The organism is Mesorhizobium sp. M1406 (genome assembly GCF_040317555.1).
In the GTDB taxonomy this organism is placed as follows: domain Bacteria; phylum Pseudomonadota; class Alphaproteobacteria; order Rhizobiales; family Rhizobiaceae; genus Mesorhizobium.
On record NZ_JAMYKW010000003.1, the window covers coordinates 165,453 to 273,693 of the forward strand.

At 63.4% G+C, this 108,241-nt stretch carries 94 protein-coding genes and 1 pseudogene (1 of these 95 running past the window's edge); 35 read left to right on the forward strand and 60 right to left on the reverse strand.

Features of this window, described 5'->3' with window-relative positions:
* From NKH03_RS04800 to NKH03_RS04830, 7 genes are all read right to left on the reverse strand, one after another.
* Positions 1–437 carry the 5' end (the start) of a beta-ketoacyl-ACP synthase III gene (locus tag NKH03_RS04800; protein WP_352967356.1) on the reverse strand. It extends 685 nt beyond the left edge of the window, so 437 of the gene's 1,122 nt are visible here — the first part of the coding sequence; it begins with the start codon at positions 435–437; its stop codon lies beyond the left edge, outside the window.
* A 108-nt stretch (positions 438–545) separates the two neighbouring features.
* Positions 546–884: a hypothetical protein gene (locus tag NKH03_RS04805; protein ID WP_352967358.1), complete on the reverse strand. Its 339-nt coding sequence runs from the start codon at positions 882–884 to the stop codon at positions 546–548.
* A 119-nt stretch (positions 885–1,003) separates the two neighbouring features.
* Positions 1,004–1,795 carry a trans-aconitate 2-methyltransferase gene (gene tam, locus NKH03_RS04810; RefSeq protein WP_352967360.1) on the reverse strand — a complete coding sequence of 264 codons (792 nt, stop codon included), beginning with the start codon at positions 1,793–1,795 and terminating at the stop codon, positions 1,004–1,006.
* A complete protein-coding gene (locus NKH03_RS04815; protein WP_352865421.1) occupies positions 1,792–2,058 on the reverse strand; it encodes a type II toxin-antitoxin system RelE family toxin in 267 nt (88 codons plus the stop codon). The genes tam and NKH03_RS04815 overlap by 4 nt, the downstream gene beginning before the upstream one ends.
* The gene (locus NKH03_RS04820; RefSeq protein WP_352865424.1) at positions 2,055–2,303 is read right to left on the reverse strand and encodes a DUF6290 family protein; all 249 of its coding nucleotides are present in this window, start codon (positions 2,301–2,303) and stop codon (positions 2,055–2,057) included. The genes NKH03_RS04815 and NKH03_RS04820 overlap by 4 nt, the downstream gene beginning before the upstream one ends.
* 60 nt (positions 2,304–2,363) lie before the next feature.
* Positions 2,364–4,013: an energy-dependent translational throttle protein EttA gene (gene ettA / locus NKH03_RS04825; RefSeq protein ID WP_352865427.1), complete on the reverse strand. Its 1,650-nt coding sequence runs from the start codon at positions 4,011–4,013 to the stop codon at positions 2,364–2,366.
* A 164-nt stretch (positions 4,014–4,177) separates the two neighbouring features.
* Positions 4,178–5,185 (reverse strand): ribonuclease T2 family protein, encoded by a 1,008-nt coding sequence (locus NKH03_RS04830; protein WP_352967362.1) that lies wholly within the window; start codon positions 5,183–5,185, stop codon positions 4,178–4,180.
* A 188-nt stretch (positions 5,186–5,373) separates the two neighbouring features.
* Between NKH03_RS04830 and NKH03_RS04835 the strand changes: the two genes are divergently transcribed.
* The 3 genes from NKH03_RS04835 to NKH03_RS04845 all read left to right on the forward strand — a co-directional run bounded on the left by NKH03_RS04835 (position 5,374) and on the right by NKH03_RS04845 (position 9,228).
* Positions 5,374–6,306, forward strand: a complete 933-nt coding sequence (locus NKH03_RS04835) for an alpha/beta fold hydrolase (protein ID WP_352967364.1) — start codon at positions 5,374–5,376, stop codon at positions 6,304–6,306.
* 100 nt (positions 6,307–6,406) lie between these two features.
* Complete coding sequence (locus NKH03_RS04840) at positions 6,407–7,582, forward strand: CaiB/BaiF CoA transferase family protein (RefSeq protein ID WP_352967366.1); 1,176 nt, start codon at positions 6,407–6,409, stop codon at positions 7,580–7,582.
* Entirely contained in the window at positions 7,579–9,228 is a 1,650-nt protein-coding gene (locus NKH03_RS04845; protein ID WP_352967368.1) for a thiamine pyrophosphate-binding protein, read from the forward strand. The genes NKH03_RS04840 and NKH03_RS04845 overlap by 4 nt, the downstream gene beginning before the upstream one ends.
* A 46-nt stretch (positions 9,229–9,274) precedes the next feature.
* On the opposite strand, the gene NKH03_RS04850 is transcribed toward NKH03_RS04845, so the two are convergent.
* Positions 9,275–9,715, reverse strand: a complete 441-nt coding sequence (locus NKH03_RS04850; protein WP_352865441.1) for a CHRD domain-containing protein — start codon at positions 9,713–9,715, stop codon at positions 9,275–9,277.
* A gap of 162 nt (positions 9,716–9,877) precedes the next feature.
* Entirely contained in the window at positions 9,878–11,161 is a 1,284-nt protein-coding gene (locus NKH03_RS04855; protein ID WP_352967370.1) for a cystathionine gamma-synthase family protein, read from the reverse strand.
* Between the two features lie 122 nt (positions 11,162–11,283).
* Here NKH03_RS04855 and NKH03_RS04860 point away from each other — a divergent pair, with 122 nt between their 5' ends.
* Positions 11,284–11,742: an Lrp/AsnC family transcriptional regulator gene (locus tag NKH03_RS04860; RefSeq protein WP_352865446.1), complete on the forward strand. Its 459-nt coding sequence runs from the start codon at positions 11,284–11,286 to the stop codon at positions 11,740–11,742.
* Positions 11,743–11,792: 50 nt separating this feature from the next.
* On the opposite strand, the gene NKH03_RS04865 is transcribed toward NKH03_RS04860, so the two are convergent.
* The 4 genes from NKH03_RS04865 to NKH03_RS04880 all read right to left on the reverse strand — a co-directional run bounded on the left by NKH03_RS04865 (position 11,793) and on the right by NKH03_RS04880 (position 16,032).
* Positions 11,793–12,764 (reverse strand): ABC transporter substrate-binding protein, encoded by a 972-nt coding sequence (locus tag NKH03_RS04865; RefSeq protein ID WP_352967372.1) that lies wholly within the window; start codon positions 12,762–12,764, stop codon positions 11,793–11,795.
* Positions 12,765–12,805: 41 nt separating this feature from the next.
* A complete protein-coding gene (locus tag NKH03_RS04870; protein WP_352967374.1) occupies positions 12,806–13,960 on the reverse strand; it encodes an ABC transporter permease in 1,155 nt (384 codons plus the stop codon).
* Entirely contained in the window at positions 13,957–14,835 is an 879-nt protein-coding gene (locus tag NKH03_RS04875; RefSeq protein ID WP_352865452.1) for an ABC transporter permease, read from the reverse strand. Before NKH03_RS04875 ends, NKH03_RS04870 begins: the two co-directional genes overlap by 4 nt.
* A gap of 405 nt (positions 14,836–15,240) precedes the next feature.
* On the reverse strand, positions 15,241–16,032 hold the full coding sequence (locus tag NKH03_RS04880; RefSeq protein WP_352865454.1) for an ABC transporter ATP-binding protein: 792 nt from the start codon (positions 16,030–16,032) through the stop codon (positions 15,241–15,243).
* 130 nt (positions 16,033–16,162) lie between these two features.
* On the opposite strand from NKH03_RS04880, the gene NKH03_RS04885 reads away from it, so the two are divergent.
* Entirely contained in the window at positions 16,163–16,567 is a 405-nt protein-coding gene (locus NKH03_RS04885; RefSeq protein WP_183450844.1) for a cupin domain-containing protein, read from the forward strand.
* Between the two features lie 29 nt (positions 16,568–16,596).
* Here NKH03_RS04885 and NKH03_RS04890 read toward each other — a convergent pair whose 3' ends face one another.
* The 7 genes from NKH03_RS04890 to aptA all read right to left on the reverse strand — a co-directional run bounded on the left by NKH03_RS04890 (position 16,597) and on the right by aptA (position 22,568).
* The gene (locus NKH03_RS04890) at positions 16,597–16,974 is read right to left on the reverse strand and encodes a hypothetical protein (RefSeq protein WP_352865458.1); all 378 of its coding nucleotides are present in this window, start codon (positions 16,972–16,974) and stop codon (positions 16,597–16,599) included.
* 16 nt (positions 16,975–16,990) lie between these two features.
* A complete protein-coding gene (locus tag NKH03_RS04895) occupies positions 16,991–17,362 on the reverse strand; it encodes a hypothetical protein (RefSeq protein WP_352967376.1) in 372 nt (123 codons plus the stop codon).
* Between the two features lie 2 nt (positions 17,363–17,364).
* The gene (hydA, locus tag NKH03_RS04900) at positions 17,365–18,816 is read right to left on the reverse strand and encodes a dihydropyrimidinase (protein ID WP_352967377.1); all 1,452 of its coding nucleotides are present in this window, start codon (positions 18,814–18,816) and stop codon (positions 17,365–17,367) included.
* An 84-nt stretch (positions 18,817–18,900) separates the two neighbouring features.
* A complete protein-coding gene (locus NKH03_RS04905) occupies positions 18,901–19,266 on the reverse strand; it encodes an endonuclease domain-containing protein (RefSeq protein WP_352967379.1) in 366 nt (121 codons plus the stop codon).
* 160 nt (positions 19,267–19,426) lie between these two features.
* Positions 19,427–20,677, reverse strand: a complete 1,251-nt coding sequence (locus NKH03_RS04910) for a Zn-dependent hydrolase (protein WP_352967381.1) — start codon at positions 20,675–20,677, stop codon at positions 19,427–19,429.
* 3 nt (positions 20,678–20,680) lie between these two features.
* A complete protein-coding gene (locus NKH03_RS04915) occupies positions 20,681–21,127 on the reverse strand; it encodes an endonuclease domain-containing protein (RefSeq protein ID WP_352967383.1) in 447 nt (148 codons plus the stop codon).
* A 112-nt stretch (positions 21,128–21,239) separates the two neighbouring features.
* Positions 21,240–22,568, reverse strand: a complete 1,329-nt coding sequence (aptA, locus tag NKH03_RS04920) for an omega-aminotransferase AptA (RefSeq protein WP_023756951.1) — start codon at positions 22,566–22,568, stop codon at positions 21,240–21,242.
* Positions 22,569–22,795: 227 nt separating this feature from the next.
* Here aptA and NKH03_RS04925 point away from each other — a divergent pair, with 227 nt between their 5' ends.
* Complete coding sequence (locus NKH03_RS04925; protein WP_352882019.1) at positions 22,796–23,431, forward strand: TetR family transcriptional regulator C-terminal domain-containing protein; 636 nt, start codon at positions 22,796–22,798, stop codon at positions 23,429–23,431.
* Between the two features lie 4 nt (positions 23,432–23,435).
* Here NKH03_RS04925 and NKH03_RS04930 read toward each other — a convergent pair whose 3' ends face one another.
* A complete protein-coding gene (locus tag NKH03_RS04930; RefSeq protein ID WP_352967384.1) occupies positions 23,436–24,323 on the reverse strand; it encodes a helix-turn-helix transcriptional regulator in 888 nt (295 codons plus the stop codon).
* Between the two features lie 103 nt (positions 24,324–24,426).
* Between NKH03_RS04930 and NKH03_RS04935 the strand changes: the two genes are divergently transcribed.
* Positions 24,427–25,272 (forward strand): SDR family oxidoreductase, encoded by an 846-nt coding sequence (locus tag NKH03_RS04935; protein ID WP_352967385.1) that lies wholly within the window; start codon positions 24,427–24,429, stop codon positions 25,270–25,272.
* Positions 25,269–25,991, forward strand: a complete 723-nt coding sequence (locus tag NKH03_RS04940) for an SDR family oxidoreductase (protein WP_352967387.1) — start codon at positions 25,269–25,271, stop codon at positions 25,989–25,991. The genes NKH03_RS04935 and NKH03_RS04940 overlap by 4 nt, the downstream gene beginning before the upstream one ends.
* Positions 25,992–26,021: 30 nt before the next feature.
* Here NKH03_RS04940 and NKH03_RS04945 read toward each other — a convergent pair whose 3' ends face one another.
* From NKH03_RS04945 to NKH03_RS04995, 11 genes and pseudogenes are all read right to left on the reverse strand, one after another.
* Positions 26,022–26,282: a hypothetical protein gene (locus tag NKH03_RS04945; protein WP_352865483.1), complete on the reverse strand. Its 261-nt coding sequence runs from the start codon at positions 26,280–26,282 to the stop codon at positions 26,022–26,024.
* A 58-nt stretch (positions 26,283–26,340) separates the two neighbouring features.
* The gene (gene otsB / locus NKH03_RS04950; RefSeq protein ID WP_352865486.1) at positions 26,341–27,105 is read right to left on the reverse strand and encodes a trehalose-phosphatase; all 765 of its coding nucleotides are present in this window, start codon (positions 27,103–27,105) and stop codon (positions 26,341–26,343) included.
* Positions 27,102–28,880 (reverse strand): alpha,alpha-trehalose-phosphate synthase (UDP-forming), encoded by a 1,779-nt coding sequence (locus NKH03_RS04955; RefSeq protein ID WP_352882010.1) that lies wholly within the window; start codon positions 28,878–28,880, stop codon positions 27,102–27,104. The genes otsB and NKH03_RS04955 overlap by 4 nt, the downstream gene beginning before the upstream one ends.
* 142 nt (positions 28,881–29,022) lie before the next feature.
* Positions 29,023–31,185: an amylo-alpha-1,6-glucosidase gene (locus NKH03_RS04960; RefSeq protein ID WP_352967388.1), complete on the reverse strand. Its 2,163-nt coding sequence runs from the start codon at positions 31,183–31,185 to the stop codon at positions 29,023–29,025.
* 51 nt (positions 31,186–31,236) lie between these two features.
* The gene (locus NKH03_RS04965) at positions 31,237–32,298 is read right to left on the reverse strand and encodes a glycosyltransferase family 4 protein (RefSeq protein ID WP_352967390.1); all 1,062 of its coding nucleotides are present in this window, start codon (positions 32,296–32,298) and stop codon (positions 31,237–31,239) included.
* 116 nt (positions 32,299–32,414) lie between these two features.
* A complete protein-coding gene (locus NKH03_RS04970) occupies positions 32,415–32,792 on the reverse strand; it encodes a DoxX family protein (RefSeq protein WP_352967391.1) in 378 nt (125 codons plus the stop codon).
* 70 nt (positions 32,793–32,862) lie between these two features.
* Positions 32,863–33,321 (reverse strand): carboxymuconolactone decarboxylase family protein, encoded by a 459-nt coding sequence (locus tag NKH03_RS04975; RefSeq protein ID WP_352865497.1) that lies wholly within the window; start codon positions 33,319–33,321, stop codon positions 32,863–32,865.
* Positions 33,318–33,851, reverse strand: coding sequence for an RrF2 family transcriptional regulator (locus tag NKH03_RS04980; protein ID WP_352967392.1), 534 nt, complete (start codon positions 33,849–33,851; stop codon positions 33,318–33,320). Before NKH03_RS04980 ends, NKH03_RS04975 begins: the two co-directional genes overlap by 4 nt.
* A 233-nt stretch (positions 33,852–34,084) precedes the next feature.
* A complete protein-coding gene (gene preA, locus NKH03_RS04985; RefSeq protein ID WP_352967393.1) occupies positions 34,085–35,398 on the reverse strand; it encodes an NAD-dependent dihydropyrimidine dehydrogenase subunit PreA in 1,314 nt (437 codons plus the stop codon).
* A 2-nt stretch (positions 35,399–35,400) separates the two neighbouring features.
* On the reverse strand, positions 35,401–36,765 hold the full coding sequence (locus NKH03_RS04990) for an NAD(P)-dependent oxidoreductase (RefSeq protein ID WP_352967396.1): 1,365 nt from the start codon (positions 36,763–36,765) through the stop codon (positions 35,401–35,403).
* 121 nt (positions 36,766–36,886) lie between these two features.
* Positions 36,887–37,349: pseudogene (locus tag NKH03_RS04995) on the reverse strand (hypothetical protein).
* A 166-nt stretch (positions 37,350–37,515) separates the two neighbouring features.
* Between NKH03_RS04995 and NKH03_RS05000 the strand changes: the two are divergent.
* The gene (locus NKH03_RS05000; protein WP_352967398.1) at positions 37,516–38,292 is read left to right on the forward strand and encodes a VOC family protein; all 777 of its coding nucleotides are present in this window, start codon (positions 37,516–37,518) and stop codon (positions 38,290–38,292) included.
* An 83-nt stretch (positions 38,293–38,375) separates the two neighbouring features.
* On the opposite strand, the gene NKH03_RS05005 is transcribed toward NKH03_RS05000, so the two are convergent.
* Positions 38,376–38,864: a hypothetical protein gene (locus tag NKH03_RS05005; RefSeq protein WP_352967400.1), complete on the reverse strand. Its 489-nt coding sequence runs from the start codon at positions 38,862–38,864 to the stop codon at positions 38,376–38,378.
* A gap of 199 nt (positions 38,865–39,063) precedes the next feature.
* Here NKH03_RS05005 and NKH03_RS05010 point away from each other — a divergent pair, with 199 nt between their 5' ends.
* Positions 39,064–39,456 (forward strand): DoxX family protein, encoded by a 393-nt coding sequence (locus NKH03_RS05010; protein WP_352967402.1) that lies wholly within the window; start codon positions 39,064–39,066, stop codon positions 39,454–39,456.
* Positions 39,457–39,478: 22 nt separating this feature from the next.
* Here the strand turns inward: NKH03_RS05010 and NKH03_RS05015 are convergent, their stop codons facing one another.
* Both NKH03_RS05015 and NKH03_RS05020 read right to left on the reverse strand, forming a co-directional pair.
* The gene (locus NKH03_RS05015; RefSeq protein ID WP_352967404.1) at positions 39,479–41,905 is read right to left on the reverse strand and encodes a GcvT family protein; all 2,427 of its coding nucleotides are present in this window, start codon (positions 41,903–41,905) and stop codon (positions 39,479–39,481) included.
* 57 nt (positions 41,906–41,962) lie between these two features.
* Positions 41,963–43,501, reverse strand: coding sequence for a trimethylamine methyltransferase family protein (locus NKH03_RS05020; RefSeq protein WP_352967406.1), 1,539 nt, complete (start codon positions 43,499–43,501; stop codon positions 41,963–41,965).
* Between the two features lie 217 nt (positions 43,502–43,718).
* On the opposite strand from NKH03_RS05020, the gene NKH03_RS05025 reads away from it, so the two are divergent.
* The gene (locus tag NKH03_RS05025; protein WP_352967408.1) at positions 43,719–44,309 is read left to right on the forward strand and encodes a transglycosylase SLT domain-containing protein; all 591 of its coding nucleotides are present in this window, start codon (positions 43,719–43,721) and stop codon (positions 44,307–44,309) included.
* A 31-nt stretch (positions 44,310–44,340) separates the two neighbouring features.
* Here the strand turns inward: NKH03_RS05025 and NKH03_RS05030 are convergent, their stop codons facing one another.
* The 6 genes from NKH03_RS05030 to NKH03_RS05055 all read right to left on the reverse strand — a co-directional run bounded on the left by NKH03_RS05030 (position 44,341) and on the right by NKH03_RS05055 (position 58,977).
* A complete protein-coding gene (locus NKH03_RS05030) occupies positions 44,341–46,575 on the reverse strand; it encodes a dipeptide ABC transporter ATP-binding protein (protein ID WP_352967410.1) in 2,235 nt (744 codons plus the stop codon).
* 66 nt (positions 46,576–46,641) lie between these two features.
* Positions 46,642–47,799, reverse strand: coding sequence for an ABC transporter permease (locus tag NKH03_RS05035; RefSeq protein WP_352865519.1), 1,158 nt, complete (start codon positions 47,797–47,799; stop codon positions 46,642–46,644).
* A 12-nt stretch (positions 47,800–47,811) separates the two neighbouring features.
* Complete coding sequence (locus tag NKH03_RS05040; protein WP_352881989.1) at positions 47,812–48,846, reverse strand: ABC transporter permease; 1,035 nt, start codon at positions 48,844–48,846, stop codon at positions 47,812–47,814.
* 227 nt (positions 48,847–49,073) lie between these two features.
* On the reverse strand, positions 49,074–50,726 hold the full coding sequence (locus tag NKH03_RS05045) for an ABC transporter substrate-binding protein (RefSeq protein WP_352865523.1): 1,653 nt from the start codon (positions 50,724–50,726) through the stop codon (positions 49,074–49,076).
* A gap of 266 nt (positions 50,727–50,992) precedes the next feature.
* Entirely contained in the window at positions 50,993–57,046 is a 6,054-nt protein-coding gene (locus tag NKH03_RS05050; protein WP_352967412.1) for a translocation/assembly module TamB domain-containing protein, read from the reverse strand.
* Between the two features lie 2 nt (positions 57,047–57,048).
* Complete coding sequence (locus NKH03_RS05055; protein ID WP_352967414.1) at positions 57,049–58,977, reverse strand: autotransporter assembly complex protein TamA; 1,929 nt, start codon at positions 58,975–58,977, stop codon at positions 57,049–57,051.
* Positions 58,978–59,249: 272 nt separating this feature from the next.
* Between NKH03_RS05055 and NKH03_RS05060 the strand changes: the two genes are divergently transcribed.
* The 7 genes from NKH03_RS05060 (at position 59,250) to NKH03_RS05090 (ending at position 71,915) form a co-directional block, all read left to right on the forward strand.
* A complete protein-coding gene (locus NKH03_RS05060; protein WP_352967416.1) occupies positions 59,250–64,748 on the forward strand; it encodes an alpha-2-macroglobulin family protein in 5,499 nt (1,832 codons plus the stop codon).
* Between the two features lie 214 nt (positions 64,749–64,962).
* Complete coding sequence (gene pbpC, locus NKH03_RS05065; RefSeq protein ID WP_352967418.1) at positions 64,963–67,053, forward strand: penicillin-binding protein 1C; 2,091 nt, start codon at positions 64,963–64,965, stop codon at positions 67,051–67,053.
* A 131-nt stretch (positions 67,054–67,184) separates the two neighbouring features.
* Positions 67,185–67,862, forward strand: a complete 678-nt coding sequence (locus NKH03_RS05070; protein WP_502913484.1) for a M15 family metallopeptidase — start codon at positions 67,185–67,187, stop codon at positions 67,860–67,862.
* Positions 67,863–68,082: 220 nt separating this feature from the next.
* The gene (locus NKH03_RS05075) at positions 68,083–69,111 is read left to right on the forward strand and encodes a sulfate ABC transporter substrate-binding protein (protein WP_352865536.1); all 1,029 of its coding nucleotides are present in this window, start codon (positions 68,083–68,085) and stop codon (positions 69,109–69,111) included.
* Positions 69,112–69,133: 22 nt separating this feature from the next.
* On the forward strand, positions 69,134–69,985 hold the full coding sequence (gene cysT / locus NKH03_RS05080) for a sulfate ABC transporter permease subunit CysT (RefSeq protein WP_352865538.1): 852 nt from the start codon (positions 69,134–69,136) through the stop codon (positions 69,983–69,985).
* Positions 69,978–70,862, forward strand: a complete 885-nt coding sequence (gene cysW, locus NKH03_RS05085; RefSeq protein WP_352865541.1) for a sulfate ABC transporter permease subunit CysW — start codon at positions 69,978–69,980, stop codon at positions 70,860–70,862. The genes cysT and cysW overlap by 8 nt, the downstream gene beginning before the upstream one ends.
* A 12-nt stretch (positions 70,863–70,874) precedes the next feature.
* Complete coding sequence (locus NKH03_RS05090) at positions 70,875–71,915, forward strand: sulfate/molybdate ABC transporter ATP-binding protein (protein ID WP_352967422.1); 1,041 nt, start codon at positions 70,875–70,877, stop codon at positions 71,913–71,915.
* 93 nt (positions 71,916–72,008) lie between these two features.
* Here NKH03_RS05090 and NKH03_RS05095 read toward each other — a convergent pair whose 3' ends face one another.
* Positions 72,009–72,407, reverse strand: coding sequence for a type II toxin-antitoxin system VapC family toxin (locus NKH03_RS05095; RefSeq protein WP_352967424.1), 399 nt, complete (start codon positions 72,405–72,407; stop codon positions 72,009–72,011).
* Positions 72,408–72,680 (reverse strand): antitoxin, encoded by a 273-nt coding sequence (locus tag NKH03_RS05100; protein WP_352967426.1) that lies wholly within the window; start codon positions 72,678–72,680, stop codon positions 72,408–72,410. It lies immediately after the preceding gene.
* Between the two features lie 233 nt (positions 72,681–72,913).
* Here NKH03_RS05100 and NKH03_RS05105 point away from each other — a divergent pair, with 233 nt between their 5' ends.
* The 3 genes from NKH03_RS05105 (at position 72,914) to NKH03_RS05115 (ending at position 75,699) form a co-directional block, all read left to right on the forward strand.
* Positions 72,914–73,900 (forward strand): sulfate ABC transporter substrate-binding protein, encoded by a 987-nt coding sequence (locus NKH03_RS05105; protein ID WP_352967428.1) that lies wholly within the window; start codon positions 72,914–72,916, stop codon positions 73,898–73,900.
* A 258-nt stretch (positions 73,901–74,158) separates the two neighbouring features.
* Positions 74,159–74,608: an RrF2 family transcriptional regulator gene (locus tag NKH03_RS05110; protein WP_136622569.1), complete on the forward strand. Its 450-nt coding sequence runs from the start codon at positions 74,159–74,161 to the stop codon at positions 74,606–74,608.
* Between the two features lie 83 nt (positions 74,609–74,691).
* The gene (locus NKH03_RS05115) at positions 74,692–75,699 is read left to right on the forward strand and encodes a hypothetical protein (protein WP_352967430.1); all 1,008 of its coding nucleotides are present in this window, start codon (positions 74,692–74,694) and stop codon (positions 75,697–75,699) included.
* Between the two features lie 34 nt (positions 75,700–75,733).
* On the opposite strand, the gene NKH03_RS05120 is transcribed toward NKH03_RS05115, so the two are convergent.
* From NKH03_RS05120 to NKH03_RS05150, 7 genes are all read right to left on the reverse strand, one after another.
* Positions 75,734–76,282, reverse strand: a complete 549-nt coding sequence (locus NKH03_RS05120) for a gluconokinase (RefSeq protein ID WP_352865555.1) — start codon at positions 76,280–76,282, stop codon at positions 75,734–75,736.
* 2 nt (positions 76,283–76,284) lie between these two features.
* On the reverse strand, positions 76,285–77,271 hold the full coding sequence (locus tag NKH03_RS05125; protein ID WP_352967432.1) for an ABC transporter permease: 987 nt from the start codon (positions 77,269–77,271) through the stop codon (positions 76,285–76,287).
* Positions 77,268–78,248 (reverse strand): ABC transporter permease, encoded by a 981-nt coding sequence (locus tag NKH03_RS05130; protein ID WP_352967434.1) that lies wholly within the window; start codon positions 78,246–78,248, stop codon positions 77,268–77,270. The genes NKH03_RS05125 and NKH03_RS05130 overlap by 4 nt, the downstream gene beginning before the upstream one ends.
* Entirely contained in the window at positions 78,245–79,792 is a 1,548-nt protein-coding gene (locus tag NKH03_RS05135) for a sugar ABC transporter ATP-binding protein (RefSeq protein ID WP_352967436.1), read from the reverse strand. Before NKH03_RS05135 ends, NKH03_RS05130 begins: the two co-directional genes overlap by 4 nt.
* An 80-nt stretch (positions 79,793–79,872) precedes the next feature.
* Positions 79,873–81,000: a sugar ABC transporter substrate-binding protein gene (locus tag NKH03_RS05140; RefSeq protein ID WP_352967438.1), complete on the reverse strand. Its 1,128-nt coding sequence runs from the start codon at positions 80,998–81,000 to the stop codon at positions 79,873–79,875.
* Positions 81,001–81,303: 303 nt separating this feature from the next.
* Complete coding sequence (gene gntR / locus NKH03_RS05145; protein WP_352967439.1) at positions 81,304–82,332, reverse strand: HTH-type transcriptional regulator GntR; 1,029 nt, start codon at positions 82,330–82,332, stop codon at positions 81,304–81,306.
* A gap of 158 nt (positions 82,333–82,490) precedes the next feature.
* Positions 82,491–83,720, reverse strand: coding sequence for an MFS transporter (locus NKH03_RS05150; protein ID WP_352967441.1), 1,230 nt, complete (start codon positions 83,718–83,720; stop codon positions 82,491–82,493).
* Between the two features lie 178 nt (positions 83,721–83,898).
* On the opposite strand from NKH03_RS05150, the gene NKH03_RS05155 reads away from it, so the two are divergent.
* Positions 83,899–84,189 (forward strand): DUF3175 domain-containing protein, encoded by a 291-nt coding sequence (locus NKH03_RS05155; RefSeq protein WP_352967443.1) that lies wholly within the window; start codon positions 83,899–83,901, stop codon positions 84,187–84,189.
* 15 nt (positions 84,190–84,204) lie between these two features.
* Here the strand turns inward: NKH03_RS05155 and NKH03_RS05160 are convergent, their stop codons facing one another.
* Both NKH03_RS05160 and NKH03_RS05165 read right to left on the reverse strand, forming a co-directional pair.
* Positions 84,205–84,981 carry a FadR/GntR family transcriptional regulator gene (locus tag NKH03_RS05160; RefSeq protein WP_352865568.1) on the reverse strand — a complete coding sequence of 259 codons (777 nt, stop codon included), beginning with the start codon at positions 84,979–84,981 and terminating at the stop codon, positions 84,205–84,207.
* Positions 84,982–85,083: 102 nt separating this feature from the next.
* Complete coding sequence (locus NKH03_RS05165; RefSeq protein WP_352967445.1) at positions 85,084–85,980, reverse strand: NAD-dependent epimerase/dehydratase family protein; 897 nt, start codon at positions 85,978–85,980, stop codon at positions 85,084–85,086.
* A 119-nt stretch (positions 85,981–86,099) separates the two neighbouring features.
* Here NKH03_RS05165 and NKH03_RS05170 point away from each other — a divergent pair, with 119 nt between their 5' ends.
* Positions 86,100–87,038 carry an NAD(P)-dependent oxidoreductase gene (locus tag NKH03_RS05170; RefSeq protein WP_352967447.1) on the forward strand — a complete coding sequence of 313 codons (939 nt, stop codon included), beginning with the start codon at positions 86,100–86,102 and terminating at the stop codon, positions 87,036–87,038.
* 18 nt (positions 87,039–87,056) lie between these two features.
* On the opposite strand, the gene NKH03_RS05175 is transcribed toward NKH03_RS05170, so the two are convergent.
* Both NKH03_RS05175 and NKH03_RS05180 read right to left on the reverse strand, forming a co-directional pair.
* Positions 87,057–87,836, reverse strand: coding sequence for a FadR/GntR family transcriptional regulator (locus tag NKH03_RS05175; protein WP_352865575.1), 780 nt, complete (start codon positions 87,834–87,836; stop codon positions 87,057–87,059).
* A gap of 181 nt (positions 87,837–88,017) precedes the next feature.
* The gene (locus tag NKH03_RS05180) at positions 88,018–89,007 is read right to left on the reverse strand and encodes a sugar-binding protein (protein ID WP_352865576.1); all 990 of its coding nucleotides are present in this window, start codon (positions 89,005–89,007) and stop codon (positions 88,018–88,020) included.
* A 493-nt stretch (positions 89,008–89,500) separates the two neighbouring features.
* Here NKH03_RS05180 and NKH03_RS05185 point away from each other — a divergent pair, with 493 nt between their 5' ends.
* The 12 genes from NKH03_RS05185 (at position 89,501) to NKH03_RS05240 (ending at position 100,514) form a co-directional block, all read left to right on the forward strand.
* Positions 89,501–90,241, forward strand: a complete 741-nt coding sequence (locus tag NKH03_RS05185; RefSeq protein ID WP_352967449.1) for an ATP-binding cassette domain-containing protein — start codon at positions 89,501–89,503, stop codon at positions 90,239–90,241.
* A 40-nt stretch (positions 90,242–90,281) separates the two neighbouring features.
* Complete coding sequence (locus tag NKH03_RS05190) at positions 90,282–91,280, forward strand: ABC transporter permease (protein WP_352865604.1); 999 nt, start codon at positions 90,282–90,284, stop codon at positions 91,278–91,280.
* Between the two features lie 13 nt (positions 91,281–91,293).
* Complete coding sequence (locus NKH03_RS05195; RefSeq protein WP_352967451.1) at positions 91,294–92,061, forward strand: SDR family oxidoreductase; 768 nt, start codon at positions 91,294–91,296, stop codon at positions 92,059–92,061.
* A gap of 181 nt (positions 92,062–92,242) precedes the next feature.
* A complete protein-coding gene (locus NKH03_RS05200) occupies positions 92,243–93,070 on the forward strand; it encodes a helix-turn-helix domain-containing protein (protein WP_352967454.1) in 828 nt (275 codons plus the stop codon).
* A 118-nt stretch (positions 93,071–93,188) separates the two neighbouring features.
* Entirely contained in the window at positions 93,189–93,632 is a 444-nt protein-coding gene (locus NKH03_RS05205) for an SRPBCC family protein (protein WP_352881449.1), read from the forward strand.
* 13 nt (positions 93,633–93,645) lie between these two features.
* A complete protein-coding gene (locus NKH03_RS05210; protein ID WP_352967456.1) occupies positions 93,646–94,440 on the forward strand; it encodes an FAD binding domain-containing protein in 795 nt (264 codons plus the stop codon).
* 61 nt (positions 94,441–94,501) lie between these two features.
* Positions 94,502–94,984, forward strand: coding sequence for a (2Fe-2S)-binding protein (locus tag NKH03_RS05215; RefSeq protein WP_352881444.1), 483 nt, complete (start codon positions 94,502–94,504; stop codon positions 94,982–94,984).
* 126 nt (positions 94,985–95,110) lie between these two features.
* Positions 95,111–96,478: a xanthine dehydrogenase family protein molybdopterin-binding subunit gene (locus NKH03_RS05220; protein ID WP_352967457.1), complete on the forward strand. Its 1,368-nt coding sequence runs from the start codon at positions 95,111–95,113 to the stop codon at positions 96,476–96,478.
* Between the two features lies 1 nt (position 96,479).
* Positions 96,480–97,484, forward strand: a complete 1,005-nt coding sequence (locus tag NKH03_RS05225; protein WP_352967459.1) for a xanthine dehydrogenase family protein molybdopterin-binding subunit — start codon at positions 96,480–96,482, stop codon at positions 97,482–97,484.
* A complete protein-coding gene (locus NKH03_RS05230; protein WP_352967461.1) occupies positions 97,481–98,362 on the forward strand; it encodes an AAA family ATPase in 882 nt (293 codons plus the stop codon). The genes NKH03_RS05225 and NKH03_RS05230 overlap by 4 nt, the downstream gene beginning before the upstream one ends.
* A gap of 83 nt (positions 98,363–98,445) precedes the next feature.
* A complete protein-coding gene (locus tag NKH03_RS05235; RefSeq protein WP_352967463.1) occupies positions 98,446–99,627 on the forward strand; it encodes a vWA domain-containing protein in 1,182 nt (393 codons plus the stop codon).
* Positions 99,627–100,514: an amidohydrolase family protein gene (locus NKH03_RS05240; RefSeq protein ID WP_352967479.1), complete on the forward strand. Its 888-nt coding sequence runs from the start codon at positions 99,627–99,629 to the stop codon at positions 100,512–100,514. Before NKH03_RS05235 ends, NKH03_RS05240 begins: the two co-directional genes overlap by 1 nt.
* Before the next feature lie 7 nt (positions 100,515–100,521).
* Here the strand turns inward: NKH03_RS05240 and NKH03_RS05245 are convergent, their stop codons facing one another.
* From NKH03_RS05245 to NKH03_RS05270, 6 genes are all read right to left on the reverse strand, one after another.
* Positions 100,522–100,929, reverse strand: a complete 408-nt coding sequence (locus tag NKH03_RS05245) for a carboxymuconolactone decarboxylase family protein (RefSeq protein ID WP_352967465.1) — start codon at positions 100,927–100,929, stop codon at positions 100,522–100,524.
* Between the two features lie 347 nt (positions 100,930–101,276).
* Positions 101,277–102,773 (reverse strand): sugar ABC transporter ATP-binding protein, encoded by a 1,497-nt coding sequence (locus tag NKH03_RS05250; protein ID WP_352967467.1) that lies wholly within the window; start codon positions 102,771–102,773, stop codon positions 101,277–101,279.
* Positions 102,773–103,828 carry an SMP-30/gluconolactonase/LRE family protein gene (locus tag NKH03_RS05255; protein WP_352967469.1) on the reverse strand — a complete coding sequence of 352 codons (1,056 nt, stop codon included), beginning with the start codon at positions 103,826–103,828 and terminating at the stop codon, positions 102,773–102,775. The genes NKH03_RS05250 and NKH03_RS05255 overlap by 1 nt, the downstream gene beginning before the upstream one ends.
* On the reverse strand, positions 103,825–105,948 hold the full coding sequence (locus NKH03_RS05260) for an ABC transporter permease (protein WP_352967470.1): 2,124 nt from the start codon (positions 105,946–105,948) through the stop codon (positions 103,825–103,827). The genes NKH03_RS05255 and NKH03_RS05260 overlap by 4 nt, the downstream gene beginning before the upstream one ends.
* A gap of 82 nt (positions 105,949–106,030) precedes the next feature.
* Positions 106,031–107,059, reverse strand: a complete 1,029-nt coding sequence (locus NKH03_RS05265; protein ID WP_352967472.1) for a sugar ABC transporter substrate-binding protein — start codon at positions 107,057–107,059, stop codon at positions 106,031–106,033.
* Positions 107,060–107,122: 63 nt separating this feature from the next.
* Entirely contained in the window at positions 107,123–108,109 is a 987-nt protein-coding gene (locus tag NKH03_RS05270; RefSeq protein WP_352881422.1) for an ABC transporter permease, read from the reverse strand.
* Positions 108,110–108,241: the final 132 nt, after the last annotated feature.

Below are 108,241 nucleotides of genomic sequence, written 5' to 3' on the forward strand. Positions count from 1 at the left end.
AACCCGGCACCCTTGGTGCCCAGCGCCTCCTGCATTTCGACGGCGATCGCCGGATAGGGCCGCTGGTGATGCGAGGCCGAGCAGATCACCAGGTCAATGTCGGATGGTTCTAGGCCAGCATGGTCGAGAGCCTTCTTGGCCGAGGCGATACCGAACTCGGCTTCGAGCGACAGCGCATCGTCGGGCCGTGCCGGAATGCGTGGCGCCATCCGGGTCGGATCGAGAATGCCCTCGCGCTCGATGACATGCCGGGTGCGCACGCCCGAGGCGTGAACGATGAAGTCGCTGTCCGATTTCGGCAGCGCCGGCTCGCCGGTGCCCAGGCGGCGCGCATTCTCCATGTCGACCCAGGCATTGAAGCTGGCGACCAGCTCTTCATTGGTGATCTTGGCTTCAGGGATTTCTACGCCGATGCCGCTGATGATGACGCGATGCATATATCCAGTCCGTCCCATCCGCAGGCGTTGCGGGCTCCATGTGGGCGCCGGAACGCTCCGGCGCAACAGTTTTCTCACCGCGGCGGTTTACGCCGGCTTAAGCCGGACTCACCAGGCGCACAGCTTGGTGCTGGTCTGTGGGTTGTTCCAGCAGGCACCGTCGTCGCGGCTGCGCACGAACTGCCCCGGCAGCGGCACATTGCGGCGGCCGAGATTGACATAGCCATAGGCAAAGCCCGGCTCGTCGATCTCCAGGACATAGGTCGGATAGCCCGGCGCCGAGATGCGGAAGCTGCCGGCATCATCGATCGCGCGATAGCTGCACGGAAAATAGCCGTCATCGCTGGTGAAGCAGCGCGCCCGCTTGGCCTCGGCCGAGATCGAGAACGCCAGAAGTGCCGCCGCGCACACGCCGCCGCCGAAGAGCATCTTTTTCGGTGTCATCATTTACCCCTGCCACGCGGGCCCAACCTGCCACACGGGCATTGTCATCCCATCGGAATGAAATGCGCATGGCGGCGAAACCCCGTCAAGCGGCGGCATTGAGCGTCGTGCAACGTGGATAATCAGGCCCGCTTGGCGACGATGAAGATGCGCGGAAAGCGCAAGAGCACCTTACCGCTCGCCGTCTTCGGATAGGCTTTGGCGATCTTGGCCGTGTAGCTGTCGAGGAACAGCGCCTTCTCATTCGCATCGAGCGGGTCGACAAAGGGCTTCAAGCCGGTCGATTTCACCCATTCGACGATCGCTTCGGCGTCGGCAAGCGGGTGGTTGTAGATCGTGTGCCAGATGTCCAGCCGATCGCTGAGCGGCGAAAGAAGGTCATAGTAAAACGACACCTGCGGCAGGGGCGCGCGCGCCGCGCCCTTCATCTTGGCGGCAAACGGCATTTCGGCTGCGGTTTCCCGCATCAGGCGGTGCGACTCCTCGCCCATATTGTCGGGCATCTGGACGGTCAAGGCGCCGCCCGGCGCCAGGAAGCCCATCAGCCGCTGGAACACCGCGGGATGCTCGGGCAGCCACTGGAACACCGCGTTGGCGAAGATCACGTCGACCGGCTCAGCCGGCTGCCATTTTGAGGCATCGGCGAGATCAAAGGTGACCTCTGGCACGCGCGCCCTCGCCTTCTCGATCATATCGGGCGAAGTGTCGATACCGCTTACCTGAGCATTCGGCCAGCGCTCGACAAGCAGCTCGGTCGAATTGCCCGGCCCGCAGCCGATGTCGACGACCAGGCGCGGAAAATCCACCGGCACCTGCGCCACCAAGTCCCGCGCGGGCCGGGTGCGCTCGTCCTCGAATTTCAGATATTGGGCGGCGGACCAATCGGGCTTTTGCGAAACAGCGCTGCTGTTCATCGATAGACCTCGCGACGGTTGCCTATTTCCACGACCAGGACGACAAGGCGGCTATCCCAGAACTGGACGATGATCCGGTGGTCGCCGACGCGAAACCGCCAAGCTTCTTCTTTGGTTGCGGTCAGGCGTTTGGCAAGAACTCTTGGATCGGGATGCGCCGAAACTCGCCCGGCGAGGAATTCGAGGACACGGCGCTGGTCCTTCGTCGAAAGCCGTTCAATATCCTTTTTAGCGCGCGGCGTGAACTCGACACGCCAAGTCATTCAGCGGCAGGCTTCTTGCTACGCTCGTCGCTTTCACGAAGTTCGAGCTGGCGGATCATCTCCTCCAGCGGGATACGAACGCCGTCGTCATTCCTGACCCGTTCCTCGGCAATCCTGGAGTCCTGCCAATCCTCGATGGCCTCGAGAATCGCGTCGACGGCGACCTGATCGGTCGTACGGCCACTGGCCTCGGCCATGTCGGCCAGCAGCTTTTCGGTCTTTTGCGGCAGTTTGACTGTGATCATGGAAAGCTCCGTCAACCCAATTTAGGTCAAACGACGATCTCCCGCAACGGAACCGTTCCTCTACCGCGTCAGCCTCTTGTAGGTCATACGGTGCGGGTTGACGGCATCGGGGCCGAGGCGGCGGATCTTGTCCTGTTCGTAATCCTCGAAATTGCCCTCGAACCATTCGACATGGCTGTCGCCCTCGAAGGCGAGGATGTGCGTCGCCAGGCGGTCGAGGAACATGCGATCGTGCGAGATGATGACCGCGCAGCCGCCGAAGTTTTCCAGCGCGTCTTCGAGTGCCGCCAGCGTTTCCGTATCGAGATCGTTGGTCGGTTCGTCGAGCAGCAGCACGTTGCCGCCGGTCTTCAGCATCTTGGCCAGGTGCACGCGGTTGCGCTGGCCGCCGGACAGATTGCCGACCTTCTGCTGCTGGTCGCCGCCACGGAAGTTGAACGACGCGCAATAGGCACGCGTGTTGGCTTCGAACTTGCCGAGCTTGACCACCTCGGCGCCGCCGGAAATCTCTTCCCACACCGTCTTTGACGGATCGAGCGCATCGCGGCTCTGGTCGACATAGCCGAGCTTGACCGTCTCGCCGACGCGGACGGAGCCCGCGTCCGGCTTTTCCTGGCCGGTGATCATACGGAACAGCGTCGTCTTGCCGGCGCCGTTCGGGCCGATGACGCCGACGATGCCGCCCGGCGGCAGCTTGAATTCCAGCCCGTCGATCAAGAGCGTGTCACCAAAGCCCTTCGACAGGCCTTCCGCCTCGATCACCACATTGCCGAGCCGCTCGCCATGCGGAATGACGATCTGCGTATCGCTTGGACGCCGCTTGTCGGCTGCATCCAGCAGATCCTGGAACGCCTGGATACGCGCCTTGGACTTGGTCTGACGCGCCTTCGGGCTCGACTGGATCCACTCGCGCTCGCGGCCGATGGCGCGCTGGCGGGCATCATCCTCGCGGCCTTCCTGCTTGAGGCGCTTGGCCTTGGCTTCGAGGTACTTGGTGTAGTTGCCCTCGTAGGGAATGCCGCGACCACGGTCGAGTTCGAGGATCCAGCCGGTGACATTGTCGAGGAAGTAGCGATCGTGGGTGATGATCATCACGGCGCCCGGATAGGCACGCAGGTGCTTTTCCAGCCACGCCGTGGTTTCGGCGTCGAGATGGTTAGTCGGTTCGTCGAGCAGCAGAAGGTCGGGCTGGCGCAGCAAGAGCTGGCAAAGCGCTACCCGGCGGCGCTCGCCGCCCGAAAGCTTGGTGACTTCCGAATCCTTGGGCGGGCAGCCCAGCGCTTCCATCGCCATCTCGACCTGCTGTTCGAGATCCCACAGGTTAAGCCGGTCCATCTCGTCCTGGAGCTTGGCCGACTCGTCGGCCGTCTCGTCGGAATAGTTCATCATCAATTCGTTGTAGCGCTCGATGATGGCGGTCTTGGCGGCGACGCCTTCCATGATGTTTTCGAACACGGTCTTGCTCGGATCGAGCGCCGGCTCCTGCGCCAGGTAGCCGACGGTGGCGCCTTCAGCCAGCCAGGCTTCGCCGTTCCACTCTTTGTCGAGCCCAGCCATGATCTTGAGGATCGTCGACTTGCCCGACCCGTTGGGGCCGAGGATGCCGATCTTGGCGTCCGGATAGAAGGACAGATGGATGTTCTCGAGCACCTTCTTGGTGCCGTAGGCCTTGTTGAGGCCGGCCATGTGATAGATGAACTGGCGTGCCACGCGCGCTTTCCCTGAAAAACTGACTGATCCAGAAAACTGACTGGATTTGTCGAATTGAGTGGAGGTTGGCCGCTATGTAGGCGATGCGGCGGCGAACGGCAATCGCTTTTGCCATATCTGGTCGGTCACGTGGACACTTGCGCGCTGCGGGTACCGCCCCGCGCTTACTGGAACCCGATCGCATCGACCGTGCCGGTCGGGCAGCCGGCCTTGTTGGTCGGCACAGACGCCAGCAGCAGGTCCTTGAGCGAGCTGTTCGGGCCGATCGGACCGGCAAGGCCGAGCGTCAACTCACCGATCAGCCGCCTGCCGCTGGACGGATCGATGACGCAGGAGACGCGCACACGGTCCCCTGCTCCCGCGCCGAAGGCAGTGTCGAAGGCGCCGCGGATCTGGTCCGCCGTCAGCTTGCCGCCGATGTTCTTGGCAAAGAGATCGCGCACCGGCGAGCTATTCACCGCGCGCATTAAATTAAGCGCGTCGGAAAAATAGTCCTGCTGGCTCTTGCCGTAGCAGGTGCCGTGCTTGATCCATTCATGCCGTTCGAGCTTCGAAGCCGTGCCCGGCATCACCTGATCGAGTTCCGTGCGCGTGCTGGCGTCCAAATTGACCGGCGGCAGGTCCTTCCAGTGAGCCGGATTGTCGTTGGCCTTGTCGCTCGCTGTCGCCTGGCAATAGAAATTGCCGTTCGGCTGCGGCCACAGGCCGTGCAAGGTGAAATGCGTCGCGTCGAAGCCGTTGGCACTCTGCGCCTTGCATTCGGTCTTGTTCGACTTGGTTTCGCAAAAGGCCGGCTGCCAGCTCAGCGCGAACACGTATTCGGGTTTTCCAGATGCCGCCGGCTTGCCTTGCCTACCCGGTGCGGCCGGCACCGTCACCGCGCTGGTCCCGGAGACATGGCCGCAGGTGACCTTCACCCAGCGGCGCTCCGGATCGGCGCCCGGCACCAGGATGAGATAATGCGTTGGCGCATCCTTGTTGCCGGCGAGCAGCTGGTAGCTCTGCCCGGCATCGGTCGAGACATTGCCGGGATTCTTGCCGTTCTTGATGGCTTGCGTCGCCGGACACGCCGCGTCGGCAACGAAGGTGCCGCTCATCTTGACGTCGGCACGCGCCGCCCCGGCCAGCGACGCCGCCAACGTGGCCAATCCGAAAACGACACCAATGCGCATGGAAAATCCCCGGCTGAAGAAGTGGGCGACAGACTGAAGCTGTCTCCATGTCAGAATTGCGATATTTTGCTGGCCAAACGCAAGAAACATGGTCTGCGAAAGCAGGCAGGGCGGATTGACGCACAACCGGCACCGGCGCAAACAAAGCCGGCGCCACGGTGGTGGCCAGAGCCTGGAGACCGAGCGGCATGTCATTCAGCCAGCAGCGCGTGGTTGCCTCGCCGACCGGGGCCGACCTCAATCTTTTCGTCAGGCAGGCCGATGGCCGGGCACGTGCCGTCGTCCAGATCAATCACGGGCTAGCCGAGCACGCCGCGCGCTATGCCCGCTTTGCCGATTTCCTCGGGGCACGCGGCTTCCACGTCTATGTCCACGATCATCGTGGCCACGGTGCGACCAAGGCCCCCGATGCCCCGCTCGGCAGGTTCGCGGGCAAGGACGGTCCGGCCAAGGTGATCGCCGACGTCGACGCCATTCACGATGTCATCGCCAGCGAACAGCCGAACCGGCCGGTCATCCTGTTTGGTCATTCGATGGGTGCGTCCGTGGCGCTGAACTACCTGCTGCGCCACTCGTCGCGCGTTCATGCCGCCGCGATCTGGAACGGCAATTTCTCAGCTGGCCTGCTCGGCCAGCTGGCGCTCGGCATCCTTGCCTGGGAGCGGATGCGGCTGGGCTCCGACGTGCCATCGCGCCTGTTGCCGAAACTCACCTTTCAGGCCTGGGGCAAGGCGGTGCCCAACCACCGCACATTGTTCGACTGGCTGTCGCGCGACGAAGCGGAAGTGGCGAAATACATCGCCGATCCCCTGTGCGGCTGGAATGCCTCTGTGTCGATGTGGCGCGACGTCGTCGGCATGGCGCTGAACGGCGGCAGGGATGCCGGCTTTGCCGGTATCCGGCGCGATCTCCGCATCAGCATCGTCGGTGGCGAGAAGGATCCCGCATCGGACTACGGCAAAGGGATCACCCATCTTGCCGATCGCATGCGCGGAATGGGTTTTTCGAATCTCGTTTCAAAGGTTTACGCCGACACCCGCCACGAAAGCCTGAACGAGGTGAATCGCGACATCATCATGAACGATTTTGCGACTTGGGCCGACGGCGTGCTGAGGTGTTGAAGGGATTGGCCTATCGCAACAGCCGTGACAGCCATTGCAGGGCTTGATAGAGGCTCTGCATTCGCAGCAATCAAGGTGATTGCAGCAACCACGGTGATTTATGGCCGAACCCCCGCTGAAAGGCGTCCGCGTCGTTGAACTCGCCCGCATCCTTGCCGGGCCTTGGGCCGGGCAATTGCTTGCCGATCTTGGCGCCGATGTCATCAAGGTGGAAAGCCCCGATGGTGGCGATGACACCCGCAAATGGGGCCCGCCCTTCGTCATGGGCAAGGACGGCGAGAACCTGTCGGCCGCTTACTACCATTCCTGTAATCGCGGCAAGCGCTCCATCGCCATCGACTTCTCGACGCCGGAGGGCGCGGAGACGGTGCGCAGGCTGGTCGCGACGTCGGATGTGCTGATCGAAAACTTCAAGCTCGGCGGCCTGAAGAAGCACGGCCTCGACTATGCCAGCCTGCGCAAGATCAATCCCCGCCTCGTCTATTGCTCGATCACCGGCTTTGGCCAGGATGGACCTTATGCCCCACGCGCCGGCTACGACTTCATCATCCAGGCCATGGCCGGCATGATGTCGATCACCGGCGAGGTCGGCCGCGAGCCGCAAAAAGCCGGCGTTGCGATCTCGGACATCTTCACCGGCCTTTATTCGGTCATCGCCATCCAGGCCGCATTGCGCCATGCCGAACGGACCGGCGAAGGCCAGCAGATCGACATGGCGCTCTTCGACACCCAGATCTCGGCGCTCGGCAACCAGAACCTCAACTATCTCGTCTCCGGCAAGTCGCCGGTGCAGATGGGCAATGCGCATATGAACATCGCCCCTTACGAAGTGGTGCCGGTCAGGGATGGCCACATCATCCTGGCGGTCGGCAATGACGGCCAGTTCGCCAAATTCTGCGCTGCCGTCGGGTTGGACGATTTGCCTGTCGATCCCGACTTTGCGACCAATCCGGCCCGGGTCGCCAACCGGGTCAAGCTGCGCGAACGCATCATCGAGGCGCTGAAGGTTTTTGATCGCGATCCGCTGCTGGCAAAGCTGGAAGCTGCAAGCGTGCCGGCCAGCCCGATCAACACGATCGGCCAGATGTTCGCCGATCCGCAGACAATCGCGCGCGGCATGCGGCTCGACCTCGACGATGGCCACGGCAACCTTCTGCCGTCGGTGCGCGCACCGATGGTCATGTCGGGCACGCCGCTGGTCTATGAGCGCCCCTCGCCGCGCCTGGGCGAGCACACGCAAGAGATCCTTGCCGAACTGGAGAAGTCTGGACAATGAAGACCGGCGGACAACTGATCGTCGATGCGCTCGAAGCCAACGGCACCGACCGCATCTACTGCGTGCCGGGTGAATCCTATCTGGCGGTGCTCGACGCGCTGCACGATTCAGCGATCCGCACCATAGTCTGCCGCCAGGAAGGCGGTGCTGCCATGATGGCCGATTGTCACGGCCGCCTGACCGGCAAACCCGGCATCTGCTTCGTCACCCGCGGCCCCGGCGCCACCAACGCCTCGGCCGGCATCCACATCGCCATGCAGGATTCGATACCCGTCATCCTGTTCATCGGCCAGGTCGCCAGCCACGCCAAGGAGCGCGAGGCATTCCAGGAAGTCGACTATAAGCGCTTTTTTGGCGATATCGCCAAATGGGTGGTCGAGATCGACGACGCCTCGCGCATCCCCGAATTCGTCACCCGCGCCTTCGCGGTGGCGACATCGGGCCGCCCCGGCCCGGTCGTCATCTCGCTGCCGGAAGACATGCTGACCAGCGTCGTCGAAGCGCCCACAGCCTTGCCGCACACACCGGTCGAAACGCGGGCCGGCGAAGCCGAACTCGACGCGCTGGAGAAATTGTTGGCCAAGGCCAAGCGGCCTTTCGTTATCCTCGGCGGCACGCGCTGGGACGCCGAGGCGGTTGCACAAATGCGCACGATCGCCGAGGCGTGGTCGCTGCCGATCGGCTGCTCCTTCCGCCGCCAGATGCTGTTCGATCATCTGCATCCGAACTATGTCGGCGATGTCGGCATCGGCATCAACCCGAAGCTGGCGACAGCGATCAAGCAGGCCGATCTGGTGCTGCTGATCGGTGGCCGCATGGGCGAAATGCCGTCGTCCGACTACACCCTGCTGAAAAGCCCCTACCCTGACCAGGCGCTGGTCCATGTTCACGCCGACGCAGGCGAACTCGGCCGCGTCTACCGGCCAACACTGGCGATCAACGCTTCGCCCTCCGCCTTCGTCGAAGCTTTCGCCAAGCGCAAGCCAGCCTCGGCGCCGACCTGGGCAGCCGAGACGCCAAAGCTGCATGCCGCGTATCTCGACTGGTCGACGCCGCCGGAAAGCGGCCCCGGCTCGGTCCAGATGGGGCCGATCATGAACTACCTGGAAAAGATGTTGCCCGACGACGCCATCCTCACCAACGGCGCCGGCAATTACGCCACGTGGGTGCATCGTTTCCACCGCTTCCGCCGCTTTGCCACGCAAGGCGCACCGACCTCAGGCTCGATGGGCTATGGCACACCTGCCGCGGTCGCCGCCAAAGAGCTGTTTCCGGAGCGCACCGTGGTCGCCTTCGCCGGCGACGGCTGCTTCCTGATGAACGGGCAGGAATTCGCCACCGCCGTGCAATATGACCTGCCGATCGTCGTCGTCGTCGTCAACAACGGCATCTACGGCACCATCCGCATGCATCAGGAGCGCGAATATCCCGGCCGCGTCGTCGCTACTGATTTGAAGAATCCTGACTTCGCGGCATTGGCCCGTGCCTATGGCGGTCACGGCGAAACTGTCGAGAAGACGGCGGATTTCGCCCCGGCCTTCGAGCGTGCCCGTGCCAGCGGCAAGCCGGCGATCGTCGAAATCCGGCTCGACCCCGAGGCAATCACGCCGACCAAGACGATGACCCAGATTCGCGACAAGGCCTGATGAAAAAGGGGCGGTCACCCGCCCCTTTCTCTCGGAACGCTATATCCTACTTCGCCTTTTCGATCTGGCCGCGGATCTCGCCGTCCTGGTTGGCTGATGTATGGATGTTGACGTAATATTTGCCTGCCTCCAGGTCAGCCGCCTGCGCATCCGTCAACGTTTCAGATCCCCTGATCGGGCTCTTGAGCTTTTTGAATGGGATGACCGGGTCGGCGTTTGCCCCCATCGCCGCCGGGCCGTGAATGTGCGCGCCCGTTGCTGGTCCGCTGAGGCCGGAATATTTGACGTTCCAGTTGAGCTTCTTCTTGGCCGTGTCGAACGTGAAAGTGGCCGTGCCCTTGCCCTTCGTGGTGACGGGCGGGTTTTGCTGGCCGCCGTCGAGCGTCGCCTTGAACTTTTCCGTGGCGGCCAGAGCCGGCGATGCGAACAGGAACGCGGTCGAAATGGCCAGCGCCGAAAGCGCCGGGAAGAAGGATAGGTTGCGCATGAAGAACCTCCGATTGGGATGTCGCATCCGTCGCGCCTCCCGGCGCGCGCATGCGGTAACGCAACGGCTGAGCATCGAAATGTATCCCACCACACGCTTTTGTGATGGCCGATAAGAGAATCCGATCGCTCGCCCTTCCCGGATTCCAGGGCAGGTGACCCGTCAGACCGCCGCCAGCGCCTGCGTCAGGTCGGCAATCAGATCGTCGGGGTGCTCGACACCGATCGACAGCCTGACCGTGGTCTCCAGCACGCCGATGCGCTGGCGCACGTCGAAGGGAATGCCCGAATGGGTCATGGCCGCGGGGTGACTAGCCAGCGATTCCGTTCCGCCGAGGCTTACCGCCAGCTTGAATATCTGCAGCCCGTTGAGAAAGGCGAAAGCCGCTTTCTGCCCGCCTCTGATATCGAAGGAGAAGGTCGAGCCGGCGCCGCTGCATTGTGCCCTGTAGACACGGCCTGCCGGCGTATCCTCGCCCACGAATGGCAGATAATGCACCTTCTCGACCTTGGCATGATCGCGCAGGAATTCGGCGACCAGCCGCGCATTGTCGTTGGCCCGCTCCATGCGGATCGACAGCGTCTCCAGCGAGCGGCCGAGCATCCAGCAGGAATGCGGGTCGAGCTGCGTGCCGATCGCGCCGCGCAGCGCCTTGATCGGCTTGGTGACCGTCTTGCTGCCCATGGCGGCACCCGCGATCAGGTCGGAGTGGCCACCGACATATTTGGTCAGCGAATAGACGGAGACATCGGCGCCATGTTCGATCGGCCGCTGGAAAACCGGGCCGAGCAATGTGTTGTCGCAGACGACGATCGGCGTCGACCCTTGGGCCGCGCCGATCTCGTCGGCGATCGTCCGCATCAGCGCGATATCGACCAGGCTGTTGGTCGGATTCGACGGCGTCTCGATCAGGATGACCGACACGCGGCCTTTCGCGACGGCCGCGTCGCTAGCCGCGCGCACAGCCGTCTCGTCGACGCCATCCGCGAAGCCGACAGCGCCGATGCCGAAACCGGAAAGCGTGCGCGTCAGAAGCGTCTCCGTGCCGCCGTAAAGCGGCTGCGAATGCAGGATGACGTCGCCCGGACGGGCATAGGCGAGCAGTGTGGTGGCGATCGCCGACATCCCGGATGAAAACAAGATGCAGGCATCCGTCCCCTCGTAGATCGCCAGCCGGTCCTCGACGATCTCGCTGTTGGGATGATTGAAGCGCGAATAGACCAGGCCGGACGCCGTGCCGCTCGGCGGCTCCTTGCGGCCCGACGTATAGTCGAAGAAGTCGCGTCCCTCTTCCGCCGACTTGAACACGAAGGTCGAGGTCAGGAACACCGGCGGCTTGACGGCGCCCTCCGAAAGCTGCGGATCGAAGCCATAGCTCAGCATCAGCGTTTCCGGATGGAGCTTGTGGTTGCCGATATGGGTTTTCGACGGGCGTGGCGCGGTCATGATCTTTCCTGCCTTTCTCGAGGAGTGTCGCGGCAATTTATGCGATCCCGATCGGCCAGTCCTTGCTATTCTTCGGCTCGCATGGCTGCATTCCCGCAACAAATTGCCTGGAGAGACCGAAAGTGCAGCAGAAGATAGCCGATGATTTCGACCGCAGGATCCTGCGTGAGCTGCAGGCCGACGCCCGCATCACCAACAACGAGCTTGCCGAACGGATCGGCTTGTCGCCCTCGCCTTGCCTGCGGCGGGTGCGGCGGCTGGAGGAAACCGGCGTCATCAGGGGCTACACCACGCTGGTCGATCCCTCAGCCTTCGGCTGGAGCATGGTCGCCATCGCCACCATCCGGCTCGGCCGCCAGAACGAGGACGAGATCGTTATGTTCGAGGACGCGATCCGCGGCTGGGAGGAGGTGCTGGAATGCCACCTCGTCACCGGTTCGCGCGACTATGTGCTGAAGGTGGTGACGGGAAGCCTCGAACAGTACGAGCGCTTCATCAAGGAAAAGATCGCGCGGCTGAAATGCGTCGCCTCGATCGAGACCAGCTTCGTCATGAACACCATAAAGGAACGGCGCCTCTGACATTCTTGCCGGAGGCGCCGCTTTCGAGATCGGTGTGTCGCTGACTAGGCTTACTTCACCGCCTTGTCGGTGATGGCGGTGGTGTAGGCGCCGGTCGGCTCCTTGGTGATGATCTTCTGGTCGAGCAGCGCCTTGGCGGTGCGCTCGTAGGTTGCCGGGTCGAGCTTGCCGTCGGCATTGTCGATCAGCTTGGCGACTTCGCTCATCATGCGCTTCTGGTGGTTCTCGTCCTGGCCGCCTGCGTCCATGACGATGCCCGCGGCTTCATCATTGTTGTCGATGGCGTATTTCCAGCCCTTCATCGAGGCGCGCACGAAACGCACCATCTTGTCTTCGAAAGCCGGATCCTTGAGCTTGTCTTCCGACGCATAGAGCCCGTCCTCGAGAAGATCATTGCCCATCGCCGAGTAGTTGAACACGGTCAACTGCTCCGGCTTGTATCCGGCGTCGATGAGCTGCCAGTATTCGTTGTAGGTCATGACCGAAATGCAATCCGCCTGCTTCTGGATCAGCGGCTGCACGTCGAAGCTCTGCTTGAGCACGGTGACACCGTCCGGGCCGCCGTCGGTCTTGAGGCCGAGCTTGTTCATCCAGGCGTAGAATGGATATTCATTGCCGAAGAACCAGACGCCGAGCGTGTGGCCCTTGAAGTCGGCTTCGGTCTTGATCGGTCCGTCCTTCGGGCAGACAAGTTCCATGCCGGCCTTCTTGAACGGCTGGGCGATGTTGACCAGCGGCACGCCCTTTTCGCGGGCGGCCAGCGCACCGCCCATCCAGTCGACGATGACGTCGGCGCCGCCGCCGGCGATCACCTGCTCGGGCGCGATGTCCGGGCCGCCCGGCTTGATCTCGACGTCGAGGCCTTCGGCCTCGTAGAAACCCTTGGCCTTGGCGACATAGTAGCCGGCAAACTGGGCCTGAGTGACCCATTTCAGCTGCAACGTCACCTTGTCGGCGGCCATTGCCTGGAAAGCGGCAAGCGACATCGCGCCGGCCAGAACAGGAATAATCAGTCTTTTCATTTTATTACCCTCTGAAGTTAGTGCCCTTAAACCCACCGCCCCTATCCACCACGGACAGAGGGATGCCAAAACGTGACGGCTCTTTCGACAAGAGCGACCACGCCATAAAAGACCGAACCCGCAAGTGCTGCAACTGCGATTTCGGCCCAGACCATGTCGATGTTCATCCGCCCGACCTCGGTCGAGATGCGGAAGCCCATGCCGACGACAGGCGTGCCGAAGAACTCGGCGACGATGGCGCCGATCAGCGCCAGCGTCGAGTTGATCTTCAGCGCGTTGAAGATGAAAGGCGCGGCTGCCGGCAGCCTGAGCTTCAGCAGCGTCTGCCAGTAACCCGACGCATAGGTGCGCATCAGGTCGCGCTCCATATGGCCGGAGGCGGTAAGGCCGGCGACCGTGTTCACCAGCATCGGGAAGAAGGTCATGATGATGACCACCGCCGCCTTGGACTGCCAGTCGAAGCCGAACCACATGACCATGATCGGTGCGACGCCGATGATCGGCAACGCCGAGACCATGTTGCCGATCGGCAGCAGCCCGCGCCGCAGGAACGGCACGCGGTCGGCGAGCACCGCGACGATGAAGCCGGCGCAACTGCCCACGACATAGCCGAAGACAACTGCCTTGAAGATGGTCTGGCGGACATCGGCGCCGAGTACAGGCAGCGAACCGGCGATGCGCACGCCGATGGCGCTAGGCGGCGGCAACAGGATGAAGGGGATGCCCGCGCCTCGCGTCACCGTTTCCCAGATGATCAGGATCCAGGCGCCGAAGATGGCCGGGATGATCAGGCGCAACCCCGTCCGTGCCCAACTGGCTAAAGGACGCAATGACGACAGCACCGCCACGCAGCGCCAGCCAAGCAGCCATGCGGCCCCGAGCAGCAGGAAATACGGCGCCAGTGCGGTGCCCTCGAAACCTGTAATGCCTGAGATCAGCAGCCAGGCGACAAGGTGGGCGCCGACAAACAGCACCACCGCTTCCGCAAGAGGAGGAATCCTGGCCATCGAGATCAGCGCCGCCAGCACGGCCAGGCCGAGCATCAAGCCCTTGGTTCCGAGATAGGGGTAGTCGAAGCTGGCTGTCGGGTCGGCAAGTGCTGCCGCTTCCGGGCTCGACATCGCGCCGAGCGCCACCGCGATCAGGCACAGCACGATGGCCAGTACTGCTTGCCACGAAGGTTTCAGCCAGTTCATGCCGGCCTCCCGCCCATGGCGCGGTCGACGATGCGTCCGGCGATGCCGACGACCATGACCAGAAGTGCCGCCACCACCGAACCGGCGACCAGCGCCGACCAGATGTCGATGGACTGGCTGTAATAGGCGCCGGCCAAGAGCTTGGCGCCGATGCCGGCGACCGCACCGGTCGGCAGTTCGCCGACGATGGCGCCGACCAGGCTTGCCGCCACCGCCACCTTCATCGAGGTGAACAGGAACGGCACCGAGGCCGGCACGCGCAATTTCCAGAAGGTCTGCGCAAGGCTGGCATTGTAGGTGTGCATCAGATCGAGATGCATGATCTCGGGCGAACGCAGCCCTTTCACCATGCCCACGGTCACCGGGAAGAACGACAGATAGGTCGAGATCATCGCCTTCGGGATCAGGCCGGTGATGCCGACCGCCGCCAGCACGACGATGATCATTGGCGCCACCGCCAGGATGGGAATAGTCTGTGAGGCGATGATCCAGGGCATCAGGCTGCGGTCGAGCGTCGCCACATGCACGATGCCGACAGCGATGATGATGCCGAGCGCCGTGCCGAAAGCAAAGCCGAGCAGCGTCGACGACAGCGTCACCCAGGCATTGTAGACGAGGCTGCGACTGGAGGTGACGGGCCGCAGGAAGGTGTTTTCGAAGAAATTCACCGCCACCTGATGCGGTGCCGGCAGTGTCGGCTTCGGCTGCGCCAGCGTCTTGCCGATGAACTCGCTCAAGGTATGTGTTTCACCGGCGCGGCGGTCGAGATCGCGCTGGAACGGCGTGTTGAGGATGACGGCGAAGACATACCAGAGCACGACCACGCCAGCGAGGATCGAGGTCACGGGAATGAGCTTGTCGCGGAAGGTGTCCATTAGCAGGCCTCGCCAGATAGGCGTGCGCTCTGCGTAACGCGAGCGACCCACCACGCGTTCGTCATCCTAGGGCGGAGCAGCCGCAAAGGGGTGTGCGTAGCGGGAACGGCCAACCACGCCTTCGTCATCCTAGGGCGAAGCAAGGAGCGAAGCGACGCGGCGCAGCCCCTAGGATCCATGCCGTTACCTACCCGCTCCGCAGCGGCGCGGAACATGGCTCCCTGTCCCTCGCCCTGCTTTTCGGCCAGCGTCACGGCATGGATCCTAGGGTCTGCGCTCGCCGCTTCGCGTCGGCTCCGCCCTAGGATGACGAAGGCGCGGGTGGCCACCCCCTCACCCGACCTCCGCTTCGCTCCGGCCACCCTCTCCCCGCTGGGGAGAGGAGGAACCTCGTCCGGCATCCCCTCAATCATCATAACTATGCCCTGCCCGCAGCCCGTCGCGCACCCGCGCTGCGATCGCCAGAAATTCCGGCGTCTCGCGGATGTCGAGCGGCCGTTCTTTCGGCAGCGTCGATTCGATCACATCGCTGACGCGGCCTGGGCGCGGCGACATGACGACGATGCGCGTCGACAGATAAACGGCTTCGGGAATGGAATGGGTGACGAAGCAGATGGTCTTGTTGGTCCGTCCCCACAGTTCCAGCAATTGCTCATTGAGGTGGTCGCGCACGATCTCGTCCAGCGCGCCGAACGGCTCGTCCATCAGCAGAAGGTCGGCATCGAAGGCCAGCGCGCGTGCGATCGAGGCGCGCTGCTGCATACCGCCCGACAATTGCCAGGGATACTTCTTTTCGAACCCCAAGAGGTTGACGAGGTCGAGCGTGCGCTTGATGCGCTGCGCCTGTTCCGCCTTGGACAGGCCCATGATCTCCAGCGGCAGCCCGACATTGCGCTCGATGGTGCGCCAGGCAAACAACGCCGCTGCCTGGAAGACATAGCCATAAGCGCGTTTCTCGCGTGCCTGTTCGGGCGTCATGCCATTGACCGAAATCGTCCCCGAGGTCGGCTTCTCCAGATCGGCGATGACACGCAACAGCGTGGTCTTGCCGCAGCCCGAAGGCCCGATGAAGGAGACGAACTCCCCCTTGCCGATGGTGAGATCGACATTGGACAGCGCCTGCACCGGCCCGTCATTGGTCTGGAAGGTCAGTCCGAGTTTGCTTGCCGCGACGACGGCTGGCGAAGTCCCTGTCATCGGCTGCCGCCCGCCTGGTCCGGTCCCTGCGGCGCCGGCTGGAATTCGATTGCTTTTATCGCGACGTTGTTTTCCACTCGCCCTGTCCCATTGGTCTTGTCCCCACTCAATCGACGCCCGGAGTTTCCCGATGTCGCCCAAACCCACTTGTCATCTTATCCGCCCTGAAAGCACTTATGAAGGCAAGCAGGGATTGACCTATTTCGCCGGCATCGCCGCTGAAACCGTCGGTGCCTCGGGCATCTGCATGCATCTGCTCACCCTCCCACCCGGCGCCCGCGCCAAGGCGCACATGCATGAGAGCCATGAAACGGCGATCTATGTCCTCTCCGGCGAAGTCCATACGTGGTATGGCGACCGGCTCGAGCACCATATCGTCGTCAAGGCTGGCGACCTTTTCTACATTCCCGCCGGCGTGCCACATCTGCCGGCCAATCTGAGCGGTGCCCCGTCTTCGGCCGTCATTGCTCGCACCGATCCCAACGAACAGGAAAGCGTCGTGCTGTTGCCGGAACTGGATGCGCTGGTCGCCTGAAACCGACGGCGCCGATGCGAACTTGCGCGTCATCGGCACCGGGACACTTCCCCGTACACAGTGCCATCCTCATCCGCGATCACCAGCTTCTTGGCGTTCTTGGGACTGCGCTTGATGGTGAACTGTATCGGCGACTGACCATCCTCGCCTTCTGCCTCGCACATTGACTTCACCACCAGCGAACCGTCAGCCTGCGTCTTCTTATCGGTAAAGGTGCAGGCGCTGGTCGCGGTGATGAATTCCGTATCGTTCAGCAGCAGCATGTCTTCCGCATAGACTTCCTGGCCGTTCTTGTTGATGCAGCCGGACTTGTTGCCATAGGGCTTGGACAGATCGATGCCCGCCGCCGAGGCTTGCCCCGCGGCCAGCACGAGAACCATCGCAACAGACAGACCAAAACCACGCATGCTCACCCCCAAAACGTCACGAACATGATTGCAGCGGCCCCATTTCCTCAAGGCCGGGGATGGTGACGAAGAAACCATCCTTCCCCTTGTTGGTGACCACGACTGTTTCGATCGTCGTCCCCGCTTCGCCCTCGGCGGAGCAGGTCGAACTGAGCGATTGCGTGCCCAGCACCGGCGTCAGTTGCCGCGCGAACCGGCAGCCGCTGCCATAGGTCTCGATGCCTTCGGCGGTCAGCACGATATAAGCATCGCTGTCCTGATAACCGGCCTTGACGCCGGCACAGCCGACATCATCGCCCCAGGAGCCGGCCAGCACGCCGCCTGCTGCCGCCGGGCCAGCGGCAATTGCCGCCAAGACCAACGAAATGAGCGCAGCCGAACGCGCCAAGCTCAAACCCCGGTCGCCGGGATGCCGGTGCGTTCGACCTTGCGCGGCGCGGAAATTTCCTTCCACGTCGACAGCGCCCGGTTGACCGCCGCATTCGGCTCGCGAGCGACGAACTCGCCATGGCCAGGCTTGGCCTTGACCTCGGCCTCCTGGATCGACAGTTCGCCACGCGAAAACACGAAGCGCGGCAGGCCGGTCACCTCGAACCCCTCGAAGACATTGTAGTCGATCACCGACTGCTGTCTCTTCGAGGTGATGGTTTTCGTGCGTTTCGGATCCCAGACGACGATGTCGGCGTCGGCGCCTTCGACGATTGCGCCCTTTTTCGGATACATGTTGAGGATCTTGGCGATGTTGGTCGAGGTCACCGCGACGAACTCGTTCATCGTCAGCCGGCCGGTGTTGACACCGGTGGTCCACAGCACCGGCATGCGGTCTTCAAGCCCGCCGGTGCCGTTCGGGATCTTGGTGAAATCGCCGACGCCGTTGCGCTTCTGCTTGGTGGTGAAGGCGCAATGGTCGGTCGCCACCACCTGCAGCGATCCGGCCTGCAGGCCGGCCCACAGCGAATCCTGATGCAGTTTGTTGCGGAAGGGCGGGCTCATCACGCGGCGCGCCGCATGGTCCCAGTCCTTGTCGAAATACTCGCTCTCGTCCAGCGTCAGATGCTGGATCAGCGGCTCGCCGAACACGCGCATGCCCTTCTGGCGCGCCCGGCGGATGGCCTCATGCGCCTGCTCGCAGGAGACATGCACGACATAGAGCGGCACGCCGGCCATGTCGGCGATCATGATCGCGCGGTTGGTCGCTTCGCCTTCGACTTCCGGCGGCCGCGAATAGGCATGGCCCTCGGGACCGTTGTTGCCTGCGGCGAGCAGCTTCTGCGAGAGTGCCGCAACCACGTCGCCATTCTCGGCATGCACCAGCGGCAGCGCGCCAAGGTCGGCGCAGCGCTGGAACGACGCATACATCTCATCGTCGTCGACCATCAGCGCGCCCTTGTAGGCCATGAAGTGCTTGAACGAGGTGATGCCCCTGTCGACGACATCAGCCATTTCGTCGAACACTTGCTTGCCCCACCAGGTGATCGCCATGTGGAAGGAGTAGTCGCAGGACGCCTTGGAGGTCTTGTTGTCCCACATCTGCAAGGCTTCGAGCAGCGACTGCTTCGGCGCCGGCAGGCAGAAATCGACCACCATGGTGGTGCCGCCGGCCAAGGCGGCGCGCGTGCCGGATTCGAAATCATCGGCCGAATAGGTGCCCATGAACGGCATTTCGAGATGCGTGTGCGGGTCGATGCCGCCCGGCATGACGTAGCAGCCGGTGGCATCGAACTCGTGGTCGCCATGCAGGTCCGAGCCGATGGCGACGATCTTGCCGTGGCTGAACAGCACATCGGCCTTCCACGTGCGGTCGGCGGTGACGACGGTGCCGTTCTTGATGACTTTGGTCATTTTTCTTGTTCCCTTGTTCTCATCGCGCTTCTTTGCGAGCGTCTTGGCAGTATTTCAGATCGGTTCAGGGCTGAAGCCCGGCCTCTACATGACTCCAACTTCCCTCAATATCTCCTCGATGCAACCATCGAAAGAGTTCGCCAGATCTCCGGTCGAAAGCCGCAACACACGATAGCCCAGTCGGAAAAACCATGCGTCGCGTATCCGATCCTTCTCCATCTGCTCCGGTGTGAAGTGATGCTCTCCATCCACTTCGATAACGAGGTTCTTCCCATGCAGAACAAAGTCAGCAACGTAAGGGCCGATGGGTGCGTGCTTTCTGGCGTGTAAACCGTATAGGCGACGGAACTCCTTCAACTCGGACCAGAGCTTACGCTCGCCTTCCGTCATGTTCCGACGCAAAACCCTGGCTCGTTTGATAACAGCAGGATCAATTCCGGTCGGTGCCAAGAGTACCCCCACCCTCAATCCCTCCCCACAACGGGGAGGGAGGCTTGGCGTCGCGCTGTCACAGCTGAACCCTTCAAAACTTTCGCCATAGGCGCCGGCACTACTGATCCCCCTCCCCCTTGTGGGGAGGGGTTAGGGGTGGGGGTACAGCGCCGACAGTTCACCCGACGATCTCCGCCGTCTCCACCACTGCGTGGAACAAAACGTCGGCGCCGGCGCTGGCCCATTGCTTGGTGATCTCCTCGGCCTCGTTGTGGCTGAGGCCGTCGACGCAGGGGCACATCACCATTGCGGTCGGAGCGACGCGGTTGATCCAGCAGGCGTCATGGCCGGCGCCGGAAACGATGTTGCGGTGGGAATAGCCGAGGCGTTCGGCGGCATCCCGGATCGCCTTGACGCAGCCGGCATCGAAGGTGACCGGATCGAAATGGCCGACCTGCTCGATTTTGTACTGGATGTCCAACGCCTCGCAGATCGTGTCGATGCCTTCGCGGATGCGGCCGTCCATGGCGTCCAGCACTTCCTTCTCCGGCGAACGGATGTCGATGGTGAAGACGGTGCGTCCGGCGATGATGTTGCGCGAATTGGGGTAGACCTCCATGTGGCCGACGGCGCCGACGGCATCCGGCTGGTAGTCCATGGCGATCTCGTGCACCAGCTCGATCACGCGAGCCATGCCGAGCCCGGCATTGCGGCGCTTCGGCATTGGTGTCGAGCCGGTATGCGCCTCCTTGCCGGTCAGCGTCACCTGCAGCCATTTCAGGCCCTGGCCGTGGGTGACGACACCGATGTCGATGCCCTCGTCCTCGAGGATCGGTCCTTGCTCGATATGCAGTTCGAAGAAGGCGTGGATCTTGCGGTCACCGACCTTCTCGGTGCCCTTCCAGCCGATGCGTTCGAGTTCCTCGCCGAATTTTTTCCCCTGCTTGTCGGTGTGCTCGTAGACATCGGCCTGATCGAGCACGCCAGCGAACACGCCGGACGCCATCATCGCCGGCGCGAAGCGCGCGCCCTCCTCGTTCGTCCAGTTGGTGACGACGATCGGGTGTTTGGTCTTGATGCCGAGATCATTGAGCGAGCGCACCACTTCAAGCCCGCCGAGCACGCCAAGCACGCCGTCATACTTGCCGCCGGTCGGCTGCGTATCGAGATGGCTGCCGACATAGACCGGCGGCAGGCTCGGATCGGTGCCTTCTCGGCGGGCAAACATCGTGCCCATTTCGTCGACACCCATTTCGAGCCCGGCCGCATCGCACCAGCGCTTGAACAGATGCCGGCCCTCGCCATCCTCGTCGGTCACGGTCTGGCGATTGTTGCCGCCGGCAATGCCGGGACCGATCTTCGCCATTTCCATGATGGAATCCCACAAACGGTCTGAATTGATTCGCAGATTCTCGCCGGGTGCGGCCATGCTTTAAAACCTCATCGATTGTGCAGCGCCTGCGTCCCCCTCCCCCTCGAGGGGAGGGTGGCCGCGAAGCGGTCGGGTGGGGTCGCCGAACATGCGCGCGACCTTTTCCTTGACCACCCGCGCGACGTGCCACGCGCTGTTTATGACATCGGGCTCGTCAACGCGAAAGACATCGAACCCGAGTGAGCGCAGATAGGCGTCACGAACGGCATCGTGCCGTTTACCCTTCTCGTGTTCGTGCGGATCACCGTCGATCTCAACGATCAACTTCACCGCGAGGCAAGCGAAATCGACGATATAGGGCCCGATCGGGCACTGGCGGCGAAACTTGATGCCGGCTGATTTCAGCTCCCGCAGTTCATACCCCAGCAGGGATTCGCCCTTGGTCGCGTGAACTCGAAGCGCGCGCGCCTTCTGGCGCATTTCGAAACTCACGCGGGTACGGGGCATCAGGAGCGACCTCGCAGCAAAAGATCAGGTCGGCGCACTGCCGCACCGACCCCACCCGACCGCTTCGCGGCCACCCTCCCCTCGAGGGGGATGGATATCCGCGTCCAGTTCTTCAATCGATCGCCCTCAGCACTTCGCGCACATGGTCGATCAATTCGTTGATCTGGCCCTTGGTGATGATCAGCGGCGGCGACAGCGCGATGATGTCGCCGGTGGTGCGGATCAGCGCGCCGCGCTCGAACGCCTTGACGAAGGCCGAGAAGGCCCGCTTGGTCGGCTGGCCGGCGATCGGCGCAAGCTCGATCGCACCGATCAGGCCGATGTTTCTGATGTCGATGACGTTCGGCTCGCCCTTCAGCGAATGCAGTGCGTCTTCCCAGTACGGCGCCAGTTCCTCGCCGCGGGTGAGCAGGCCCTCTTCCTTGTAGGTGTCGAGCGTGCCCAGAGCGGCCGCGCAGGCGATCGGATTGCCCGAATAGGTGTAGCCGTGGAAGAACTCGATCATGTGCTCGGGGCCGGTCATGAAGGCGTCGTGGATTTCCTTCTTCACGAACACCGCTCCCATAGGGATGACGCCGTTGGAGACGCCCTTGGCTGTGGTCATGATGTCAGGCGTGACGCCGAAATAATCGGCGGCGAACGGCGTGCCGAGACGACCGAAACCGGTGATGACCTCGTCGAAGATCAACAGAATGCCGTGCTTGGTGCAGATTTCGCGCAGCTTCTGCAGATAGCCCTTCGGCGGCAGGATGACGCCGGTGGAGCCGGCGACCGGCTCGACGATGACGGCGGCGATGGTCGAGGCGTCATGCAGCGCGACGATGCGCTCCAGCTCGTTGGCGAGTTCCGCGCCATGCTCCGGCACGCCCTTGGTGAAGGCGTTCTTTTCCGGCAGATGCGTGTGCGGCATATGGTCGACGCCGCCGAGCAGCGTGCCGAACATCTTGCGGTTGGTGACGATGCCGCCGACCGAGATGCCGCCGAAATTGACGCCGTGATAGCCGCGCTCGCGGCCGATCAGCCGGGTGCGCGATCCCTCGCCCCTGGCGCGGTGATAGGCAATCGCCATCTTGAGCGCGGTTTCGACCGATTCCGAACCGGAATTGGTGAAGAAGACATGATCCATGCCTTTGGGCGCGAGGTCGACCAGGCGGTTGGCCAGTTCGAAGACGATCGGATGGCCCATCTGGAAGGCGGGCGCATAGTCGAGTTCGGCGGCCTGGTGCTGGATCGCCTCGGTGATCTTCGGCCGGCAATGGCCGGCATTCACGCACCAGAGACCAGCGGTACCGTCGAGAACCTTGCGGCCGTCGCTGGTTGTGTAATGCATGTCCTTTGCGGACACCATCATGCGCGGCGCCTGCTTGAACTGCCGGTTTGCCGTGAACGGCATCCAGAATGCGCTGAGATCGTTCGGCGTGACTTTCAGCCGGTTGGACATGACCAAGACTTCCCCTTGTAACCTGTTTCGGTGCGCCCAACGCTTGGTCTTTGCCGCGTTTTCATGCTACGCAAATTTTTGACCGATTGGACAAACGTTAGCACCGCCCTGTCGGCGGTCAAGGGATTACTAGCGGAAATGCGGCACCTGAAGTGCGTTCCACAGGCTAGGGAAAAACTGGTCCAGAGAATTGGTCCAGATGACCCTCAACACGAGGGCTTGCAACGGTGACCACCGGAACGGACACGCCTCGCCGGACCCGCATCCAGCAGGAAAAGCGGGAACTCATCCTGGAGGCGGCGCTCGAGGTGTTCTCCACCAACGGTTTTCGTGGGTCGACCATCGACCAGATCGCCGAAGCCGCCGGCATGTCGAAGCCGAACCTGCTCTACTATTTCCGCCGCAAGGAAGACATCCACGAGACGCTGATGCAGCGCCTGCTCGACACTTGGCTGGCGCCGCTGCGCGAACTCGACGACATTGGCGATCCCTTGACCGAATTGCGCAGCTACATCAGGCGCAAGCTGGAGATGGCGCGCGATTTCCCGCGCGAGAGCCGGCTGTTCGCCAACGAAATCCTGCAAGGCGCACCGCGCATCATGCCGCTCTTGACCGGGGAGTTGAAAACGCTGGTCGACGAGAAGGCCGTCGTCATCAAGGGCTGGATGCGCGCCGGCAAGATCGCCCGAACCGACCCCTGGCACCTGATCTTCTCGATCTGGGCGACGACGCAGCACTATGCTGATTTCGATGTCCAGGTCCGCGCCGTGCTCGGGCCGAACCGTGGCGGCGACGGTCGCTTCGAGGACGCTGCAAGGTTCCTGGAGCAATTATTCCTCGACGGGCTGAAGCCGAAAAGCTGACGCTTCAGGCGCTGCGCCGCTCGGCCGGCAGCGCGTCCAGCAATGTCTGCAGCTTGGCGACGGAGTTCTGCTCGGCAAGCGGCGTGTAGACGATCAGCTTCATATCGGAGCCGTCACCGATCGACAGGCTCATATGCTCGAATGTCATCGCGCCCGCGCTCGGGTGCCGGACATGCTTCACTCCCGACAGCCGGTGCGCGACGTCGCGCTGCGGCCACCAGGCGCGAAACTCGGGACTCGAGCGCGTCATCAACTCGATCAGCCGCTCAAAATCCGGATCGCCGACATACCGGGCGCTCGCCGCCCGGAACGACGCCAGCACGGTGCGCGCCAATTCCTCCCAATCGACCAGCAGGCGCCGGTGGTGCGGATTGGTGAACACCATGTGGACGATGTTGCGGGCGTCACCCTCCAGCAGGCCATAATCACCGAACACCGCGACGGCCGCCGGGTTCCAGGCCAGCACGTCCCAGCGTCGCCCGACCACATAGGCCGGCTGCAGAACCAGGCTTTGCAGCATATGCAGCAACGGGCCGTCGACCTTTTCCGGCGCCACGGCACGACGTTCCGGCTGCTGGCGGTCGGCCAGGATGAACAAATGCTGTTTTTCGGCGGCGTCGAGGCGCAACGCCTCGGCGAGCGCGGTCAGCACCTCGACCGAGGGCCGGACCTCCCGCCCCTGCTCCAGCCACGTGTACCAGGTCGTGCCGACGCCGGCGATCATCGCCACCTCCTCACGGCGCAGCCCGGGCGTGCGCCGCCTCAGGCCGGTGGCGATGCCTATGGCCGAGGGCGTCAGCCTTTCGCGGCGCGAGCGCAGGAAAGCGCCGAGCTCGCGCCGGCGGCTGTCTTCAGCGGAGTGTGTGGGGGCCGGCTGGGGTTGGGACTCCATGCGCTTATTATAGCAGTATTGATACCAGGATAAAGTTTGAACTGTTTGGCTCGCGCCAACTGTCCCATCTTCCACCCAGAGCAACAGAACGGAGGCTCTGAACATGGACCTGAAAGACAAGACAATCCTCATCACCGGCTCGACCGACGGAGTTGGCCGCGTCGTCGCGCAACGGCTCGGCGCCGCGGGTGCCCGTGTCCTTGTACACGGCCGCGATGCAACGCGCGGCAAGGCTGTTGTCACTGAGATCGAAGCCGCCGGCGGCAGGGCCGAGCTTGTGGTCGCCGACCTCTCTTCTCTGGCCGAGGTTCGCCGCCTCGCCGAGGCGGTGCGTGCCAGGACGGACCGGCTCGAGATCCTCATCAACAACGCCGGCATCGGAACGGCGGGCCAAGGCGCCAAACGCCAAGTCAGCGCTGATGGCTACGAACTGCGCTTCGCAGTCAATTATCTCGCCGGTTTCCTGCTGACATCGGAGCTTCTGCCGTTGCTGAAGGCCAGTGCTCCGGCGCGCATTGTCAATGTCGCCTCGGCGGGGCAGCAGGCGATCGATTTTAGCGATGTCATGCTGACCCGCAGTTACGACGGCGTGCGCGCCTACTGCCAAAGCAAGCTGGCGCAGATCCTGTTCACTGTCGACCTCGCGGAACAGCTGAAGGGTGCCGGCGTCACCGTCAACGCACTGCATCCGGCGAGCTACATGAACACCACCATGGTCCGGCAGGCCGGCGTGACACCATGGAGCTCGGTCGAAACCGGCGCCGACGCCATCCTCAACCTCGCGACATCACCCGCGCTCGACGGGAAAAGCGGCCTCTATTTCGACGGCCTGCGGGAATCCCGCGCTGATGACCAAGCCTACGACGCCAGGGCGAGACAACAGTTGCGAAGTTTGAGCCAGGACCTCGTCGGCCTGGCTTCCCCCACATCGAAGGAACAGCGTTCATGACCACGACAATCCAACACACCGTCGTCGTCGGCGGCTCGTCCGGCATCGGCCTGGCGACGGCACGAAAACTGCTTGGTCCCGGGATGAAGGTGACCATCACCGGGCGCAACGAGGAGAAGCTGAAGAACGCATGGAAAAGCCTTGGCGGCGCTGCCGACAAGGCCGCTTTCGATGCCGCGAAGCCGGACGAGGCCAGCGGGTTCTTCGAGCGCCTCGGCCCTTTCGACCATCTGGTGCTGGCCGCCAGCGGCGGCAAGGGCCTTGGCCCCTTCCCGACGCTTGACCTGAGCGACATCGGCAGCGGCGTCGACGAGAAAGTCCGCCCGCAGCTGTCCTGCCTGCAGGCCGCCTTGCCAACCTTGAACAGAAGCGGATCGGTGACCTTCATCTCGGCTGTATCGGCCCAACTCGCAACTCCCGGCGTCTCCGGCATCGCCGCCATCAACGGCATGCTGTTGACCGTGGTGCCGATCCTGGCGGTGGAACTGAAGCCACTGCGCGTCAATGTCGTGGCGCCCGGCGTCATCGACACGCCCTGGTGGGATTTCCTGGCCGAGGAGCAGAGGCAGGCGCTGTTTGCCGATTATGCCGGCAAGACGCCGGTCGGCCGCGTCGGCCGCGCCGAGGACGTCGCCGACGCAATCGCGTTTCTCGTCTCCAACGGCTTCATGACCGGCCAGGTCCTGACTTGCGACGGCGGCCTGCGATTTGCGGCGTAGCGATCGTCCGCCGCGGAAATGCTTTCACCCTCAATTGGACTTCGTTGGACCGCGCTGCATGTTTTTCTCGCCCATGGAGCTGTCGCCGGCCGGTCTTGCGGCATCTGAAGCGGGCTTATCCGGAACATAGGAATAGTCAGGCGTGTCGGCTCCATACATCTTGTTGTCGATCGCCTCCTGCCAGCTGTAGTCCGCGTCGGACGGTGAAATGTTGGCGGACCCATGGCGGGAGGAGCGGGAATGAAGCCAACTCGGTGTGATCTCTCGAACCAGTTGTGCAAAGCGTCCCATCGAACCGTTCCTTTCCTTACCCTTTCCAGATGCACGATCGCGGATGCGTCGGCTGGACCTAAAGTTGGCCTCTCAGCCAGGCGAGCGTCTCGGCAACGCCGGCAAGCCCGTACCGCGCGGCGGTATGCGCTGGTGGCTTCACCCGTATCGATATTCCGCCGGCATCATTGATGGCTTCGAAGCCGTTTTCGTCCGAGGTGTCGTCGCCCAGGAAGACCGGGCGGCGGCCTCTGAATGGCGCGATATCCATGAAGCGCCGGATCGCGGCGCCCTTGGCTGCCTCGAGCGGTAGCAACTCCACACCGGCATTGCCGGCAACCACCCGATAGCCCTTTGGCAGGACGGCCAGCGCTTGCTCGACAAGCTGCGTGGCGCGGGGAAGCAGGTGCGGGGCGGCGCGCGTGTGGATGGCCAGCACCCGGCCCTTGCGCTCGATATAGACCTTCCCGCGACCGAACTCGGCCTCGATCTCGTCGGCAAGGGCGGCAATATCCGCCGGCTCGTCCGCGATTTCGACATCGTCGTCCGGCAGGAGCCTGTGTTCCAGGCCATAAAGCCCGGCCGCGCGCAACTTCAAAGGCTGAAACAGATGGTCCACGGCCGCAACGGAGCGGCCGGTGATGAAGGCCAATGCCCCGTCCAACTTGTGATCCAGGCCTTGCAGCAAAGAGCGAAGCTCGGCGCTGACCGAAACGGCGTCCGGATGTTCGGCATGCTCCAGCAGGGTGCCATCGATGTCGAGGAACAGCGCCCACTCGCCGGTCAGCAAGGGCTGCGGCTTTTGCAGGGTCTCGCTCGCAGCCTTTTGCAGGATATCGCTCATGATAGTGCCACCCGTTTGCGCTCGAACATGGGAACGACATTGTCGATACCTTGCGGACGGTCGCCAACACCGGTCACCCGGTCGAGATCACCGCGCTTGCGCAAGCGCGCCGCGTCCAGAAGCATGCTGCCGGCCCAGCGATAGACGTTGTTGTTGCGGATGGTCTCGCGCATGGGCCGCATACGTTCGCGCTGTTCTTCTGAAGTCATGGTCAGCGCCTGCAGCAGCGCTTCGCTCATCATGGCGGCGTCGTAGGGATTGACGATCAGCGCCTCCAGCAATTCGCGCGAAGCACCGGCGAATGTGCTGAGCATCAAAACGCCCTGTTCGTCGTCTCGCGCCGCGACGAATTCCTTTGCGACCAGGTTCATGCCGTCATGCAGGCTTGTGACCATGCATATGTCGGCGGCCCGGTAGATTTCGTAGACCTGTTCCTGAGAGTGATGTTGGGCCACCATGATCACCGGTCTGTAGCCCTCGCTGCCATAACGCTGGTTGAGTTCTTCGGCATAACGGTGGCATTCGTCATGGAGCAGCCTGTAGGCAGGGAGCGTGCCGCGGCTGGGCGCCGCGACCTGCAGGAAAACCAGTTTTCCGATCCATTCAGGGTATCGCTTGAACAATTCGTCCAGCGCGTGAAACCGATCGAGAATGCCCTTGGTGTAGTCGAGACGCTCGACCCCGACGGCCAGCTTCACATCCGCTTTCAGTCCGAACCTGTTCCGCAGGCGGGCGCGGCAGTCATCGACATCAGGCAATCTTGCCAGAAGATCCGCCGGCCATTCTATCGAGATGGGATAGGCGTGCACCAGCGTCGTCTGCCCACCATAGGAGATGGCTGCATCCGCCCGTTCGATGCGGCTTTCCAGGAAGCGATCGACGCTTTCGGTGAAATTGTTGGCGTGGAACTGGGTGTGGAAACCGATGATCGAGCTGCCGAGCAGTCCCTCAAGGATGCGCTCACGCCACGGGCAGATGCTGTACACCTCCGAGTTCGGCCATGGGATATGCCAGAAGGTGATGACGATCGCCTCGGGCAGGCGCTCGCGGATCATCCGCGGCAGCAGCGCGAAGTGATAATCCTGGACCAGCACGATCGGCCGCTCGTTGCGCGCTTCGGCGACTATCGTGTCGGCGAACTTCCGGTTGACGGCTTCATAGGCTTCCCAGTCCGAGGCGCGAAAAATCGGCCGGGTGAAGGCGATGTGGCAAAGCGGCCAGAGCCCCTCATTGGCGAAGCCGAGATAGTAGCTCTGATATTCTTCCTCCGTCAGCCAGACCCGGCGCAGCGTGTAGGACGGATTGCCCGGCGGCACCTGCACGCGATCGTTGTCGTCGACCATCATACGGTCTGCCGTTCCACCGCCATAGGCAATCCAGGTGCCGCCACAGGCGCGGGTAATCGGCTCGAGCGCAGACACCAGCCCGCTGGCCGGCACCAGCAATTCGACGCCATCATTATTGATGTTGTGGATATAGGGTTCGCGGTTGGACACCACGATAACCTGCGCCCCCGGCAGGTCGTCGGCCAGGATCTTGCGCAATGTTTCGGGCGACCATGTCACCAGCGCCGCGTCGGCCGATTGGCCATTCTTTTCGAACTCCCGTATCACCTTGCGCGCCGCTTCCGCGGCCACGTCCTCGCCGGCCGGATGTACGACCGCCGGAGGGTGACTGCGACGCTGCCGCGATATGGAGAAGAAAACGGCAAGAGCGGAAAGACCGAGGCTCGCAAGGATCAGAACCCAGAGCAGGTCCGCACCGTAATTTGTCATTGGAATATCAACTCACCTCCGGCCGTTCGGCGGCCGTTTTGTTCGTGTTTCCGATTTGAAACTATCCACCGGCGATAAGGTCGCCGTCCGGACCTACATTTTTGCAACGCACAAGGCCGGGATCGGTTCCGCCCAATCTGGTTCATGTTCTAACGATGAGCGGCACCAGCCCTTCATGGCGGTCGGCGAGGAAAGCGACGACCCGGTCGCCGACGCGCTGGAAGGTGAGATCGACCACTTTTTCGCCGACGCCCAGATGGCGAAGCGTGAGCATGTCGATGCCGATCGGCAGCCTGGGACGGGTAACGCGGATTTCGCCATCCCAGCCGTCGATCTCCAGGCCAAGGCAGGCCTGCATCAGCATGAAGGCGGAGCCAGCCGACCACGCTTGCGGCAGGCAGGCTACCGGATAGGCGATCGGTGCTTCGCCCGGCGCTCGGGTAAAGCCGCAGAACAGTTCGGGCAGCCGCATGTTGAAATGGACCGCGGACTCGAACGTGCCGCTCATCAGGCGGACCACGCTTTCACGCTCGCCATAGCGCGCCAGGCCGGCACCGCACATGGCGGTGTCATGCGGCCAGATCGAGCCATTGTGATACGACATCGGGTTGAAGAACACCGCATCGTCGGCAAGCGTCCTCAGCCCCCAGCCGGAGTGGAAGGAGGCGGAAAGAAGCTGATCGGTGACCATCCGCGCCCGCCCCGGTTCGGGCAGTCCGACAAGGAGGAGATGGCCCACATTCGAGGTCCGCACCTTGCAGGGTTCGCCTTCACCGTCGATCGCCAGGGCATAGAAGCCGAGATCGTTGAGCCAGAAATCGCGTTCCACTGCGACCCGCATGGCCTCGGCGCGGCCCTCCCAGTGATCGGCCCTGTCGTCCTCGCCGCGGCGACGGGCAAGTGCGGCCAGCCCCCGGAAGGCGGCAAAGACATAGCCTTGCACCTCGACCAGCGCGATCGGGCCCTTGGGAATGCGGCCATCGGCGTGGAAGACGGAATCGAAACTGTCCTTCCATCCCTGGTTGGCGAGGCCGGACTCGGCGGCACGCTGGTAGGTGACGAAGCCGGTCTCGCGGCCCGCCTCCTCCGTCCATTCGGCCGCGGCGCACAGCGACGGCCACAGGCTGTCGATGAACGCCATGTCACCGGTACGATCGGCATAGGCGCAGGCGAGATGGATGTAGAGCGGCGTCGTGTCGACACCGCCATAATAGCGGCCGAAAGGAAGCTCGCGCAGCGCCGCCATCTCGCCCTTGCGCGTCTCGTGCATGATCTTGCCCGGCTGCGAATCGCTGAACGGCGACGTCTCCGTCGCCTGGTGTTGGGCAAGGAAGGCCAGCACGCCCCGCGCCAGGCCTGGATTGAGCCACAGCATCTGCAGCGCCGAGATGACGCCGTCACGGCCGAACGCCGTCGAGAACCAGGGGATGCCGGCATAGGGATAGGGTCCGGTCGAAAGCTCCGTGGTCAGCAGCGCGACATCGGCGCGGGCGCGCTCCACCCAATCGTTGAAGACGCGGCCCGAACTGTGCACCGTCGCGCCATGGCGGCGCTTGGCCCGCATGCCAAAGCGCGCCCGGGCGGCGGCGGCGCGGAAACGGTCGCGGTCGGGCGCATCCGCCATCTCGGGACCGACCTCGACATAAAGCACCTTGCGGCTGCGCTTGGTTACGGCAACCAGGAAATCGGCACGGTCGGCGGTCAACTGGTCCGGCGCCTGCGAGAACGATACCGCCGATACGCGCGCCAGCCCATCCAACCCGTCGTAGCGCAGCAGAACGGATGTCGCATCCATCTCGGCCACATGGGCCATTCCGCGCCTCGGCCGTGTCGAGCCGCGCACTTCGAACATGTCGCGGAAATCGGCGGCAAAGTGCAGGGAAACGCCGATTGTCGAGGTCTCCCGGCTGTAGTTGGAAAGGGTGATGCGCTCGAACAGCCTGTCTTGCCAAAGCAGCCTGACGCGTTCGATATGAATCGCGCCCTGCGGAATGTCGCGGCCGCTGACGCTCTGCATCGGCAGATTGGTCAGATTGGCGGTGAACAGCACATTGTCCTGGCTGAGCGAGGCGCCAAGCAGCGATGTCTGCCTGCCGCCGACGGTCAGCCGGAATTCGGAGAGCACGCGTGTATCGTCGCGGAAGAAACCGTCACCGGCGCCGCGTATGTCACCAAAGGCATCGGCAACCGCAAAGCAGTCGCCCTGCTTGAGCGCGAACAGCCGGTGCGGCTCGCGAGGAGCGGTCGCGTCGAGCGAAGCAAGCGCTACGGCGGGATCGAGCTGGCGCTCATCGAGTTGGGCCATTCGTCACAAATCCCCTCTTGTTTCGTTGTCGTCGCCCGAACACATCGTTGCTCACGATGCCTTCGCCTCAACCGGGACACCGATCAGGCGCGTATAAGCGGCGAGATAATCGCCGGCCATTCTTTTGGCGGAAAACCGCTTTTCGAAAACGGCCCTCACCTTTCGCCTGTCGAGCCGCAGCAAGTCCGGCACCGCGGCGACGGCGTCGTCCATCGATCCGGCGATAAAACCGGTTACGCCCTGATCGATGATCTCGGGCAGCGCGCCGCAATTCCAGGCGATCACCGGCGTGCCACAGGCCATGGCCTCGATGGCGGCCAGACCGAACGGCTCCGGCCAGTCGATCGGGAACAGCAGGCCGGCCGCCTTGCCGAGAAACTCCGCCTTCTGGTCCTCTTCGATCTCGCCGACATAGACGATGCGATCGCCGTCGATCAAAGGCTCGACCATCTTGTGGAAATAGGAACGATCGTCGTCGCCGATCTTTGCCGCAAGCTTCAGTTTCAATCCCGAGCGCAAGGCGATCTCGATGGCGCGGTCCGGGCGCTTGTCGCGTGAAAACCGGCCCAGGAAGCAAAGATAGGGTTCCTCCGCCGTCGTCTCGAAACTCGGCTCGTAAATGTTGGTCGGCAGTCCATGATGGATCGTCGCTAGCCAGTTGGCGCTGGCAAGGCCCGCCTTCTGGCTGCGCGAAATGGAAATCATCGGAAAGCGCGGAAAATGCGCATAAGCCGGCGCCAGATCGACATAATCCAGCCTGCCATGCGGAGTCGTTACCGTCCGCTCCGCCATGTCCTCGAAGAAGGAAAAGTGCAGGAAGTGGCTGAGGTGGAAGTGGATGACGTCGAACTCCCGCTCCCGTTTCCGCACCTCGGCAAGCATCGAAAGATGCGCCGCGATCTCGGATTTGAAAGGACGCGGATCGAGGCGAAGCGCGCACTCCCGGCCAGCCACCAGCTTCGCGGAGGTCTGGCTGTCGCCGCTGGCAAACAGCGTCACCTCATGGCCCAAATCGACAAGCGCTTCGGTGAGATACGAGACGATGCGCTCGGTGCCACCATAGAGTCTGGGCGGCACCGATTCATAGAGCGGCGCTACATGGGCAATTTTCATATTTCATCCCGGGATGCTCGGCATACAGGGGCGAAATGCGTCAACCGCTCGATTGGTTCCGTTTTAATGATCCATACTGTCGGCGCTACAGTGCCGCAGTCGGCATGGAACTGCGGCTAAAACGACTGCGCGATCAGCGTCAGGAAACCACCGCTCAGCGCGACATTGCCGACGAAGCCATTGATGCGCGACGCGCGCTCCGGGCCCTGATGGTCCCAGAAATTATGGAACATCGGCGTGGCAACGATGAGGAATGCCAGCAGTACCGCTGCCGCGATTGCCGTCCACAAGCCGGCGATCACCAGCACGCCGGCGCCGACCTGAAGCACGATGCCGAGCCACAGCGCCGGCCGCGCCTGCGGCACGCCGCGCGCGGCCATCAACTGGGTCAGGAACGCCGCATTCTGAATGTTGCGCAAGCCGGCGAAAACGAAGGCGCCGCCGAGCAGCAGGCGGCCGAGGAACAATAAGGTCGAAGGCAAATCGGCAGGCATCGAACTCTCCCCTTGAAGAAACAATTGGAGCGCCGCCGATCGACGGCACTCCAAAACTGGATCAGGACGATCAGGCGGCCTTGGCCGCCGGCATCGGATGAAGTGCCTGGAACGGGACGCATAGCCGGTTCCAGGTGTTGATCATGCCGAGCGCGACGGACAGCTTGACCAACTCCTCCTCCGAGAAGTGCTCGAGCGTCCGTGCATAGAGTTCGTCCGACACGCCGCTGTTGGAGATCAGGGTGACCGCCTCGGTCCAGGCCAAGGCAGCGCGTTCGCGCTCGGAAAACAGCGGCGATTCCTTCCACGCCGAAACCAGATAGAGCCGCTGCTCGGTCTCGCCGTCGCGCCTCGCCTCGCGGCTGTGCATCTCGACGCAATACGAACAGCCGTTGATCTGCGACGCCCGCAATTTGATCAGGTGCAGCAGGCTTTCCTCGAGCCCGCATTCGTCCACCGCCTTGTTGAGCGCCGACACCGCCTTCATGATCTCCGGCGCCTTGGCGAAGAATTGCAGCCTCTGTTTCATCTTGATGTCCTTTGTGCTTGCTTGGTTGAACTGGATTTCTGCGGCCGCTGATGGCGCGCCACGAAGGCGCAGCCGGCTGCCACCGAACGCGGATCGGCATCGGTCATGTATTCCGAAACGATGTCGGACAGCTTTGCTTCGGCGAGTGCGGCGCGATAGGCCTTTTCGGCCTTCAGCATCGCGGCGTTGATGCCGCAGGGTTTGACATAGGCGGATGCGTCGAGCCTGACCGGACCATTGCGGCGGATCTCGCCACAACGGAAGGCCGGCTCGCGCCCTTCGACGGCCAGCACGATATCGAGCAGCGTTATACGCTCGGCCGGCCGCGCCAGCCGGTAGCCGCCGGCCGGACCCGAGACCGATTCCAGAATGTGCGCCGCGCTCAGCATATTGAGATGCTTCAGGAGATAGCTCGGCGAAAGGCCGAACGCCTCCGCCATGGCGGAGGCCGCCATGGCGCTGTTGCCCTCGACACCGGCCAGCATGGCGGCGCAGTGGATGGCTGCTTCAACGCCCTCGCCCAGCTTCATTGGGTGGATCTCCTAATCATGGATATATTTTATCGTGGATATCTTTTATCCGCAATGGGAAAATGGAGAATCCCCTGCTTTCGAAACGACAATGTGCATGAGGCTTTGTGATACTGCGGGAACGACTGATGCGCAGATTATCTCATGGGTTGCGCTGCCCCTTTGTCGCGACCATACAAAATCGCCCCGTGCGGACACACGGGGCGATTGCGCTAATCGGCAATGACAAAAAACTACTCCGCCGCCACCTTGGCCATCGGATTGTTCGGGTGGGTCGTCCAATTGGCGTAGATCGGTGAGACCGGCTTGCCGGTGCGCTGGTCCATCACGCCGACGGCCAGCGGCTCCATGGTGATGCAGTTCTCGACCGGGCAGACATTGACGCACAGGTTGCAGCCGACGCATTCGGCCTCGATCACCTCGAAATGCCTGACGCCGTCGACCATGCTGGTGATTGCCTGGTGCGAGGTGTCCTCGCAGGCGATGTGGCAGCGGCCGCATTTGATGCAGGCGTCCTGGTCGATACGCGCCTTGGCGACGTAGTTGAGGTTGAGATACTGCCAGTCGGTGACATTGGGCGTGGCGCGGCCGACGATGTCGTCGAGCGTGGTATGGCCCTTCTCGTCCATCCAGTTTTCGAGGCCGGCGATCATCTCCTGCACGATCTTGAAGCCATAGGTCATCGCCGCCGTGCACACCTGCACATTGCCGGCGCCGAGCGCCATGAACTCGGCCGCGTCGCGCCAGGTGGTGATGCCGCCGATGCCGGAGATCGGCAGGCCGTGCGTTTCGGGATCGCGCGCGATCTCGGCCACCATGTTCATGGCGATCGGCTTCACCGCCGGACCGCAATAGCCGCCATGCGAGCCCTTGCCGTCGATGGTCGGCTGCGGCGCGAAGCTGTCGAGGTCGACGCCGGTGATCGAGTTGATGGTGTTGATCAGCGACACCGCGTCGGTGCCGCCGGCATGTGCCGCCCGCGCCGGCTTCCTCACATCGGTGATGTTGGGCGTCAGCTTGGTGATGACGGGCATGCGGGTGTTCTGCTTGCACCAGCGCACCACCATTTCGATGTATTCCGGCACCTGGCCGACGGCGGCGCCCATGCCGCGTTCCGACATGCCGTGCGGGCAGCCGAAATTGAGCTCGATGCCGTCAGCCTCGGTCTCCTCGACCACCGGCAGGATCGCCTTCCAGGCCTCTTCGACGCAGGGCACCATCAGCGAGACGACGATGGCGCGGTCGGGCCAGTCCTTCTTGACCTGCTTGATCTCGCGCAGATTGACCTGCAGGTCGCGGTCGGTGATCAGCTCGATGTTGTTGAGGCCGAGCAGGCGGCGGTCGGCGCCCCAGATCGCGCCGTAGCGCGGACCATTGACGTTGACCACCGGCGGGCCTTCCTCGCCCAGCGTCTTCCACACGACGCCGCCCCAGCCGGCCTTGAAGGCGCGGATGACGTTGTAGGCCTTGTCGGTCGGCGGCGCCGAGGCCAGCCAAAACGGATTGGGCGATTTGATGCCGACGAAATTGTTTCTGATATCCGCCATGCTCATGCCCTCCCGTTCGAGGTCAGTGCCCGATTGATGCTCTCCGCCGCGTCGCGGCCTTGCGCGACCGCCGAGACGGTGAGGTCGTCGCCACCGAAGATGCAGTCGCCGGCGGCCCAGACCCTGGCCAGCGAAGTGCGCCCTTCCGCATCGACCTTGATGCGGCCGGCCTCGAGGTCGATCGACGCGCCGCTGCCGTTGAGTGCGGCCGGCACAAAGCTCTGGCCGATGGCCTTGAACACTTGGTCGGCAACGAGCGTCAGCCTCTCGCCGGTGCCGGCAAGCTTGTCACCGTTCAGGGCGGTGTATTCGAGTTCGACGCCCGACACCTTGCCGCCTTCGACAATGACCCGCTTCGGCTGCAGCCAGTGGCGGATGGTGACGCCGTTGGCGGCGGCCAGATCCTGCTCGAACTCGGAAGCGTTCATATGCTCCTGGCCGCGCCGGTAGCAGATCGTCACCTCCTCGGCGCCAAGCAGCTTCGACTGCACGGCGGCGTCGATCGCCGTCATGCCGCCGCCGATGACGACGACGCGCCGGCCAACCGGCAGGCCGGAAAGGTCACTCGCCTGGCGCAGCTCGGCAATGAACTCGACCGCATTGACGACGCCGTCGGCGTCCTCGCCATCGGCGCGCAGCGCGTTGACGCCGCCAAGTCCCATGCCGAGAAACACCGCGTCGTAGTTCCGGATCAGGTCGGAGAGCTGATAGTCGCGGCCGAGCGCCTTGCCGTTCTGGATGTCGATGCCTCCGATGGCGGTCACGTAGTCGACTTCGGCCTGGGCGAAATCGTCGACGCTCTTGTAGGCGGCGATGCCATATTCGTTGAGGCCGCCGGCCTTCGGGCGCGCCTCCAGGATGGTCACGTCATGGCCATGGCGTGCGAGCCGATGCCCGGCGGCAAGGCCTGCCGGCCCGGCGCCGACCACGGCGACTGTCTTCCCGGTCGGCTCGGCGCGCGTATAAAACTGCTTGTTCTCGCCCATGGCGACGTCGGTGGCATAGCGCTGCAGGCGGCCAATCTGCACCGGCTTGCCTTCGGCCACCTCGCGTACGCAAACTTCTTCGCACAGCGTCTCGGTCGGACAGACGCGGGCGCACATGCCGCCCAGAATGTTCTGGTCGAAGATCGTCTTGGCCGAACCGATCGGATTGCCGGTCGAGATCTGGCGGATGAACAGCGGAATATCGATCGAGGTGGGGCATGCATTCATGCACGGCGCGTCGTAGCAGAAATAGCAGCGGTCGGATTCAACCAGCGCCTCATGGTGATCCAGCGGCGGGTGCAAGTCGGAAAAATTGTCCGCGTACTGGTCGGCCGAGAGCCTGCCGCCTGCTATGCCTTCTTTGAACTGGCCTTCTGGCATTCTCAGTTCCCCATGTTTTTCATTTTGGGAAAGGCTAGCACGTTTTATTTTTTTATCAATTGGTCAATTTTCGCCGCAAGCTGTTGAAAAGGCTCGACATAACATGATTATTTTACTCATGTTATGTCGACTGCGATAGCGTTTGCTGCGCGAGCGAATGGCCGGGCTCAAGTCCACGGCCATGGATAGATCTGACCTCGTCCGCGACCAGTTGCTGCAACCGCCAGAGGTTGCGATCGTGGATGCCGAATGCTTCGAGATGACTAACCGTGTTTGTAGAGATATTCGGCGCCGGACCCGATATGCCCGCAGGCTCTGGCCAGCACGCTCGCCACCTTGTCCAGCGGCTGGTTCAGCGACGTTCCCCTGCCCTTCACGCCCACCCAGAAGCCAAGCGCGCGCAGCGCGCCTTGCGCCGTATGCACCGGCAGCCACCTGACCGTGTCGACACTTTCGTGGTCGCTGATCTCGCGCCGCAGCAGCCTTTCGATCTGGGCCGGTTTTTCGCCCTCCGGCGGACCGGGATCGGCCTCTTGCCGATGGCACAGTGCGATAAGCTCGGGCGTGAGCGACATCAAGCGCATGAACGACAACCCCTCATGACCGCAGAGAAATCGAAAACGGCCCGGCGCGCAATCGGGGAACGCTTGGCGGAGACATTGTTGTTCGGGGGCTGTCGGATTTCCGTCGTGAAGATCGTCCTAGGATGGATCGAATGACGATCGATGCATGAAAGGTGAGGAGACCGAAATGCCAAAAGCCCCGATGCCCTTCTTCTGGTACGAATTGATGACCACCGATCTCGACGCCGCCGAAGCGTTCTACCCCAATGTGGTCGGCTGGACGGCGCAGCCTTTCGACAAGGCCCCCGGCATGCCCCGCTATATCGTCATGAACGTCGGCGAGCGCGGCGTCGCCGGCCTGATGACGATGCCCGAGGATGCCGCCAAGATGGGCATGCCGCCCGCCTGGCTGGGCTACATCCATACAAAAGATGTCGATGCCTCGACGGCATCGCTGGGAAAAGCCGGCGGCACCGTTCACCGCCAGCCCGACGACATTCCGGGCGTCGGACGCTTTGCCGTCGTCGCCGATCCGCAAGGCGCGACATTCATGTTCCTGCAGCCGAACGGCCCCGACCAGCCTGTCGTGCCGGCCAGCACGCCAGGCCATATCGGCTGGCACGAGCTTTACACCAGCGACTGGAAGGCCGCGTTCGATTTCTATTCCGACCAGTTCGGCTGGGTCGATGCCGGCGATTTCGATATGGGCCCGATGGGCACCTACCAGACCTTCACCGCCGGCCCCGAATCTGGTGGCGGCATCATGAACAAGCCGGATCAGATTCCGGTCCCGGTCTGGCAATTCTATTTCAACGTTCCGGCCATCGACGCGGCGGCCAAACGCGTGACCGACAATGGCGGCAAGATCCTGATGGGGCCGATGGAGGTCCCCGGCGGCAGCTGGGTCGTGCAGTGCCAGGACCCGCAAGGCGCGCATTTCGCATTGATGGCGCCGGTACGCTGACGGCGATAAACACCGTGGGAACAAAACGCCGGCCCTTCATCGCACCACCGATGAAGGGCCGTATTCCTTAGCTTGGCGCCAATCTATTCCGGCGCCAGCACCGCGACCTTCAGGTCAGCCTCTTTCGCGCCGCTGAACTGGACGGTGGCCGGGCCGGACGCAAGCTTGAAGCGCACGCTCTTGCGGATGCCGGGGCAGGTTTTCACGCCGCTATAGCCCGCCGACTTGATGGCGTGGCCGTCCTGAATGACATCGATCCAGGCCTCACCCGAGAGACTTATCTGTATAGCACCCTCGGGTGGCACCTCCACGCTGGTAACAGCGCCGAACGTGCCTGCCACAGGAGCACGTTCGGGCGGTATCGCGAAGCCGGCTTTCTCGACCGGCACCAGCGCCAGGTCCGCGGCCGCACCGACCGCCAGCGTCGTTTCCGACGAAGTTGAAGGCGCTGCGGCAAACAGGGCCTGTTCCCGCGTCACCGACCATTTGAAGGCCTCGCAGCCTGCCTCCTCAGCCATGGCGAAGCTGGTGCCCGCAAGGAATGCGAATAGGCTGATGACGACTTTTTTCATGGCAAAGGGAACCCACCCGGTTGGAGTATCCACACACCAATACAACCATAGCGGCAAGAATGCAACCCTAGCGTGAATGATATGAAAGGGCTGGGGAACATTTCCAATCACCGGTTGTTGATGGCAGGTCATGTGAAGTGAATGGTCCATTGCCGGGCGGTAATCTATGCCCGGTCCGGGAGGGTAAAGGGAGTTTTGGATGAAGCTTTTCGACGGCCTTGCCAGATATCAGCCGCAGGCACTCGGTGTTTTGCGCATCGTCACGGCCCTGCAGTTCATCGAGCATGGCTCGCAGAAGCTATTCAATTTCCCGATCGGCGAACATGCCGGCGCCTTGACTGGACTGACACTCACAGCCGGCATCCTTGAATTCGCCGGCGGCATCCTCCTGGCGCTGGGCCTGTTCACCCGACCGGTCGCGTTCCTTCTGGCGGGCGAAATGGCGATCGCCTATTTCATGGCGCACATGCCGCGCGACTTCTTCCCCGTCAACAACGGCGGCGATTCGGCGATCTCGTTCTGCTTCATCTTCCTTTATCTGGTGTTCGCCAGCGCCGGCGCCTTCGCGCTGGACAATCGCCGCAACGCCTGACCCTTGCGATACCCGCCTGATTTCAGGCGCGCATCCGCTCGAAATTGGCGTCGAACAGCGCTGCCGGCTGCATGCGCGCCGCATGGCGTTTACCCAACAACTCGATCTCGAACCCGTCGCTCTCATCGGCGATCTCTTTTGGCACATAGCCGACGGCAACGGATTTTTTCGAGTGATGCGCGTAGCCGCCCGAGGTGACCCAGCCGCGCACGGCGCCGCCGAACCAGATCGGCTCGTCGCCGATGACGTCGGCGTCGTCGGCGTCGACGATGAAGGCACGCAGGCGCAATTTGCCGCCCTGCTTGCGCTCGGCGAGTGCCGCGGCCTTGCCGACGAAGTCGGCGTCCTTGCCGTAGGCGACGAAACGGTCGAGCCCGGCCTCGAGCGGCCCGTAGATCGGCCGGTACTCGCGTCCCCACGAGCCGTAATTCTTCTCCAGCCGCAGCGCGTTGAGCGCGCGCGAGCCGAACAGGCCAATGCCGAATTCCTCGCCGGCCGCCATCAACGTCTGATAGGCGGCGCGCTGGTATTCCGGCGCTACCCAGACCTCGTAGCCGAGATCGCCGGTGTAGCTGACGCGGCCGACCAGGCATGGCGCCATGCCGATATCCATCCGGTCCATCGCCATGAACGGAACCGCCGCATTGGACACATCGGAGCGCGTGGCTTTTGCCAGCACATCCCGCGCTTTCGGGCCGGCAATCGACAGGCCGGTGAGCTTCTGGCCAATCGCATCGATGCGAGCCGAGCCGTCATCAGGCAGGTGCTTCTCGAACCAGCGCATGTGATATTGCTCGGCGATGCCGGACCCGGCGAGGAACCAGCCGTCCTCCCCCAGATTGGCCAGCGTGAAATCGCCGATCAGTTTGCCGTCGTCCTTCAGCATCGGCGCCAGCGTCATGCGGCCGGGCTTCGGCAGTTTGCAGGCAAGCATCCGGTCGAGCCATGCGGCCGCGCCCTCGCCCGTCACCTCGTATTTGGCGAAGCTCGAAATCTCGGACAGGCCGACACCGTCGCGGACGGTCGCGACCTCCTTGGCCACCTGCGTGAAGTCGCTCGAGCGGCGCCACGAGAACTCGTCCTTGACGCCCTCCGGCGCGTACCAGAGCGGCACCTCCAGCCCATAGGCAACGCCCCACTGCGCACCCCTGGCCGACAGCAAATCATAGACCGGTGTCGTCTTCAGCGGCCGCCCGGCGGGCAGTTCCTCATTGGGAAAGCGGATCGAAAACCGCCTGGAATAATTCTCGCGCACCTTGGCGTTGGTGTAGGCCATCGTCGCCCAGTCGCCATAGCGCGCGACGTCCATCGCCCAGATGTCGGCGCCGGGATCGCCCTCGATCATCCAGTTGGACAGTGCCAGCCCGACGCCGCCGCCCTGTGAAAAACCAGCCATGACGCCGCAGGCGACCCAGAAGCCCGGCAGCCCGCGCACCGGCCCGACCAGCGGGTTGCCGTCCGGCGCGAAGGTGAAGGGTCCGTTGATGATCTGCTTGATGCCGGTGTTCTGGAAGGCCGGGAAGTGCCGGAACCCGACCTCCAGCGACGGCGCGATGCGATCGATATCGGGCGCCAGCAATTCATGGCCGAAATTCCACGGCGTCTGGAACTCGGACCACGGCTTGTTGGCCTTCTCATAGGTGCCCATCAGCATGCCGCCACGCTCCTGGCGCAGATAGAGCTCGCCATCGAAGTCGACCGCGTGGATGATCTCGGTGCCGGTCTTGGCGTTCCAGGCGGCGACTTCCGGCATGTCCTCGGTGATCAGGTACATGTGCTCCATCGCCAGCACCGGAAGCTCAAGGCCAACCATGCGGCCGACCTCGCGCGCCCACAGGCCGCCGGCGTTGACGACATGCTCGGCCACCACGTCGCCCTTGTTGGTGATGACGCGCCACATCCCGTCGGGACGCCGCACGATGTCCTCGACCTTGGTGAAGCGCTCGACCTCCGCGCCCAGTTTCCGCGCCGCCTTGGCATAGGCATGGGTGACGCCGGAGGGATCGAGATGGCCGTCCTCCTTGTTTCTGACGGCGCCGACGAACTGCTTGGGGTCGAGCAGCGGCATCAGCTCGGCCGCCTCGTTGGCAGAGATTTCCTCAAGCGCGATGCCGAGATAGCGACCCTTGGCGACGACGCCGCGCAGCCAGTCCAGCCGCGCCTCGGTCGCCGCCAGAAGCACGCCACCGGTCAGATGCACGCCGGTCGCCTGGCCGGAAAGCTCCTCGATCTCCTTGTAGAGATTGATCGTATATTTCTGGAGCTTGGCGACGTTGGGGTCGCCGTTGATGGTGTGCATCCCGCCGGCGGCGTGCCAGGTCGAGCCCGAGGTCAGTTCGTCTCGCTCCAAAAGGACGACATCGGTCCAGCCGTGGCGGGCCAAATGGAACAGCACGGAGCACCCGACGACGCCACCGCCAATGACCACGACCTTTGCATGCGATTTCATGGATTTTTCTCTGATATCAGTGAGTTGGATGGGAAGGATGAATCAGTGTGGGAGGGATCACGGCTCGCCCTGCCCGATCGCTTCCTTGCGCTTGGCCATGTAAGCCTCCAGCCCCTCGCGCACGGCGATATCCATCACCGGCTCGACATAGTCTTCCAGCGCCTTCTTCCACAGCCGTGTCGCCCGCGCCGTGGCGTCGAGCCCGCCGGCCTCTTGCCAGGCCTCGTAGTTCTGCCAGTTGGACAGCATCGGCTGGTAGAAGGCGGTGGCGTAGCGCTCCAGCGTGTGTGGCTCGCCGAAGAAATGACCGCCGGTCGGCACCGCGCCCAAAGCCTCGACGGCAAGCTCGGCCTCGTTGACCTCGATCGGGCGCAGGAATTCCATCATGTGCTGGATCATCTCGACATCGATGATGAGCTTCTCGAACGACGCCGTCAGCCCGCCCTCCTGCCAGCCGGCGGCATGATAGACGAGATTGCCATGGCCGAGCACGGCGCCCCACAGTGCCATCAGCGTCTCATAGGCGCCTTGCGCGTCGGCGGCGTTGGAGGCTGAGCCCGGCGTCGTGCGGTACGGCAACCCATAACGCCGCGCCAGCTGCCCCGACGCGATGTTGGCCTTGGTGTTCTCCGGCGTGCCGAAGGCCGGCGCGCCCGACTTCATGTCGACATTGGAGGTGAAGGCGCCATACATGACAGGCGCGCCCGGACGCACCAGCTGAGTCAGCACCACACCGAACAGCGCCTCGGCGTTCTGCTGCGCCAGCGCGCCGGCCAGCGTCACCGGGCTCATCGCCCCCATCAGCGTGAACGGCGTCACCGCCACCGACTGGCCGAACTCGGCCATGGTCATCAGCCCCTCGGCCATCATCTCGTCGAAGCGGCGCGGCGAGTTGACCGAGATTATGGTGGTGACGCCGGGGTCGTCGCGCATCTGGTCGAGGCTCAAGCCTCGGGCGATCGCCATCATCTCGATGCCGTCGAGCGCCCTGCCCCGCCCGATCGCCGAGACATGGAAACTCTTGTCGGTCAGCGTCAGATTGGTGAAATAGGTGTCGAGATGGCGGGAATTGGCCGGCAGCTCGACCGGCGCGCAGACCTGGTTGCCGAGCATGTGGATGCAGTTGAAATGCTGCGCCAGCCGGGTCAGATCCGAATAGTCGCGCAGATTGCCGGCGCGGCGGCCGCGCTCCATGTCGTGCACATTGGGCGGCCCGGCAACGAGGGTGAAATTGATGGTGTTGCCGCCGAGATGAACGGCGTTGGCCGGATTGCGCGGCGTCAACACATAGCTGGACTGAGTGGTCTTCAACGCCTCGGCGACCAAACCCCTATCGATGCGGACATTCGCTGAGGCATGATCGACCTTGGCGCCGGCCTTCTCGAACAGCGACAGTGCTCGCGGGCTCATCACCTCGATGCCGAAATTCTCCAATATGTGCATCGACGCCTGGTGGATCTGCTCGATCTGGTCGGGCGACAGCATGGCCATTGGCGGATAGGGATTTGTCACCCGCCTGAGCGGCAGTTGCGGAATGGCCGACGGCCCCCTGTTGCTGGTGCGCTCGGCGCCGCGTTTGCGTCTCGGTTCGTTCATGCCTGGCATCAAAGCCCCGCCAAACGAGGCAAGCTGTCAGAAATGCGCCGTTTGCGGGCGTGATTTTAGCCACGGCGGCATTTCTGCGGCATCAATTTAGAAAAAGCGACGAAACACGTCGATTTACTGGTACTGGATTTTTTCAAGGGGGTGCGCCGGCGAGGCGTTAACGAACGCTGCAAGATTCCCTTTATGATTTCAGCCTATTGCTCTGCCAATGCGTAGTTCGAGTTTTAGTAAAATTGGTGCGGTTTGCGTGCTGTTGGCGCTTTCTGCCTGCGCGACACCGCCCAACCACATCAACAATGTCTGTGCCGTCTTCGACCAGAATGACGGTTGGTTCGACAACTGGCAGTCGGCCGCCGAGCGCTCGCAACAGAAATACGGCGTGCCGGTTCCCGTGCTCATGGCGACGGTGCGCAAGGAATCCGGCTTCAAGAGCAACGCAAGGCCGCCACGCACCAAGCTCCTCGGCTTCATTCCGTGGAAGCATGTCTCATCGGCCACCGGCTTCTCACAGGCGCTGGACGGCACCTGGTCGCAATATCAGAGCGAGACCGGCAACTGGGCGGCGCGGCGCACGAAGTTCGCCGATGCGGTCGATTTCGTCGGCTGGTATCACTCCAAGACCGCTGACACCTATGGCGTCGCTCGCAACGACACCTACAATCTCTATCTCGCCTACTATCTCGGCTGGACCGCCTATGGCCGCGGCAACCGGGGCGATGCCGGCGTCCAGGGCTATGCGAGGGCGACCGACAAGATGGCCCGCGATTATGCGCAGCAGTTGAGCCAGTGCGGCACCTAAAAGGGCTGCCGCGACAGCGGCAGCGCCTTGATCAACTCGGCTTCGGCTTCTTGCCACGCGGACGCTTCGGCGGCGGGCCGGCAAAGCCCGGGCCATCGCCATGCGGCGAGTCCTCGGGCACGCCCTCATGCGCGGCATGTTCCTTGTCGAACTTGATCACCGGTTCCATCTTGGCCAGCACATCATCGGAGAGCCAGCACAGGCTCATATGGCCGTCGCCGAGATGCTTGACCAGCGGCACCTTGGTCTCGCACAGATTGTCCGGCACCAGCTTCTTGTAGCCGCAGCGCGTCTGGAACGGACAGCCCGACGGCGGGTTCATCGCCGACGGGATATCGCCTTCCAGCACGATGTGGCGCTTGACCACGCTGGTGTCGGCGATCGGGATCGCCGACAGCAGTGCCTCGGTATAGGGGTGATAGGGCGGCGCGAAGATCTGGTCGGTCGTGCCCTGCTCGACGATATAGCCGAGATACATGACGACGACGCGGTCGGCGATGTAGCGCACGACGGACAGGTCGTGGCTGATGAACAGCATCGTCGTCTTGTTCTTGCGCTGGATGTCCATCAAAAGCTCGGTCACCGCTGCCTGCACGGACACGTCCAGTGCCGAGACCGGCTCGTCGGCCACCACCACCTTGGCGTCGCCGGCAAAGGCCCGCGCCACGCCGATGCGCTGCTTCTGGCCGCCGGATAGCTGGCGCGGCTTGCGGGTCTCGAAGGCCCGCGGCAGCTTCACCAGATCGAGCAGTTCCAGCATACGCTTGCGGCGGTCGGCAACCGTCTTGCCGACATTGAACTTCTCCAGGGTGCGGATGATCTGCGAGCCAACCGAATGGCTGGGATTGAGCGTGTCGAACGGGTTCTGGAACACCATCTGGATCGACGATACGGTTTCGACGCTACGGCTCTCGATGCCGGTCGACTGGATTTCCTTGTTGCCCAGCGTCACCGTGCCGGCACTTGCCGTCTCCAGCCCGAGCAGCACCTTGGCCAGCGTCGACTTTCCACAGCCGGATTCGCCGACGATGGCGACCGTCTCGGATTCACGCGCCATGAACGAGATCGTCTCGTTGGCCTTGACGACGCGGCCCTCGCTCGAGCCGAACACCTCGCTGCCGCCGACTCTGTAGTATTTTCTCAGATCCTCGATCTTGAGCACCGGCGCGCCGGGCACGACGCGCTCATTGACCTTCTTGGCGCCGGGCGGCAGCGCCTCCCAGTCGATCTCGTTGAAGCGCACGCAGCGCGAAAAATGGCCTTCATGTCCCGCGACCTCGATCATCGGGATTTCGGCGGCGTTGCAAACGCCCTCGACGAAATGGTGGCAGCGCGGGCCGAAATTGCAGCCCTTGGGGCGCTCGTGCGGCAGCGGCAGCTGCCCGGGAATCGAAATCAACGGCCGTGAGTTCTTGTCGGCGCCGGGCAGCGGGATCGAGCGGAACAGCCCTTGCGTGTAGGGATGGCGCATCCGGTCGAACACGTCCTTGATCTTGCCGGTCTCCACCGCCTCGCCAGAATACATCACCGTGATGCGGTCGCAGGTCTCGAGGATCAGGCCGAGATTGTGCGAGACGAAGATCATCGATGTGCCGAACTTCTCGCCGAGCCCCTTGACCAGGTCGACGATGCCCGCTTCCACCGTCACGTCGAGCGCCGTCGTCGGCTCGTCGAGCAACAGAAGCGCCGGCTTCGACAGCAGTGCCATGGCGATGACGATACGCTGTTGCTGGCCGCCGGAGAGCTGGTGCGGATAGGAACGCATCATGCGCTCGGGATCGGGCAGCTTGACCGAGCGCACCATTTCGAGCGCGCGTTTATACGCCTCTTCCTTCGAGACCTTGTCGTGGATCAGCGGCACTTCCATCAACTGCTGTCCGACCTTCATCGCCGGGTTGAGGCTGGCCATCGGCTCCTGGTAGATCATCGCGATCTTGTTGCCGCGGATGGCGCGCAACTCCTCATCGGAGAGCTCGCCCATGTCCTTGCCCTGGAACTTGATCTTGCCGCCGACGATCTTCCCGATGTTGGAAAGGTCGCGCATGATGCCGAGCGACACGGTCGACTTGCCGCAGCCGGATTCGCCGACGATGCCCATCGCCTCGCCCGGCATGACAGTGCAGGAAAAATCCATGACGGCCGGTATCTCGCCCTTGCGGGTGAAGAAGGAGATCGACAGGTTCTCGATCTCGATGATCGGCCCATTGGTCGGCCCAGGGGTCGGCCCAGGGGTCGGCTTGGCGGGATTTCGAACTGCCTCGTTCATGGGTCGCTCCAATCCTGGTTCTTTCAGGCCTAATTCTCTTAGGCGCATCGGGTCGAAACCCGCAGATTAGTCTTTCATCGATTGTTCGCGCAACGAGTCGGCGAGCAGGTTCAAGCCCAGCACGAACGACATCAGCGCGATCGTCGGTGGCAGCGCCGGGTGGATGAAGGAGCGCAGCAACCGGCTGGCGTCCTTGATCGCGGTGCCCCAGTCCGGGCTTTCCGGCGCCAGGCCGAGGCCGAAATACCCCAACGTGCCGAGCAGGATCGTGGTGTAGCCGATGCGCAGGCAGGCATCGACGATCAGCGGCCCGCGCGCATTGGGCAGGATCTCCCACAGCATGATGTACCAGGGCGATTCACCGCGCGTCTGCGCCGCCGCCACATAGTCGCGTGTCTTGATGTCCATCACCAGGCCGCGCACGATGCGGAACACGCCGGGGCTGGAGGCGAACACCACCGCCACGAAGATGTTGAGCTGGTTGGGATCGATGTGCACGATCCTCAGCGGATCCTTGTCGAACACAAGGCCGAGATAGATCCAGCCGCCGACGATCAGGGTGATGCCGAGCAGGATGTAGAGCCGGTCGGGCCGGTTCTTGTAGCGCGTCCAGAACAGCACGCTGAAGAAGATGATCGGGAACAGGAAGAACACGCCGGCCATCGCATAGGGGATCGGCGTATCCATGATGCCCGGCGTCACCAGCAGGTAGAACAGCAGGATGACCGGGAAGGCGAGCACCAAATTGGCCAGGAACGACAGCACCGTGTCGATCTTGCCGCCGTAGTAGCCCGCGGGCAGGCCGAGCGTGATGCCGACCATCAGCGCGAAGCCGGTTGCGGCAGGCGCGATGATCAGCACGATCTGGCTGCCGTGGACCATGCGCGAGAACACGTCGCGCGCCAGCTTGTCGCCGCCGAACAGATAGGTCAGCCCCGATTGCGGTTCGATGGCGCCCGGCAGCACGTCCTTCATGATGGGAACCTGGGCCAGCGGATCGAACGGCGAGATGGTCGCGGCGAAGATCGCCGTGAACAGCCAGAACAGACAGATGCCGACGCCGACGACGCCGACACCGCTGTCGAACAACTGGCCATAGAGCGCCAGCTTCTTCTTGTAGGCGAAGCTCGCGCCCATGACGATGACGAGCGCGATCCAGACCGGCCAGAAGCGCGACAGCACTTCGAGAACGACGGTGAAGCCACTGATATATTGAACCGGCATCCGCTTCGCTCCCTACTGAACTCTGATACGCGGATTAAGAAACGCGTAGCCGACATCGGAAATGAGCTGCGTGATCAAGACGATGAACACCGAAACCAGCGAGCAGCCTAGCAAAAGGTCGATGTCGTTGTTGCCGGCCGCCTCGACCAGCGTGTAGCCGAAGCCTTGGTAGCGGAACATCACCTCTACGATGACAACGCCGGTGAGCAGCCAGGGAAACTGCAGCATGATGACGGTGAACGGCGCGATCAGCGCGTTGCGCAGCGCATGTTTGACCACCACGCTGCCGAAGGAGAGACCCTTCAATCGGGCGGTGCGGATATATTGCTGCGTCATCACCTCAACCATCGAAGCGCGCGTCATACGGGCGATGTAGCCGATGCCGTAGATCGCCAGCGTCATCACCGGCAAGGTGAAATTATAGAAGGTGATGCCTTGGCTCGCCGAAGCCGCCGAACCATTCAGCCAGCCAAGCCATGAGGCGAAGATGACGGTAAAGATGACGCCGGACACATATTCAGGCGTCGCGGTCGAAGCGATCGAGGCCACCGAAAGCACGCGGTCGGTTCGCGAACCCTCGCGCATGCCGGCCAGAATGCCGATCAGCAGCGAGATCGGCACCATCACCGCCAGCACCCAGAACATCAGGATGCCGGTGGCGCCGAGCGCCGGGAACAGTTTCGAGGCGACGGTTGCCTTGAACTTGGTCGAGCAGCCGAAATCGCCCTCGAAAACGCCGGCGAAGGTCGGCACGAGCGGATCGTTGCAGAAGGAGAAACGCTGCGCGGGCTTGCCGGTCGCCGGGTCGCTCACAGGCTGCTTGGGCACGACGCCCAGCCACTGACCATAACGCACGAAGAAGTTCTGCCGGTAGCCATGGTTGACCAGCCAATTCTCGAGCTGCTCGGCCGATGTATGCATTTCGGTCTGGCTGATCGCCAGCTTCTTCAGATTGGGTTCGAGGTTGATCAGGAAGAAGACAACCATGGTCAGGCACAGCATCGTCAATGCCATGGTGCCAAGACGCCTGATAACGAAAGAAAGCATGGCTGCCCCCTGCCGATGGGTTGGGGTTTGAGCCGGCTATGAAAGCCAACCCTGCCGTGACCGGCGGGGCTGACTGTCAAACAGGCCTTCGGATGCGATCAACCTTGTTTTTGTTGCACGACCTTGCCCCGGAGTCCCGCAACTTTTTTGAGAAGCGCGGACCCACAGGGGCAGACGATGCAAAGAGCGAGGGAAAGGGGCGATGCCCCTTCCCCTTGTCGGCGCGATCAAGCCTGTTCGAGCCAGACCTTGCCGTAGTCGCGCTCGAAGGTCGGGTGCATCTTGTAGTTCTGCACCGCCTTGACCGAGTGGCTGTAGAGCTTGCGCCAGTACGGCTGGATGATGATGCCTGAATCTTGCAGGATCTGCTCGATGTCCTTCATCATCTCCTTGCGCTTCGCGGCGTCGGCAACGGCGAGCGCCGCATTGAGCTTGGCATCCCAATCGGGATTCGAATAGCCCGTCTCGTTCCAGGCTTCGCCCGTGCGATAGCCGATCGCAAGCACCTGGACGCCAAGCGGCCGCATGTTCCAGTTGGTCATGGACAGCGGATACTTGGTCCAATCGTTCCAGAACGTCGAGCCCGGCAGCACGGTGCGCTTCACCTTGAGACCGGCGTCGCGCATCTGGGCGGCGATCGCATCGCCGGTGTTCTTGTGCCAGTCCTCGTCGACGGTGATCAGCTCGTGTTCGAAGTCGGCCTGGCCGGCTTCCGCCATCAGCGCCTTTGCCTTGGCCGGATCGCGCGCGACCTTCGCAAGCTCATAATATTCCGGATGGATCTGGCAGACATGGTGGTTTTCGGCGACCGTGCCGGCATTGCCATAGCCAAGCTGAAGAACGACATTGTTGTCGACCGCGAGCTGCAGCGCGTTGCGCACCTTCTGGTCGCCATAAGGCTTGTTGTTGACGTTGGTGCGGCAGACGATGGTCGACGCCGTAACGATTTCCGACTTCACCAGGTCCATGCCGTCGAGGATCGACACGTAGTCGGCCGAGGTCTCGAAATTGGTGTGCACCTCGCCGGCTTCGAAAGCACTGACCATGGCGGCCGGATCGGTGCCGTAGTCGATGAATTCCAGGCCATCGAGGAACACTTCGCCGTCCCACCACTTGTCGTCGGTGCGGCGCTTGTAGACCACTTTCTGGCCGACATCGTAGGAGACGAGCTCGAACGGGCCGGTGCCGATCGGGCAGGCCTTGAAGTCGCCGCCCTTCTCGTCGAAGCTCTTGTGGACGATCAGGCCGGGATAGTCGCACATGTTGGGAATGAGCGCGATGTCAGGCTTGCCGAGCTTAAGCACGACCGTGTGGTCGTCAGGCATGGTCACGGCGCTTTCGTCGAGCTTGTCGTCCTTGACCAGCGAACCGAGACGGCCGGGCATCGAATTGCCTTCGGCTTTCTTGTCGGCCCAACGCTTGAGGTTGAAGACGACGTCGGCGGCGGTGAAGGCATCGCCATTCGACCAAGTGACGCCCTTGCGCACATGCAGCGTGTACTGCGTGGCATCGTCGTTGACGTCCCAGCTTTCCAGCAGATAGGGGCGGAATGTGTATTCGGGTGTGTACTTGACCAGCGGCTCGAGCGCCTGGCGCTCGGCATTGGCAATTTCCGACCAGTCGGACTTGCGCGGATCCTTCGGATCCTTGATCCACTGGGCGATCTTCAGCGTGCCGCCCTTCTTGCCTTTTACCTCTTCGGCTTTTGCCGGCGTCGGGTCGGCGAGGCCGAGCAAGCCGTAAGCCATTGCCGTCGATGCACCGAAGACACTGGCCATGGCCAGGAATTCGCGGCGATCCACCTTGCCTGCCTTGGCGTCTTCGGCCATGGCCAGGATGTGATCCGGAACGCGATCGCCATTACTCTTATAAATCGTCATGACTTAACTCCCATTGTTGGCTTTCCGCCTTTTAACATTCCGCATCCGGGCCATGATGTCAAAGACGGCATGGATTGGGAACATGTTAGCGAATGTGCAACTTTGGAAAGGGAGCGGTTCGCGTGATAACGACAGTCTTGGCGCAAAATTGCTATTGCACGACGGATTCCTCTGAAATCTCGATAGTCGATTAAACCGAGACATTTACCGGGGGCCGGACAGCGCCACTTTCGAGCCAACGTGGGGCCAAAAGCCCAGTCGAAAGATCAGTATTCCTTTTCGTAAAAGATGCCGCCCTTGGCTTCGCCGGCATCGTTGGCCTCGCCGCGCAGCTTGACGCCGCGCCCGACATTGAGGTCGATCGTCGCCTTGCCCGAGCCCGGCTTGTCACCCTTCTGGATCGTCACATAGGTGCGGTCGTTGAGGTATTTGCCGGCCGAAACCGCCGTGCCGCCCTGCTCGTCCGTGGTGACGTCGAGATCGTCGACGCCGATGGCGCTGCGCAGGTTTTCCAGCAGTGACGTCGAGCCGCCGACCCCGGCCAGTTGCCCTGCCGCTTCGGCAAGCTGGGCGATCTGCAGCGGCGACAGGTTCGACATCGAGCGGCCGAAGATCAATTGCGCCAGCACCTCGTCCTCGGGCAATGCAGGCACCGAGGAGAAGATGAATTTCGGATTGGTCGCCTCGCCCGACACCAGTATGGTGACGGTGGCGCTGGTCGTCGTCGTTGTCGCCGTCAGGTTGAGATAGGGCACCAGCGAGCCCGAGAAGCCAACCGTGCCTTCGGTGAAGGTCAGCCGCTTGCCGAGGATCGTCAGCCGGCCGCGCTGCAAGGTGAAGGTGCCTACCGCTTGCGGCGACGAGGCCGGGCCGGTCAGCCTGAGCGAGCCGCCGAGTTCGGCATCGACGCCCCTGCCCTGGATGAATATCTGGTTCGGCGCATTGACCGTGACATCAAGGGTAAGGCCAGCGCCGCCGCCCTTGCCGCTTGTCGTCGGCGGCTGCAGCGCCTTGTCCTGCGCCCGTACCGCACCTGGCGCGTTCTTGTGCTTGACGTCGAGCGCCGTCAGCGAGCCCGGCAATTTGTCCGGAACCGTGATCACCGTCTTGGCGAGGTTGACGGTGCCGGCGATCACCGAAGCCGACGTCAGCGGTCCCTTTACCGTCAGGTCGCCGCCGAGATTGGCGGTCACGACCCTTCCATCCGTATAGCGGCCGTCGACCAGCTTGATCGACAGGTCGGCCGGGAAACCCTGCGCCGGGTTGATGCCGACGGTGCCGCTGGCCGACAGGCTGCCGCGCGTCGACAGCGTCCCGGTCAGCCGGTTGATCCTGGCGATGCCGCCGGAAATCGAGATATCGGCGGCGAGATCGTTGACGGCGAGGCCCGAGCGTGCATCGACCAGGCGCGCACCAGAGGTGCTGACGCTGCCGCCGATGACAGGCGACGTCGCGGGACCGCGCACCTGAACGTTGACATTGGCGGTTCCAGACAGCGCCAGGCCCTGCGCGGCGAGCTTCTGGCTGAGCAGGCCGAAGGGCACGGCGCCATTGAAGTCGAGCACCAGCGACGGCGTGCCGGCTGTCGTCACGGTGCCGCCTCCCTTGAGGCCAAGGCCGGCGCCATCGCTGACATTGGCGGTGAAGCCGAGCTTGTTGGCGGCAAAGGTGCCGGCCGAGGAAACACTCACCGCCCCGACACCGGCACCTCGGGTCTGCGACGTCTGCACCCCGGCCGCGTCGATGTTGAAGGCAACAGTGGGGTTCGCCGATGCACCCGTCACCTTCACCGTGCCCGAAATCGAACCGGCGGCGTCGAGACCGGCCGAGAAACTGTTGGCGAGCGACATCGGCACCCGCGCCAGCGTCGCGTTGATGTCGAGCGCCGCGCCGACCTTGCCCGTCACCGTCGCGGTGCCGCCGCCAAGGTTGAGCACCAGCCGGTCCAGCGTCGTCGTGCCATTGGCAATGCTGACTGTCGAGGCCTGGGCGATGGCCGCCTTGATGCCCTGGACGGTCGCCTGGCCGGACGCAAGCTCGATGGTCGTCGTGCCGTTGGCCACTTTCACGCGGCCAGCGGCCCGCGCCGGAATGCCCTTGACGGTTGCGCCTCCGGAAAAGCCGGTCCAGTCACCGTCGCGTTTCAAGTCGACATCGATGCCGCTGATCACGGTGCCCCCTGAAGTGACAGTGTCGGCGCGGATCTTTCCGGAGATCACGGGTAATGCCAGATAGTTGGCGACCAGCGCATCGATAGAGACAGCTTTGGCCTGAAGGTCGCCCCGCGAAATCGATGCCGTCGCCGCCTTGATCGCGACTTGCGGTGCGGTGCCATTCTTCGAAAAAGCAATCGTGCCGCGCACGTCGCCTTCGGCCTTTTCCAGCGCCAGTGCCGCCAGCGGCCCGATATCGGGCAGGTCGAGCGCGATAGTGCCGACCGGCACGAACTTCTCGTCCAGCGCCAGATCGCCCGAAATCCTGTTCTTACCCAGCGACAGCAGCAGGCCGTTGATGGCGCTCTTGCCGTCCGCCGTCGCCAGCACCGCGCTGCCTTGCAGCGCCTGGCCGGCGACATTGCCGGTCAGTTGCACATTCGCCGCCGGGTTGGCGGCATCGGCCTTGCCGGTGGCGGTCAGCTTCAGACCGATGATCTCGCGCGATGCCACCAGCAGCCTGTCACTGTCGACCGTCAGCGACAAATCCGGCGTGGTGGCTGACCCCTGTGCATTCAACGCGAAGGATACGGCGCCCTTGGCATCTTTCGACAGCAGCGAGATGTCGCTCAGCGCACCCTTGATGTCGGCGGCGAGTTTGTTGTCGGCAAGGCTGGCTTGCCCTTGCGCGGTCAGCGCGCCCGAGGCCAGCTTCAATCCATCGACATTGACATTGCCCGACGCATCACGCTTCAGCGCAGCGCTCAGTTGCGCGCGTTCGGCAAGCAGGCCGCGCACCGCCGCCGGCAGCGCCGTCGAGGCGGCATCGGCTTTCAAATTGAGGTCGATGGCGCCGTCGGCCAGCGATACCCGGCCGGTGAAGCCACTGTTCAGCGCATCGCTCGTCACCGAGCCGCTGTCGATGGTGACGGCGTCTGCGGCCAGGCTGCCGCCAACCTTGGCCGTGACCTTGCCGGCGATGAGCGGCGCGATGGTCGCATTGTCGAGACCGATCTTTTCCGCCGACACCGTGCCGGAGATCGGCCCCGTGCGGGTCTTCAAGTCAAAGGCATCGGAATGCAGGGCGACCGCTACGCCTTCGACCTTGGCCAGCTTTGTGGCAACCGAAGGCAGCGCCGCCGAAATGTCGAGCCGGGGCTGCGTGCCCTGCCCCGCTGCCTTCACCGAAAGCGCCTGCAGTTCGAGCTTGATCGGGCTTTCAACGCTGCCCAGCGTCAGCGGCAGGCTCGGTCCGGACGAGGCGAGGTCGAGGGCGAAATCGCTGGCGCCGTTCGGGTTGAGGGTGCCGGCCGCCTTGCCGGAAATCTTGTCGCCGGTCAGCGTCGCATGGTCGAGAACAACACCGCCGGCCATGGTGTAGCTGCCGGCCGCGTCGACAGCGAGCGGCCCGAGCCCGGCCTGGCGGGTCTGGCTGGTTTCGACGCCAGCAAGCCGCGCGTTGAAACTGACGTCGGGAGCGGCCGCCGATCCGGTCACCTGCGCCGTGCCGTCGAGCGTGCCCACCGCATCGAGACCGGGCGAAAAATCATTGGCGAGCGCTGCCGGCAATGCCGAAAATTGCGCCGCGAGGTCCAGCGTCTGGCCAACGGTACCGGATAAGGTCACCGAGCCGCCACCGACATCGAGCGCCAGTCTTTCGATGCGGGTCGTGCCGTTGGCGATGCTTAGCGTCGAAGCTTGAGCGATTGCCGCCTTGATGCCGCGAACGGTGGCTTCGCCCGAGGAGATCTCGACGCTGGTCGTGCCATCGGCGATCTTCACCCGGCCGGCAGCGGTCGCTGGAATCCCTGATATGGTGGCGCCGCCGGTGAAATTGGTCCAGTCGCCGTCGCGCTTCAGGTCGACGCCGATGGCGCCGATTTCGGTGGTTCCCGAGGTGACGCTGTCGGCCTTGATCGAACCAGCGATCGCCGGCGCCTTGAGATAGTTGGCAATCAGTGCATTGACGGTGATCGCCTTGGCCATCACCTCGCCGCGCGCGATCGACGTGCTCTTCGCGTCGATGGCGACCGAGGGCGCGTCGCCCTCCTTGGCAAAGCGGATGGTGCCGTCGATGTCGCCCGTCACCGCCTGGCCGGCAAGCGCGGCCAACTGGTCGATAGCGGGTGCCGCGAGCGTCAGCGTGCCGAGCGGCATGAATTTGTCGTCCAGCGCGAGATCGCCCGAGACCTTGTTGTCGCCCAGCGACACCAGGAAGCCATTGATCGAACGCTTGCCTTCGCTCGTCACCAGCGCCGCCTTGATGTCGAGCGGCTGGTCGTTGACGGAGCCGGTCAGCGAGACATCGGCGGCGGGGCTGGTGATGTCGGCCTTGCCGCTGGCCGTCAGCTTGATGCTCTTCACCGTGCGGCCCGAGGCCGTCAGGCTGTCGCTGCTGGCCGAGACCGTGAAATCCGGCGCCGTCATGGCGCCGCTTGCCGACAGTGCGAAATCGACGCCGCCGGCAACCGGCACGCCGACCGTCGGCGACAGCACGGAAACGTCGCCCAGTTTGCCCTTGATGTCGGCCTGGATGTCGGTGCCTTGCATGCTGGCCGTACCGGCGGCGCTGAGTGTACCGGAGGTGAATTCGATCGAGTTTGCGGCGAAGGATCCTTGCGGATCGCGCGTCGCGATGGCCGAGAATTTCACGCGGGCACCGAGCACCGACGCAATCTGCGGCGGCAAGGCCGTCGCCACGGCATCCGCGTTCATCTTGAGCTGCATCGACAGATCGGCGAGCGCCACGGTGGCCGTCAGCGAAGCGTTGAGCGCGTCGGAGCGCAGCGTGCCCTGGTCGATGGCAATGGCATCCTTGCTGATCGATCCGGCCAGATCGACACCGACCTTGCCGGTGATCAAGGGCGCCAACGTCGCCACGTCGGTCTTGAGGCCGCCCGCCTCCAGCTTGACAGTGACCGGCCCGGCGCGATTCTGGATGTCGAAACCGTCGGAATGGACCTGCGCCGCCAGATCGTCCAGGCGCGTACCACCGGCGACGATGGAAACGAAGGAGGCGCCGATATCGATGATCGGCGCCTTGCCGTCACCGAACGCGCGGGCGGTGACGTTGCTGATCGCCAGCGTGATCGGCTGCGCCTTGCTGCCGACGCTGATCACCACGGGCGGGCCTTTGGCGGCGAGTTCGACCGAAAGATCGCTGGCGCCGGCGGGATCGACGATGCCGGTGGCGGTGCCATGCACCGCATCGCTGTCGATGTTGGCGCGGTCGACACTGACGCCGCCGGCCGATGTGGCGGTGCCCGCGACATCGAAGCTGGTCTTGCCGGCAAACAGCGGCTTCAAATTCTCCGGCAGGAAGCGGGCGAAATCGCCATCCCCCTCGGCCTCTATGTAGTTTCCCTTGTCGGTCAGCTGGTGGCGGCCCGTCAGCTGAGTGACGATCTTGCCGTCGACCGCGAACGTGCCGATGCCGTTCCAGTTGGCGAGCGGTCCTGTACCCGAGACGATTATGTCGACGGGCGGCGTATCGGGCAATTTAAGCAGATTGGCGATGATGCCGCCTGCCGGTTCCGAGGCCTTGAGGTCGAGATCGAGCCTGTTGTCTGCCGGCGCAAAGTGGATTTTGGCGTCGACATTGCCCTGCTTGCCATCATGGCGGGTGACGTTGAGCGTCGTCTCGAACGCCAACGGCGCGGCGTCGGCCTTGAGCATCCCCTTGGCGGCAAGTTCGGCGATGCCGCTGCCGGCTAGGTCTTGTCCCAGCGCGATCTCGGGCAGGTCGATCTGCTTGATGTCGAGCGAAACCGGCAGCGTCGTCGCGCCGCCGCTCCGCGCCGGCTGCGTGCTGGCCACCGGCAACCGGGCGAGTTCTATGCGCTCGGCCGCGATGCGGTCGGCGCTGAAATTTTTCGACAGCAGCGCCAGCGGCGACCAGTCGACGGCCACCTTGCGCGCCACCAGCCAGGCGCCCTCCCGGTCTTCCAGCACGACATGGTCGACGCTGAGAGCCCCGGACCAGATGCCGTCGATGCCGCTGACCGTGATCTTGCGGTCGTCGCTCGAAGCCAGGCGCGAGATGATGCCGGCGAGATTGTCGCGTCCGCGCTCGGTCTTGGTCAGCACGACCAGCGCGCCGATCGCACCCGCGACCACGATCAGCAGCGTGTAAAGGACAATGCGGAAAATGCGCCAGACCGTCTTCATCGTCAAAACGCCTGTCCGATGCCGGCATAGATGCCGAAATGCGGATCGCTCGGATCGCGGTTGAGCGGCACGGCCGCATCGATGCGCAGTGGCCCGAACGGCGTCACATAGCGCAGGCCGACGCCGGCGCCGACCTTGACGTCGGCAAAATCGGGGAACGATTTGGTCGACACGGTGCCGGCATCGACAAATGGCACGATGCCGATCGTGTCGGTGACGGCGATGCGCATTTCGACCGAGGTCTCGAAGAAGGACAGACCGCCGATCGGCTGGCCGGTGAAATCCTTGGGGCCGATGCCCTGATAGGCATAGCCGCGCACCGAACCGCCGCCGCCGGAATAGAAGCGCCGGTCGGCCGGAACATTTTCAAGGCTGGTGCCGACGATCGAACCAATGGCGACACGTTCGGCCAGCACGAATTTCGAGGCCGAATCCAGCGACTGATAGGCCGATCCCTCGCCCTTCAGCTTGAGGAAAGCCGCGCCGCTTAAAATGTCGTAGCTGGGCTCCGCATAGGCCAGCACGCGGAAGCCGCTGGTCGGATTCAGCCGGTTGTCCCTGTTGTCATAGACATATTGCAGCGGAATGCTGGCGATCAGGTATTTGTGCTTGCCGAAAGCGTCGTGAATGCGTGAATAGTCGAGCGCCACCTCGGCCGAAACCGTCTGCTTCTTGGTCAGTTCGTAGGACAGGCCGGTGCTGCCCTTGACCGAGAAATGGTCATAGGCATCAGGATGTTCGAGCACTGTCTTGACGCTGGCGAAGAACTTCGATGCCGGCCCGATCACGCCGGGCTTCTCGAACATGATGCCGGCATTGTAGTTGAGCTCGCCGAGATCGTTGCTGCCGATGCCGCTGATCTTGCCGTCGATGCGCAGCTTTTCGGCCCGGCCAAACAGGTTGCGATGGCCCCAATAGCCTTCCAGGCCCAGCCCCTCGGTGTTGGAGAAGGTACCGCCGACTCCGAAATAGCGTGGTTTGCGCTCGCTGACCTGGACGCCGATCGGAATGTTGCCGTCGGCGTCGAGCGTGTCGGCTTCCTTGAACGTCACGCTGTTGAAGACCTCGAGCGCCAGCAGCCGGTCGCGCGCGTCGTCGATCTCTTGCGGCGAGTATTGCCGGCCGCGCTTGAGGCCGGTCATGTATTCGGTGAAGTCACGGTCGACCTTCTCGGTGCCTTCCACCGTGGTGGGGCCGTAGCCGGCGACCGGCCCGGCCGCGACCGTCAGCGTCACGTCCAGCGTCGAGGTGGCATGGTCGGCGACGATCTGGCGATCGGTTACCTTGGCCAGAGGCCTGCCTTGCTCTTTCAGCGTCCGCACGATCAGCGCCTCCGCCTTGAGCACCGCGCCGGACCCGGCGTCGCCGCCTGATATCAGGCCATAATCGGCGCTCATCAGGCCCGCCGCGTCGCCTTGCAGCCGGATATTGCCCAATGTGAATTTCGGCCCGCTGGCGATATCGATGACCACCGGGACCGGCTGCGGCCCCTTGAATTCGGCGTCCGGCGGCAAATCGTCGAGCGGCTTGCCCTCGATGGTGACGGTGACGACGCCTTCGTAGCGAGCATCGGCATAGAGCGCGGCGACAAGCTGTTCGCGATCGCCGCGCGCCTTGGCCATCAGCCCGAGCGAGCCGGAAACCGGACGTTCCTCGTCACTTTTCAGAGTCGAGGCGTTTTCGAGCTTCTTGACGAGATCCTTGTCGGCGTCGGGGGCATTGATGGTGACGGCGTAGCGCAGGGGGTCGACGATGTCGGCATCCTCGTCGCTGGACGATCCCCACAGTTTGATGCCGAAAAGCTCGAAAGCCGCCGCCGGCCGCGATTCGGCGACAAGCGCGCCCAAGCACATCATGGCCAAGAGCAGGGCGCGCGGAAGCACACGCCCTGGCGTGCCACCTCCTGACATCTGCTCTTCATGCGCCGGCATTAAGACAACCTAGGTTATAAAACTAAAATTGGAATGAAGTTCTGAAGCGCTCGTAAAGGGGCCACAATCCAATTGTCTGAAATAGGACGGGCTTGGAATTCACACCTTTTGCGTTGCCGCAAGAAAGCGTGATCCCCTGTCCTATGGAGGTACTACCGGCCATCGGCCGGAAAGGAAACCGTTGGCAGGCGGAACCCTGCCGCGTCCTTGTGTTGACAAGCCCGACTGAAGCTTGATCATGCCTGGACGTTAGCTGTGTCTGGAGGGGTGCTATGGCAATGCGCGCGGCTCGTGGTCTGTCGGTCCTGATTCTTCTGTTTTTTGCCTTGGCCAATGTCTTAGCCTGGAGCGGTATCGCGCAAGCGACTGAGTCCCGACGAATAGCGACGACGGACAATTCCGATTATTTCGGCTTTGATCTCAGATCCGACCAGAACGTCACGCTCGACCAGTGCAAGACGACATGTCTGGGCGATCCAGCCTGCCGCGCCTTCACCTACAACAAAAAAGCCAAATGGTGCTTCCTCAAATCCGACTACAACCAGCTGAAATCGTTCAGCGGCGCGGTCGCCGGCAAGGTCGTCAACATCGATGGCGATCCCGATATCGGCGCGCCGCCTGAACTCGCCTTCTTCCCCAACTGGATGGCCGATCAGGCCCAGCAATACCGCAACAAGTTGCTCGGCCCGGCCTATGACAAACCGACCGAGGGCATGGCGGCCCTGATGAACGCCGCCGAACAGGCCGTGCTGACCGGCGATCATCGCTCCGCCATGCTGAAATACGAGGCCGCGGTCTCGGTGCTGCCCGACGATGGCCAGCTTTGGCTCAACCTGGCGCGTGAAACGCTGGCAGTGCAGCCCGCCGCCAACACCTCAGATGCCTCCACTTTGCCGGCAAACGGCACCTCTGCCGCTTTCAATGCCTACAAGTTGCTGCGCACCACCAAGACGCGCGCCGAAGTGCTCGCGCTGCTCGGCAACGGCCTCGACAAGCGCGACCTCTACCGGCCGGCCCTGCAGGCATATGAGTCAAGCCTTGCCTTGAACCCTTCGCCGGCCGTCCAGGCCGACTATGCCGATCTCAAAGCCCGCAAGGGGTTCCGAGTCATCGACCACACCGTCGATGCCGACACCAGCGCGCCGCGCATCTGCGCGCAATTCTCCGAGGATCTGGTCAAGACCGGCGTCGACTATGCGCAGTTCGTCACCGTCGACAACGCGCCGCCCAAGGGCGTCGAGGCCAAGGACAAGCAGATCTGCGTCGAAGGGCTGGAGCACGGCCAGCATTACGACGTCACCTTCCGCGCCGGCCTGCCGGCGGCCATCGGCGAAGTGACCGCGGCCCCCGTGGTGCTGTCGATCTATGTCCAGGACCGCGCACCGTCCGCCCGCTTCACCGGTGACAGCTTCGTGCTGCCGGCCGGCGCGCGCCGCGGCATTCCGGTCGTCACCGTCAACATGAACGCCGCCGAAATGAAGCTCTATCGCATCGGCGACCGTTCGTTGGCGCAGCTTCTGTCAGGCTACCAGTTCCTGCACCAGCTCGACGGCTATGACATCTCCAACATTTCCGAGCAGATGGGCGCGCCGGTCTGGCAAGGCCAGCTCGACATCGCCAACGATCTCAACAAGGAGGTCACCACCTCCTTCCCGGTCGACGAAGCGCTGCCGCGGCGCAAGCCCGGCGTCTATGTGCTGACCGCCCAGGCCGTCAACGACAACAGCGACGACTATAATTCCATGGCCACGCAATGGTTCGTCGTCTCCGACATCGGCCTGTCGACTTATACCGGCCAGGACGGGCTCAATGTCTTTGCCCGTTCGCTGGGCGGTGCCAAGCCGATAGCAGGCGCCGAACTGACCCTGGTTGCCAGGAACAACGAGGTTCTCGGCACGGCGACATCAGATGCCGATGGCCACGCCGTCTTCAACCCCGGCCTCACGCGCGGCGACGGCGGCATGGTGCCGGCCGTGCTGATGGCCAAGCAGGGCGACGATGATTTCGTCTTCCTCGACATGGGCCGGGCCGGCTTCGACCTGTCCGACCGCGGCGTCACCGGGCGCGCGGCGCCAGGCGCGCTCGACGTCTATGCCTGGACCGAACGTGGTATTTACCGCGCTGGCGAGGATGTTCATGTCGCGGCCCTTGCCCGCGACGGCGCCGCCAAGGCGGTCGAAAACCTGCCGCTGACCTTCATCTTCTCGCGCCCGGACGGCGTCGAGGACCGCCGCATCGTCAGCGACGGCGCCTCTGCCGGCGGCCATGCCGTCGACCTGCCGCTCGAACCCAACGCCATGCGCGGCACCTGGTCGGTGTCGATCCATACCGATCCCAAGCAGGCGGCGGTGGCCAGCCAGATGTTCCTGGTCGAGGATTTCGTGCCGGATCGCATCGAATTCGACATGAAGGCCGACAAGCAGGAGATCGCGCAGGGCGAAACCGCCAACATTGATATTGACGGCCGCTTCCTCTATGGCGCGCCGGCGGCGGGCCTGGCGCTCGAAGGCGAGTTGACGCTGTCGACCTCGCGCGATTGGGACCGTTTCCAGGGCTTTTCCTTCGGCCTTGCCGACGAGCAGTCGGCGGAACCCACGGTCACCCCTTTCGCCGATCTGCCGGTGGTTGGCGATGACGGCAAGGTGACCTTCCCGGTCTCCGTCGAGCAGCTGCCCTCGACCACCAAGCTGGTCGACGCCAAGGTGACGGTCAGGATGCGCGAAACCGGTGGCCGCGCCATCGAGCGTTCGCTCAACATCGGCATCCGCCCGCAAGGCCATATGATCGGCATCCGCCCTGACTTCGCCGACAATGAAGTGCCGCAAGGCGGCACGGCGAAGTTCAGCCTGCTCGCCGTCGATCCCGACGGCAATCGTGAGGCCCTGAAAGGCGCCCAATGGACGCTGGTCAAGGTTGAACGCAATTACCAGTGGTACCGCTCCAACAATTCCTGGAACTACGAGCCGGTCACCTTCACCAAGTCGATCGCCAACGGCCAGATCGACCTCAGCGCCGATGGCGATGCAACGGTCTCCGTGCCGGTCGATTGGGGCCAATACCGGCTCGAGGTTGAAACCGCCGATCCAGAAGGACCGGCGACCAGCTACGAGTTCAATGCCGGCTGGTATGTCTCGTCGACCACCACCGAAACGCCTGACGGCCTCGAGATCGCCCTCGACAAGGACACCTATGCCGCCGGCGAAGTGGCCAAGCTGAAAGTCTCGCCGCATTTTGCCGGCGAACTTCTCATCAACATCGGTTCCGACAAGCTGTTGAAGACCGTCACGGCGTCAGTACCGGCCGGAGGCGGCACCGTCGATATTCCGGTCGGCGACGACTGGGGCGCCGGCGCCTATGTCACGGCAACCCTGTTCCGGCCGGGCGAGGCGCAGGAAACGCGCATGCCGGCCCGCGCCATCGGCGTGAAATGGCTGAAGGTCGATCCGAGCTCGAAGAAGCTCGCCATCACCCTGACGCCGCCGGACAAGACCATGCCGCGCCAGCAGCTGTCGATCCCGGTTTCCGTGGCCGGCGTGCAGCCGGGCAGCAATGCCTATGTCATGGTTGCCGCCGTCGATGTCGGCATCCTCAACCTGACCAACTACAAGGCGCCGGATCCGGAGAACTGGTTCTTCGGCCAGCGCATGCTGGGTATGGAAATCCGCGACATCTACGGTCGCCTGATCGACGGCTCGCTTGGCAACACCGGCAAGCTCAGGACCGGCGGCGACGGCGCCAACATGCAGGCCCAGGGCAGCCCGCCGACAGAAAAGCTGGTCGCCTTCTTCTCCGGTCCCGTCGAGCTTGACGCCGACGGCAAGGCACGGATCGACTTCGACATTCCGCAGTTCAACGGCACCGTGCGCGTCATGGCTGTCGCCTGGACCAAGGATGCGGTCGGCCATGCCCAGTCCGACGTCATCGTGCGCGATCCCGTCGTGATCACCGCCGGCCTGCCGCGCTTCCTGGCGCCTGGTGACGCCGCCGTCATGCGCCTCGATGTCGCTGACACCGATGGCCCCGTCGGCGACTATGCGCTGTCGATCGAAACGACGGGCGACCTGTCGACGGGCGACAAGCCGCTGCCCCAGAAGCTGACGCTCGCCCAGGGCAAGCGGCAGACGCTGACCGTGCCGCTGATCGCACGGACGGCCGGCAATGCCTCGCTTACCATCAAGCTCGCCCATGCCGATGGCACTACGGTCGAGCAGACGCTCTATGTGCCGGTGCGTCCGGCGCAATTGCCGGTCACCACCCGCCTGGTGGTCGACCTCAAGGGCAATGGCGGCGCGCTGCGGGTCGACAAGGAACTGCTGGCGGCAAGCCTGCTCGATGGCGCTTCCGTAAGCGTCGGCGTTACCCAAGCTGCCGCCTTCGACGTGCCGTCGCTGCTGATGACGCTCGACCGCTACCCCTATGGTTGCGCCGAGCAGACCACCAGCCGCGCCATGCCGCTTCTCTACGTCAATGAGCTGGCATCCGGCATCGGCATGGCCAGCGATCCCGATATCCACGGCCGCATCCAGGACGCCATCTACAAGGTTCTGAGCTACCAGGCCTCGGCCGGCAGCTTCGGCCTATGGGGTCCGGGCTCCGGCGATCTGTGGCTCGATGCATATGTCACCGACTTCCTGACCAGGGCGCGCGAGCAGAAATACGAGGTGCCTAGCCTGGCCATGAACCAGGCGTTGAGCAATTTGCAGAACTCGCTCGGCTACGACCAGAGCGTACAGGACCGCGGCAGCGAGATTGCCTATGCCCTCTACGTGCTGGCCCGCAACAAGAAGGCCTCGATCGGCGACCTGCGCTACTACGCGGACACCCAGCTCGAAGCTTTCTCGAGCCCGATGGCCGTTGCCCAACTGGCGGCGAGCCTGGCGCTCTATGGCGATACGCCGCGCGCCGAAGCGACGTTCAAGACCGCCCTGCAGCTCGCCAAGTCGACCACCGACTACGACTACTACCGCTCCGATTACGGCTCGCGGCTGCGTGACGGTGCGTCGATGCTGGCGCTGGCGGCGGAATCGAAGCCGGTGCCAACGATCGTGCCGGAACTGATCAAGCTGGTGACCAGGGAACGCGCCGAAGCCCGCTGGACCAGCACCCAGGACGAATCCTGGATGCTGCTGGCGGCCCGCGCGCTGAAGGAAGGCAATGATTCGATCACGCTGGCCGTCAATGGCGCGCCGCACTCCGGCGGCTATTCCAACCAGGTCGACGGCAGTGACCTGATAGACAGCCCGCTGACCATCGCCAACACCGGCAAAACTCCGCTGCAGGCCGTCGTCACCGCCGTGGCGTCGCCGATCCAGCCCTTGCCGGCCGGCGGCGACGGCTTCACCATCGCTCGCACCTACTACAAGCTCGATGGCACCGAAGCCAATGTCACCGAGGCGACACAGAACGAACGCTATGTCGTCGTGCTCAAGGTCAACGAGCAGAACAAATGGCCGTCGCGCCTGCTGATCACCGACCTGTTGCCAGCCGGCTTCGAGATCGACAACCCCGGCCTGGTCTCCAGCGCCCAGTTGACGAACTTCTCGTGGCTGGCGCAGACCGATGCGGCCCATCTCGAATTCCGCGACGACCGTTTCGTCGCGGCGTTCAACCCGGCCGACGGCGACCACGACCACAATTTGACCCTCGCCTATGTCGTGCGCGCGGTGACGCCTGGCACCTATGCGCATCCGGCGGCAACGGTGGAAGACATGTACCGGCCGCAATATTCGGCCCGCACCGCCACCGGCATGATGGAGATCAAGGCGCCGTAAGGCGCCTTGGTGACGATCATGATTAGGACGATGGCGCTGCCCCTCATCCGCCTGCCGGCACCTTCTCCTCGTATAGAGACGGGGAGAAGGGTGCTGTCGCGATCGTCGGCACCCGTTCTGAAACGTGGCAAGTCGGCGAAAGCCTCAATGCAGGCCCCTTTCTCCCCGTCTCTATACGGGGAGAAATGCCCGGCAGGGCAATGAGGGCAGCGCCATGCTTTCAAGAAAACACCTCCGTCGCGCCGCCATTGCCGCAGCTTCCTGCACTGGCATTCTCGCTCTCTCTGCCGCTACTCTCTGGGAATTCGACCGCGCCTTCCCGCCCCCGCTGCCGGCCGAACTCACGGTCTCCACCGAAGTCCAGGACCGCGACGGCCAGCTGCTGCGCGCCTTCGCCACGCCGGACGGTTACTGGCGGCTGGAAACCCGGCTCGACCAGGTCGACATGCAATTCGTCGACATGCTGGTCACCTACGAGGACAAGCGTTTCTGGGATCATGAAGGCGTCGACGTGCTGGCGCTGGCCCGTGCTGCCGGCCAGTTCGCCACCAGCGGCCGCATCGTCTCCGGCGGCTCGACCCTGTCGATGCAGCTTGCCCGGCTGATCGAGCCGCGCGAAAGCCGCAGCCTCGGCTCCAAGATCAAGCAGATGCTGCGCGCCATCCAAATCGAGCGGCGGCTGTCCAAGCGCGAGATCCTCGAGCGCTACCTGACGCTGGCCCCTTATGGCGGCAATCTGGAAGGCGTCCGCGCAGCGTCCCTCGCCTATTTCGGCAAGGAGCCGAAGCGGCTCACAGTCTCCGAGGCCGCCCTGCTCGTCGCTTTGCCGCAGCTGCCGGAAAAGCGCCGGCCCGACCGCAACCTGAAAATCGCCCACGCCGCCCGCGACCGGGTGCTGACCCGCATGGTGTCCTCCGGCCTGCTCGGCGAGCATGAGGCCGCACGCGCCGCCCTCGACGATGTGGCGGGCCTGCGCCGCACGCTGCCGACGCTCGCCGCGCACGCCGCCTATGCGATGCTGCCCAAGGCCGTCCCCGGCCAGCCCTTGCAGCTGACGATCCGCAAGAGCGTCCAGGAAGGGCTGGAGCAGGTGGCGAGGGATGCGGCCGCCAAGCTCGGGCCTCGCCTATCGGTCGCCATGGTGCTGGCCGACTCCCGCACCGGCGACATTCTCGGCGAAGTCGGCTCGGCCAATTTCTTCGACGCCAGCCGCTCCGGCTGGATCGACATGACCAAGATCGTCCGCTCGCCCGGCTCGACGCTGAAGCCGTTCATCTACGGTCTTGCCTTCGAACAGGGGCTGGTGGCGCAGGAAACGCTGATCGATGACAGCCCTGTCGATTTCTCCGGCTACCGGCCGAAGAATTTCGACATGGGCTATCAGGGCGACGTCAGCATCCGGCAAGCGCTGCAACTGTCGCTCAACGTGCCGGCGATCCGCGTGCTCGACGCGGTCGGACCAACGCGCCTGATGGCGCGCTTCCGCCAGGCTGGCGTCGTCCCCGTGCTGCCGGTCAACGAGGCGCCGGGCCTGGCCATCGGCCTCGGTGGCGTCGGGATAACACTACGCGACCTCGTCCAGCTCTACATAGGGCTCGCGAATGGCGGCAAGACGCACACGCTGCATGACGGCACCGAGCCTGCCAATGCCGAGCGCACCACCGCCACCATTCTCGACGGTCAGGCCAACTGGCAGATCATCGACATTCTGTCGGGCGTCAAGCCGCCCGAGGGGGCCTCGCAGCGCGGCATCGCCTACAAGACCGGCACCTCCTACGGCTATCGCGACGCCTGGTCGGTCGGCTTCGACGGCCGCTATGTGCTGGGTGTCTGGGTCGGCCGCCCCGACGCCGGAGCGGTGCCGGGCCTGTCCGGCTATGTCTCGGCCGCTCCCATCCTCTTCGAGGGTTTTGTCCGCTCGGGCCTGGCCATCGTGCCGTTGCCGGGCAAGCCGCCAGGCGTGTTCAGCCCCAGGCGCGAGGATCTGCCGGTGACGCTCGCTCGCTTCGGCGCCGGGGCGGACGGCCTCGTGCAGGCAACAGTGACCGAACCCGCGCCGACCATCATCTTCCCGCCCGACGGCGCCCGCGTCGATCTCGGCACCAGCTCTGCCGACGCCTCGCCGCTGGTGCTGAAGCTGCAAGGCGGCCGCGCGCCGTTCCGCTGGCTGGCCAACGGCAAACCGCTCGCCGGCATCGATCGTCGCCGCACCGCGACCTGGCAACCCGATGGCGCCGGCTATTCGACGCTGACCGTGATCGACGCCGCGGGACGCGCGGCAAGCGTCAAGGTGTTTGTCGAATAGACCGAGCCAAGCGATTCATCGAATTGGCTTTCTACATCGTCAGCGATAGCCAGGATACTTGCTCCATGCCTGTTCCGAGGCACAATCCTCGATCGTTGGTAGCCTCAGCGCTGGCAGCAATGATTCTTGTCGTGGCAGTCACCCTTCCCGCTTTGGCCGACGCCCTGCCCGCCGGCTTCGTCCGGCTCGCCGATATCGACCCCTCGATCCGCCAGGACATCCGATACGCCGGATCGGACAATTTTCTGCATCGCAAGGTGATCGGCTATGACGCGCCGGCCTGCATCCTCACCGAGCAGGCGGCAGAGGCACTCAGCCGTGTCCAGAAGGCGATCGCCGTCAAAAGCCTGACGCTGGTCGTGTTCGACTGCTACCGCCCTGCCCGCGCCGTCGCCGACATGGGCGAATGGACGAGACAAGGCGGGCCGCCCGATCCGCAATGGCATCCGAAGGTCCAGCGAGGCGATCTGATCGCCAAGGGCTATGTCGGAGATCAATCGACCCATTCGCGTGGTTCAACCGTCGACGTCGCCATCGCCCGGACGGATCGCAGGTCCAGCCCGAACCCAGCCTGTGGCGCATTCAATGCCGACACGCTCGATTTCGGCACCGGTTTCGACTGCTTTGACCCGACGAGCGAAACTGCCCACCGCGGCCTCGCCGGTGAAGCAGTGTCAAACCGCAAGATGCTTGTCGACGCCATGCGCACCGGCGGTTTCAAGAACTATGCACGCGAATGGTGGCACTTCACGCTGGCGAACGAACCGTTCGCCAAGGAGCGTTTCGATTTTCCCATCACCGCCGATTGAGGCGCCGGACTAAATTCCACACGGCCTTGCCTCGGCACTGCTCATCTCTAAATAGGTTGGATGGCCGGCAGGATTTCTCCCGGAGACACAGGAGGAAAATATTTCTCCATGCCGCGAAGGATCGTCGAATATTTTCTCCAGAGGGGCAAAAAAGGCAACATTCAATGCATCTAATTTCTACCAATTCGGTAGATTTGCCGTGGGTTCAACGGAGGCAGAAATGACCAAACCTCATTTCAGGAAACTGCTCGGCGCACTGGTCGCCACATCTGTCCAGTTCGGCACGCTCGGTTTCGCGTTTGCCGACACCACCATTCTCAACGTGTCCTACGATCCGACACGCGAACTCTACAGGGCCTATGACGAAGCCTTCGTCGCCCATTGGAAAGCCGAGACCGGCGAGACGGTCACCGTCCAGCAGTCGCATGGCGGATCGGGCGCCCAGGCCCGCGCCGTGATCGACGGCCTCGACGCCGACGTGGTGACACTGGCGCTCGAAGGCGACATCAACGCCATCGTCTCGAAATCGAAGAAGATCAACCCTGACTGGCGCACCGAATTCGAAAACAATTCAGCACCTTACACCTCGACCATCATCTTCCTTGTCCGCAAGGGCAATCCCAAGGGCATCCACGACTGGAGCGACCTCGTCAGGGACGGCGTCCAAGTGATCACGCCCAATCCCAAGACCTCCGGCGGCGCACGCTGGAACTATCTCGCCGCCTGGGCCTACGCCAACGCCCATGATGGCGGTGACGAGGCCAAGAACAAGGAATTCGTCGGCAAGCTTTACGCCAATGCCCCGGTGCTCGACACCGGCGCGCGCGGCTCGACCGTGACCTTCGCGCAAAAGGGCATCGGCGATGTGCTGATCGGCTGGGAAAACGATGCCTATCTGGCACTCGACGAATTCGGCGCCGACAATTTCGACATAGTCTATCCGCCGACATCGATCCTGGCCGAGCCGCCGGTGGCGATTGTCGACGCCAATGTCGACGCCAAGGGCACGCGCAAGGTCGCCGAAGCCTATCTGGGCTGGCTCTATTCCAAGGAAGCGCAGACGATCATCGCCAAGAACCACTATCGTCCGGCCAAGCCCGAACTTGTGGCGCCGGCGGATCTGCCCAAGACACCTGATATCAAGCTGATCTCCATCGACGATCCGCTTTTTGGCGGCTGGAAGAAGGCGCAGCCTTATCATTTCGGCGATGGTGGTATATTCGACCAGATCTACAAGCCGGCCCAGTGAGCTAAATCTAGATCAGGACGCTATGACCACAGCACCCGCGCAGGCGGGGTGGCGGTTCAGACAGCCGAGTGTCATTCCGGGTTTCGGATTGACGCTCGGCTTCTCGCTTGCCTACCTCACCCTCATCATCCTCATCCCGCTGTCCGGGCTGATCTGGCGCTCGGCCGCCCTTGGCTGGCCCGAGTTCTGGGCAATCGCAACCGACCGTCGCACCGTCAACGCGCTGGAAATCAGCTTCGGCACCGCCTTCATCGCGGCTGCCGTCAACGTCGTCTTCGGCACGCTCGTCGCCTGGGTGCTGGTGCGCTACCGCTTTCCCGGCCGCCGCATCGTCGATGCCATGGTCGACCTTCCCTTCGCCTTGCCGACGGCAGTAGCCGGCATCGCGCTGACCACGCTCTACGCGCCGAACGGCTGGATCGGCAAATTGCTGATGCCGCTTGGCATCAAGGTCGCCTACACGCCACTTGGCATCGTCATTGCGCTGGTCTTCATCGGCCTGCCCTTCGTCGTGCGCACGGTGCAGCCGATCATGGAGGAGATTGACAAGGAGGTGGAGGAAGCCGCCGCCACGCTTGGCGCCAGCCGCTTCCAGATCATCACCCGCATCCTGTTTCCGGGCCTGGCGCCGGCCATCATCACCGGCTTTTCGCTGGCCTTCGCGCGCGGCGTTGGCGAATACGGCTCGGTCATCTTCATCGCCGGCAATTTGCCTTACAAATCCGAGATCGCGCCGCTTCTGATCGTCATCCGCCTGGAGGAATACAATTATCCGGCAGCGACCGCGATCGCGGCGGTCATGCTGTTTTTGTCGTTCTTGATGCTTTTGATCGTCAATCTCGCACAGTCATGGAGTCGCAAGCGCTATGGCTGATCCCGAGATCAAATCCTACCAACCCTATCATGAGAGCCGCTCGGCGGCGGTGACCGAGAGCCGGCCGGCGCAAGCCATCCTGATGGCTTTCGTCTTCGCTTTCCTTGGCATCTTTCTGCTCCTGCCGCTGATCGTCCTCTTCCACGAGGCGCTGGCAAAAGGCGTCAGTGCCTATACGCAGTCGCTGAGTGACGCCGACACGCGCTCGGCGATCCGGCTGACCCTGCTGGTGGCGGCGATTTCGGTGCCGCTCAACATCGTCTTCGGCATCTCCGCCGCCTGGGCGATTGCCAAGTTCGAGTTCAAGGGCAAGGCCTTCCTGACCACGCTGATCGACCTGCCTTTCTCGGTCTCGCCGGTCATATCGGGCCTTGTCTATGTGCTTTTGTTCGGCGCCCAGGGTCTGCTCGGCGGCTGGCTGAAAGCGCATGGCATCGTCATCCTGTTTGCCGTGCCGGGCATCGTGCTGGCCACCGTCTTTGTCACCTTTCCCTTCGTCGCCCGCGAGTTGATCCCGCTGATGCAGGAACAGGGCAATGGCGACGAGGAAGCAGCCCTTTCGCTTGGCGCGAATGGCTGGCAGACCTTCTGGTACGTGACCTTGCCCAATGTCAAATGGGGGCTGCTCTATGGCGTGCTTTTGTGCAATGCGCGGGCCATGGGCGAGTTCGGCGCGGTGTCGGTGGTGTCGGGCCACATACGCGGCCTGACCAACACAATGCCGCTGCATGTCGAAATCCTCTATAACGAGTACAACGCCGTCGGCGCCTTCGCCGTCGCTTCATTGCTTGCGGGCCTGGCGCTCGTGACGCTGGTCTTGAAAACAATTCTCGAGATGCGCTACGGCGCCGAGATCGCCGCCACGCGCGGACACTAGAGGGTTCAGTAGATGGAAGTCCGCGTTGCCAACGTGCGCAAGGAATTTGACCGGTTTCCGGCGCTTCACGACGTATCGCTCGACATCAAGTCGGGCGAGCTGATCGCGTTGCTGGGTCCGTCCGGGTCCGGCAAGACGACGCTGCTCAGGCTGATCGCAGGGCTGGAGCGGCCGACGCGGGGAAATATCTTCTTCGGCGACGAGGACGCCTCGCAAAAGTCGATCCAGGACCGCAATGTCGGCTTCGTCTTCCAGCACTATGCGCTGTTCCGGCACATGACGGTGGCCGACAATATCGGCTTCGGCCTGAAGGTCCGGCACGGGCCGTCGCGCCCGCCGGCGCGGGAGATCCGCCGTCGTGCCTCCGAGCTTCTCGATCTCGTCCAGCTTTCGGGCCTGGAAAAGCGCTATCCGGCACAGCTCTCCGGCGGCCAGCGCCAGCGCGTGGCACTGGCCCGCGCCATGGCCATCGAACCCAAGGTGCTGCTGCTCGACGAGCCGTTCGGCGCCCTCGATGCGCAGGTGCGCCGGGAGTTGCGTCGCTGGCTGCGCGAAATCCACGACGCCACCGGCCACACAACCGTCTTCGTCACCCACGACCAGGAAGAGGCGCTGGAGCTTGCCGACCGCGTCGTGGTGATGAGCCAGGGCCGCATAGAGCAGGTCGGCACCGCCGACGACATCTACGACACGCCGAACTCGCCCTTCGTCTACGGCTTCATCGGTGAATCGAGCTCGCTTCCCGTCAAGGTCGAAAATGGCGAGATCTGGCTCGCCGATCGCCCGATCGGGCTTGCCGCGCCCAACGAACCCTCGGGCGATGCGACGCTTTACTTCCGCCCGCACGATGTCGAATTGCTGGACGGCTGCAGCGGCTGCATCGCCGGCACGGTCGCCGCCAGCCGTCGCGTCGCCGGCACGCGTCGCGTGGAACTCGAGATCGGTGGCGAGCGCCAGCGGGTCGAAATCGAACTGCCAGTCAATCACCCAGCGGCGCAGAAGAGCCGGGTGGCGTTCCGCCCCGGACGCTGGAAGCTGTTTCCGGCTGCTTGATCCGAGATCGGGCCCTAATGCATGTCGCCCAAAGTGCGCCGCGGTTTTGGCATAACGACATGTGCAAAACCACGGTTTAAAGCGCGATGCGCTTCAAGCCAGCCAGTTTTCGACCCTCAGGTTCCTGATCCGGGTGAACTCTCCCGTGTTGGCGGTCACTAGCGTGGTGCCCAATGCACAGGCATGAGCGGCAATAAAAAGATCGTTGTGGCCAATGGTCTGGCCCGCGGCTTCAAGCTCGGCACGAAGAGCGCCGTATTCGACATCCACCGGCACATCGAGCGGCAGGATAGGAATCTCGGCCAGCAATTCCTCGACCTTCTTGAGCAACTTGGCCGATCCCTTTTTGGCGCAGCCATATCGCAATTCCGAGGCGACCACGATGCTGGTGCACACGGCGGCGTCTCCCTCGCGCACCATTGCACTCGCGGCCTTGCCAGCCGGGTTTCGGATCATGTCGCCGATAATGTTCGTATCCAGCATGAACCGCATCTAGAAAACGTCCTCCGATTTGACCGGCGTGTCGTCGATCTCGGGGAAGTCGTCCTCAGGAGCGAGCGGCGGCTCTTTCGCCCAATGGGCGAGCAACGCGGTGAGGCCGGCTTTGCGGACCGGCTCGATGACCAAGCGATCGCCTTCACGGCTGATCAAGACCTTTTCGCCGGGAAGCTCGAACTCGACAGGAATGCGCACCGCCTGGCTGCGGTTGTTGCGAAACAGCTTCGCTTCTTTCGGCGGTGTCGTTGAATGGCGGTTCCGGGGCATGATCGCAAACTCATTGTATATGCCATTTGTATATGTCAAAACATGCTACGACGCAAGCATCGGAAAAACCAAGGCATAAGGGGACTCGACGTGGAACGAGATTCCAAGAATCGTCCATTTCGATGATACATTTTCTCACCGAAAGGTCACGCGGCTACAAGACGTGCCTCGTCGCGCGCCCTGCGCCGCAGCTATGGTTCGACCATAAACTCATTGCATCCGGAGCTGTTTTCATGAAGCGATTTTTCCTGGGCGTCGCTACCGTCGCCGGCCTGCTCCTGGCATCCTCCCAAACTTGGTCGGCCGACAAATTGCTCAACGCGTCCTATGATGTCGGTCGCGAACTGTTCGTGCAGGTCAACAAGGCCTTCATCGCGAGGCATCCGGGCGTCACGGTCGACCAGTCGCATGCCGGCACTTCGGCGCAGGCGCGCGCCATCGCCGAAGGCCTTGGCGCCGATGTCGTCACCTTCAACCAGGTCACCGACGTCGACTTCCTGGTCAAGAAGGGCCTCGTCTCGGGTGACTGGCAGAAGGATTTTCCCGACGACGCCTCCCCCTTCTATTCGCTGCCGTCCTTCCTGGTGCGCGCCGGCAACCCCAAGCACATCAAGGACTGGAACGATCTCGTGCGCGACGACGTGCAGGTGATCTTCCCCAACCCTAAGACATCAGGCAATGCGCGCTACACCTATCTGGCGGCCACCGCCTACGCCAAGGAAGCCTTCAAGGGCGACGACGCCAAGGTGAAGGAGTTCATCACCAAGCTGTTCAACAACGTGCCGATCTTCGACACCGGCGGCCGCGCCGCGACCACCACCTTCGTGCAGCGCGAGATCGGTGACGTGCTGATCACCTTCGAATCGGAGACGCGCGGCATCCGCAAGGAGTATGGCGACGACAAGTTCGAGCAGGTCACGCCCTCGGTCAGCCTGCTGGCCGAATTCCCGGTCGCGATCGTCGACAAGGTCGCCGACGAGCATGGCACGCGGGATCTGGCCAAGACCTATCTCGACTTCCTCTACACGCCGGAGGGCCAGGACATCCTCGCCCAGAACGGCACCCGGGTCCGCGATGCAGCAGTGGAAGCCAAATACAAAGCCCAGTTTCCCGATGTCCGCCTGCTGACGGTCGAAGATGTCTTTGGCGGCTGGGACAAGGTGCAGAAGGAGCATTTCGCCGCCGGCGGCCTGCTCGACCAGACCTACGGCAGCCGCTGACGGCAGCAACATCCAGAGCAGACGAAAAAGCCGGCGCTTTTTGCCGGCTTTTTTCGTTTTGTGCGCGGGCAACCCGGTTTTCAGCGGAATATCGGCAGCATCCGTGCAAAACGTTACAAAGAATCAACGCGTTTGTGCCTAACGTGCCATTCGGTGGCCTGTTTTCGCGAAATATCATCGCGCGGCGAAAACGTCATTATTTGCACACAAACAGTCGCCAGATGCGAATGGTTGGGGCTTCAATGGGTTGATCTGGGCATGCTGACAAAAAAAGGCAAATACGGCCTCAAGGCCCTCGTGCATCTGTCCGGCCTGCCGGTCGGCCAGTTGGCCTTCGTCAACGACATCGCGGTGGCCAACAACATCCCGAAGAAATTCCTCGATGCCATCCTGGGCGAGTTGCGCAATGCCGGCTTCGTCCAGAGCCGCAAGGGTAAGGAAGGCGGCTATCGCCTCGCCCGGCCGGCCTCCGAAATCAAGATCGGCCATGTCGTGCGCGTGCTTGACGGGCCGCTGGCGCCGATCCCCTGCGCCAGCCGCACGCAGTATCAGCGCTGTGACGACTGCGACGAGGCGACCTGCCAGGTCCGGCACATGATGCTCGAGGTGCGGCAGGCGATCGCCGAAGTGCTGGACAATCGCAGCCTCGCCGCCATGCGCGATGCCGACAATGACGATTTCCCGGTCGAACTGACGTCGCAGATCTAAACCACCGGCTGCCGCTCGCTATCGCAAGCTTGCGCGGCCCATGCCGACGCAGTAAAGCGGGGTTCGAAGAACGGGCTGGACCGATGAGGCTGTGGTGGTTCGCGAAATCCCGCAGGGCCGCCCATAAGCTGCCATCGGCCGCAAGCTTTCGCACCGAAATCATCGCCGACATCTTCGTTCCGGAACGAGCCGAGGATGTGCGCTTCTTCAGCCGCAAGCCAGTTCACCCCGGCAGGCTTCGCCGCTTTTCGAACAGGGACCTTCGCGAAAGCCTGCTGTCCGTCTTCTATCTCATGGTGGCAGCGGCACTGCCGGTGCGCTGGTGGGCACCGATCTGCGGCCGCGTGTCGAGGTTTCGCCTGAAGCGCCATATGCGCAAGGAATTTCCCGCTTACGCTGCCGCCACGCGCGCTGTGCTTGGCGAAGACATCGATGCGCGCCAGCTATTCGAGGGGTTGCTGGCGGCCCGCCATCGCCGCCGCCTGCAGCTCGCCGCGCATCTGGTGGCTGGCCGCTGGTCGCCGACGATCCGGCTGGAGGGGTTGGACGGGCTGCAGTCGGCTTTGCAGCGCGGCCACGGCGCCATCCTCTGGTGCGATCAATTCATCGCCCAGACCATCATCGGCAAGCGTGCTTTGTACGAGGCCGGTATCGAGGCGCATCAGGTGAGCGTCAACACCCACGGTATTTCCGAAAGCGCCTTCGGCCTGCGTTTCCTCAACCCGCCGCTGGTCAATGTCGAGAACCGGTTCCTGAAAAGCCGGATCGCCTTTGATCGCGACGATGCCTATCAAGTCACCATCCGCATCCAGAAGATCCTGAAGCAGAATGGCGTGGTGACGATGACCAACACCGTCCATGCCGGCTCCACCTTCACGGAGGCCGCCATGGGTGAGACCGGCTGGACCCACCTCGCCTCGGCGCCGGCGAACTTCGCCGCCAGGGGCAGGACCGCCCTGTTTGCCATGTCGACCTTCGAAGTGGTTCCCTTCAGGCAATACCGGGCCGTGCTCAGCCCTGCGCTGGCGCCGGAGGCGTCCGTCCGAGCAGATGCTGAAATGGTCCCGTCGGCAGCGGCTGACCGAGGCTAGGGAAAGCACCGGTATCGGCACTGATGATGAAGGTTCATGACCGGCGTAGCCGGTGGACGCCGGCAGCGACGAGTTCGCTGACCGAGCGGGTCGCATCGAGCGTCAAGGCCTTCTCATCCGCTGTCGGCGGCTCGAGGATGGCGAACTGGCTGTCGACGAGGCTTGCCGGCATGAAATGGCCCTTGCGGCTGCCGACACGCCGCCTGGCCGTGGCAGGGTCGATCTCCAGATAGAGGAAGACGATCTCCGGGCAGAAGCCGCTCAAGCGCGCGCGATAGCCGCGCTTCAGCGCCGAGCAGGCGGCAACCACGCCTTCGCCCTGCCCCACCGATCCCGCGATGCGCTCGCCGATCGCGTCGAGCCAACCTTCACGCAGTTGATCGGTAAGCGGCTCGCCGCTAGCCATGCGTGCGACGTTTTCCGGCGGGTGCAGCCTGTCGCCCTCGATAAAGGTAACGCCCAGCGCGGCCGCCAGTGCAATACCGACGGCCGACTTGCCGCAGCCGGCGACGCCCATCACCACGATGGCCGGAGGCATCGAGCCGGGAGCGCCCGTTGGCGCCTGTGCTGCCTTTTCGTCCATTGTCAGCGGCTTGCCGGCGCGCGGCCGTAGAGCAGCAGCATGGCGACGATGACGACGCCGTAGATGATCTGCCGCCCCGCTTCCGGCATCTGCATGACCGACAGGATGGATTGCAGCAGGGTGATCAGGATGACACCGGCGACGGTGCCGAGATACGAGCCGCGGCCGCCCAGGATCGAGGTGCCGCCAAGCACGACAGCCGCGATCGACGGCAACAGATAGGCATCACCCATCGACTGCGCCGCCTTGGAGGCATAGCCGGCGAGCAGCACGCCGCCGAAAGCGGAGAGACCGCCCGACGCCGCGAAGGCGATCATAACCACGCGCCGTGTGTCGATGCCGGAAAGATAGGCGGCGCGCTCGCGGTTGCCGATGCCGTAGACGGTGCGGCCGAAGCTGGTGCGGGTCAGCACGAACACCATTGCAGCGCCGATCAGCGCCCAGATGATGACGGCGTTGGGGACGCCCGGAATGGCAAAACCGGTCGCCAGGTAGCGCATGGCGCCCGTCGCCGAATCCTGTGGCGAGAAGCCGCCGGTGTAGACGACCATCAGCCCTTGCGCGACGGCGTTAGTGGCCAGCGTGATGATCATCGAGGGGATGCGCAGATAGGCGACGCCGATTCCGTTGACGATACCGATCAGCACACCGCAGAGAATGCCAAACGGGATCGCCAGCACCACCCCGGCCGGACCATAGGCGGCCGCCGCGCAGGCCATCATCGCGCCCGCCGCCACGCACCACGGCACCGACAGGTCGATCTGGCCAAGCAGGACGACCAGCATCATGCCGGTGGCGATGACGCCGAGGAACGAGGCGACCTTGAGCTGCTGCAGCAGGTACTCCGGCGACAGGAAGCTGCGCGAATAAAGGCTGCCAAGACACAGCAACAGCGCAATGCAGGCAAAGGCGGTCAGCACCGCGGGATCAGCGCGGCGGATGAAGCTGGGCATGCGGCCGGCAATACCGCCAAGCGTCGTTTCGCTCACAGGAACCACTCCAGCCGGTTGCGGACCCGAAACAGGGCGAAGGCGCCGAGGCTGACGGCGACCAGCAGGATAACGCCCTGGAACAGCGGCTGCCAGAGCGGATCGAAATCGAACACAAACAACAGGTCGCCGATGGTGCGGAAGGCGAGCGCGCCGAAGATCGCGCCGATGGCACTGCCCTTGCCGCCGAACAGCGAGACGCCACCGAGCACAACGGCGGCGATCGAAAACAGCGTGTAGGCATTGCCGCTGGCATAGGCCGCGTCGCCCGTATAGGTGAAGAAGGTCAGGAACAGGCCGCCTATCGCGGCCAGCAGCCCGGCCAGCGTGTAGGCGGCAAACTTGCCGCGCCGGATCGGCACGCCGGACATGTAGGCCGCCGTCTCCGACGACCCTGCCGCATAAGCGGCGCGGCCTAGCACCGAGCGGCTGAACGGCACCCAGATCACCAGCACGATTGCCAACAGCGCGACGAGGCTTGCCGGCACCACGCCGAACACGCGGCCTGTCAGCGCATCGGCCAGATCCTCATTGACCGAACCGCCCGGGAATGGCCGCAGCAACAGGCCGATGCCGTAATAGACGGCCCCTGTGGCAATGGTGGCGACGATCGGCTGCAGCCGTCCATAGATGACGATGGCGCCGTTGATGGCGCCGCAGAGCAGACCAACCGCCAGCACCGCGATGACGCCGAGCGTCGTCTGCATCGGTGTGCCCACAACCAGCCAGGAGGCCAGACAGTTGGTGAGCAGGAAGATCATGCCGACGGAGAGATCAATGCCGGCGGTGATCACCACCAGTGTCTGCGCCATCGCGACGAAGGCGAGCAGAACGCCCTTGTTCGAGGCCGTCTGCACGACATTTGCGGTGAAGCCTGCCGGATGGTTGGACGTGTAGATGACGAACATGACAACGAAGATGCCGAGCGCCAGCAACGTTCCGCGTTGCTCGGCAAGCCAGTAGCGCCAATCCTTCATGCGTCCGCTCCCAGGCTCACGGGGCTGTCCTCGCCATGGATGTTGAGCGCGCTCGATATCAGCGCCCGCTCGGTGATCTCGGCGCCGACCAGCTCGCGCTTGACTGCCCCGTCATAGAGCACCAGCACTCGGTCGCAGCAGCCGATCAACTCGTCATAGTCGGTCGAATAGAACAGGATTGCCGCCCCGGCATCCGCCAGCTTGCGCATCAGCTGGTAGAGCTCCTGCTTGGTGCCGACGTCGATGCCACGTGTCGGATCGTTGAGCAGGATGATGCGCGGCTGGCGCATCATCCATTTGGCGATGACCACCTTCTGCTGATTGCCGCCCGAAAGTGCCGCGACCGGAATGTCGAGACCGGCCGTCTTGATCGCCAGAAGGCCGACCATATCGTCGATCAGCCGCTGCTCGGCGGCGCGGTCGATTATGCCGCCCTTGGACAGCCGGTCCAGCGCGGCGAAGGACAGGTTCTCGCGCACAGTCATCGGCAGCATCAGGCCTTCGGTCTTGCGGTCCTCCGGTATGAGCGCCATGCCGATGCCGTCCTTTCGGGCAGCAGAAGGACTGGCGATCGTCACCGGCTTGCCGTCGATCAGGATCTGGCCGCTGAGGCCCCGCAGCACGCCGAAGAAGGCGAGCAGCAATTCGCGCTGGCCTTGGCCGTCAAGGCCGCCAAGGCCGACCACCTCGCCTGCCCTGACGGTCAGCGAGATGTCGTGCAGCCGGTTAGTCCACGAGAGCTTGCGGGCTTCGAGCCTGGGGGCGGCGGTCGCAGGCACGGCCGCGGGCTTCGGCGGAAAGATGTGGCTGTACTCACGGCCGATCATCAGCTCGACCACTTCATTGTCGCTCTTCGAGCCGGCGGGATAGCTGGCGACGTTACGGCCATTGCGGAACACCGTGCACTGGTCGGCCAGCTCCGCGATCTCGTTCATGCGGTGCGAGATGTAGAGCAGCGACAACCCTTCCGAGCGCAGCCGCTTCAGCACCGAGAAGATCTTCGAGACGTCCGCCGCCGTCAGCGCCGACGTCGCCTCGTCGAGGATCAGGATGCGCGGCTTTCTGGCGAGCGCCTTGGCGATTTCGACCATCTGCCGCCGCGACAAGGGCAGGTCCTTGACCAGTGCCAGCGGATGAATGTCGGCGGCACCAGCACGCGCCAGCGCATCTTCCGCGATGCGGCGCTGCGCCTTGCGGTCGATCATGCCGAAGCGTTTGGGCGGATCGGAAATGACGATGTTATCGGCGACGCTGAGTTCGGGAACCAGCGACAGCTCCTGGAAGATGCAGACGATGCCTGCCTGGTTGGCAGCAGCCGGCGAGGCGAAGGTCACCTCGCGGCCATCCAGCGTCATTCGGCCTTCGTCGGCCGCGACGACGCCGGCCATAACCTTGATCAGCGTTGATTTGCCGGCACCGTTTTCGCCAAGGATGGCGTGGATGCTGCCTGATGTGACCGAAAGCTCGGCGTTTTCCAGCGCTCGCACGCCACCATAGCGCTTGGATATGCCTTCCATACGAAAGAGCGGAACAGCAATGTCCATCGGCCCTCCCGGGGCGCTTTGATCACCAAGATATCGAACTCCCGGCGCCATGAGCAATCTCACGGCGCCGGGTGTGCGGCCTACTGGTTTTCCTTGGTCTGCCCCATGATTTCCTGCGCGGTGAAATTGATGCCGCAGGTCGGGAAAGAATTGCCGACGAAGAAATTGTCGGATTGGTCGGGGAAGAAATCCTGACCAGCCTTGAAGTTCGGATCCTCGACGACGGCAAGCGGCAGCTTGATTGACTGGGGGACGACATTGCCTTCAAGCGCTGCGATCGCCGTCTTGATGGCAACAGCCACCTGCGCCGGCCCGGTACCGGCCGACGAACATTTCAACCCGTCGGCTGCATGGGCCGCGCAGAACTTGCGGAAGCCGTTTTCGGTCTCGCCACCGAACGGCACGAACGGATGCTTGGCATCGATCATCGCCTGCACGATGCCGGTGTCGCCGCCCTGTCCAGTGACGCCGTCAAAGGGGCCGTTGGTGGCGATTGCGTCGGCCGAAGCCTTTTGCGCAACGCCGTCATCCCACTTGCCGACGACCTCCGTGACGGCCCATTTCTTGCCGGAGGCGTCGAGAGCCTCATGGATGCCATTGTGGCGGTCGGTGTCGACGGATGTTCCGGCAACGCCGCGCACTTCGAGGATCTTGCCGCCATTCGGCACATGCGAGACCAGCCATTTGCCCCAAAGCTCGCCAAGACCTTTCTGGTCGACGTTGACGTTGATCGCGTCCTTGGTGTCGAGGATGTTGTCAAAGGCAACCAGCACGACGCCGGCTTCCTTGGCACGCTTGATCACCGGCCCGAAGGCGGTCGGGTTCTGCGCGTTGACGACGATCGCGTCATAGCCGGAATCTATGAAGTTGTTGATCGCCGAAATCTGCGCCGGCACGTCTTCGCCGGTCGAGACGACCTTGAATTCCTTCAGCTTCGCGGCGACGTCCTTCTGTGCCGCATAGGCTTTCGCGGTCTGCACCATCTGAATGCGCCACGTATTGGCAATATAGCCGTTGGCGAGCGCAATGCGGTATGGGCCCGCCTTTTTGGGGAACTTGAAGAACTGCGTATCCGCGGCCCAGGGTACGAAGCAATCCGGCTCCACTGCCGGGCCTTTGACGACTTCAGGGCCCGCGGCATTTGCCGACGAGCTCAACATGACGAATGCAGTGGCGGCAACGATGCCACCAACAAGTGACTTGATCATCGATATTCCTCCCAGTTGCAGTTCTGATTATGGTTTCGCTTTGCGAAGTTTTTGACGCGATGGGCCCGGCACCTCCTTGCCTTGGCATACGCGTTTAGTCGCCCGTGACGGCCGACCTAGTTCCTCCCCTGGTCGCCGCCAGCCGGGCGAAAACTATCATATTATCCATAATAAACAAGTTTTAGTTGTCGCTTATGTATAATAAACAGGCGCGACCCCGCTGCTCGTCCACCTGTTCAGAAGGAATGGTAGCGCTACCAAATTGGCGTGTAAACCGGCATTCGCACAGTCGCCTCTGTGTATTCAACGGGCGGTGCTCTCGCGGCGCTTGAGCTCGAAACCGAGATCGACGATCCGTTGCTCCGGCCTGTTGCCGGCGATCGCCGCCAGCGCCATGGCGACCGCGCGTCGGCCGATCTCATAGCGGTGGGTGCGGATGCTGGTGATCGACGGGAACGCCACCTGCATCATGTCGAGGTCGTTGAAACCGACGATGCCGATCGTCTTCGGCACCGCGATCGAGGCGCGATGACACTCGAACAACACGCCGAGCGCGATGTCGTCATTGTTGCAGAAGACGCCGTCGAGCGTCGGCACCTTGGCCAGTGCGTCGCGGAACATTTCGCGACCGAGCGACACGCTGGACGGCACCGGCGTGGTGGTGACAAGGCGCGGGTCGAACAGGCCGGCGGCCTCCATCGCCGCGCGGTAGCCTGCCAGGCGCCGCTGCGAGCGCGGGTCCATGCGCGCGCCGATGAAGCCGATGCGGCGGTAGCCTGCTTCGATCAGATGTTCGGTTGCCGTCCTGCCGCCGTCGAGATGCGAGAAGCCGACCATCATGTCGACTGGATCGGGACCGGTCTCCATGACCTGCACCACAGGGCAGCCGGCGCTTTCCAGCAGCTTTCGCGAGACCGGTGTCTGGTCGATGCCGGCGACGATCAGCGCTGCCGGCCGCTGCGAGCCGAACACCTGCAGCAGCCGCTCTTCCTCGAGGCCGGAATAATGGGTGTTGCCGAGTTGGATGCGGAACGGGCCGTCCGACAAGCTGTCATAGATGCCGCGCACCACCTCCGCGAAGACGTTGTTGGTGAGCGACGGCACCAGAACGCCGAACACCTCGGCGCGCGCCGAAGCCAGCGCCCGCGCATTCGGGTCCGGCACATAGCCGAGTTCGTCGACGGCGGCCTGGATCTGGCGACGCAGCTCTTCGGAGACACGCTCCGGCTCGCGCAAGGCGCGCGACACTGTGATGGCGCCGACACCGGCCTTGCGCGCGACATCTGATATGGTCGGGCGGCCGCCGCCACGACGTGAGCGTGGCTTGATCACGGACGCGCTCGCTCGGGAATGCACCTGGCAGGGCACAGTCGCGATACGATCGTTTTTGCTGTCGCCATCCCACCGGCCCGCTTTGCCGCACCCACTCGCCTTCTGGCGTCGCGCGGCCTGTTGTCCTTGTCAAGCAACGGCAACAATCCTGCTCGCCTTCAAGCCATCACGGCGGTGCTGCGCCGTGCCTTCCAGAATAACAGTCCGATCGCCAGTATGTTCAGCAAATTCCAGGCGATGCCATTCAGGAACGCCGCGGCATAGGAACCGGTCAGGTCGTAGATCCAGCCCGACATCCAGCCACCGATCGCCATGCCGAAGATGGTCGCCATCATGACGATGCCGATACGCTGGCCGGCCTCTTTGGCGGGCATGTAATCGCGCACGATGATGGCGTAGCAAGGCACGATGCCGCCTTGCGACAGGCCGAACACCAGCGACACCACATAGAGCGAGGCAAGTCCGTCGAACGGGATGTAGAACAGCAGCGAAAGAGACTGCAGCACCGAACCGATCAGGAGCGTTTTCATGCCGCCGATGCGATCGGCAATAAAGCCCGACGCCAACCGGCTGACGACGCCGCCCGCCAGCATGATCGACAGCATGTCGGCGCCATGCGCCACGCCGTAGCCGAGGTCCATGCAATAGGCGACGATGTGCACCTGCGGCATCGACATCGCCACGCAGCAGCCGAGGCCGGCGACGACCAGCAGCACCTGCAAGGCCGCCGGCGACAGCGAGATCGGCTGCACCGGCCGGCTTCCCGGCGAGCCGGCAGCGGCCGCCGCCGGGGCATCGCGCCGCAGCATCAGCACCAGCGGCACCATGGTCACCAGGCAGAAGATGCCGATGGCCGCATAGGTGAAGCGCCAGCCTTCTGCCTTCATCAGCGTCGGCATGATGGTCGGCCAGATCGCTCCGGCAAGGTAATTGCCGGCGGCGGCCGCGGTCACCGCGACACCGCGCCGGCGGTTGAACCAGTGCGAGATGTCGGCGATCAGCGGCCCGAAGATCACCGATGTACCGACACCGATCAGCAACCCTTGGGCAAGGGTGAATTGCAGGATCGAGGTCGACAGCGCCGCGAGCAGAAGGCCGGCGGAGAGCGCAATCGAAGAGAGCAACGCCGGGATCCAGTAGCCCATTCGGTCGATAGCGCGGCCGATCAGCACGTTGCCGGCGGCAAAGCCGACCATGGTCGCGGTGTAGGGCATGGACGCGGCGGCGCGGTCGACACCGAACTCGGCCTGCACGGCGGGCAGCACCACTACAACCGCCCACATGCCGACGGCGCCGATCGTCGCCAGCAGCATCGAGATGGCAAGCCGCATCCAGGCATAGGAGCTGTCGATGCCGGGGCTTGGCCGGCTCAAGTCGGTTCGGGTCAAGGCGTTTCCTGTCGGCGGTCTCGAAAGTGGGCTGCCGTTCTCGCCACTATCGGCGCATTCTCGGGCCGCAGCAGCGCCACAGCGGGCAAATCCGTGGCTCCAGACCTAAAGGCGAATGCAGGAACCGATGCCAATATGCGGAGTTTCCCAACAAGCAAACCGGCGAAGGAGTCCAGCCATGACCGCCACCAAGAAAAAATGGTCGGCCGAGGTGACCGAGCACAGCGACGCGTTGGATCTCGAGGACCACGTCTTCGAATCCGACGACGCCAAGAAGATCGCTGCCTCGCTCAAGCGATCTGCCGAACACAGCCACCGGCGCAAGGCCGAGCCGTTCCAGTCAGCCATGTCGATGCTCAACTTCTACATCAACCGCGCCGGCAAGAACCTGCCTGCAGCGCGCAGGCAAGTGCTCGAGGACGCCAAGGACGAGCTGCGCACCGCCTTCGGGCGTGAGAAAGACGATTAGCTGCGATCGATAAGTCTACCGGGCGCGGATGACGCCGTCTGTATTGGCGAGCAGTTTTCGCACCGCGTTGCGCGCCGCATCCGGGCGTTGCAGCCGAATGTTCTTCTCGATCGCCTCGTGCAGCTTCTGCGCATGATTGAGATCATCGATTTCCCGCGTCGTATAGGCAAAGAGATGATCGAAGGCGGATTCGATGAGCACGCCGAGCGGCACCAAAAGGTCGTTGCCCGAGGCGCGCAGGATAGCGAGGTGAAAACGGGTGTCGGCGCGGGTACGCTCCTGCAGGCTGGTTGCCGCGCCCATCTCCCGGCACGCCTGGCTGATCTCGGCCATCTGCTCGTCGGTGCGCCGCATGGCCGCAAAGGCGGTCGCTTCCGGCTCGATGATGTGGCGGAACTCCTGCACGGTCTTCAAAAACACTTCGCGATCCGGCGACGTCGCGTACCAGGCCAGCACGTCGCGGTCGAGCAGGTTCCATCGCTCCTTCGGCTCGACCCAGCTGCCGATCTTGGGACGTGAGGCCAAGAGGCTCTTGGCCATCAGCATCTTGATGGCTTCGCGCACCGCCGAGCGGCTCACGCTGAAGGTCTCCGACCATTTCGCTTCGTTGGGCAGGATGGTGCCGGGCGGATAATCGCCGCGCACGATCCTGAGGCCGATCTCGCTGGCCAGAGAGGCATGGACGCTCGACCCTGGAATGCGCGCCGCATCAGGTCGGCGAGCGCCGGCGGGACGCTCGGTGGAGGCCGCTTTCGACGGCGATTTTTCCTTGTTCGGCTTCGCGTCCCGCATAGGCTCCAGAAAGTCCGGATTGAGAGTGCTGTCAAGCGCGGCAAGCGGCTTGGGCCGCAAAGCCGGCCGCTGTGCACAGATCAGCCCGGATGCTCCCGCGGCTCAGGCCTGCTTGACGTATTTGCGCCAGCTGTGCTCCGGGCGGAAACCGAGCACGTCACGCGCCTTGCGATTGGAGAGCAGCGTCTCGTATTCGCCGAGTTCGGCCTTGACCGGCACGCCGGGATAGAACCGCTTCAAGAGTTCGGCGGTCGGCAGGTCGGACGATGTGTCGTCATTGGCGGCATTGAACACCTGATAGCCGAGGCCATCCTTCTCGATGGCGCGCAACGTGATCTGGCCGAGGTCGCGCGCATCGACATAGCTCCAGGCGATGCGCTTGCGGAAACCAGGATCGGCGAACCATTTCGGAAACAGCGAATATTCATGCGGCTCGATGACGTTGCCGATGCGCAGGGCATAGATGTCGGTGCCGTTGCGCTGCGCAAAGGCGCGAGCTGTCTTCTCGTTGACGACCTTGGACAGGGCATAGCTGTCCATCGGATCGACATCGTACTCCTCGTCGAGCGGGAAATATTGGGGATCGCGCGGCTCGTTGGCGAACACCAGCCCATAGGTCGTCTCGCTGGAGGCGATGATAACTTTGCGGATGCCGAACTTCACCGCCGCCTCGATGACATTGTAGGTGCCGAGCGCATTGATGCGGAATACCTCGTTGTCGGTGGTGATCATGATGCGCGGAATGGCGGCGAAATGGACCACGGCATCGACCGGCTGGGGGCGCAGCGATGGGTCGAATTCATGCAGGCCCATGTAGCTCGACAGCGCGTTGAACACCTGTCCGCTGTCGGTAATGTCGGTGATCAGCGTGCGCACTTTGGGGTTGTCGAGCGGCTTGGTGTCGATGTTGAGCACCTGACAGCCCTGCTCCACCAGATACTGCACGACGTGGCGTCCGGCCTTGCCGCTGCCGCCGGTGAACATGATCCGCTTCGCCATTTTGCTCTCCACATCCTCTGGAATTTATGTGTATTGTCAGACAATATCGCGATCCGCAACCACCCCCGCCTGCAAAACGGCAGCGCCGATCATCAATCATTGCAACAGGACTTGAAGACATGAATACGACCGCCGCGAGCGAAAAGATCGGCTTCATCGGCCTTGGCCTGATGGGACACGGGATCGCCAAGAACATCGTCGACAAGGGTTACGCCCTGACCTTTCTTGGCCGCAAGAACCGCAAGTCGGCGGAAGACCTGCTCGGTCGAGGTGCGAAGGAAGCATCGATCCCGAGCGATGTGGCGGCGGCATCGACAATCGTCTTCATCTGCGTCACCGGCTCACGCGAGGTCGAAGCCATCATTCGCGGTCCCGGCGGCCTCAAGGAGGGTTTGAAGAAAGGCTCGGTCGTGATCGATTGCTCGACCTCCGATCCGGTCTCGACGGTGGCACTGGCAGCGGAACTGAAGGCGCTCGGCATCGATTTTGTCGACGCGCCACTGAGCCGCACGCCGAAGGAAGCCTGGGAAGGCACGCTCGACGCCATGGTCGGCGCGCCGGACGCCCTCTTTGCCAGGGTGAAACCGGTGATCGAAACCTGGGCCGGCCGCATCGTCCATATCGGCGACACCGGCGACGGCCACCGCATGAAGCTGCTCAACAATTTCATCTCGCTCGGCTACGCCGCTATCTATTCCGAGGCATTGGCGCTTGCACAGAAGGTCGGCATCTCGCCGCCGCGCTTCGACAGCGTCATCCGCAACGGCCGCATGGATTGCGGCTTCTACCAGACCTTCATGCGCTGGACGCTGGAGGGCGACCGCGACGCCCACAAATTCTCGATCGCCAACGCCTTCAAGGACTTGACCTATCTGGAATCGATGGCGGGTGCGGCCGGCATCGCCAACCCGCTCGGCAACGCGACCAAGAACTCCTTTGCCGGCGCCCACGCCGCCGGCCCGGCCGAGCAATTCGTACCGATGCTGGCGACACATATCGGCAAGGTCAACGGCGTCGACCTGATGCCGACCAGGGACGGCAAGAAGCAGACGATCTGAGCCAGACGGAGGCGCCGATCACCGCCTTGACCGCCCGATCCCATCGTCGGTGTTTTCAAGCAGTTTGTGCACGGCACTGCGCGCGGCTACCGGACGCCGCAGGCGGATGTTCTTCTCGATCGCCTCATGCAGTTTCTGTGCCTGCCGCTGATCGCCGACCTGCTGCGTCGTGAACGCGAAGAGATGGTCGAGCGCCGACTCGATCAGAACGCCGAGCGGCACCAAAAGATCGTTGCCGGAGGCGCGCAGGATAGCGAGATGAAAGCGCGTGTCGGCGCGGATACGGTCCTGCAGGTTCAGGGCCTCGTTCATATCGCGGCAGGCCTGGCTGATCTCCTCCATCTGCTGGTCGCTGCGCCGCAGGGCGGCAAAGGCCGACGCCTCGGGCTCGATGATGTGGCGGAACTCCTGTACGGTGCGCAGAAAAGCCTCGCGGTCAGGCGCGGTCGCGTACCAGGCCAGCACGTCGCGGTCGAGCAGGTTCCAGCGCTCCTTTGGCTCGACCCAGCTGCCGATCTTGGGGCGCGATGCCAACAGGCTTTTCGCCATCAGCATCTTGATGGCTTCGCGCACCGCCGAACGGCTGACGTTGAACATCTCGGCCCATTTGGCCTCATTGGGCAGGATAGTGCCGGGCGGATAGTCGCCGCGCACGATCCGCAAGCCAATCTCACCGGCCAGCGAGACATGCACGCTCGCTCCCGCGAAGTGCGCCGCACCAGTACGCATGACGGCCGGACGGCGGCTGGCTTGTGCCTTGGTCCGATCGGCTCGCTCTTTTGACTTCTCGTCCGGCATTCACGTTCCAATGCGTCGGCCGTCTGTCGTCCGGGCTGGCCCGAACCTGCACGGTGCGCCGATCTCGTTGCCGAAAAATCCAGACCATGGACGCGCCAAAGCCGGAGCCTGTCGCCCCGAGCATTGCGTCCCGTTCAGGAGTGACGGGACGCCCGTTGCCGGGCGTCCCGAAATCGACAACCTACTTTTGGATGCAGGTGTCGACAGTATCCTTGGTGCATTCGTCGAGGCCGGTGAACACCGGATCGGCGACGGGCTTGCCTTCGATGAGGTCGATCATCACCGACGGCGCCTTGTAGCCCATTTCGAACGGCCGCTGACCGACCAGCGCGGTCACGAGGCCGTCACGGGCGATCGCCACCTCGTCGCCGATCGTGTCGGCGGCACCGATGACGAAGTCGTTGCTGGCAATCCGGTCCTTGAGCGGTCCGAACAGGTCGCGATAGGGCTGCGGCGCGCCGAACAGCGGCCAGCCGCCCATGATACCGAAGGCGTCGAGCTTGGGGTTGGCGGCGAGGATGTCGGTCATCGCCTGTACGCCCTTGGCGCCGTCGTCATTGGTGAACACCGGGCAGCCTGCAACTTCGGTCCAGCCACCTTCACCGGCAAGTGCGGCGAGGCCGTCCTTGCCCGAAAGCGCGTCACGCATGCCCTGGGCACGGCGCAGGATGTTGTCGGCGGCCGGGTTGCCTTCAATGGTGCAGATCGTGCCGCCATTCGGCTTGCCCTTCTTGATGTACTCGCCGATCTTCTTGCCCATCAGATAGTTGTCGGTGCCGAGATAGGTCTTGCGAAGCCCTGCATCTTCCTTGCTGAGGTCCGCATCGACGGTCATGATCGGGATCGTCGGATTGGCGGTCTTGATCGTCTGCGCGATCAGTGGCGCGTTGGACGGCGAAATCGCCATCGCCACCGTGTCGGCCTTGCTCAGCATGTCCTGGACGATCTGCGCCTCGCCGGCTTCATCGGAAGTCGACGCCGGACCGGTGTAGAAGCACTCATATTCCGAGCTGGCGTTTTCCTTGTTCCACTTCTCGCAGCCCTGGTGAATGGCTTCGAAGAACGGATTGTCGAGACCTTTCACGACAATGACGAGCTGTTTCTTGGCCAAAGCCGGCCCGGCGCCAAGCGCCATGGCGGCGACGGCGGCGAGCAAAAGTGTTTTCCTCATGTCAGTCCTCCCTTGGAAACAGACGGACACGGCGTGTCCGCCACACAGATCGACCGGATGCGTGATGACAGAGGGTCGTTGTGCGAGCGCTCATGTCATACGCCAGGCCGATAAGTATTTTCATTTCGGTCAGCCAGATCGAAAACTGACTGGCAACGACCGACAATTCTCTGATGATCCCGCGCGGCAGGCCGGCATGGGATCGGCATATTGATTTAGTCCTCCGATGCTCAGCTAATCTCGGCTCGCGGCCAACGTCAATGCCATTTGTCCTACAAAACTGATTTTTCGAAAGATTCAACTCCGTCCCGCAACAGCCCCCGGCCGCATTTCCCCGACCATTGGCAATTCTTATTCGTCTGACAATTGACGCCTGCGCGGGCATTCGCGTAGATGCAGGTCAGCGCTGTTTCCGGGAGGAGCTGGAAAAGCGTGGCGAAAGCTGCGCCCGGTCCACCGGAAAAGCAGGCAAGGCACGGGGAGGTAAAGGCTGGTGGCGGTTCTCGAACTCACCAACATCTCAAGGCATTTCGGCGCCATCCAGGCGGTCAACGACGTTTCGCTGTCGATCGAGCCCGGACAGGTGGTCGGCCTGATGGGCGACAACGGCGCCGGCAAGTCGACGCTGGTCAAGATGATCGCGGGCAATTTCCGCCCGAGCCATGGCACCATGCGAATGGACGGCAAGGAGTTGATCCTGCACAAGCCGGCGGAAGCCCGCCAGCACGGCATCGAGATCGTCCACCAGGATCTGGCGCTGTGCAACAATCTGACCGCGGCGGCGAATGTCTATCTCGGCCGCGAATTGCGCCGCGGCCTGGGGCCGCTCCGGATCCTCGATTATGCGACGATGTATAAACGCGCAGGCCAGCTCTTCGCCGAATTGAAGTCCGAGACCCGGCCGCGCGACCTCGTCAAGCAGATGTCGGGTGGCCAGCGCCAAGCGGTGGCGATTGCCCGCACCATGCTGTCCCAGGCCAAGATCGTGCTGATGGACGAACCGACGGCGGCGATCTCGGTGCGCCAGGTCGCCGAGGTGCTGAACCTGATCCGTCATTTGCGCGACCAGGGCATATCAGTGGTGCTGATCAGTCACCGCATGCCCGATGTCTTCACCGTCGCCGACCGCGTCATCGTCATGCGGCGTGGCCGCAAGGTCGCCGACAAGGCGATTGCGTCGAGTTCGCCCGAGGAAGTCACCGGGCTGATCACCGGCGCCATCGAACAGGTTTGATTTCAAGCGTTTTCACCATGACAGCAAATGAAGGTCGATGATGGCACTGACAATTGACCAGCCGATCGAGCACAAGCAGCAATCCTTGCTGGCAAGGTTGTTGGCCAGCCAGACTTTCTGGGTGGTGATCTCCGTCATCCTTGCGTGCGTGTTCCTATCGTTTGCCACCGACGCCTTCGCCACGTCGAAAAACCTCTACAACATCACCCGCAACATCACCTTCGTCGCAATCATCGCGCTAGGCATGACCTTCGTCATCATCACCGGCGGCATCGACCTCTCGGTCGGCTCGGTGCTGTGCCTGTCATCGATGGTGCTGGCCGTCACCATGCATGCCGGCTACTCGATCGAGGTCGGCATTCTGGCCTCTATCGCAACCGCGCTCGCCATCGGCGCCTTCAACGGCGTCCTGATCGCCTATCTTGGCTTTCCACCGTTCGTGGTAACGCTCGGTGTGCTGTCGATCGCCCGCAGCCTGGCGATGGTCGCCTCCAACAACACCGTCGTCTTCCAGTTCGGGCCGGACCACACCAAACTGCTGGCATTGGGGGGCGGCGCCTGGGTGTTCGGGATCGCCAATCCGGTTCTTTACATGATCCTTCTGGCGCTGATCACCGGTTTCATCCTGCGCTGGACCAAATTCGGCCGGCACATCTTCGCCATTGGCGGTAATGAGCATGCGGCGACGCTGACCGGCGTGCCGGTACGTCGGATCAAGGTTGCCGTCTACATGATCTCGGCTCTGTCGGCAGGCATTGCCGGCATCATCCAGACCGGCTGGCTGGGCGCCGTCACCACCAATCTCGGCACGGGTATGGAGTTGCAGGTGATCGCCGCCACCGTCATCGGCGGCGCCAATCTGGCTGGTGGCGTCGGCACCGCCTTCGGTGCCATCGTCGGCGCGGCCCTGATCGAAGTGATCCGCAACAGTCTTGGCCTGCTCGGTATCAATGCCTTCTGGCAAGGCGTGTTCATCGGCGGCGCCATATTGCTGGCGGTGCTGTTCGACCGCATCCGCAATTTCCGCCGCAGCGATTAAGCCGGGACAGTCTGTGACAAACTCCCTGTTCAGCCTCGAGGGCCGGCTGGCGCTGATTACCGGGTCTGGCCAAGGCATAGGTTTCGCCTTGGCTCGCGGCCTGGCTGAACACGGGGCAAGCGTGGTGCTGAATGGCCGCGATGCCTCCAGGATCGACAGCGCCGTCGAAAAGCTGCGTGCCGGCGGCTTCAAGGCGCACGCCTCGATCTTCGATGTCACCGATTTTCAGGCAGTCAACACGGACATTGCCCGCATCGAGGCAGAGATCGGTGCCATCGATATCCTCGTCAACAACGCCGGCGTGCAGTTCCGCGCCCCGCTCGAGGATTTTCCCGAGGAGCAATGGGAGCGGCTGTTCAAGACCAATGTTTCCGGCGCCTTCCATGCCGGCAAGGCGGTCGCCCGCCACATGATCCCACGCGGCAAGGGCAAGGTCATCAACATCGGCTCCGTGCAGAGCGAACTGGCAAGGCCGAACATCGCGCCCTACACCGCCACCAAGGGCGCGATCCGCAACCTGACCCGGGGCATGTGCGCCGACTGGGCGAGATACGGCCTGCAGATCAATGCGATCGCGCCCGGCTATTTCCGTACCGAGATGAACCAGGCGCTGGTCGACAATCCGGAATTCTCCGCCTGGCTGGAAAAGCGCACGCCAGCCGGACGCTGGGGCAACGTCGACGAGCTGATCGGCGCCGCGGTGTTCCTCGCCTCCGACGCATCCTCCTTCGTCAACGGCCAAACGCTGTATGTCGACGGCGGCATGACGGCTTCGGTTTGAGGGCTGGCGTTCTTCCCCAAACCGCTATTCGTTCCGGTGCCTATCGCTCAGTCTGAAAATCCGCCCGCGTCGGCTGTCCGCCGCGCTCGTCACGGACTCCCACCTTGACGCAGGCCCAAACTGAGCCGCAATATTCGCGTTGCAGGCGAAGGGAGGCCAGTCGCCTGCGGGAGGAATACCCATGACGGAAGCGATCAGGCTCTACTGGGGCCGGTTCGGACATGTTTCTGTCCTGAATGTCGCAGGCGACTTCGTCACCCATGCCCATGTCGAGGCCCATCTCATCATCTGGCTGGAAGGTACGGCCGGCGAGATGACCATCGGCCGTGAGACAGTTCGGCTCGGCCCCTGCACCGCCGCCGGCATCAACTCCTTCCAGCCGCACAGCCATATCCTGTCGCGGAACGGCACGCCGGGCCTGTTCCTCGCCTTCTACATCGATCCGGACTGGGCGCGCCGCCGCCGCGACCTGCCCTCGTCCGCGCCGCTCTTTTCACAAGCCGCGATCACGCTGGAGCCTTGGCTGCACCAAGCCGCCGCCAATCTGCTCGACCATCTCATCGATAATGAGAGCATCGACGATATCGCCAACTACGAGATCGAGCGTTTCATTGATTCGGTGCTCGACGCCGCCGACGCCTCGGCGCCGCAGGAGGCGCGCGTCCGCATCAGCACCATGCAGGACTTCCGTGTCCGCAAGGCGATCCAGCTGATGAAAGCCAATGTCTGCGAACGCATCTGCTTCGACGAAGTGGCGCGCAGCGTCGGCCTGTCGCGGCCGCATTTCTTCGCTTTGTTCAAGGAACAGACCAATCTGACGCCCAATGTCTACTGGAACACGCTGCGCATGGAGGAAGCGGTGCGGCAGCTGCAATGGTCGCAGGAGCCGCTGATCTCGGTCGCCTGCAATCTCGGCTTCACCACGCAGGGCAATTTCTCGCGCTTCTTCCGCGACCATGTCGGCGTGCCGCCGACGGTCTACCGCGAAGCCGCGCGGGCGATCGCTTAAACCAGCGGCCCGCCACCCTTTTTCAGACTCCTTGATAGGCGTTCAAGACGCATTGATAAGCGCCCCCGGGATGGCCGCCCTACCCTTGCACCGGATCGCTTTGCAAGGGAACATTTGAATGGCCAAAGTCACCATCTCCAGCGTCATCGACGCGCCGGTCGAAAAGGTTTGGGCGCGCATACGCGATTTCAACGGACTGCCAAGCTGGCACCCGCGCATGGTCGAAAGCCATATCGAGGACGGCAAGGACGCTTCGACGATAGGCTGCGTTCGCAATTTTCAGCTCATCAGTGGCGCGCGCCTGCGCGAAAAGCTGCTCGACTTCTCCGACCGGGATTTCCTCGTCAGCTATTCGATCCTCGAGACGCCGCAGCCGCTCACCAATCACAAGGCGACGCTGCAATTGCGGCGCGTTACCGATGGCGACCGCACCTACGCCGAATGGACCGCAAGCTTCGACGCCGCGCCAGAAGAAGCCGACAAGCTTGCCGAGGGCATGGGCGCCAATGTTTTCCAGGGCGGCTTCAACGCCCTGAAGAGCCATTTCGCCGGCCAGAGCTGACAGGAGCCAAACAATGGCGCTAGCACTGCAGACCTTTGCAACGGTCAAGGACGCCAACGCGGCACTGAAAGCCGTCGGCACGCGCTATCTCGGCGGCGGCACGCTCGTGGTCCGCGCGGCCAACGAAGGCGATGTTTCGGTCTCCGGCTTTATAAGGTCGACCGAGCCGTCTTTGTCCGCCATCGTTATTGCCGATGGCAAGGTCCGCATCGGCGCTTCGGTGACCATGTCGGCGATCGCCCGCCATCCGGACCTCGGCACGCTCGCCAAGGCCGCCCGCGCCGTCGGCGGCCCAGCGGTCCGCAACATGGCGACCGTCGGCGGCAATCTGTTCGCCCCGGCTCCCTATGGCGATTTCGCGGTTGCCCTGCTGGCGCTCGACGCCATTGTCGGCACCGATGACGGCGAAACGCCGATCGAGATATTCCTGGCCAATCGGGAAGGCAGCCGCGCCATCGTCACGTCCGTGAGCTTCGCGCTTCCGAAGGCCGACAGTTTCCGCTTCCTGAAAGTGTCGCGGGTCAAGCCCAAGGGCGTCTCGGTGCTCAGCATCGCCAGCGTTCTCGCACTGGCGCCGGATGGCACCGTGTCTTTGGTGCGGATTGCACTGGGCTGCATGGCCGACCGGCCAATGCGTGCCAGCGCGGCGGAAAAAGCGCTGATCGGCAGGACGCTGACCGCTGACGGCATAGCGCCGGCTTTGGCCGCGGCCGGTGATGGCACCTCGCCGATCACCGATCCGATTGCCAGCGCCTGGTATCGCAACGAAGTGCTGCCGGTCCATCTCGGCCGGCTGCTGCTCGCATAATATTTCGTTCGGGGGCGCGCGTCTGTCCGATGGGTTAGGGCAGACGCGCTGGGAGGAAAACATGGCAAAGGTTCCGGTTCAGTTCACGCTCAACGGCGCGGAAACGGCCGAATTCGTCGACAGCGGCACGACGCTGCTGCACGCCTTGCGCGACAAGATCGGCGACACCTCCCCGAAAGGCGGTTGCCATCAAGGCACCTGTGGTGCCTGCTCGGTCATCATCGACGGCGAGCTCCGGCTCTCCTGCCTGACCTTGGCCGAGACCTGCAATGGCGCCGCCATCGCCACGACGGCGGGGCTTTCGGAAGCTGGCGTGCTGCACCCGCTGCAGCGCGCCTTCCTCGACGCCTTCGCCACGCAATGCGGCTTCTGCACGCCGGGCATGATCATGGCCGCCAAGGTGCTGCTCGACCACACGCCCAATCCCAGCCGCGACGAGGTGGTCGAGGCGCTGTCGGGCAACATCTGCCGCTGCACCGGCTACGAGCCGATCATCCAGGCGGTGCTGGCCGCCGCGCGGTCCAACTCTCAGAACGCGGCCTAGAGCCGGATGATTTCAGGTCGATTCGACCTGAAATCTGAATCCGCCTCTAGATCAAAGAGATAGAGCATGATGTCGTCCGAAAACCGCTTCACACTTTTCGGCATCATGCTCTGAGGGAACAAATCAATGGAACTGCGCAAGAGCTACTTCGCCGACGTCCGCAAGGACGATCTGCACGAGATCGGCCAGCCGAGGCCACGCTCGGATTCGCCCGGCCATGTCACCGGCAAGACCGCCTTTTTCGCCGACCGCAATTTCCCCGGCATGCTGCATCTGAAAATGGTGCGCAGCCCGCATCACCATGCCCGCATCCGCTCTATCGACACGTCGGAAGCCGAGAAGCATCCGGGCGTCGTCAGAGTGCTGACCGCCAAGGATGTGCCGCACAATGTCTACACCATCCTCATCCTGATCCAGATCGGGCCGGAGGACGAAACCGTGCTGGCCGATGGCAAGGTGCGCTGGAAGGGCGAGGCCGTGGTGGCGGTGCTGGCCGAGACCGAGCGCGCGGCGCAAGAGGCCGCCGCCAAGGTCAAGGTCGACTATGAGGTGCTGCCGGCCGTCTTCGACATGGAGGAAGCGCTGAAGCCCGGCGCGCCGCTGGTCAACGAATATCACGGCCAGAATTACTACCTCTATGACAGCGGCGAGTGCCGCAAGGTGCGCTTCGGCGATGTCGAGGCGGGCTTCGCCGGCGCCGATCACGTGCTGGAACAGAGCTACCAGTCGTCGCCGATCGAGCATGCGCCGACCGAGACCACCGGCTGCGTGGTGGCGCCCGAGGGCAATGACCGCTTCACCTGCTACACCAACACACAGGCGATGTTCTTCACCCTCGACAACACCTCGATCATCCTGCAGATGCCCGGCAGCAAATTGCATTTCGTCGGCGGCACCGTCGGCGGCGGCTTTGGCGGCAAGGTCGACGTCATCGTCGAGCCCATCGCCATCCTCGGCGCAAAATTAACCGGGCGACCGGTCTGTTTTATCTACAGCCGCGAGGAGGAGATGCAGATATCCTCGCCACGCGCGGCCGAAAAGGTCGTCATCAAGGACGGCGTCATGAAGGATGGCCGCATCGTCGCGCGCAAGGTCACCGGCTATACCGACGCCGGCGCCTATTCGCGCCACTCGCCCTATGGCGCGCAGAAGGGCGCGGGGCATTATCCCGGCCCCTACACCATCCCCAATGTCTGGATCGACACCTACTGCGTCTACACCAACCGCACGCCGTCCTCCGCCATGCGCGGCTTCGGCGTCACCATCGGCGACTTCGCGCTGGAGGTGCAGATGGATAAGCTTGCGCGGCTGATCGGCATGGATCCGCTCGAATTCCGCTTCATCAACGCCTATCGCGACGGCGACATGAAGGCCCACCGCCAGCCGACAGAAGGGGCAGCCCTGATCGAGTGCATGCAGGAAGCCTCGCGCGCCGCCAACTGGCCGGTGGCGGAAAAATTCATGGCGATGTCCTCCTATGTGAAGGGAGCTTGAGATGGCGATCAGGCGTGGACGCGGCGTCGCCGCCATCAACTATCCGACGGGCATGAACCTCGGCGGCGACCCCACGCAGGCGCTGGTGCATTCGACACCGACCGGCAATTTCATGGTGACGCTGTCCTCGGTCGATCTCGGCCAGGGCATGAAGCAGATCATGGCGCAGATCTGCGCCGAGACGATCGGCGTGCCGACCGACCGTGTCGTCGTCGACACCGCCGACACCGACACCGGCCCGCACTGCATGGGCACCTTCGCCTCACGCGGCACGCATCGCGCCGGCAACGCCGTGATCCAGGCAGCGAAAGAAGCCCGCCAGGTGATGCTGGAAGTGGCGGCGGAAGAGCTGGAGGTGAATGCCTCCGACCTCGAGACCGACGGCCAGGGCAACATCCTGGTCAAAGGCGCGCCGCAAAAGTCGATCTCGATCTTCGATGTCGCGCTGTCGGCGCATTTCAAGCGCGGCCGCTCGATCTCGGGTCGCGGCATGTTCCTCATTCCGCGCTCCTATCCGGAGAAAGAGACCGGCGCGATGAAACCATCGACTTGCTACGCGCATGCCTGCACCGTGGCCGAGGTCGAGGTCGACGACGAGACGGGCGAGGTGACGGTGCTGACGGTCAAGAACGTCTTCGAGATCGGCCGCGCGCTGAACCCGAAAATGGTCGAGCAGCAATTGGTCGGCGGCTCCTGGATGGGCATCAGCCACGCGCTGTACGAGACCACCGAGCCCTACTATCCCAACCGCGACCATGGCGGCACCGACTTCAACCAGTATCTGATGCCCGGCCCCGGCGACCTTGCCGAGACCGAGATCATCGTGCTGGAGCGACCCTCGGCCGACGGGCCATACGGTGCCAAGGGACCGGGCGAAATGTGCGCCAATCCGCAAATCCCGGCGGTCGCCAATGCCGTCTTCGATGCCGTCGGTGTGCGCATCGACACGTTGCCGATCACGCCGGAGCGGATCTTGCGCGCGCTGAAGGCGCAAGCGGCGAAATGACTGGGACAAGCGCCGAGACTGTCGCGACCTCGCCGGAGGCGGTGGCGCGGCATCTGGCCGCCTCGCGCTATCTGGCCGATGACAGTCTGGCCACCGCCATCTTCCTGGCGATCCGGCTGGGCAAGCCGCTGCTGCTCGAAGGCGCGCCGGGTGTCGGCAAGACGGAAGCGGCGAAAGCGATCGCCGCGCTGCTCGGCCGCGATCTGGTGCGGCTGCAATGCTATGAAGGCATCGACGCCGCGCACGCGCTCTACGAATGGAATTATCAGCGCCAACTGCTCGCCATCCGCCATGCCGGCGAGCACGAAATCGATATCTATGACGACCGCTTCCTGATCGCGCGGCCGCTGCTGCAGGTGCTGAAGGCGCCCGAGCAGCGTGTGCTGCTGGTCGACGAGATCGACCGCTCGGACCATGAATTCGAGGCGCTGCTTCTGGAATTCCTGTCCGATTTCCAGATCAGCATTCCCGAGCGCGGCACCATCCGCGCCACGGCGCAGCCGATCGTCATCCTGACCTCGAACCGCACCCGCGAGCTCGCCGAAGCGCTGCGCCGGCGCTGCGTCTATCACTGGATCGGCTATCCCGACGCCGAGCGCGAGGCCGCCATCATCATGCTGCGCGCCGGCAATGTGGCGCAAGCCACCGCGCGCGCGGTGGCGGCAGCCGTGCAGACCATCCGCACCCGGGCACTCGCCAAGCCGCCCGGCATCGCCGAGGCGGTCGAATGGGCCAATGCCGCCGCCATCCTGGAGAAGGGCGGCAGCCCTTGGCCGGAAGCCTTCCGCCGCGCCATCGGCGTGCTGATCAAGGACGAAGAGGACCTCTCCTACATCGCGCCGGAGCTTGGCCGCATCGTCGAGGAGGCGCTGGCGTGAGCCGAGACGTCAACAATCCCTTCTCCCCGTTCACGGGGAGAAGGTGCCCCGAAGGGGCGGATGAGGGACGGCGCGACGCTCGGATGTCAGCGCTGCCCCTCACCTGCCTGCCGGCATCCTCTCCCCGTGAACGGGGAGAGGAGAGCTTACCCCGCGCGGCCGCACCCTTACTTGGCTTCGGCCGGCTGCTGCGCCGCTACGGCTTTGCCATAGCACCCGAGCAGGTCTCCTGCTTCATGCAGGCGGTGACGCTGCTCGGGCCGCGCTCGATGGCCGACATCCGCGAGGCAGCGCTCGCCACGCTGGCGCCACCGCCCGACCGTCGCGACGAATTCGAGGCGCATTTCCAAAGCCATTTCTATGGCAACACATCGGCGATGGTCGAAGGCGACGCCGACGAGGAAACCCGCATCAAGGACGATGGCGGCGCCGAGGAAGAGCAGACCGAGGCCAAGCACCACGAAGAAGGCGGAGAGCTATCCTCTGCTCAGGAGCAGTTGAGCCGCCGCGACTTCCAGCGCGACGATGACGACCTTGCCGCTTTCCGCCGCAAGCTCGCTTCCGCCCTGCCCGCCCGCCGCTCCTTCCGCACCGTGCGCACCCACTCGCGCGGCAAGCTCGACCTGCGCCGGTCGCTGCGGGAGATCGTCAGCGCCGATGGCGATGTCCCCTCACCATTGCTGCGACGCCGCCAGACCGTGCCGCGCAAGCTGCTGATCCTCATCGATGTGTCCGGCTCGATGAAGCTGCACACATCGGATTATCTCAAGCTGGCGCATACCGCCGTGCAAGGCGCGGACCGCGCCGAGATCTTTACCTTCGGCACGCGGCTGACCCGCATCACCGGGGCGTTGCGCATTCGCGACCGCGACCAGGCGTTGGCCCGCGCGGCCGCGCAGGTCGACGACTGGGACGGCGGCACCCGCATGGGACCGACGCTGCTCGCCTTCCTGTCGGTGCCGCGCTTTTCCGCTTTCGCGCGCGGTGCCGCGGTCGTCATCCTGTCCGACGCGCTGGAACGCGGCGACCATGCCGAGCTGGAAATGGCAATGCGCCGGCTGAGCGCCCGCGCGTTCCGACTGTCGCTGGCAACGCCGTTGGCCGGCGACCCGCGCTTCCGGCCGGCAACGGCAGCACTTCGCGCCATCCTGCCGGTGATCGACGATCTCGTCGACGGCTCGTCGCTCAAGGGTCTAACCGATTTCATCCTGTCGCTCGCCCGCCCTGCCCCGGCGGCGGCGACAATCTGGAAGAGGGTTTCATGATGCAGAAGGCAATCGACGCGCATTTCCACATCTGGCGCCAAAAGGATCAGCCCTGGCTGGTCGGCCCGATGGTGCCGCGCATCTTCGGCCCCTACGAGCCGATCCGCCGCGACTATCCGATCGAGGAGTTTCTGGCCGATCAGAAGGGATCCGGCGTCGAAAAGGCCGTCTATGTCCAGACCAACTGGGCCAAGGAGGATTTCGAGAAGGAAGTCGCCTTCCTGCAGAAGACCGCTGGCGAGACCGGCTGGCCGCATGCCATCGTCGGCTACACCGACATGACCGTCGACGACATCAGGCCCCAGATCGACCGCTTGAAAAAGTATCCGCTGCTGCGCGGCGTGCGCATGCAGTTGCACTGGCACGAGACGCCGGCCTTCCGTTTCGCCGCCTCGGCCGATCAGGTCATCGACCGCAAGGTGCGAGCGAATGTGGCGCGCCTGAAGGACTATGGCTTGTCCTTCGATCTGCAGCTTTTCCCTGCCCAGATGAAGGACGGGCTGACGCTGGTCGGCGAGAACCCGGAGACGAACTTCATCCTCACCCATGCCGGTATGTTAACCGGCATGGAGCCGGAAACCACCGAAGCCTGGAAGGCCGGCCTGCGCACGCTGTCGGCCGCACCCAATCTCTACGCCAAGCTCTCCGGCCTCGGCACCTTCGTCCACCGCAACGACCCGGCGCTGATCGCCTATATCGTCGACAACGCGATCGAGATCCTGGGCGCTGACCATCTGATGTTCGGCTCGAACTTCCCGATCGAGAAGCTATGGACCAGCCACGCCGACCTGATCAAGGCGCACCGCAATGCGGTGGCCAAGCATGGCGCGGCGGCGGAGGCTGATATCTTCTGGAACACGGCGGAGAAGGTTTACCGGCCGGTGTGAGGGCCTCTCACTTCACCTCGAACTGCGGATCGACCGGGATCTGCATCGCGGTCACGAGATGGTTGGTCTGCCCAGCCAACCCGATGATCGACACCAACTCGCCATGCTGCGCGTCGGTCATGCCCTTGGTCCGGGCCGCCGCCGTGTGCGAGTGGACGCAGTAAGAGCAGCCATTGGCGGTCGACACCGCGATATAGATCATCTCCTTGGTCAGCGGATCGATGGCGCTGTCGGCGACCATCACCGCCTTCAGCTGTTCCCAGATCCGCTTCAACGCCGGGGGATCGTTGGCCAGCCCACGCCAGAAATTGTTGACGAAATCGGATTTGCGCGTCGCGCGGATGTCATCGAAGACGGCCTTCACCGCCGGGATTTTCTCCACCTCGGCATCGCTGAGGAGTCTTGTGGTGGCCATGGCGTGATCCTTTCGTTTCGATCGATGAACGTTAAATCAAGTTTCAAGCAAAGGCGGCTAACCAGCTTCTTTGACTCAGTTTCTGGCGCGCAATAGCCTGAACTCGTCATCCTAGGGCGAAGCAGGAGCGAAGCTCCGTCGCGGAGACCCTGGGATCCATTCCGTGACGTCTCTCGAAGTGTACGGCGGAGCGGAATTCTGCACCGCAGCAGCGCTACGGAGTCCCGGCATGGATCCTCGGGTCTGCGCCGCGTCGCTGCGCTCCTTGCTCCGCCCGTGGATGACGAAGAGGCAGAGGCCTTCGCCAATCGCCAACGTATGCGCACCGCCAACCACCAGCCAAAAATCTAATGCACGGCCGCGTACATGATCTTCTCCTCCGTGGCCTCCGCCGGTGAAAACTCCTCGACGATGCGGCCCTGGCGGCAGACAAGAATACGGTCGGACAGATTCATGATTTCAGGCAGATAGGACGAGATGACGACGACGGCCAGGCCCTCGTCAGCCAGCCGGTTGATGATCTGGTGGATCTCGGCGATCGCGCCGACATCGACGCCGCGCGTCGGTTCGTCGAAGATGACGATGCGCGGCCGCTGCACCAGCCCCTTGCCGATCACCACCTTCTGCTGGTTGCCGCCGGAGAGCTCGACCACGCGCGCATTGTCGTTGATCGCCTTGATGTTGAGCGTCTTGGTCCATTCGGCCGACAGCGCGCGCATCTCCTGCGCGTTGATCACCCAGGCCTTTTCGCGGCCCGCCGCCAAGAGCCCGCCGAACAGGTTCTCGGCAATGCCCATCGTCTCGAAAATGCCCTCGCTCTTGCGGTCCTCGGTGACATAGACGATGCCGTCGGCCACCGCTTCGCTCGGCACGAGATAGCGCACTGGCCTGTCATCCAGCTCGATGGCGCCGCCGCGCAGGAAATCGCGCTTGTAGATGCCGGAGACGATCTTGAACGTCTCGGTGCGGCCGGAGCCGATCAGCCCGAACACGCCGGTGATCTGGCCCTCGAAGATCGAGAAGGACGTGTTGCGCACGACATTGCTCATCGAGATGTCCTGCACCGACAGAACCTTCCGGCCTGCTTTGCGCAGCTTGGCTTCATCGCGCTGCCGGTAGATCTGCCCCGACAGTGTGCGCCCGACCATTGCGGCGACGATCCTGTCACGGTCGAAGGCGGACGTGTCGTCGGTGATGACCAGTTCGCCGTCACGCAGGATGGTGATGCGGTCGGCAATCAGCAGTGCCTCTTCCAGCGCGTGGCTGATGAAGACGATGGAGACGCCGTTCGCTTTCAGCCTGCGGATCAGCGCGAAGAAATGGCGTTTCTCCTCCGGCGTCAGCGTCGCCGTCGGCTCGTCGAAGATGATGATCTCGGCATTATGGTGCACCGCCCGTGCGATCTCGACCATCTGCCGCTTGGCCGCACCCAGCGTTGCCACCATGGCGTTCGGGTCGACCGGAAAATTCAGCGATTGCAGGAACTGCTGAGCCGAAATGTAGGTGCCGCGCAGCCGGTTGAGGAACTTTTCGGTGCCGAGATAAAGGTTCTGCGCCACCGTCATCGACGGCACCAGGCTGGTCTCCTGGAACACCATGGCGATGCCGGCCTCAAGCGCGGCATGCGGCGAAGCGTAGGCGATCTCCTGCCCCTTGTGGAACATCTTGCCTGACGTGGCGTCGACCACACCGGCGATGATCTTGGTCAGCGTCGATTTTCCCGCGCCGTTCTCGCCGAGCAGCGCGTGGATTTCTCCCTTGCGCAGCTCAAAGCTGACGTTCTTCACCGCCGGTACGCCGCGATAGTTCTTGGTAACGTTCTCCAGCCGGACGATCGGTTCCATCAAAAACCTCCCGATGCGAGGTCGATCACCAGCACGCAGTCACCGCCCCTGGAGGCGATGAACAGGCTGCCGTCCTTTTCCGCCACGCTGCAGATGCCGTGGCGCGTGCCGTTGGCGCGGCTGTGCAGGCTGAATTGCGGCTGCATGTTTTGATCGAGCTTGACCACCAGCCCATAGGATCGGCTCGGCGACCATGGCTTGTGGATGCCCATGGTGCGGATACCGCCGCATTGCAGCGGTTCGAGGAAACTGCGGCTGGAGGCAAGCGCCGGCGCGATCCAGTAGGCCGGCGGCACCTGGTCGAGCATGTCCTGCCGATAGTGCGTTTCCTGCAAAACAAATTCGATCAGCCGGTTGCGCGGCGCAAACAAGGTCAGCCAAGCTCCACCATCAACGGCAGGCGATAGGCGCGCGGGATAGCCTGGGAGATGCGTCAACACCGTCGAACGGTTGCCCGTCGCGCCATCGAAGCGGACAAGCTGATGGCGCCAGCTTTCACTGACCAGAACATCCCTGCCGACGGGATAGAGCCCATAGGGGAAGGCGATGTCGCCGGCCACTTTGCGGAAGCCGCCACCTGCCGCATCCCGCTTCCAAAGCGAACCGGACGCTCCCTTCTTCATCAGGTCGGCGGCCCATTGCGAGGGCACGTGCTCGGCCGAGCCATTGGCCAGCCACAGCGTGCCATCGTCTGCATAGGCAAGTGCGGTGATGCAGCTGAGAGCAGCCGGCAGCGGAACCTCCTTGTCTGATATCAGCAGCTTGCCGCTTTCGAGCCCGACCGTCAGTTGGCCGGATGGCGACAGCGCCAGCGCCGTGACGGGAGACGGGAAAGTTTCGACAACCTTGGGCTCCGTTCCGGCAGCAATCGAATAGATTGCGTTGCTGCTGGAGGCCAGCAGCCGCTCGCCAGACACCAGCAGATTGTCCGGCTCGGTCAGTTCAGCAAAAGCCGGCGCATCGTCAAGCCGCGTATTAGGGCGAAAAGCACCGTCGAGCGGCGGGATGGTCACCGCCTTGCCGCGAAACAGGTCGAGCACCGGATCGAGGATCATGATTTCGCCCCCCAATAGGAAGCGGGGCTGGTCCAATTCGGATCGGCGCCAGCGATCTTGTAGCGGCCGATGCGGTTGTTGAGGATACCGCCGACGAACAGAAAACCCTTATGCTCGCGCATCGAGGTGACCATCGGATGCGCGTCGCCGGTGAGGTCGCCCATCGCCTCGACGATGCCGCCGGTCTCGTTGAATTTCACCACGCCGCCGGTGTTGATGTTGGGGAACAGCCATTCATCCTGCGGCAGCCGGCGCGTCATGCGCTTGCGCATGTCAGGGTAGCGCAGCGACAGGTCGAAGCTCGGCGTGCGCATGCCCAGCCAGGCCATCCAGTAATTGCCGTCGGAGGCGCGGTTGATGTTGTCGGGATAGCCCGGCATGTCGCGGATGACGCATTCGGCGGTGCCGGCCTTCGGCCCTTCCAGCCAGTAGCGATGCACGCGGCAGGCCCAGCTTTCGGCGAAGAACAGCGACTTGCCGTCATGCGCCATGCAAACACCATTGGTGTAGCGGTAGCCGTCGAGCAGCGTCCTGGTCGAACCGTCCTTCGGGTCGTAGACCAGCAGCCGGCCGGTGGCGCGGTTCTCGATCGAGTCCAGCGCCCAGTCATGCGCATCGTAGCGCTTGGTCGAGTCGGTGAAATAGATGCGGCCATCGGGTGCGATGTCGCAGTCGTTGGGATCGCGCAGCCGCGCATCGTCGACGATCGAGGTCCACGAACGCGATGTCTCCGCTGACAGGCGTTTGACCTCCCGATCCGGCGAGACCGAATAGAGACCCATGGCGCCGACGCAGCTGATCAGATTGCCCGATTTGTCGAAGGCGAGGCCCAGCGGAAAGCCGCCGATGTGGGCAAACACTTCCGACCTGACATAATCCGGCGCGAAGAAACGGACGATCTCGCCGTGGCGCGTGCCGCAATAGAGGTTGTCGTCGCGGTCGAGGATGACATCTTCCGGCCCCTCCAACTCGCCAAGCCCGATATGGTCGGCGGCAGACAGCCTGTTGTCGAGCTCGTAGGGCGTGCCGGAGCCGGGTGCGGCCGACTGTGTCTCGCCCATCTTGAGATAGACCGGCGCGACATAGACCTCGTTCAGCACCTTGTGGCGGTTCTTCAGCCAGCGGATGTCGATGGTCACCGCCACCGCAAGCATGATGCCCAGCACCATCTGGTTGGTGCCGGTGCCGTAGCCCAGCCGGATCAGCCCGTTGGTCATGGTCAGCACGATGATGGCGCCCATCAGCCCCTTGATCACCGAGCCGCGGCCGCCACCGAGGCTGACGCCGCCGACCACCGCCGCCGTCAGTGCCATGATCTCGAGGTTGAGGCCGGTGCCCGGCCCTGCCCCGGTTAGGCGGCAGGCGATGAGGAAGCCGCCGATCGAGGCGCAGAAGCCCGAGAAGACATAGGTCATGAACACTGTGCGGCGCACGCGGATGCCGGCATTGTGCGCCGAGCGCCTGGAGCCGCCGACCGCCAGCACGTGCCAGCCCGGCCGCGAGCGCGTCAGCGCGATATGGGTGACGATGGCCAGGATGATCGCCAGCCACACCGAGACCGACAGCCCCCAGAACGTGCTGTCGCCGATGAAGTCGAGCACATCCGATGTAGCGGTCGAGAGCTGCACGTCGGCGGCATAGGTGGTGACCAGGATGTCGAACAGCGCCCGGCCGAAGATGAAGGTGACCAGCGTGGTGAGAAAGGCGCGCAGCCTGAGATAGCCGACGAGATAGCCGTTGATGGCGCCGAAGATGAGGCCGGTGGCGAGCGAAGCGGCCATCGCCAGCCAGATCGACTGTTCGAGGATGAAGAAGACATAGACGGCGGAAAAGCAGGATAGCGCGAAGATCGAGCCGACCGACAGGTCGATGCCGCCGCCCAGCATCACCACCGTCATGCCGGTGACCACCATCGAGAACTCGCCGAGCTGCCGGGTCGATTCCTGCAGCGCGGTCAGCTTGAAGAAGCCGGGAATGATCGAGCCGAAAATTGCCAGGGTCGCCACCAGCGCCAGGAACGGAATGGCGTTGTCGGTCCAGCGTTTGGTCAGGATCTCGCCGACGACATGGTCGGGCACGAGATTGTAGCGCCAGGACTGGAGGCGTTCGCGAAAGGACATCGGCTGCTGCTATTCCATGAGGGAACGAGGTGACCGGATCCTTCCGGCCACCTCGCGTATACTTCGGTCGAAAAAGTGCGGCTTACTTTGCAGCTGCCGCTTGCGCCTGCAGCGCCTTCAGGTCCCAGCAGCTGTCGGGCTTGAGGTCGGCCTTGGTCGTGGCCTTCTCCAGTGTGTAGATGTAGGTGTGCGAGGTGCCGGCCGGCTGGCCGCTCTGCAGCAGGAACTTGATGATGGCGTTCATGTCGCCCGACTGGCGGGCAAGATCGGTCATCACCACGGCGCCATAGGTGCCGTCCTGCAGCTTGTCGCAGTCGGCCGCCTTCTCGCCGCCGCCGGTGGTGACCAGAAACACCTTGCCGTCGAGCTTGGCATCGCGGATCGCGGCGGAAGCGCCGGTGGCGTCACCGTCCCAGAAATCGATGATCGAGCAAATGTCCGGGTTCTGCTGCAGCATCGTCGTCGTCACGTTGCGCGAGGTCGTTGCGTCCCAGTTGGAGTCGGGCTTCGCCACCACCTTGAAGTCGGGATGCTTGTCCAGCACCTTCATGATGCCGGCATACTGATAGAGGCTCGACGAATTCGCCTGGTCGCCCTGCACGAGGCCGATCTTCTTCGACGAGGCTTCGCCGCAGCCCTTGATCGCCGCTTCGGCCTCGAGCTGGCCAAGCCGGTCCCAGTCGCTGCCGATAAAGGCGTCGGCCGGGAAGTTGGCGGGATTGTCGACCAGGATGACGTAGGTGCCGGCGGCCTGCGCCTTCTTCATCAGCTTGGAGTAGGAGTTTAGGTCCGGTGCATGGATGATCAGCACATCAGGCCTGGTGTCCGACGAGATGGCGTCGGTGATCGCCTGCGCGCCGGCATCGACGACCCAGTTCGGGTCGCGCGTTTCGAACACGCCGCCCCAGGCCTCGACTTCGGTCTTCAGATAGTGCGCCCAACCCTGCGCAAGATCGAAGCCCATCGCCAGCGGCACCAGCATGACACGCTTGCCCTTGAGTACCTGCGCATAGGCGGCCGGGCCGGGATCGTCGGCGGCGAAGGTTGGCGCCACGAAGGCGGTGACGGCGAGTGCCGTGGCGGCGGCCATCAATGTCCTGATGAATTTCATGTCAGATCCTCTCGTTTTCGATTTTCATTGCCGGCCGATCGGGATGGATCGGACCGGGTACCCCTAGATGTCACCCTGCTGGGCGGTCTGCTCGTCACGTGGATTGATGATGCCGTCGACGATGATTGCCCCCAGCAGGATCGCCGCCTTGATCAGGTTCTGGTAGAGCAGCGGAATGTCGATGATGGTCATGGCGTTGAGCAGGATGCCGATCAGCGCCGCACCGACCAGCACATTGCGCACCCCGCCGCGCCCGCCGGACAGGCCGATGCCGCCGATCACCGCCACCAGCACGATGTCATAGAGCAGCGTCGAATTGACGACGCGGGTGTTGATCGAATGCAGGCTGGCCGCCGTCAGCAGGCCGGCGATCAGCGCGACGAAGGCGGAAAGCACATAGCGCAGCACCAGCATCGGCCGCACCGGAATGCCGATGTTGCGGGCGGCCACCGGATTGTCGCCGGCGAAATAGATGTAGCGGCCCCATTTGGTGTAGCGCAGGAACAGGAAGAACAGGAACGCCAGGCCCGCGAAGACGAACACCTCGATCGGAATATCGAGGAAGCGCAGGCCGCCCAGCAACTCGACCCAGTGGCCCTGCGGCACCGGCACGGCGTCCTGTGTGATCAGCTGCGAGCGCACATAGCCGAAGACGAAGGAGCCCGTCGCCAGCGTCACGAAAATCGCCGGCACATCGGCATAGGCAACGAGAAAGCCGTTGAGCAGACCGATGGCCAGCACGCCGGCCATCACATAGGCGAAGGCCAGCCCGTCCGGCGTCCCCGAATTCAGCAGTTGCAGATACCAGGCGACCGACATCGCCATGATCGCCACCGCCGAGAGGTCGATGCCGCGGCCGATGATGACGACGGCCATGCCGAGCGCCAATATGCCGAGCACCGACACGGAGCGGACGATGGCGACGAGGTTGTTGGGGTCGATGAAGCCTGGCAGGCCTATTGCCGCGGCGACGAACAGCACCACCGCGATGGCAAAGACAATACCTTCCTGATTCAGGCTCCTGACATTCGGCCAGCCGATCGTGTTCATGTCTGCGTTTGCCCCGATGGCAGGTGCCGCCATTCCTGGGAAGAAAGCTAGAGCGGGATGAAATGAGACTGAATCGGCGGGGATTCCCTTCGGCGTGCAAATCTGATTCAACCTTCTTGCTGGGCAAGGAGG

What these genes read in the sequence shown, in the direction of transcription:
- NKH03_RS05190 (WP_352865604.1), top strand. Translation starts at nt 90,282, where the DNA reads ATGGCACTGACAATTGACCAGCCGATCGAGCACAAGCAGCAATCCTTG.
- NKH03_RS05210 (WP_352967456.1), top strand. Translation starts at nt 93,646, where the DNA reads ATGGCGCTAGCACTGCAGACCTTTGCAACGGTCAAGGACGCCAACGCG.
- NKH03_RS05110 (WP_136622569.1), top strand. Translation starts at nt 74,159, where the DNA reads ATGCTGACAAAAAAAGGCAAATACGGCCTCAAGGCCCTCGTGCATCTG.
- NKH03_RS05040 (WP_352881989.1), bottom strand. Translation starts at nt 48,846, where the DNA reads ATGCTTTCTTTCGTTATCAGGCGTCTTGGCACCATGGCATTGACGATG.
- NKH03_RS05155 (WP_352967443.1), top strand. Translation starts at nt 83,899, where the DNA reads ATGACCGCCACCAAGAAAAAATGGTCGGCCGAGGTGACCGAGCACAGC.
- NKH03_RS04820 (WP_352865424.1), bottom strand. Translation starts at nt 2,303, where the DNA reads ATGATCACAGTCAAACTGCCGCAAAAGACCGAAAAGCTGCTGGCCGAC.
- NKH03_RS04910 (WP_352967381.1), bottom strand. Translation starts at nt 20,677, where the DNA reads ATGGCCGCACCCGGCGAGAATCTGCGAATCAATTCAGACCGTTTGTGG.
- NKH03_RS04935 (WP_352967385.1), top strand. Translation starts at nt 24,427, where the DNA reads ATGGACCTGAAAGACAAGACAATCCTCATCACCGGCTCGACCGACGGA.
- NKH03_RS05265 (WP_352967472.1), bottom strand. Translation starts at nt 107,059, where the DNA reads ATGAAATTCATCAGGACATTGATGGCCGCCGCCACGGCACTCGCCGTC.
- NKH03_RS05100 (WP_352967426.1), bottom strand. Translation starts at nt 72,680, where the DNA reads ATGCCCCGGAACCGCCATTCAACGACACCGCCGAAAGAAGCGAAGCTG.
- cysT (WP_352865538.1), top strand. Translation starts at nt 69,134, where the DNA reads ATGACCACAGCACCCGCGCAGGCGGGGTGGCGGTTCAGACAGCCGAGT.
- NKH03_RS05060 (WP_352967416.1), top strand. Translation starts at nt 59,250, where the DNA reads ATGGCAATGCGCGCGGCTCGTGGTCTGTCGGTCCTGATTCTTCTGTTT.
- NKH03_RS04875 (WP_352865452.1), bottom strand. Translation starts at nt 14,835, where the DNA reads ATGGACACCTTCCGCGACAAGCTCATTCCCGTGACCTCGATCCTCGCT.
- NKH03_RS05230 (WP_352967461.1), top strand. Translation starts at nt 97,481, where the DNA reads ATGACTGGGACAAGCGCCGAGACTGTCGCGACCTCGCCGGAGGCGGTG.
- NKH03_RS04805 (WP_352967358.1), bottom strand. Translation starts at nt 884, where the DNA reads ATGATGACACCGAAAAAGATGCTCTTCGGCGGCGGCGTGTGCGCGGCG.
- NKH03_RS05270 (WP_352881422.1), bottom strand. Translation starts at nt 108,109, where the DNA reads ATGAACACGATCGGCTGGCCGAATGTCAGGAGCCTGAATCAGGAAGGT.
- NKH03_RS05095 (WP_352967424.1), bottom strand. Translation starts at nt 72,407, where the DNA reads ATGCGGTTCATGCTGGATACGAACATTATCGGCGACATGATCCGAAAC.
- NKH03_RS04980 (WP_352967392.1), bottom strand. Translation starts at nt 33,851, where the DNA reads ATGAAGCTGGGCGAGGGCGTTGAAGCAGCCATCCACTGCGCCGCCATG.
- NKH03_RS04885 (WP_183450844.1), top strand. Translation starts at nt 16,163, where the DNA reads ATGTCGCCCAAACCCACTTGTCATCTTATCCGCCCTGAAAGCACTTAT.
- NKH03_RS05170 (WP_352967447.1), top strand. Translation starts at nt 86,100, where the DNA reads ATGAATACGACCGCCGCGAGCGAAAAGATCGGCTTCATCGGCCTTGGC.
- NKH03_RS05035 (WP_352865519.1), bottom strand. Translation starts at nt 47,799, where the DNA reads ATGCCGGTTCAATATATCAGTGGCTTCACCGTCGTTCTCGAAGTGCTG.
- NKH03_RS04970 (WP_352967391.1), bottom strand. Translation starts at nt 32,792, where the DNA reads ATGCCTGCCGATTTGCCTTCGACCTTATTGTTCCTCGGCCGCCTGCTG.
- NKH03_RS05140 (WP_352967438.1), bottom strand. Translation starts at nt 81,000, where the DNA reads ATGATCAAGTCACTTGTTGGTGGCATCGTTGCCGCCACTGCATTCGTC.
- NKH03_RS05120 (WP_352865555.1), bottom strand. Translation starts at nt 76,282, where the DNA reads ATGGACGAAAAGGCAGCACAGGCGCCAACGGGCGCTCCCGGCTCGATG.
- NKH03_RS04850 (WP_352865441.1), bottom strand. Translation starts at nt 9,715, where the DNA reads ATGCGCAACCTATCCTTCTTCCCGGCGCTTTCGGCGCTGGCCATTTCG.
- NKH03_RS04840 (WP_352967366.1), top strand. Translation starts at nt 6,407, where the DNA reads ATGGCCGAACCCCCGCTGAAAGGCGTCCGCGTCGTTGAACTCGCCCGC.
- NKH03_RS05130 (WP_352967434.1), bottom strand. Translation starts at nt 78,248, where the DNA reads ATGAAGGATTGGCGCTACTGGCTTGCCGAGCAACGCGGAACGTTGCTG.
- NKH03_RS05045 (WP_352865523.1), bottom strand. Translation starts at nt 50,726, where the DNA reads ATGACGATTTATAAGAGTAATGGCGATCGCGTTCCGGATCACATCCTG.
- aptA (WP_023756951.1), bottom strand. Translation starts at nt 22,568, where the DNA reads ATGTCCAACCGGCTGAAAGTCACGCCGAACGATCTCAGCGCATTCTGG.
- NKH03_RS04940 (WP_352967387.1), top strand. Translation starts at nt 25,269, where the DNA reads ATGACCACGACAATCCAACACACCGTCGTCGTCGGCGGCTCGTCCGGC.
- NKH03_RS04990 (WP_352967396.1), bottom strand. Translation starts at nt 36,765, where the DNA reads ATGCCAGAAGGCCAGTTCAAAGAAGGCATAGCAGGCGGCAGGCTCTCG.
- NKH03_RS05115 (WP_352967430.1), top strand. Translation starts at nt 74,692, where the DNA reads ATGAGGCTGTGGTGGTTCGCGAAATCCCGCAGGGCCGCCCATAAGCTG.
- NKH03_RS04855 (WP_352967370.1), bottom strand. Translation starts at nt 11,161, where the DNA reads ATGACCGCGCCACGCCCGTCGAAAACCCATATCGGCAACCACAAGCTC.
- cysW (WP_352865541.1), top strand. Translation starts at nt 69,978, where the DNA reads ATGGCTGATCCCGAGATCAAATCCTACCAACCCTATCATGAGAGCCGC.
- NKH03_RS05215 (WP_352881444.1), top strand. Translation starts at nt 94,502, where the DNA reads ATGGCAAAGGTTCCGGTTCAGTTCACGCTCAACGGCGCGGAAACGGCC.
- NKH03_RS05000 (WP_352967398.1), top strand. Translation starts at nt 37,516, where the DNA reads ATGCCAAAAGCCCCGATGCCCTTCTTCTGGTACGAATTGATGACCACC.
- NKH03_RS05010 (WP_352967402.1), top strand. Translation starts at nt 39,064, where the DNA reads ATGAAGCTTTTCGACGGCCTTGCCAGATATCAGCCGCAGGCACTCGGT.
- NKH03_RS04830 (WP_352967362.1), bottom strand. Translation starts at nt 5,185, where the DNA reads ATGCGCATTGGTGTCGTTTTCGGATTGGCCACGTTGGCGGCGTCGCTG.
- NKH03_RS04845 (WP_352967368.1), top strand. Translation starts at nt 7,579, where the DNA reads ATGAAGACCGGCGGACAACTGATCGTCGATGCGCTCGAAGCCAACGGC.
- NKH03_RS04960 (WP_352967388.1), bottom strand. Translation starts at nt 31,185, where the DNA reads ATGGCCCAACTCGATGAGCGCCAGCTCGATCCCGCCGTAGCGCTTGCT.
- NKH03_RS05260 (WP_352967470.1), bottom strand. Translation starts at nt 105,948, where the DNA reads ATGTCCTTTCGCGAACGCCTCCAGTCCTGGCGCTACAATCTCGTGCCC.
- NKH03_RS04955 (WP_352882010.1), bottom strand. Translation starts at nt 28,880, where the DNA reads ATGACAAATTACGGTGCGGACCTGCTCTGGGTTCTGATCCTTGCGAGC.
- NKH03_RS05090 (WP_352967422.1), top strand. Translation starts at nt 70,875, where the DNA reads ATGGAAGTCCGCGTTGCCAACGTGCGCAAGGAATTTGACCGGTTTCCG.
- NKH03_RS05245 (WP_352967465.1), bottom strand. Translation starts at nt 100,929, where the DNA reads ATGGCCACCACAAGACTCCTCAGCGATGCCGAGGTGGAGAAAATCCCG.
- NKH03_RS04870 (WP_352967374.1), bottom strand. Translation starts at nt 13,960, where the DNA reads ATGAACTGGCTGAAACCTTCGTGGCAAGCAGTACTGGCCATCGTGCTG.
- NKH03_RS05240 (WP_352967479.1), top strand. Translation starts at nt 99,627, where the DNA reads ATGCAGAAGGCAATCGACGCGCATTTCCACATCTGGCGCCAAAAGGAT.
- NKH03_RS04835 (WP_352967364.1), top strand. Translation starts at nt 5,374, where the DNA reads ATGTCATTCAGCCAGCAGCGCGTGGTTGCCTCGCCGACCGGGGCCGAC.
- hydA (WP_352967377.1), bottom strand. Translation starts at nt 18,816, where the DNA reads ATGACCAAAGTCATCAAGAACGGCACCGTCGTCACCGCCGACCGCACG.
- NKH03_RS05255 (WP_352967469.1), bottom strand. Translation starts at nt 103,828, where the DNA reads ATGATCCTCGATCCGGTGCTCGACCTGTTTCGCGGCAAGGCGGTGACC.
- NKH03_RS05175 (WP_352865575.1), bottom strand. Translation starts at nt 87,836, where the DNA reads ATGCCGGACGAGAAGTCAAAAGAGCGAGCCGATCGGACCAAGGCACAA.
- NKH03_RS05050 (WP_352967412.1), bottom strand. Translation starts at nt 57,046, where the DNA reads ATGAAGACGGTCTGGCGCATTTTCCGCATTGTCCTTTACACGCTGCTG.
- NKH03_RS04890 (WP_352865458.1), bottom strand. Translation starts at nt 16,974, where the DNA reads ATGCGTGGTTTTGGTCTGTCTGTTGCGATGGTTCTCGTGCTGGCCGCG.
- NKH03_RS05055 (WP_352967414.1), bottom strand. Translation starts at nt 58,977, where the DNA reads ATGCCGGCGCATGAAGAGCAGATGTCAGGAGGTGGCACGCCAGGGCGT.
- NKH03_RS05025 (WP_352967408.1), top strand. Translation starts at nt 43,719, where the DNA reads ATGCGTAGTTCGAGTTTTAGTAAAATTGGTGCGGTTTGCGTGCTGTTG.
- otsB (WP_352865486.1), bottom strand. Translation starts at nt 27,105, where the DNA reads ATGAGCGATATCCTGCAAAAGGCTGCGAGCGAGACCCTGCAAAAGCCG.
- NKH03_RS04915 (WP_352967383.1), bottom strand. Translation starts at nt 21,127, where the DNA reads ATGCCCCGTACCCGCGTGAGTTTCGAAATGCGCCAGAAGGCGCGCGCG.
- NKH03_RS05250 (WP_352967467.1), bottom strand. Translation starts at nt 102,773, where the DNA reads ATGGAACCGATCGTCCGGCTGGAGAACGTTACCAAGAACTATCGCGGC.
- NKH03_RS05205 (WP_352881449.1), top strand. Translation starts at nt 93,189, where the DNA reads ATGGCCAAAGTCACCATCTCCAGCGTCATCGACGCGCCGGTCGAAAAG.
- NKH03_RS05030 (WP_352967410.1), bottom strand. Translation starts at nt 46,575, where the DNA reads ATGAACGAGGCAGTTCGAAATCCCGCCAAGCCGACCCCTGGGCCGACC.
- pbpC (WP_352967418.1), top strand. Translation starts at nt 64,963, where the DNA reads ATGCTTTCAAGAAAACACCTCCGTCGCGCCGCCATTGCCGCAGCTTCC.
- NKH03_RS04815 (WP_352865421.1), bottom strand. Translation starts at nt 2,058, where the DNA reads ATGACTTGGCGTGTCGAGTTCACGCCGCGCGCTAAAAAGGATATTGAA.
- NKH03_RS05020 (WP_352967406.1), bottom strand. Translation starts at nt 43,501, where the DNA reads ATGAACGAACCGAGACGCAAACGCGGCGCCGAGCGCACCAGCAACAGG.
- NKH03_RS05200 (WP_352967454.1), top strand. Translation starts at nt 92,243, where the DNA reads ATGACGGAAGCGATCAGGCTCTACTGGGGCCGGTTCGGACATGTTTCT.
- tam (WP_352967360.1), bottom strand. Translation starts at nt 1,795, where the DNA reads ATGAACAGCAGCGCTGTTTCGCAAAAGCCCGATTGGTCCGCCGCCCAA.
- NKH03_RS05015 (WP_352967404.1), bottom strand. Translation starts at nt 41,905, where the DNA reads ATGAAATCGCATGCAAAGGTCGTGGTCATTGGCGGTGGCGTCGTCGGG.
- NKH03_RS04930 (WP_352967384.1), bottom strand. Translation starts at nt 24,323, where the DNA reads ATGGAGTCCCAACCCCAGCCGGCCCCCACACACTCCGCTGAAGACAGC.
- NKH03_RS04880 (WP_352865454.1), bottom strand. Translation starts at nt 16,032, where the DNA reads ATGACAGGGACTTCGCCAGCCGTCGTCGCGGCAAGCAAACTCGGACTG.
- NKH03_RS05160 (WP_352865568.1), bottom strand. Translation starts at nt 84,981, where the DNA reads ATGCGGGACGCGAAGCCGAACAAGGAAAAATCGCCGTCGAAAGCGGCC.
- NKH03_RS04965 (WP_352967390.1), bottom strand. Translation starts at nt 32,298, where the DNA reads ATGAAAATTGCCCATGTAGCGCCGCTCTATGAATCGGTGCCGCCCAGA.
- NKH03_RS04865 (WP_352967372.1), bottom strand. Translation starts at nt 12,764, where the DNA reads ATGAAAAGACTGATTATTCCTGTTCTGGCCGGCGCGATGTCGCTTGCC.
- preA (WP_352967393.1), bottom strand. Translation starts at nt 35,398, where the DNA reads ATGGCGGATATCAGAAACAATTTCGTCGGCATCAAATCGCCCAATCCG.
- NKH03_RS05135 (WP_352967436.1), bottom strand. Translation starts at nt 79,792, where the DNA reads ATGGACATTGCTGTTCCGCTCTTTCGTATGGAAGGCATATCCAAGCGC.
- NKH03_RS04975 (WP_352865497.1), bottom strand. Translation starts at nt 33,321, where the DNA reads ATGAAACAGAGGCTGCAATTCTTCGCCAAGGCGCCGGAGATCATGAAG.
- NKH03_RS05105 (WP_352967428.1), top strand. Translation starts at nt 72,914, where the DNA reads ATGAAGCGATTTTTCCTGGGCGTCGCTACCGTCGCCGGCCTGCTCCTG.
- NKH03_RS05235 (WP_352967463.1), top strand. Translation starts at nt 98,446, where the DNA reads ATGTCAGCGCTGCCCCTCACCTGCCTGCCGGCATCCTCTCCCCGTGAA.
- NKH03_RS05220 (WP_352967457.1), top strand. Translation starts at nt 95,111, where the DNA reads ATGGAACTGCGCAAGAGCTACTTCGCCGACGTCCGCAAGGACGATCTG.
- NKH03_RS05005 (WP_352967400.1), bottom strand. Translation starts at nt 38,864, where the DNA reads ATGAAAAAAGTCGTCATCAGCCTATTCGCATTCCTTGCGGGCACCAGC.
- NKH03_RS05180 (WP_352865576.1), bottom strand. Translation starts at nt 89,007, where the DNA reads ATGAGGAAAACACTTTTGCTCGCCGCCGTCGCCGCCATGGCGCTTGGC.
- NKH03_RS04945 (WP_352865483.1), bottom strand. Translation starts at nt 26,282, where the DNA reads ATGGGACGCTTTGCACAACTGGTTCGAGAGATCACACCGAGTTGGCTT.
- NKH03_RS05225 (WP_352967459.1), top strand. Translation starts at nt 96,480, where the DNA reads ATGGCGATCAGGCGTGGACGCGGCGTCGCCGCCATCAACTATCCGACG.
- NKH03_RS05165 (WP_352967445.1), bottom strand. Translation starts at nt 85,980, where the DNA reads ATGGCGAAGCGGATCATGTTCACCGGCGGCAGCGGCAAGGCCGGACGC.
- NKH03_RS05075 (WP_352865536.1), top strand. Translation starts at nt 68,083, where the DNA reads ATGACCAAACCTCATTTCAGGAAACTGCTCGGCGCACTGGTCGCCACA.